Below are 115,343 nucleotides of genomic sequence, written 5' to 3'. Positions count from 1 at the left end.
GCTCGAATCGGCCGCTGGAAGGCGGTATAGACACATGGTCATCATTGAGCGCCTGGAACCAGCACCGAATCTGTTGGAGTGTTGTCCGCATCATGGGGCGGACGGTAGCTCTGTTGTGGGGGCATAAGGAGGGGAAATAGGGACGGGGTGTGTTGGGATTGTGGGTTGAGGCGTGCGTTGATTGCGGATCTCCAACGCGAAATAGAGACGGTGATGTCACCAGGGTGGGCTGTACTTACGTTACACAGAAGGCTTGGATGAACTTTTTGTAATGAATCCGAATCGCGTTGAGCCAAGGGTGGGGAGCTGATAAATCTACCCCTGTCTGCGGCGGTAGATGACCATTGTAGTGAACCGATCCCACTATCAGCCGGCGGCGAATCGAGAGTGAACGGAATCCTTATAACGTGATGCAGAGGACTTTCTCATGTGGAAGAACGCAATGAAAGGAGGCGCGCTGGCCGCTCTGGCTTGGCTTATTTCCGGAACAGTAATGGCTAATGACATGACGTCAAAGACATTCGAGTTGGGGCTGAGAGCGGAAGCGGCCCAATTTTCAAAGGTCTACAATATTAGCGAAGACGATGCACTGCAGCGTCTGAAATGGCAAGCTGCGGCGGCAGATGTGGTCTCGCAATTGCGAGATCAATACCAAAACCGTCTAGCCGGCTTGTACATTGAACATACCCCAATGGATCGGGTTGTTGTTCGATTAAAAGGAAATGAGCTGATCGCCTCGAGAACCTTCAATGTATCCAACGAACAGGTGGCTGTGGAGTTTGTTAGTGGTGCGACACATACGCAGGCAGAACTCCAGCAGGCGATTGGCACGAACCTGGATACCCTCAAAGCGAATTTTTCAGGTCTCCAAGGGACTCATACCGATCCGAGAACGGGAGAAGTGGTTCTGACTATTTTGGGGAGGGACGAAGAATCACGCCAGGTGAGGTCGCAAGTAGCGTCTGCTACTCGGCAACTCGGCGTGCCTGTTCGGGTTCGGGTCATCCCTGTTCCTCTGGAGAGGCAAGCGGTTCGGGGAAGTGGCAGCCTGGATATGGGGTGTACTACTGCGTTCGTGGTCAAACGAACCACGGGAACGACAACGGGCGTCACCACGGCTGCCCACTGTGGGCCCGGAAGTGCCAACTATACCGGGGTTGACGGCGCCTCCGCGACTCTCACTTATCAGGCCCGGTCATTTACGGCCAGTAATGATGAACAGTGGTATACCTCGGCCGCTACGGAAGAGCCCAAGTTTTATGCAAACTCCACGACAACGCCGCGAACTTTGACAGGGCGACGCACCCAAGCCAGCACAGCGGTGGGGAATAACTTCTGCCACTATGGATCGACGACAGGTTATAGCTGTGGTGACGTGGATGCGACTGACTTTCAGCCGACCTCCTACACCTGCGGTCCAGCCTCGAATCCGGTGCCTTGTGATGCCACTTGGATCTCGATGGTACCGCCGAGCTCTGGAACCGGCTTGGCCTGTGCGGGAGGTGACAGCGGAGGCCCCTGGTTTGTGAGCACGGTGGCAACGGGCATTCACTCCGCCGGCGCCTCAACGGGGACCGGGATTGGGGATTGTCTTCTGGCGGTGTATCAAAGCACTGATCGACTATCATCCCTGGGGCTCCAGTTACTGTATGGTCCCTGAAATGGGTGTTACTCTCGGAGTTCTCAGCGCTTTTTTACGCTGGGAGCCCCGAGAGCCGTCGATTTTAGATGCGGTGAAGGTTGAATGAAAACGTCTTCTTCATTATTAAAAATAGGCGCTGTCATCGCTACGGTTGCGATCCTGATCGCCGTGGGTAGAACAATGTCTAATGAGATTGCCCCTGTTCACGATGCCGTCGAACTCAGAAAAGTCATCGATCTTCATGAAGAGGCACTGCGACAGCTCTTTCCGGCATTGCAGGGTATGGCGACCGACGCAGAGCAGGGCGGGGTGGTTCTTACTGTTCGATCGGAAAGCGGAATCATGAATGAGGCAGCAATGAAAGAAGAAGCGGAAGCGCTTTTGGGGGTTCCGGTGAAAGTGCGACTCCTTCCTGTCGAACTGCGCCGGCAGTCCCCAGTTCAGTAGACCTTACACTCGTCAGATCAGCCCCTCTTCCTCACGCGTTCCGGTCCGTTGTCTCGGGGGCATCGCTCATCTGGATTCGTGTTAAACCACCTGAATGAAGGTCGTTAAGGTGTGGTCGGTGTTATCGGGCATACCATTTTCACGTTGATTAAGGAACACGGTAGGGGGCAGAAAGCCACGATTGCTATATTGGTAATTGCTTAAATACGCAGTGCCCAGATCAACATATTGAAACATGAGCCGTATAAGATCGGGGTTTTCAGGACTGCCGGGTGCAAGGATGAAAACACCAATCCGACTTTTAAAAACGCTTTTGGGCCTGACCGTGTTGCTATGTGGTTTGGTTAATGCGGCGACCTATTCCTATGACGCCTTGGGGCGCGTCACCGCCATCCAATATGAGAACGGAACCCAGGTGACTTATCAGTATGACGCGATGGGTAATCGCACTGAGGTCGCCGTCGTGCAGGGTGACGATGAACCTGAAGAGCAAGTCTTCGAAGCCACGATTACCGTCCCCGGCAAAGTGGGCCGGCCTGCCATCAATTTACGGGCCTTGGCCAATCAAAACGGCTACGACGGCACCCAGAAGGCCCGAATTACATTCACGGTACCGGCGTCCGCCACGGTGATGGGTACGGGAGGAGCAGCAAGTGCCAAGGCGGGCGGTGTTGCTATCGATACTGGTACTTGGCCGAAGAGTTTGGGTAATGAACTGACGCTGAGGGTGTTGGGCAAGGTCTATGGCGGTGGAGGTGCCGGTGGCAATGCGGTGATGAGAGATGCTAACCCCCTTAGTGGAGGAAAAGGGGGAGCGGCAATCAATCTGCGGGCGGATATCAAGCTGATCATCGAGAGCGGTGGCCAGGTGAAGGCTGGCGGTGGTGGTGGCGGTTCGGGGGCGAGTTCCAAGGGGGGCGACCGACCTTTTTCAGACGCCTGGAACAACTCGCACTTTGGTGGTGCTGGTGGTGGGGGCTTCCCCAATGGGGCCGGTGGCGGCGTGGAGAATGTCAATTTCGCTACCTCAGGCGGCGCCGGCACGGTGTCTGGTGGTGGAGGGCTGGGTAGTAGCGCCCTAAAAACAGGGAGGCAGCCCACCCCTTATGGCCGTGGTGGTAATGGTGGTGGAGCAGGTCAAGCTGGCGCCCGGGGGCAAACCTCTTGGGATGGCCGAACCGGTGGAGCAGGCGGCGCACCTGGTGCGGCGCTGGTCTCCAACGGCAACAACTACACCCTCACCAACCGGGGGGTACTGGTTGGGGCGCGTCGCTAGGACGCTAAGGACAGTACTGCAAAGGGATTCGATATGAAATGCTCTCAAAAAAATCCGTTACGTGGCCTGCTCGGCGTTCTGGCGGTGTTTATTGGTCTGGGTTCGATGCCGGGCTACTCATTGGCCGATATTCCCGGTTTCCCGCCTTCCATTTACACGCTGAACGATAAAGGCGTGGACTTGCGGACCGGCGCCTTTGTTTACCAGAGCGAGGATGCCGGCATCGGCGGGGACGATGGCCGCCTGAACCTGAAGCGCCAGTTCAATAGTGAGTTCATGGATTACAAGGGGCCGTTTGGCTACGGCACCTCCCATAACTTCGATATCAAGATCTCCATCGGAGAATACGAAGGCAAAGACGTCGCGGTGGTGACCCAGGGGTTTGTCAGCGACATTCTGGACAAACAGTCGGACCACTACTACGTGTCGCAAAAGGATCCGGGGGTCACGCTCAGGACGATTGGGGGAACCGGGTCCAATGAAGAACGAGTGGCGATCTATACGCTTAAGGACGGCACGGAATACCGCTTTGAAAAGGTGAAAGAGCTCCATGTCATGGCGTGGGGATTGATTGCCTGCGGTGAAACGGATTGTGGCTATCTTGCCAGTATCACCAAGCCCAATGGGGAAACCCTCCACTTTGAGTATGACCATTTTACCCGGGCCGATACCGATAACCCCTACGGTTTTGGCTTTCGACGCCTGAAAAGAGTTACCAGCACACGTGGCTTTGAACTGTTTTTCCAGTACACATGTGACCCCTCTGATCCCGGGATCTGTGTTCCAGGAGGCTCCCGTGCCGTTCTAATTACCCGTGCTCATGTCTATAACTGGGGGCAGGGCAGCAATTGCTACATGACCGCCCAGTGTTCCCCTCAGGGGCGTCCTTTGTGGGATGGGGAAGTAAAGTATACCTATAGCCTGGATGCACCCACCCTTGTGCACTACACGGTGGATAATGTCCGCCGGAGCTATACGTACGATGGACGGAATCGCATAACCGCGGTCAAAGCGGCCGGTCAGAATGCCCCTTCGTTATGGAGCATTGCGTATTCCGGTGACAAAGTCGCCCGCGTTTCCGACGGCGAATCCCGAGCCTGGTCCTATGCCTTTTCAGGCGGCACCTCGACGGAGACGGACCCCTCTGGCGCGACGGTGTCCATGGTGTTCGAGGACAAGAAGCGCCCGGTGTCCCAAACGGATCAGCGGGGCAATACCACCGAGTACAGCTACGATGAGCATGATCGCCTGACCGGTATCGTTTCTCCCGAGGGGAATCAAAAGCGCTTTACCTATGATGCCCGCAGTAACGTCACCAAGGTGGAAACGCTGCCCAGACCGGGCGCCGGAGGGGACACGCTGACCGAGACGGCGGCCTATCCCGCCAGTTGCACGGACGCCAACCGGAAGATCTGCAATAAACCCACCTGGACCGAGAACGCTAAAGGTGCCAGGACCAACTACACCTACGCCAACGCCCATGGTGGCGTGGTGACAATCACCGCCCCCGCGGATGCCTCCGGCACTCGCCCCCGGGTGACCCATCAATACGCTGCCCGGTCCGCCACCGGCTATGACAGTGGCACCAAATCGGTTTCCCCCCTACCGCCGATCTATCGCGTGATCAAGAAGACGGAAACCGTCGGTAGCGGTCAGTCCCGGGTCACGACCTATGAATACGACGGTGGCGCCGGGTTCTGGAAAAATCTGAACCTGACCGCGGTGACCGTCAGTGGCGGTGGCGTCAGCAGTAAACGCCAATTCACCTACGACTACCACGGCAACCGCCTCACCGAGGACGGTCCGTTGGCCGGTAGCGGCGACACTTCCTACTACCAATACGATGCGGAAGGGCGGGTTCTCTTGGAGGTGGGGCCGGCCAACGCCTCGGGTAGCCGGAGTGCGCAACAGTATCAGTACAACGCGGACGGCTGGTTATTGGAACACCGTTTGGAGATGGCCTCGGCTGACGGTAACGGATTCAGTGCCCTGATGGCCGCCACGTTCTCCTATAACGGTGCCGGTGATCTGATCTCCGAAGAGGGGTTTAACGGCAACACCGACTACAGCCATGACAATGCCGGGCGGCTGCAGTGCAAGGCCCTGCGCACCACCTCTGCCGGCGGCAACGCCTGTGTGGCTTCCGTATCTTCCGTGGTCAGTGACCAGGTCTCCCGATATCAGTACGACGCAGCGGGGAACCTGGTCGCCGAGCGCCGTGGCGTTTCCGTGTCCGGAGTGGAACAGGAATATGTGCGCTACACCTACAATAAAAACAACGAAACCACCTCAATCCGTGACGCGGCGGGTAACCGGTCCGTCTATAAGCGGGATGGTTTCGGACGGCTGGCCCGGATCACCTTCCCCGGTCCGAATCAGCCCGGGCAAACCAATGCCTCGGACTATATCGCCTACACCTATGACGCCTTGGGGCAAGTGGTTACCGAGCGGCGCCGGGACGGCTCCACTGTTACCTATCAGTACGATGCCCTTGGGCGGCGTATCGCCAAGTCCTATTCCTCGGATTCGGGCTTCAATGTTCGCTATGCGTATAACCACCTGGGCGATGTGACCGAGGCCTATTTCGCCAACGACACCAGCCGCAAGATCACCTATACCTATGACGGACTGGGGCGGCTGACCGCCACTTCGGACTGGATCGGCAGTGTCAATTACGCCTATGACCCGGCGGGCAACCGCACCCGCATGGCCATCAGTGGCGCCGATGCCTTTGATTTCCTGTATGACGCGGCTTCGAACCTGACTTCGGTACGCTCAGCCAGCTCGGAACTGGTGGGCATTGATCACGACGGGCTAAATCGCCGCCGCGAGATCACCCGGAAGAACGGCATCTACACCGGCTTTGAATACAACACTGCCGGTAACCTGTCGTTTCTGGAGCAGGGCGGCTTCGCCGAAGCCGATAACAACGTTGCTCAATCCTTCAGCTACTACCGTCTTGGGCAACTACAGAAGGAAACCCTGTCCAACCCCGCCTATGAATGGCCGGGGCCAGGGGCGTCCGGTACCGAAACCTTCCAGTACAACGGCCTGAACCAGCAGGTGTCTCAGGGCGTGGAATACGACGCCCGCGGTAACGTCAAGAAAGCGGCCGGTGCCACTTATCTCTATACCCCGGACAATCAACTGGCGTCGATCAATGCGGGAACCACGTCCAAGATTGAACTGGTCTACGGACCTTTGGGGCAACTGCGGGAAATCAACAGTGACGATCAGAGCCGCCGCTTTCTCTACGACGGCCCGGATCTGATCGCGGAATGGGACGGGCAGGGGGCCTTGCTGAACACCTATGCCCACGGTGAAGGCTATGATAATCCACTGGTGACCTGTCTGGGGGGCGTTTGTGACTTCCCCGAATGGTTTCACGCCGACCGCCTGGGCAGCGTGGTGGGGATATCCGACGACTGCGGTTATGCCGACCTGTACCCGTATGGCCCTTACGGTGAATCCAGCGTCTTCACGGAAGAGAATGGCCCCCGATTTGGCTATACCGGTCAGATCGTGCTCAGAGAGGCGGGGCTGTATCACTACAAGAGCCGGGTTTACTCACCGACGCTGGGGCGGTTCCTGCAGCCGGATACGATTGGATATGAGGGTGGGCTCAATCTTTACTCGTATGTTGGCTCAGATCCTATTAATAAGACGGATCCTACCGGTGAAATCCCATTAGAGACGGTGTGGGACATTGCTAATATCGGTTTAGGAATCACATCGTTTACGGACAATCTGTTTAATGGAAATTACCTTGGTGCTCTATTGGATGGTGGTGGCATCATTGTAGATACTGCCGCTGCTGCTCTTCCTTACGTTCCAGGCGGGGCAGCAACGCTAATACAAGGGGGAAGGAAAGGGGCTGCTAACTTTGATATAGTTGGAGGTGGCGCAGATGAGGTTGCAGAGGGTGCTTTCAGTTGGATTAATAAAGAAAGATATACAACCAATCCAAAATTAAGAAAGGACTGGGAGCAGCAAATGGGGCAGCCTTGGCCAAAGGATGCGAGAACTGGTCGAAACCAGGATGTTTCTCACGAAATTCCGCTAGCAGATGGTGGCCCGGATCATGTTACTAATGTTAAGCCGCGCCCACGTAGTGAGCACATGCAGCGCCATCGAGACGCCGGCGATTTTTCAAGGTGGTCCAAACGACGGAAAAGATAATGAATAACTCACCAGACTTGTCAAAAGTAGAGAAATGGTCTGATTACCTATTGATGCAGCGTAATGATACTGATGAGAATAAATCGATGTATCGTGAGGCAAGGGAGTATCTGGAGTTTTATGATTGGTGCTTGGGGATTACGGAGTCCTATGTTGGGATGCTCTATTCAGGAATCGTCGCCGTTTTTCTATTTCAAATCATCCCAGGCAGAGAAGACGTGGATGAATGGATATGGGTGATTGTTGGTGACTTACCTGCGACTTACTTAACTGTGGAGGAATGCCCAAATCCGGCTACGGCTCTGGATGGTTACATTGGTGCAATGCTTGAATGGGTAGAGGCAGCACAAAAAGGAAATTCAGTCGCGGAACTTGTGCCTGTCAACGTTCCTGCAACCAAGAAGAATGGGGATATGCTGAAATCTCGATTGGATTTTATAGATGAAAGAATTTTGTCCGAGTACCAAGAAGATCTAAAGGTATAGATCATCCTGGCTATTCGAGGGATTGGGCCGGTTCTGGTTATAGTATTAGAGCGTGGTTTAGATGATCCTGAACGGTGGGATGCATTGCCACGGATATGGCAGTCTCTATGTGGTTTGTGTATGTACTGCTACAAAGAAGGATGTTACGACTGAATGACCTGATTCTTTTAGGAAGCTTGCCCTCCGCAAGTTTGGGGCCACGTCTTGCTTTTTGCTCTTTGTGAGGTGGGGACGAGGGGCAAAAGGTAAGACTTGACCCGAATGGCACTTTTGAGATTCAGCCAGTCAAGTTCGGCGGTTCTCCTGTGGACGTGAATAATAAGATGATCATAGATAGAGGGCTGCATCGGAAGCAGGTTACTCCCTGGTGGAGTAAGCTTCAGAAAGACGTTGGAGGTTGATCTGGAATATGACCATATACAGTGCACTTTGGAGCGAGTTCACAAAAGAAAAAGGCGCTTCTCAAGATAAGATAACTAGACTGGAAAATAGGATTGGGATTGATTTTCCCGAGGATTATTTAGAGTTTCTAAGGGTGTCGAACGGAGGAGGAGTGATGCTGGGCGCGCCGGAGCCAACCTTGCTAAGTAAGGTGGCCGGTGTAGGTGCTATTAGCTTTGGAACAGCAACTGTTGCGAAATATTCCACTGATTTCGGGCTGAATTATAGAAACTTTGTTAGCGCGTTGAAGGATCAAGAAAGTGGTGTGCCTTCGAGTGCTTTTGAGCTAGGAGCGGAGATCCTCTTTCCCGGAAATCAGGACGCCCAACTGGCGGCGGTGAGTGGTAACCTTATGTTTGACTTGGCCAGCGGGCGAGTTCCGGTTGGACGTATTCCTGATGTTGTAACTGCTGGTAGCGCCATGGCAAGGACAAAATTTGCCAATATTACGGAGATGGCCGATTATACTGTGGCTAAAAACGCAATAGGAGAGCTGCCGGTCAACATAGGATCTTACAGTACTTCTCTTGCTTCTGCCTCATTGCAGGCTTTACAGGGAGGGGCTGTTGTGCAAACGATATTTAATAATGCCGACACAGTATACGATAGCCTCCTCTCTAGTGGAGCTGGTGGGGGGTTCGTTCTGTATCCCGGGAAGCCAAACACAAATTTAATGCAGTCGGCTTATGATAAATGATTGCAGATGGGTTGTGTGGTTAATGCTGTTTTGTTTTGGGTCTATTATTTTTTTGGGGGCGGTAGAAAATGAGATTGGTTGGTGCTTTTGTTTTGACTCTGAATCTTCTGATGGTTTTTGGCCTGGCTGCCTTATCTGGTTTTTGGTGGGTATGGATGGAGGGGGGACGAGACTTTGAAATTTTTAGGCCGGCGCTTTTTCTGTTTGTTCTCGGGGCATATGTATATGAGGCAGGATATAAGAAGAAATCAAGGAAGGAGATTGGGAGGTTCTATTTTGTCGTGGTCTTTCTTGTGCCGGCACTTGGTGCATTATTGGGTTTTCTTTATGGGGTTTTCAGTGAGTGATAAAAATGCTTTTATTTAGGATATTTTTTTGTAAATAGAATTTTGTTCCTCTTTAGGAAATGATGGTGGGAGGTTGAGAGGCGCCAGAAAATTTTTTAGAATCCGCCGTAAATACTTTGTAAGGGAATCTCTGAAAAACGCTCTAACTTTGGCATAATTGTGGTTCCGATCACGAGCCCAGTAAATAGACGATGAGCCAACTGACGTTTGCCGAAGCCGAGTACGAACAGAAGAAGCGCAAGACTCGGCGAGAGGTCTTTCTGGAGAAGTTGGACAAGTTGTTACCGTGGAGCTCGCTGGAAACAGCGATAGCCAAGTATTATGCCTCAAATCGCACGGGACGTCCGGCGTATCCGTTGTCGGCGATGCTGCGGATTCACATCATGCAGGTGATCTACAACCTGAGTGATCCGGCAATGGAGGATGCCCTTTATGAGATTGAGTCGATGCGCCGCTTTGCGGGTATTTGCCTTGCCCAGGTGCCGGATGAGACGACCATTTTGAATTTCCGGCATCTTCTTGAGCGTCATGGCCTCGGTAAGAAGCTGTTCAAGAAGATTAACCGGAAGCTGGATCAGCATGGCCTGATTGTTCGTGAAGGGAGCATCATCGACGCCACCATTGTCGAGGCGCCAAGCTCGACAAAGAACAAGGCCAAGCAGCGCGATCCGGAGATGCACCAGACGAAGAAGGGGAACCAATGGCACTTTGGCATGAAGTGTCACATTGGTGTTGATGACACGGTAGGTTTGATCCATAGGCTGGCCACCAGTGCCGCCAACGAGCATGACTTGAATATGGCGGACAGATTACTTCACGGTGAGTAAAAGCGGATCTGGGCGGATGCGGGTTACTGCGGAATCCAGAAACGGGAAGAACATAAAGATCGCCATGCCCAGTGGTTCATTGCGGAGCGCCCTGGCAGACGCAGCATCATGTCGGACATCGGGCTGGAGAGCGAGAGGCTCAAAGCCAGCGTGCGGGCCAAGGTTGAGCACCCGTTCCGAATCTTCAAAGGCCTGTTCGGTTACGGCAAGGTTCGGTATCGAGGGCTGGCGAAAAACGAAAACCGCTTTTATGTGATGGCGGGTATTGCGAACCTTCTTCGGGTGAAGAAGATGTTGCTGTCATAGGGCAAGTGTGCCCGATTGTCGCCAAATAGCGGCAATCGGGCGGGAAAATGAGCCATCAAGACCGACTTACGGATGAAATGTCCGTGTACTTGGCCCTGATCTGATCTCGCAGGCAATGAAACGGCGTTATTCAGAGGTTCCTAAGCATTCAGGAAAAGGAGCTCAGAAGGTTTTGTTTATTGTATGTGCCAATCGGAAGGCCTGTATATAAAGACCTTTCCTAAGGTCAGATTCTCGAATTTTTGGGACTGGCAGAAGTCCTCAAAGGCTGAGTTGGAGGTGAGATATTTTAAAATCTATAGGCCTTCCGGTGAGATATATGTTCGTGAGAATGGCGCTGACATGGCCGCTGAGTATGTCGCTAGTCTCCAATCGGAAAGAAGGAGGGGGAGGCGGAAAGTGGTAGTATGGCGAGCAACTATCGTTGTTTTGGGCATAGTTTTAGGTGTTTTTATATCGATGTTAACAAGGGTGTTGGGGCTTAAGGCATAGAGGGCGTGATACGCTGGATGTATGAAAAATGATTGGATGGAAATATTGGGTAACTCATTTGATGCGACAGGTTTTTTGGTCCTTGGGGGAGGGCTACTCTTTTTAGGTCTGATGCTTTTTTTGTTGCCGCAGGCTGGAGAGCTTCAGTTTAATTTTCGACTTCAGGAGCATATTCTCAGGGGTCAAAAGGCGTATCGCGCTGCTGATAACGTTAGGAATAAAAGAGAGAGGATGGAAAAGAGACTTCCATTATACGGGAAGAGTATGATGGTTATAGGATCTGTCTTATTCTTGATCGGTCTTTCTTGGAGCCTTTATTGATGCTCTTAAGCGGTAGATTGGTAAGCGTCCGGTAATCCCACCTTGTCAGGCGGAGGTCGGCGCCCAGTTTTGCGGCAGGAGTTCGTCGATGGCGTTGTTCTTGTGCGTCGGCAGCCGAGCCAGCACATCCTTCAGATACGCATAAGGATCGTGGCCGTTCAGCTTCGCCGACTGGATCAGGCTCATGACGGCGGCCGCACGTTGACCACTGCGCAGAGAGCCCGCGAACAGCCAGTTATTGCGCCCCAGCGCCCAGGGGCGGATCTGGTTTTCCACCCGGTTGTTGTCGATCGGCACCGCGCCATCGTCCAGGTAGCGCGTCAGCGCCGCCCAGCGTTTCAGGCTGTAGTCCAGGGCTTTGGCCGTACCCGAGCCGTCCGGGACTTTTTGCCGTCGGGAGATCATCCATTGGTGCAGGGCGTCGGCGATGGGCCGGGCTTTTTCGTTGCGCAAGCGCTGGCGGTCTTTATCCGGCAGATCCTTCGCCTCTCGCTCGATCCCGTACAGCGCACCGATGGACTCCAGCGCTTGGGCGGCCAGCTCACTCTTGTTGGCCACGTGCAGGTCGTGGAACTTGCGACGGGCGTGCGCCAGGCAACCGATCTCGGTAATGCCCTCGCCGAAGCCCGCCTTATAGCCAGCGTAGTCGTCACACACCAGCTTGCCATGCCAGTCCCCCAGGAAGGCGCGGGCGTGTGCGCCCGCCCGGCTGGGCGCGAAGTCGTAGACCGTGGCCTTCAGTTCAGAGAACGAGGTGCTGCAGTAAGCCCACACATAGGCCCGGTGGGTTTTCTTCTTGCCCGGTGCCAGCATCGCTACCGGCGTTTCATCCGCGTGCAGCACCGGCTGGGCTAGCAACTGGGCTCTGAGCGCATCCACCAGTGGCTGCAACCACACACCGCAGGTGCCCACCCACTCGGCCAGGGTGGAACGGGGGATCGCCAGACCGGCCCGGCCGAAGATGCGCTCCTGGCGGTACAGGGGCAGATGATCGGCGTACTTGGCCACCAGCACCTGGGCCAGCAGCCCAGACGTCGGGATGCCTTTGTCGATGACTTGCCTCGGCACCGGCGCCTGGATCAAGGTCTCGCATTGCTCGCAGGCCCACTTGCCCCGGATATGGCGCTCCACCGTGAACTCGCCCGGCACGTAGTCCAGCTTCTCGCTGATGTCCTCGCCGACGCGCTTGAGCGCACACCCACAGCGGCATTGCGTATCCTCGGGTTCATGGTGGATCAGGGTGCGGGGCAGTTGGGGCGGTAGCGGGGCGCGCTTGGGCTGTTGCTTGGCAGCGGCGGGGGGCGCCTGCGTTGGAAGTAACTCGGCCAGCTCCGCCTCCATGGCGGCCAGGTCGGCGTCGATCAGTTCGTCAAGCAACTGGCCCTGCACGCCCTTGAACTGCTCGCTGCGCCGGGCGAACTTGTGGCGCTTGAGCAGCGCCAGTTCGTGGGCCTGTTTCTCGATCACCGCGTCGCGGTGACGGATCGCTTTTTCTTGTTGGCTGAGGGTCCGGTCATTTTGGGCGAGGACCCGATCCTTGCTCTCCAAGTGATCGAACAACTCGGTGGCCAGGGCACGGAGTTGGTCGGGAGAGAGGGCGTTGAGGTCAGGGCGCGAGGTCATGCGGACAGTATGCCAAGCCAGCGCCCGGTGGGCGATTGGAGGTTGGGCGTATAGCCAACGGGAACGAGGTGTGGTTACAGCACCGAGATCACGGCCTCGTCGCCCAGTCGCTGCCAGGGCAGGCCCTGCACCAGGGCGGCCAGTTGTTCTTCATTCAGGCGCAACTGATCGCCGCGCCAAGCGTCACCCCAGTGGAACTTGCCCCGATGGAGCCGGCGGGCGCACAGCCAGATACCGAAGCCGTCGTGGATCAGCACTTTCATGCGGTTGCCCCGGCGGTTGGCGAACAGGTAAGCCTGATGTGGCTTCGCCGCACCGAACACCTGGATCACCCGGGCCAGGGCCTTGTCCGGTCCGGCGCGCATGTCCAGTGGCGCGGTGGCCAGCCAGATCTCGTCGATGCGGATCATCGCAGCAGCTCGCGTAACAGGGCCAGGCACTGATGGGCTTGCTCGGCGGGCCATTCCACGATGACCGGTCCGCCGGAGCGGGGCACTTCAATGCGGATGCGGTTACCCGACTCCTTGGCGCAAGACCGGTCAGGAGGGCTCGACGCCACCGGTACCGCCAAGGGCATAAACGCGGGTGACGTTATTGTCTGGCCGGCTTGCTCGGCTTCACGGATCCAGCGGCGGACCAGGTTGGCGTTGAGTTGGTTGTCCAGGGCGATCCGGGAGACGGACACGCCCGGTTCCTGACAGGCGGCCACGATGTGCGCCTTGAACTCACGGGAGAAGTGACGGCGACGTCGTGGTTGAGGTTGGGGCTGAGATACGCTTAACGGGTCCATCGATAGTGTCCACTAAGAAATAAGTGGACACTATCGTGAAGGCCGCAACCGTCGACTCAAGATGGGGTCGCCGGACGCTTACGTAGATTGTAGTAATGGCGCGAGTGATGATTAAACCTGTTTTTCTGGTCTTGCAGGTGATTGTTGTCTACTTTTCGGCTATTCGATCGGGTGCTTGGTGGGTCTGGGTCGGCCCGGATCGAGTCCTAGATATTTCCAGTGCATTCTTTTTCCTTTTGATTTTGGGAGCGTTCTTTTATGACGCGGGCTATAAGCGCTATTCAAAGGGGGAGATGGGAAGGCATACCTTTTTATGGGTTTATGCCATTCCCGGCGTTTTGGCGCTGATTGGGTTCGTGTTTGGACTGATCTTTGTCGAGCGGTTCTACTAGAGGGACTTGCCCACGCTCGTAGGTAGCCGTATAGCGGATGAGGCGGGCTGAGAGCAGGATGCTAATGGAGGCAGAAGGGGTTACACCTGCCTGAAAGCCGCGTTGCCGCAATGAGTAGCTCGCGTTCACCGAAACGTCATATTTCTTGTCCACCCTTCACCTGCGTGCACCTGATATTCAACTTACCCCTGCCTACCTAGTGGGTAAAAAGATAATGAGACTGAGCATCGCGGTGGCCATGGTGCTGATAGGGGTGGCCAGCTCGGCCTCTTTTCAAGCCCGCGCTGAGCCTCTCGCACCGCAGCCCTCCTACTTTTTTGATATTCCCGCCATGGATTTGGGGCAGGCCATCAAACGATACAGTGAGGATACCGGCCTTACGGTGTTGGTGGACGCGGCACTGGTCCGCAATCGGCGTTCCTTTCCTGTGATCGGTGACTACACACCGAAAGAGGCGTTACAGCGGCTGTTGGGGCCGCATGAGTTGGAGGTGCGGTACCAGGCTGAGAAAGCCCTGACGCTGGTGCCGTATCGGCGGTCCGAGGGTATGCCCGGGCGAACCGGTTCCGGTGCGGGCTTGTCCCAGCCGGGTTTGGGGGGACATCGCGTGGCCGCGGCCATTCAGGAGCGCCTTCATCGGCGACTGTGTTCGAATCGGCTCACCCGTCCAGGGCATTATCGTGCCGCCATGCGTTTATGGACCGATCAAAGGGGGGACGTGAGCAAAGTGGAACTTTTGGACAGCAGCGGTGATGGAGAGCGCGATCACGCTTTACGGTCAGTGATTCGAGGTATACATGTCGAACCGGGATTGGCGGCAAAGCTACCCCAGCCGTTAACGGTGCTGGTGGTGCCCTCGACCGGGACGCCTTGTCCGAACGAAGCAGAGCCAAGCGCTGCCATAGGGAGGGAATAGGAGGTGCGTGACGAATTTCTGGCCTGCTATGCCGAACTGCGGCGACGCTTGAGGTTCAGCCTGGGCAACGAAGACTTGGCCGACGACGTCCTGCATGAGACCTGGTTGCGCGTTGACCGATTGGGTAAGGGGGAGGAAATACATAACCCGGGGGCTTACTTTTATCGGGTGGCGATGAATGTCGCCCATGATCATCGTAATAAGTCCGCCCGCCTGTTGTACTCCGATGAAATCGAGGCGCTGCTGGATGAGGGGGAGGGCACGGATAATCCCGCGGATCGGGCGCAGGAGTGGTATGAACTGGAGGCCTTGAAAGCCGCCATAGAGGCGCTGCCGCCTCGTCGACGGGACATTCTGGTGGCATCACGGATGGAGGCCATACCCCATAAGGAGATCGCCCGGCAGTTCGGGATTTCCGTTCGCATGGTGGAAAAGGAACTTAAGGCGGCATTGGCGTTCTGTGGCGAAAGGGTGGACCGACGGGTGATCCGCCGGTTCGGTCCCGGTGCCGGTAAGGCGTCATAGCATTGAGGCGCCTTGAGAATGCGGATGATGAGCAAACCTGGAAGGCGGTGACGGAAACCTCATGAACGAGCAGGAACATCCGGAGCAGGATGTGTTGGTTTTAAGAAAGGAAGCGCAAGCGTGGCTGGTGCGCCTCAAGTCGGGGGACGCCACAACCGAGGACGCGGAGGCGTTCCGGGCCTGGTGTGCCCGCAGTCCCCGTCATCAGGAAGCGCTCGCCCAGGCCCGTCAGCTATGGACTTTGCTGGAACCGGCGCTGGCGGAGGTGGAGCACGGTGATGGCAGCGTCCAGGGCCGCTCCAACGCCCCGCCGGCGAAGCCTGCTCGAGGTCAAAGTATGGGGCGCCGGGCCTTTATCGGACTGGCTGCCACAGCGGTTGGGTACATTGCTGTTTCCTCCGTGTGGGACGGATTGAATGGACAGGGTGATTTTCACACCGAGGTTGGTGAACAAAAACGCCTGGCCTTGAACGACGGCGTCCAGCTGGAAATGAACACTCGGACCCGTGTGAATCAGCGTCTTTCTTCCGACGGGGCCTTGGCGTTGGAAGTGCTTGGCGGAGAAGTGGGGGTGCAGGTGGCGCAGACCGGCGCTCCGTTAACCGTCTTTGTGGGGAAGGGAACCATCACCTCCAAGGCGGCGCGCTTCAATGTTCGCCATTGGGATGGCGAGACCTGCGTAACGTGTATCGAAGGGCGTCTTTCGGTTGAGACCGTTCACGGCCTGCGACAACTGTCCGCGAAGCAACAACTCCTCTATGACGATCAGGGCGTGGCGTCCGTCATCACGGCCGACATTGAAAAAGTCACGGGTTGGCAAAATCGCATGCTGATCTTCGATGACGAGTCGCTGGCTCAGATGATCACCGAAATCAATCGGTATCGCGAAGGCAGGATCATTCTTCTCAATGAGCAGTTGGCTCAGCGCCGTGTGCAGGCTCGTATCGGATTGGATCAACTGGACTCCGTCATCGCGCTGATTCGCGATTCCTACGGCGCTCACTCCACCTTCCTGCCTGGCGGTGTCGTGATACTGAGTTGATGCCGCCGGCACTGCTTTGTTTCCCAAGGCGGTGAATTTTTCATGACAGGGATTCGGTCCTCGAGCAATCGCCCGGTCATCCATTCAGCATGCCATGCTTGTCCGAATGCGCGTCCCTCGTGGGGCTCATTGGCACAAGGTGGTTCCCTGGAACTGAATGGATGACGTTACCATGCCGTCGAATACCGCGCCCCGCGCTCGCGCCCTCAAGTCCGCCGTTGTAACCAAAGACCGTAATAAAAAAACGGCGGCGGTGATGACCCGCAAGCCGTTGGTCCAGGCCATCGCTCTGATTCTGGCGGTGGGCGCCGGGCAGTCTGAGGCGGGTCAACGTCCGTTCAGTGCGGAATGGTTCGATAGCATGAGAGCGGGCCGTGCCGAGCGTGCCCAGCGTCCTTCCGGCCATCCACATCGGCCACCGCCCTTGGCACAGCAGAAGCGTAACCGGGAAGCGCAGCGATCTTTCGAGCGCATGACACGGACGGCGGCGTCCATCGCGGCACAGCAGGCCGCGGCCCGTGCCGCGGCCAAGGCCTCCGCCAACGTGCCCAACGGTCTGGTGGACGGCGGTCTGAAAGTGGACACCAATGCCTTGACCGCCGGCTGGCATAACGCCGAGGCCCCGCGGCAAAGCCGGGACGGAGACCGTACTGAGGTCACCATCAAGCAGACGGACAAGAAAGCGATCCTGAACTGGGAGACGTTCAACGTTGGCAGCAAGACCACGGTGAACTTCGATCAGAGCGCCGGCACTGACGCCAAGACCGGGGGCAACGACTGGTCGGCCCTGAATCGTGTCAACGACCCCAACGGTCGACCCAGTGAGATTGCCGGTCGCATCAAGGCCGAGGGCGGGGTGTATCTGATCAATCGCAACGGCATCGTGTTTAACGGCAGCAGCCAGGTCAACGTGCGCAACCTGGTGGCCGCCAGTCTGAAACTGAGCGATGAGCAGTTCAAGGCGGGGATCAACGTCCGGCTGGGCACGGAACGGGACGATCTGGGCTGGGTCAACGGCGGCTCGCATCACGGCCTGCCGACCTTCGGGGAGAACCCGACCGAGATGTCGAACCGGGAGTCCATTGACACGGCGGGCCAGCCGGATGGACAAGTGGCGGCCTTTGAGCCGGGTGAGGCGCCGGGTGATGTGGAGGTGCAGGCCGGCGCACTGATCGAGGGTAAGGATGGCCACGTGATGCTGTTCGCCCCGAAAGTCCGCAACCACGGAGAGATCCGCACTCCTGGCGGGCAGACGCTGATGGCGGCGGGGGAAAACGTATGGCTGGAGGCCGACGAGACGAACCCCACGGTGAGAGGCTTCGACGCGGTGGTGTCCGCGGTGCGGCCCTGGACCTTCAATTACGGGCCGGCCATCGGCGACAGAACCTACAGCACCTTTGAGCGGGAGATTGTCTCAAAGGTGTTACCGATGATGGAGCAGCGTGCCGCCGAGGTGGGCTACAGCGTCACCAACACCGGCCTGGTGCAGGCCGATTATGGTGACATCACCCTGGTTTCGCGGGAGATCAACCAGAACGGCATCCTGCAGGCCAGCACGGCGCTGAACAACCGCGACGGCTCGATCCGGTTGCGTGCCTGGGGCCAGGGGATGTATGGGCATGGCTCTTCCTTTGAAGGAAACGGCGATTTTGATCATCTGGTGGCTTGGTCCGGTGGTACCGTCACGTTGGGCGAGAACAGCGTCACCCAGGTGGTCAATGACTGGGAGGATGCCACCGAGATCGAGATCAGCGCACTCCCGGATCGCTACCGGCCGGGCCGCATCGAACTCTACGGCAAAGAGATCGACATTCGTCCCCGCGCCAGCGTGACGGCGGCGGCGGGCAATATTGATCTGCAAGCGGCGACCAACCCCTATCACTTCATCAATGGCAACCGGCGTAACGAAAGCGCGGGCGACGGCAGTCGCATCCTGATCGGCGAAGACGCTTATATCAGCACGGCGGGATTGCTGGAGATGCCGGTGGACATGGCGCGCAACTTCGTTGAGGTGGATTTGCGCATCAACGAACTGAAGGATTCCTTTCTGCAGCACGCTACCTGGCTCTACGGCAAGAAAGTCATTGTGGATCGGCGTGTGTCGGGGCAGTTCACGGACGGCCCGATGGCGGGCGTGGAATGGCTTACGGACAGCTCCGGCAACGCCATCAAGGGCGCCTGGGTTGGCACACCACTGGCGGATGTGACCGGCTGGGTGGGCACGAGCCTGATCGACCTGGCCGAACTGGCGTCGGCGGGCGGGAACATCACCGTTCAGGCCGGCGGCGCGGTGATCACACGGCCCGGCTCGATCCTGGATGTCTCCGGTGGTTCGGTGCGCTATAGCGACGGCTGGAATACCACGACACAACTGCTCGGAGCCGATGGGCGCATCCACAACATCTCCTCGGCGCCCACGGACATGACCTACGTCGGTCTGGCGGGGGTTTATGAGCGCTCGCACGATCGTTGGGGCGTGACGGACACTTATACCAACCCGTTGATCTCACGCCCGCGGTATGAATCCAGTTATGTGGAAGGGCGGGATGCCGGTTCGATCACGGTCCGGGCCGGTGAGGCGATGATTCTGGAAGGCAAGCTCCATGGCGGGGTGGAGCCCGGGGACCGGGCTCAGGAACTGTCCGATCTTGCCCAGGCCGGCAGCTTGACGCTGGGTGGTGCGGGCAACGATGACCGTCCGTGGACGCCGGGGCGGGTGATCATCAGCCACACGCCGGTGCTGTTGCGTAAGGACTTCAGTATCGATTCGCAAATTGACGGCGTTTTCCTGGCCGGACAGGAGGAGGAAGACGAGTCGCCGCTTTCGGGCTCCACCACCTGGTTGTCCGACAGGGCGTTGTCGGATTCGGGGTTGGGCGAGATCACCTTGAATGTGACCGACGGCTTCACGCTGGAAGCCGGTGCCTCCGTGGATCTGATGCCAGGCACCGAGTTCAGCGCGCGGATCAATTCAAGCAACCCCGAAGCCGTCGAAATGGACATCCTGGGTAGTATCCGGACGCCGGGAGGCCGTATTGCTTTGGGCTCCTTGGGCACGGTGAATCTTGGCGGATCCAGTGTGCTGGATGTTGGCGGCCAATGGGTCAACGACTATGCCGACCGCTCTTTGACACTGGGCCGCGCCATTCACGGCGGCAGCGTTGTGCTGGGACGGTTGGGCGCTGTCGAGCAGGGGGCGATGGTGAACCTGACCGGCGGGGGCTGGCTGGGCTGGGACGGTCGAGACAGGGAAGCGGTGCTGGAAGCCGGCGATGCCGGCTCGCTGACGCTGTCCGGCTTCGATACGGCCAAGCTCGATGCGTTGGACTTGCGCGCCTGGTCGGGCGCGGATGCCGCCCAACTGCGGATCAATCTGACAGGGGATGTGCAGATTGGTGGTACGCGACCGGATGCGGCTCGGGAGGACGCGCCGGTCTGGCTGCCGGGCACGCTACTGGGCGAATACGGCTTTGGCGCGGTGACGATCTATACGGACCCGGGTGACATCGAGGTGCCGGAGGGCGCACAGGTCAGTGTACTGCCGTTGGGCTGGAATCTGACCCTGGCGGGGGAAACATTGGCGGAGCTGGACAGCGGCGCGTCGCTGTCGGAGGTGCTGGCCGCGCATCGGGTGGAGGACCGGTTCCGGTGGGGCCGGGCTGAGGGCGGGCTGAGTCTGGACACAGCGGACGGAGATATCCGCCTGGGCGTGGGTTCCAGCATCGAAACCGAGCCCGGCGGGACGGTGACCTTGACGGCCGGAAGAGATAACACGGGGGCATCAGCGGACAACGGGAACATGGTCATCGAGGGCCGCGTGCTGGCGCCGGCGGGAGATTTCAGTGCCCAGGCGGCCGGCGATCTGACACTGGCCCGGGGCGCGCAATTGCTGCTGCCCGGCGCGGCGCAAATTTTTCGCGATCCCACAACACAGCTTCGTCAGGGCGAGGTGCTGGTCGGCGGCACGGTCACGCTGCGGGCAGCGGGCAGACTGAACGCCCAGGACGGCGCGCTGATCGACGTGTCGGGTGCGCGCGGTACGGTGGAATACCGGACCGGGAGCCCCTTTGCTTCGGGGGCGCTAGCCTTGCGGTCTACCGAACTGGAGTTGGGCAGCGATGGGGGCGGCATTGAGTTTGAATTCGGTGCAGAAGGCGGCGTGTTGGATTCGGTCCTGTTGGCGAAAGCTGGCAGCGATGACGCGGCCGGCGGGCGCCTGAGTATCGAAGACAGAAGTGTCGGAGGCGCCTCGGAAGAGATGCTTTTGTCCGAGAGGTTGGGCTCTGCTCTATGGTATGAATCTTCTCCCGGCACCTTTACGCGGATACGCACCAGCAGCGGCAATCTGAATGTGTTCGGAGATTATGGCGATGAAGAGATTACGCTGGATTTCGTGATGCTCGATGCGCTGAATACGTTGCCGGAGAGTTCATCGACCACCAAGGGCCTGGTGGTGGTCGAAGGCTCTGCGCAAGCCGCCGCGGATGATTTGACCGGCACCACGGAAGTGACGGCTTGGGAGTACGACCCTGCCATCGACCGCAGAGTGATTGACCTGCTGAACCAGTATTTCCACTTCGGTTCTTCAAGGGAAGCGGGCGAAAAAATCCAGATCAATCCCATCAATAGGGTATCCAAGGCCGGTACGGTGGTGGCGGCTTCTTCGATACACGAAGGTGGTTTTGCCGATGTGGCGTTGGCCTCGCAACAGACGGGTATCCGGTTGGGCAGCGGGGTGGATTTGAATGTGGATGGACGTTTGGCACTTGCCGCGCCGGTAATCAGAAGCGATGGGCAAGGCGGACTGGCACGTTTGCAGGCTAACCATGTGGTCTTGAACGCCACCCAGAACCATGCCATCGACACCAACCTCGCGGGTACTTTGCACCTGTCAGCACGCCAGGTCATGGATATCATGGGCGGTCAGAGTGCGGCGACGATCCGTGGCTTCGAACGCACCGTACTGGAGACGGGGGATTTGCGCCTGTTGGCCAGTACTCCCGATGACGACGGCTATCTGAGTGCCACGCTGGACGTGGACGGTGCGCTGGAGATCGCTGCCGCGCAGGTCTATCCGGGCACGGCGGTGCGGGGGCGGATCCAGTCGGGCGAAGCCATCACCGTGCGCGGTAACGGCCAGGCCGGTGCGCCGCTGTCGGCGGGGGGCAGTCTGACGCTGTCGGCCCCGGTGATCGAGCAGCAGGGTGTGCTCCGCGCGCCCTTTGGCGACATCGTGCTGGACGCCAGTGATCGGCTGGTGCTGGGCGCGGGCAGTCTGACCTCGGTTTCCGGCGCGGGTCTCATCGTGCCCTACGGCAATCTGGGCAACAATGAATACTGGCTGGACCCGGCCAACCCGCAAGGACGGGACCGCGACAACCCAAGGGGCGAGCATACCGAGGAGAACCGCTACCTGTCGGCGCCACCCGAGAAGCGGGTGACGCTGCAGGCGCCGGATGTGGTGATGGGCGATGGCGCGGTGGTGGACGTCGCCGGCGGTGGTGACCTGTACGCCTGGGAGCACGTGCCGGGGCCGGGTGGTTCGCACGACGTGCTGACACTGCCGGGCATGTACGCGGTGCGGCCGGGTTACCAGGGGCTGTCGCCCGAGGCGGGCGAGGGTGCGGGCCGGCAGGTGTGGCTGGCCGGCGGCGATGGCCTGGAGGCCGGCTGGTACACCCTGTTGCCGGCGCACCATGCGCTGTTGCCGGGCGCCTTTGCGGTGCAGGCGACGGGAGCGATCTGGCGGGACAGCGCGGCGACGGGCCCGTCGGCGACGCTGCGCGACGGCAGCCTGTTGATGCAAGGGCGTGAGCGGGACGACATCAGTGGGGCTCAGGATCCGGTGTCTTCGGCCTGGCGGGTAATGTCCGGCGATCTGGTGCGTCGCTATAGCGAATACAATGAAGCCTTCGGCAACGACTTCTTCTCCTCGGAGGCGTTCAAGCTGAGCCAGTACCGCCTGACCGGTCAGGACGTAGTGACGCCGCGTCTGGCCCGCGACGGCGGTTCTGTTGTGTTCAAGGCGGGACAGACGCTGACGCTGGACGGCCAACTGCGCTCGCAGGCCGATCGTGATGGCCGTGGCGGCCTGGTGGACATCGCCGCCGAAAAGGTGGCCATCGTGGGGGCGGGCCGCGACGGCAGCGATTTGCAGGCCGAAGGATTCCTGATCGTGGATGCCGGAACGCTGTCGCGCTTTGGCGCCGGCAGCCTGTTGGTGGGCGGCACACGCTCCGGCGATGCGTTGGGTCTGAAGGTGGATGTGACGGCCAGCGATATCGTACTGCGCAATGACGTGGATTCGGCGCTGAGCGGCCCCGAGATCATCCTGGCGGCCTCGGAGCAGGTGACGGCCGAGGCCGGCAGCGTGCTGCGCTCCGCCGGCCAGGCCAGCGGGGAAGAGGCGGACCTGGTGATGGCGCCCCAGGTAGCAGAAGTCCGGAACGACAACAACACGCCCACCAATCCCGATGATGACTACCTGGAAACGCCGTCCAGCGACTGGGGCGCCCTGGTGCGGGTGAGTAGTGGTCGGGCGGTGCGGGTGTTGCGCGAGAACGTGGATACCACGTCCGGTGGGCGGGTGCGCATCAGTGATGGCGTGGTGCTGGATGGCGGTGCGGCGCTGCTGATTGACGCCACCAACACGACGGAGATGGCGGCAGGGGCGCGGCTTTCGGGTACGGCGTTGTCAGTGTCGTCAGGCCGGATCGGTATCGGCGGGGGCAGTGGTCTGGTACTGGACGAGGCGGCACTGGCACAACTGTCCCAAACCCGGACGTTGACGTTGCACAGTTATAGCAGTCTGGACTTCCACCGCTCGCTGGATCTGAGTGGGCTGGATCAAGTAGTGCTCGATGCCGCGGGGTTGCAAGGTCATGGCGCCGATACCGTGAAGGTGCAGGCGACGAAGCTGACCTTGCAGAACACAGGCGCGCCCTCGGTCGAGGCCGGCACGGGCCATGGCCGTCTGGAACTGCTGGCGGACGAGCTGGTGTTGGGCGTGGGAGACAAGACGGTCAGCGGGTTTGCTCATGTGATGCTGTCGGGGGACGAGGGCATCATGGCCGACGGCAGCGGCAACCTGGATGCGGGGAGCGCGGCGTTGTCGCTGCGTGCGCCGGTACTGCAAGGACTTTCCGGTTCGAACCAGGCAGTGGTGACGCAAGGGCAATTGACGCTTGAGCAGAGCGGTGACGGTCTGGATGCGGCGGCGCTGGCGGAACGAGGGCGCGACAGCCTGGGCGCGAGGTTGCGTCTCTCGGGCCAGGGCACCACGGTGGCGCTACCGGTGTTGGCGCTGGGTGGCAGCATCGCGGTGGCGTCCGGCGCGGGCGATCTGACGCTGACGGAATCGGGCAGCCTGCGGGCCGGCGGTCTGGTTCGATCCTTCTTCGATGTGGATGAATACGCGGATGGCGGTCAGATCAGTCTGTCGAGCCAAGGGGGCTTGATCGATCTGGCCGCGGGCAGCCTGCTGGATGTGGCCGCGCAGGAAGCGGGCGGCGACGCCGGCAGTCTGACCATCGACGCCAGCGAAGGGGGCCGGGTGAACTTCGCCGGTACGCTGCAGGCGCAGTCCGGTGCCGGCGGTCGCGGCGGCCATTTCGTGCTGGCCATCGACGAACTGGCTGATTTTGGCGCGTTGGCGCAGACGCTCAATGCGACGGGCTTTGACCAGTCACGGCAGTTCCATATCCGCCAGGGGGATGTCACGGTGGCGGGCGTGACCCGTGTGGCGGCGTTTGAGTTGATCACCGACCAGGGCGTGATCACGATCGACGGCACCGCCGACATTGATACCGGCGCACAGTACGGTGGCCGCATTCGGATGGTCGGCGGCCAGGGGTTGACGATGCAATCCGGTGCGGTACTGCGGGCACGCGCCACGGATACGGAGGACGGCCTGGGCAGCGGGCGCATCACGTTGGAGGCGGCGGGCGGCAATCTGCATCTGGCCGGCGGTACCTTGGACGTGAGCGGCGGCGAAGGGGGCAAGGTCCGGCTGCGGGCACAGCGCACGGCGGACAATGACGGACTGCAGGTGACGGCACTGAACGCCACGGTGCAGGGCGCGCGTTCGGCGGTGCTGGAAGGGATGCGGGGTTACACAAGCGTGGATGGCACGGTGGAATCGGTCAAGGACCAGGCGATCGGCGAGGCCAATGCCTTTGCGGGTAACGGCGGTATTCTATCCGGCCTGGGCGACAACGCGGCGGCCTACACTCTGGTGGCGGGCATCGGGATCACCAGCGACAGCGATCTGACGCTGGGCAGCGACTGGAACCTGTCCGACAGCTTTGGCGCGGACCATCGCGAAGGCACCCTGACGCTGCGCGCCGGCGGCAATCTGAACATCGATGGCAACCTGAGCGACGGCTTTGATGTGGCCGGCCGCCACAATGAGGAGGGCGAGGCGGCGCGCTTGCAGCAGGCCGCTTCGTGGGATCTGCGTCTGGTTTCGGGAGCGGACCTGGACTCAGTGGATGCGTTGGCCACGCAGACGTCGAATGCGCTCGCCGCCGATAGCGGCACGACCCGCGTGGGCACGGCGGACAGCACCGTCGGCGCCAATGATGGCGCCGGCAAGCTGGTGCGCACCGGCACCGGCGACCTGACGCTGCGGGCCGGGCGTGACCTGGTGCTGGCGCACAAGGAATCGGTGCTGTACACGGCGGGTCGTGCCGACGCCGACCCGACGCTGGGTGGCGGCTTTGATACCGGCAGCGTGGACGCACAGTACGGCATTGGGGGCGGGCACGTGGACATTGCCGCTCGGGGCAGCGTTCGGGCCCCCACCGAACAGGGTTCCCGCTCGGAGCAGATCATCACCGAGTGGCTGCTCCGTCAGGGGCGTCTGGGCGGGAGCAGCACCGATCCCAGCGAGTTTTACGACGGCTTCCAGATCGGACAGGAGCCGTATCAGCAGTTGCCCGACGGCTCATGGGGCAATCCGCCCATTATGTCGGAAAAGGGACAGCAACCGAGTTGGTGGGTCAGCCATGCCGACTTTGAGCAGGGGCTGGGCGCGCTGGGCGGTGGCAATGTGAGCCTGTCGGCTGGCGGTGATCTGGTTAACCTGGTGGTGGCACAGCCGAGCAACATGCGGGTCAGCGGCGGGCGTTCGGCCACGGATGCGGTGCCGGTGACCCATATCCGTAACGGCGGGCGGTTCCAGGTAGACGCGGGCGGCGCGATCCGCGCGGGGCAATACTACGTGGGCCGGGGTGCCGGTGAGATCCGGGCGGGTGAAACCGCCACCGGCTACCATCTCGAAGGTACGGTGGGGAGCACCTCCTACGCATATGACATTGCACCGGTCCTGGCATTGTCGGATGCGTCCCTCAACGTGCAAAGCGCGGGCGACTTGGTGCTGCAGACCGCCATCGATCCGCTGCTGATCCGCCGCAGTCTGATCGATGCCGAGGACGCGGCTCTGGCGCAAAATTATCGCGGCTCGGCCGACATGATCAGCCAGACCGCACGCACCGCGCTGTCGCTGGTATCGGTGGGGGGGGACGTGCGGCTGGAGAACCAGGCGGACCACATCACCTTGCAGACCGCGCAGGTGCCGGGTATGACGAACGGCATCAACAGTACGCCCTTTATTGGGCTGTTTCCGGCGCATACGCGGGTGGCGGCATTCGATGGCGACATCGCGTTGCTGGGGCTGATGCCGATGATGACCGGCGATACCACCGACCTGTCGCTGTTGGCGGCGCGGGATCTGAAGTTCCTGAGTGGCGATGGCCCAGGGCAAAGGGGTGTCGGCAGTGTGGTGATGGCCATGTCCACGCTGGGCGCCCCCAGCGCCTCGAGCATCCTGGTGCCGGGCAAGAGACTCCTGCAAGGTCCGATCGAGGATGGCCTGGGCTGGTCAAACGTCTTTTTAACCAACCGCGGGTATGGTGGGTTCGAGGACAACCCCGAAGTGCTGCCTCTGCAACAGCATGACTTCGAACCCAGCCGTCTGTATGCGGTGGACGGGTCGATCACCGGGCTGGACCTGGTCGCTTCGGAAGCGGTGCAGGTGCGGGCCGGCACCGACATCCGGAGCTTTACCCTGAACGCACGTAACCTGCGCGCTACTGATGTCACCCTGCTGGAGGCGGGCAACGACATCCTGGCGATGACTGCAAGGCGGATACGCCGAAACAACATTATGCCCGGGGAGTACGCCAACCGGGTGATCATCCAGGGGCCGGGCGAACTGGTATTGGCCGCCGGGCGCGACATCCAGGCCGGCAGTTTGCAGTTGTTCTCGGACGGCAATCGGCTGTGGAATTATGCCACTGCCACGCCGGCCGGCAGTACCGGCGTGGGCGGTAGTCTTTACGCCCCGATGCAAGCGCTGCCCGAGGACGGGGCCAACATCACGCTGATGGCGGGCATGAACGGGACGGCTCGCTACGATCTGTTCGAGCAGGCGTATCTGGATCCGGCCAACGTGGCCGCCATGCCGGACTACCTGAAAACCACTCTGGCGGATGGCACGGTGGTGCCGCTGTATCTGACTGATGGGGTGGAGCCGCGCGGTGATCTGGACAAGCTTACGCGGCGTGGGCTGGTATCGTTCGTGCAACGGATGCTCGGCGCCGAGCGGGTGGCCGACCTGACGGGGGCCGGGGACGGTACGCTGACGCCGACGCAGGCCTGGGAGCAGTACCAGGCGCTGCCAGAACTGGTGCGGCAGCAGTTTCTGCGTCAGGTGTTTATCTACGAACTACGCGAAGGCGGACGCGACCAGAACCAGGTCGATGCGCAGGACAAGCCGGTCAATGGCGGCTACCGGCGTGGCTACGCGGCCATCGACACTCTGTTCCGAGCCCCTGATGAGGCGACGCTGCCGGCGCGCTACGCGTTGGACCTGCCGGATGACTGGCAAAGCGGCTGGAGGGGGCAGGGCAACATCGCGGCCAACCGCATGGCGGTGCGCACTCACCAAGGTGGGGACATCAATGCGTTCACCCCCGGCGGTGGGCTGCAGGTGGCGGCGTTGGGGGCGACGGTGCCTGACGGCTACGGTCTGGCGACGCTGGCCTCACCAGGGCAGATCAACCTGTTCACCGATCAGGATATCGTGGTCAACCGCTCACGCATTCTCTCTTTCGTGTCACGGGCCGACCCGTTGGGCAGTGACCAGGTGCTGTGGGCGACGCTGGGCGACATCGATGCGGGCCGTGGCGCCAAGACGGTACGAGTGGGGCAGCCACCGGACATCACGGCGGATGAGGACGGCAATGTGACGGTGCAGGAGAAACTGGACCTGAGCGGCAGCGGTATCGGAACGGTGGGCGAGGGTGATGTGGACCTGATCGCGCCCAAAGGCACGGTTAACGCCGGGGACGCGGGGATTCGCGTGGCCGGTAACTTCAACGTGGCCGCCTACCAGGTGGTCAATGTGGACAACATCGACGTGGGGGGTGAGTCCAGTGGGTTGCCTCCCGTGATCGCGGTTAACGTCGGCGCCCTGACCTCCGCCAGTCAGGCGGCGAGCAGCGCGCAAAAGGCGGCGGAGGAGGTCACCCGCCGCACGCCCCGCCGGCAACCCTCCATCATCAGTGTGGAAATCCTTGGCTATGGCGATGAGCGCCTGGGTGGTCAGGGCGGTGATCGTCCGCGGTCGGAGCCGTTAAGTTACAACCCGGATGGCGCGGTACGGATACTCGGGGCAGGAGAATTGAGTCAGGAGGCCCGCAGCCGGTTGACGTCTCGGGAACGGCGCAATTTATGAGAGGTGCCGGGTTACCGATGAGGTAATGACTTGGTTATGGGTATGACACGGAAAAAAATGGCCCCATCAGGGGCCACCGTATAAAACGAGAGAAATCGTAGCAATTTGGATGACGCCTATCCCATCAGAAGCCTGTGAAGGTTTTATGAAATGCTTCGGTTGTCCACGTTTCATTTCGTCTAAAAAGCAGGAAAGGGTATTGTCGGAGCTGGTCAGTTGTAACGGGCCGCGGCGCTACGGTTTGTTGGAAAGAACCTTTGTGATGAGAGAACCGAATCCAAAGCTGGAATGCGCCGGGTTGATGCACTATTGGGAAGTGGAAGCGGATCTGTCCTTGCCGGTGGACCTGTGGCGCGAGTGGTCCAACTCCCGGCGGTTGATGTCTGGTCATTTACGGGCGAACCGATTCGGTTGTTGCCGGGGGCGGGGGATTGGCTTCCCCGAATTTCCCGAACCTCCGTTACTGACGGTGTCAAGGCAGGAAGATGTCCCGGTGCCCATGACCCGTTTAGGGCCCCACCTGCTGGTGACGCGCGCGGCCCGGGATGTTCTGACGGGTGTCGACCCCGGTGCGTTTCAGTTCGTGGAAACCCTGACCCACTATCCGGGCCGCGATCCGCAAGGCGGAATCTACTGGATTGGTGATGTGACCAGATGTTGTCGGGCGTGTATTGATATGAGTCAGTCGGTGGCGACGCTGATTGAGCAGGTTGATTTTCCGGCGTCCCCGTGGCCGGACGGCAAGTGGCGGACGTTGACGATGCCCGAGTCGGTTTCGTTCATTCCGGAGAAAGTTCACGGGTATCACGCCTTTCGCAGTGATTGGATGCCCAGCCGTATTTTTGTGTCGGATACCATGAAGGCCGCTCTTGAGCAGGCCGGATGCTGGGGTGTGGTATATCGGGATCAGTACACCTTGAACGGGCCGTACCATGCCTGCCGTCATCGGTCGTGATGGCGCTGCGCGGTGTCGCCGGAGGAGCGCGTTGGCCCTGTCGGCTTTGTTGTGGGGCCTGGTCGTTGGGCCGGCATGGGCGGGGCTCCCGACTCAGGGCACGGGCGTCTTTATCAACGAAGGGGGCGATGTCGTCACCGCCCGCCATGTGATCACCGATTGTGAACGGCTCTTCGTCGTCAAGGACGGCCGTGTGGTCCGAGGCCGCGTGGTGGCGGAGAGTGCGGATTACGACCTGGCCGTGGTGAGCACGCCGTTGACGCCCTATCTCAGCGCCATACTGGCTACCTCTCCCCATCCAGGCAGCCAACCGGTTTTCACGGAAAGTTATGACGTTTTGCAATCCATGGAAAACCGTTCGGTGCAGGTGTTCAACGCCATACTGGTGCCCGGCCGGGACAGGTTGACGATGATGTCGTCGGTTCGACCGGGCGCCAGTGGCGCGGCGGTGCTGGGGGAAGGCGGATTGTTGCTGGGCCTGGTTCAGGAACGGACGGCGAAAGGGGCTTTGGGGCCGATACTTCTATCGCGGTCGCGACAGCCTGTGGGGCAGGGCGCGACGGTGCGGGTCAGGGCTGCGCCGGCAGCGGACATCAAGGCGTTCCTGACCGAACATCATATTGCGTTCATGGAGAGTACCCGGCCGCAACTGGGCCCGGCTCAGGCCCGGGCGCCGCGGGCGGCGACACTGTCGGTGGGCTTGATCTGTGATGCAAGGGATTAGTCGGGGATTTGGAGAGCAATGATGAGCATAAGGTCGGAGAAAAGGCGCGGTAACCCGCGGTGGAAAGAGAGATTACGGCGCGGCTGGGGGAGGCTCTTGAGGTCCCTGTTCCTGGGACTCGGAGGGTTGGTGCTGAGTCAGACTGGAACGGCCCAACAGAACGTGCCATCGCATTGGGCCAGCTATGCGCGGCTGGTTAGTAATCAGTTTCAGGCCTGGCTCAGCGACGACAGTCAGCCTGACGGCGAGCGCCTGCTGAACTGGGTGGGGGCGGGCTTCGCGCCGCCGTCGATCGTGGTTCGGGTGTGGATCGCCGCGGATGGGCGGATCCAGAAGATCGAGTCCGAGTCCCTGGGCGATCCGGTAATGGACGACACACTGCAGCAGGTGCTGAGCGCTCGACCTCTGGCCGAACCGCCGCCCCGGGATATGCGACAGCCTTTGATATTGCGGCTGGGATTGGAGGCGTTGGACGAGCCGGCGGGAGAGCAGGATTAGGCCTCAAAGCCGCTCTGCTCGTTGGTCGGACATGCCGTCTTGAAAAGACGCTTGCCGAACGAACCGAGCGCCATCATTGCCTTGTTTGTCCAGGCAAGACACAAAACATTCATATTGGATTGCTAGGGTTCACGGCGTGTCCCGGAAGGGCAAAGCTGTGAGTCGTCGTGCCATCTTTGACCGGCAATGGCCGTGTCCGTCCTGTGTCCTGGTCATCCTGGTGATCGTGTTTTGGGGGGCCGAGGGATGGGCCGGGCAACCTGATACCGAACCGTCATTTTCCCCGCGTTTCCATTTGACGATTCCGGCGCAACCTTTGGGACAGGCCCTGGAGGCGTTTAGTGAGAGCACCGGATTGGCCGTCCTGTTCGATAGTGCCTACGCGGCCTTTTCCGCGCCGGAACTGTCCGGCGAGTACTCCGCGAAGGCGGCTCTGAATCGGCTTCTCATGGGCTCCGGGCTGGAGGCGCACTGGTACCAGAGCAGTCAGGCGTATGCCATTGCCCCGCGCGTCAATCACGACCATGGCCACAAAGAAACGAAAAGACCGTCCAAGCCCCCTCGCTGGAGTGCGCGCTACCGAGCCTATGCCGGTTATATACAGGACCGCGTATGGCAATCGTTGTGTGAGCAGGCGCGGACACGGCCGGGTGATTACCGTTTGGCGATGCAACTGTGGATTGGTGACGGGGGGAATGTGGATCGCATCGTGTTATTGACGTCCTCGGGGGATCGACATCGGGATGCGGCTATCGTGGAGCGGCTTGAGCGGCTGTCCTTGGCGGCGGTTTCGGGAAGACTGCCTCAACCAGTGACCATGGTGCTGATGCCGGATCCCATGACCGAATGTGCCGGTTGACCCATCATCAGTTGGAACCGCCTGAGCATGTCTGAAACCAACAGAAAGCGACTGCGCGAATTACTCACCACCCGGTATGCCGAATTGCGCCGGCGTATCGAGTATCGGCTTGGCTCCTCCGAAGGGGCGGAAGATGCTCTGCAGGAAACCTGGCTGCGGGTGGATTCCATGGATATGAATGCGATCAAGCCAATACGGCATCCGGCGTCGTACCTGGTGCAAATGGCGGTGAACATTTCCATTGATCAGCATCGCCGGGAACGTCGCTATGCCGCCGAGCCGGATAGCGATGAACTGGCGGCCAGGGAGGATGAGCTGAGTGACCCGGTGCGGCGGGTAGCGGGGGAACGCGAGGTGGAGACCCTGGAGACGGCGCTCATGGGATTGAGTCCGCGCCGCCGGGCCATCGTGTTGGCGGTGCGTCTGGAGGGGACGCCGCACCGTGAGTTGGCGGAACGGTTCGGTATTTCCGAGCGCATGGTGGCCAAGGAACTGCGTGCCGCCCTCGATCAGTGTGCCGCGCAACTGAAACAGGGAAGGGACGCGGTGAAGGTTGACCGGAAGGGGAAACGTCATGGCTGAGCGGGACGAAATGACGGTCGGCGAACCGCCGGCGGCGGATATCGATGCGCTGGAACAGGCGGCCCGGGACTGGTTGATCCTTCTCAATTCCGGCAAGGCCTCGGCGAGGGACATCGAGGCATGTCGGCGCTGGCGAGCCCGCAGTGCCGCCCACGCCCGGGCCTATGATGACGCTCGCTATCTCTGGTCCGCACTGCACGTCGCCGCTGAAAAGGTGGCGGCGAAGACTCCGCGGCATGATATGGCGTCGGGTGGTCTCCCCCGGGCAGGACGGATGACGCGGCGAGCGTTGTTGGGCGGAGGAATGGCCGCGGCCGCCGCCGCCGGCATGATGTTCTACCCGCCGCTGGGTTTGTGGTCCTCCCTGGGCGCGCTGTCGGCGGACTTTCACACCGTCAAGGGCGAACAGAAGCGAATCGCGCTGGGCGATGGCATCGAGATGCGGCTCAACACCCGGACCTCGCTGAATCGTCTGACCTCCGTGGCGCGAGGTGATGGCGTCAAGGTGCTGGAAGGGGAGGTGAGTTTCCTTAATCGTTCCGCCGGGCCGTTGACGGTGATCGCGGGCAGCGGAGAGCTGCGCGCCAGCGAAGCACGATTCACGGTACGCCATACTGGGCAGGACGTGTGCGTGACCTGCGTGGAGGGACGCTTGGCGTTACACCATGCCCAGGGGGATTATGCGCTGCACGGGGCACAACAGGCTCGCTATAACCGGATGTCCGTGGTGCTCACGGAAGAGGTGGATCTCGAGACGGAACTGGCGTGGCAAAACGGCTGGTTGGTTTTTCACGACAGACCGTTGTCGGAAGTGATCGATGAGGTGAACCGTTATCGGGACGGGCATATCTGGATTCAGAATGAGTCGTTGTCACAACGGCGGTTTCAGGGACGGTTTCCGATAGGGCAATTGGCGGACATTCCGGAAATGATTCGTGACAGCTATGGGGCACGCCTCACCCGGTTGCCAGGAGGCGTGGCGATTCTGGGGTAATGGCGTTGTTCTCCCCCGGAGATGAAATTTTTGTTGCGCCGTACAGTTTCGATGTCTGGCGCTCGTCCAGTGGATAGACCGGCCCATCGGTGCGCTCGAGGCGTCCCGAGGGTACGCATTGGCGGGACAGGACATAACGATATGCGCACAACCAAACGTCATTCCCTGGCGGGCAAGCGGAGCCGACAACCGCACCTCTCTCAAGAAAAAGGCACCCGATTAGTCCGGGCTCGATTAACCCCATTGGCTCAAGCGATTGCCTTGAGTGCGCTCATGGTGGGGCAGGCCGACGCCGGTTCACGCCCGTTCAGTGCCGAATGGTTCAGTGCCATGCGTTCCGGCACCGCGCAACCGCGCCCGGGTAACGGCGTGGGGACACCGCCGCCGCTGTCACAGCAGCAGCGCGCCCGCGAACAACTGCAACACTCGATCAACAACCTCGGCCGCACCGCCGCTGCCGTGGCCGCCCAGAGAGCGGCTCAGGAAGCGGCTCGCAGGGCCGCCCAACAGGCCGCGTCGAACATTCCCAACGGCCTCGGTGAAGGTGGCCTCAAGGTCGATGTGAACCCGGACACCGCCGATTGGCGGGGCGCCAAGGACCCGACCCAGACCACCAAGGACGGCCACACCACCGTCAGCATCGAACAAACCGCCGACAAGGCCATCCTCAACTGGGAGACCTTCAACGTCGGCCGCGACACCACCGTGGACTTCGATCAGCAGGCCAACTGGGCGGCGCTGAACCGGGTCAACGACCCGAACGCTCGCCCCAGCCAGATCCAGGGCCGGATCCAGGGCGACGGCACGGTGATGATCGTCAACCGCAACGGTGTGGTGTTCAGCGGCTCAAGTCAGGTCAACGTACGCAACCTGGTGGCCGCCGCCGCCGACATCAGCGACGAACAATTCACCGAACGCGGCCTGTACATCGACACCAACGGCTCCCAGCCCACCTTCACCGACGCCGCCGGCAACGTGACGGTGGACGCCGGCGCCCGCATCACCACCCACGAACCGGAATCGGTGACCCAGGGCGGCGGCTATGTGCTGCTGATGGGCCGGGAGGTGAACAACGCCGGGGAAATCACTACCCGCCGGGGCCAGACCACCCTGGCCGCCGGTGAGGATTTCTACATCCGCAAGGGCGCGGGCACCGAAGCCAACCAGGCCTCCACCACCCGTGGCAACGAAGTGGCCAGCACCTGGGAAGCCGGCAGCGACGCCGGCACCGTCACCAATGAAGGCCTGATCGTGGCGCGGGAAGGGGACATCACCCTCACCGGTCATGACGTGCGCCAACAGGGCGTGGCCATGGCCACCACCACGGTGAACACCCGGGGTACCGTTCATCTGCTCAACTCGGCCAGCGACGCCGAAGGCAAGGTGACCCTGGGCAACGGCGCAGTGACCACGGTGGTGATTGAGGACGATGGCGAGACCGCCCTGGACAATCAGCGCGACACCCTGATCAGGCAGTCCGCCGAGATGGACGCCTTGCGCGATGACATGATCACCGGCGCCTTTGACAACATCGGCCTGATGTCCGACCGCCGCGACCAGTCCCGGGTGGAAATCGTCTCCGGCGGCGACGTGGTGTTCGAGCAGGATTCCCTGACCCTGGCCACCGGCGGCCAGATCGCCGTGGACGCCGGCCGCCGCACCCACCTGAACGCGGGATCGGAGCTGGATGTGTCTGGTTCCGTGGGCGTGAAAGTGGCGATGGAATCCAACAACGTCCTGATCAACGTGCAGGGCAATGATCAACGGGACTCGCCGGACAACCGCGATAACGGCGGGCTTAATAACGGTGATGTCTGGGTCGACCGCCGCAACCTGATCTTCGTGCCCGCCGGTACCGGCGGCTATACGGAGGACCGCTGGTACACCGCCGGCGGCCTGCTGGAAGTGAGCGGCTACCTGGATACCCAGGGCCACGGTATCGGGGAATGGTCGGCGGCGGGCGGCACCGTGCTGCTCGGCGGCAGTGAAGTGGTTACCCAGACCGGCTCGTCGGTGAACCTGTCCGGCGGTACCCTTGATGTGCAGACCGGCTACGTCGCCAAAACCTGGCTTAAAGGCGCCGACGGCAAACTTTACGACGCCTCCAACGCCCCGGCGAGCATGCTCTACACCGGCCTGTACCAAGGCTATGAACGGGTCAGCGAGCGCTGGGGCCAGACCGACGCCTGGCGCAGCCCGCTGATCGCGCCGCCACGTCAGTTGGAAAACGGCTACACCGTGGGCCGTGACGCCGGCACCCTGATCATCAACGCCCCCACCGCCGTGCTGGAGGGCGACATCGTTGCCGAAGTGTTCCAGGGCGAGCGCCAGAACCAGGCCCAGGACGCCGGGCGGGACAGCTACCAGCAAGCGCAGAACCGGGTGGCCCGCCGCGGCCGCCTGGCGGTGGGGCAATATGGCCAGTACGGCCTGGAAAACGCCTACGACAGCGACATTCGCATCGGCGATTTCGACGACATCAGCGAACAGCTCACCCTGGAATCCGACCTCAGCGAACGGCTCAACACCGTTTGGCTGGACGCCGGTCGTTTGAATGAGCAACGCCTCGGTGGCCTGGATCTGGTGTCCGGCGGCAGCATCTCGGTGGAGAATGATTTGACGCTGGCCGAGGGTGGCCGGTTGCGTCTGGTGTCCGGACAGGTGGCGGTGGATGCCGCCGTCACCGCCCGGGGCGGGGACATCACGTTGACCAACATGCTGACGCCGGAAGGCGTCAACTCAGCGACCCGAATCGCTTTCACGGATGAGGATGGAAACAGCGAATTACGTCTGACCGAAAACGGCCAGCTGGACGCCCGTGGTCTGTGGAACAACGCGCTGATTGAGGAAAGTCAGAACTGGAAGCAGGCCTATGTGGATGGCGGCGATGTCACCATCGAAGGCACCCAGGATGTGACGCTGGCGGAAGGCAGCCTGGTTGATGTGTCTTCCGGGGCCGCCTTGAAGGCGGATGGAGAACTTCTGGGAGGGCGTGGCGGTGATATCACGCTTGGGGCGAATGTACCCCTCACCACGAGTTCCGGTTCAGCCAGCCCCGGTGGCGGCACACTGGCCCTGGATGGAGAACTGCGCAGCTATGGGGTTGCTGGCGGTGGCGAGCTGATATTGGAGACCGGCCAGGCCGTGGTGATTGGCGACGGGGGCCTGGAGACCAATGGTGTACTACAGGCCGGCGAAACCGCGCCCGTGGACCTGACGCTGATAGAGGACCTGGTGGTCCGGGAAGGGCAGCCACTGCCTCTGGATTATAGTTACGAGAGGACATCGGCGGCGCCGGGAGAGCCGGTCGGAGATGGTGAGCTTGGGGTGTCCATGTCGGATCCTCTCGTCACCGGGGCGGATTGGGTCGTTCCCGACGCGGAACACGGTACTTTCTATGTTACCTACCAATCTCCTACGGGAGGGTATCAGGTGGCATACTCTGGGGCTATCGTGCCGGCGGGCTCTTCGATTATCGCCAAAACCCCATCAAATCTTGGGGCGTGGGCTGCGGATTACGTGGTACCGGCGGACGTGTTCCCCAATGGTGTACCGCTGGTGCCCAGTGCATCGGTGGTTGACGCCGGATCGCCTGCGCCGTTTGACATCACTATTGAGGCTGGTTCCGTCCTGGCGCGTGGTACGAGCTTGCCCTCAAATGTCCGGGTAAAGGAAGTGCTGGTGCTGAACGAAGCCGATTTCCAGCGTGGCTTCTCCAGCTACGATATCAACGGGCATCAAGGGGTGTTGGTTAGCGAAGAGACCGAGATTGACGTCACCATGCTGGTGTTGCGTCTGGCCGAGGGCGCTTTCCAGACCTCCGCCTATGACGAGGCGTTGGAAACCTGGCAGCCGGAGCTGTTCCTGGAACGCCCTCTGGACGGAGAGCTGGAACAACGCGGCGGCGCCAGCCTTGCCCTGCGCTCCGATCTCAATGGCCTGGGCGGGGCCATCACGGTGGCAGAGGGCGCTCGCCTGGAGGTGGACCCGGGCCAGTCGCTGTTGCTTTCCGGCCGTAATCGGCTGACTGTGGACGGAATACTGCGGGCACAAAGCGGTATCATCCAGGTGGTCTCTTCCTTCCTGACCATTGGACCTGCGAGCGGACCAGAAGATCGGATCGAGATCGGTGAGAACGCGGTGTTGGATGCCTCTGGCTTGGCTTATACGGCTACGGATGCCCGGGATCGCAACTATGGAGTCGTGCTGGATGGCGGCGAGGTGGTACTGGGGGCGGGGGCGCCCGAGGACTTCGGCGATGCCAATCTGTACGATACCAACAATCTCTTCGTGGTGGTGCGTGAAGGCGCATTGATCGATGTGTCCGGCGCCAGTGCCGGCCTGGATCTGGGACAGGGCGCCCCTACCATGGTGGCCAGCGACGGCGGCTCCCTGGCCATGCGCTCCAATTCCGGGATCTATTTCGATGGTGAACTGCGGGCCGAAGCCGGTGGCGCGAACGCATCGGGGGGCGGTCTGGAGGTGCTGCTGGAAGGTACGCTGACCACCGCCTCTCAAGCCACCGAAGAGGCTTCGGTGCTGCGCAATATCACCCTCACCCAGGCGGATACCGGCTCTGGTTACGACGATGAAAATCTGGCCTATGGCCAGGCCCGCTTCTCCGTTGACGCTTTGCAGGATTCGGGCATCGACCATCTAAGCCTGTGGGCCCGGGACGCTATTTTGTTCGATGGCGACGTGGACTTGGCACTGGGCGGCAGCCTGTCGCTCACCGCCGTCACCCTGGCCACCCCCGATCATACCGCCAGGCAAGTGCGGTTGGCCGCCGCCCATGTGCATCTGGCGGGGCAGGTGAGTCTCCCTCGCTCTGGAAGCGGTGATGATCCCGGTGTCAATCCTTATCTCCGATTCGACAACAACGCGCCGCTCGCGGAGGGCGACAGCCAACTGAGCGTGGAGGCGGCGCTGATTGATCTCGGTGAAGGGGTACTGACCTTCGGCGCCCGGGGCAGCCATGACACCCCCAATGGCGCCGCCCCGGTGGAATTGCCGGGCTTCGCCGATATCACCCTGACCAGCACCGGGGATATCCGCCTCACCGGTGCCGATCTAATGGCGACGGAAGCGCTGACCTTCATCAGCCAACGCCTGTACCCCACCACCCATAGTGGTAACCGCATCCGGGTGGGGCTTGGTGATGCCGGCATCAACGGTGGCCCGCTGGAGGATGCGGTACTGCGTTTCCGCTACTACGACGAGGCGCGGGCGAGGGAGCAGGGGTCGCCGCTTTCCGTCTATGGCTACCTGTCCATGGAGGCCCCCATCATCGATCAGGGGGGCGCGCTGTACGCTCCGCTGGGAGGCATCGCATTCTCGCACCCTCACGCGAACCAGGGCGGCTTTACAAATTACCCCACGGACCTTTATGGAGGCATAACGCCCCAATTCATTAGTAATCTGGAAATGAACGTGCTGTTACGTCAAGGCAGCCTGACTTCGGTGAGCGCGGCTGGTCTGGTGCTGCCCTACGGCTATCTGGAAGGGGAGAGTTATTATTACAATGGCACCGAAGTTCGCTATGACCAAGTGGGGCTCAGGGGAACCGAACAGAATCAGCGCACCGCCACGGGCATCCATTTCGCCACCGCTACTTTCGAAGCCGAGGACGGCGCGGTGATCGATGTCAGCGCCGGCGGCGAGCTGCGCGGCGTGGGGTTCACCACGGGGCGCGGCGGTTCCGTGGATATCCTCAATACCGCCCTGGCCAATGCCGCCCCCTGGCATGCCGGTGACGCCGATGCCCAGGTCTACGCCATCGTACCCGGCTTGAGCGACAGCCAGGCGCCTCTCGACCCGGCGTTGGCAAGCCATTCCAAAGTCGGGCAACGGATCACCATCGGTGACGGCGTGCCCGGCCTGCCGGCGGGCACCTATACCCTGTTGCCGGCGGAATACGCCCTGATGCCTGGCGGTTACCGGGTGGAGTTGGGCGGCGACACGGCCCGGTATGATACGGGCATCGTGGCCAGCCCGGCAGCGGGTCTGTATCGCGCTCCGGTGAACACGGTCAACGGCCTGAGCGGGGTCTCGGATTCGGCGCCTCTGTGGGCCACGGTCATGTCCGGCGACACCGTGCGCCGCTATGGGGACTACAACGAAACCACCTTGAGCGAATGGGTGACGAACACGCTGGCGCAATTCGGCGACACCCGGCTAATGACTCCCTTGTTGCCGGAAGATGTGCGGCCGCTCAGCTTTGATTTTCGTTATGCCGCCAGCGGCGATGACCGGGTGTTCTCCTTCAACGGGGAATTGCGCAACACCCAGGTGGAAGATGGTCGTGGCGGTATGGTGGCGCTGTATGGCAAGGATCTGGAAGTGGTGGCCGCCACAAGCGAGCGTGACGAGGAGGACAGCGGTTACATCACCTTTCTGGACGAGGATCTGAACCATCTCGGCGCCACTGTGCTGGGGGTTGGTGTTAATAGGGATGCAAGCGGGCTAAGCGCCTCCGGCAAGACGGTGATTCGTTCCGGCGCCACCTTGCGGGCCGGTTCCTTGCTGATTGGCGGGTCGGGACAGGGTGCCGTGGTGGTGGAGTCCGGCGCGGTGCTCGACAGCCGTGGTCAGGGCCAGGCCGGCTGGAGCGCCGACAACGGTTTTCTTATTTCCCCGGTCGCCGATGTCGCTCTGTTGACGGTGAGCAACGACCGGATGCAGTTCGGCGCCGCCAGCGGCAGCGGCACCATCCGTATCGAGGACGGCGCCGGCTTGTACGGCGAGGGCACCTTGGCCCTATCCGCCCCGGGTGGCCTGGAGATCGGCGATATCAGCCTGGCCGCCAGCGATCTGCTGCTGTCCATGGAGGACGTCAATATCGGCGAGGCCGCCGCCCTGGCGGCGGCTGAGGCCCAGGGGGTGCTCTCCGGTGGATGGCAATTGAACCAGAGCACGCTGGATGGCCTTTTGGCGCTGGGTGAGCTAGACAGTCTCAGCCTGCAGGCTTCCGATTCCATCAATTTCATTGGTTCGGTCTCCCTGGACACCTACGATGACAGTGGTGAGTCCCAGGCCAATCTGCGCTTTATCGGACCGGCCATTTACGGCCTTGGCGATGCCGATGACACGGTGACCATTCGCACCGATCAGTTTATCTGGAGTGGGCTGGGTTACTCATCGGGCCGGGAAGGGACACCGGATTGGGAAATGGGCTCAGTGGCCCCCGGCGACGTGATCGCCGGGGGGGCGGGTACAGGCAATGGTGCTTTCCGGGTGGACGCCAACGAGGTGCTGTTCGGCTTCAACGGTTTGGCCGGTGATCAAACCGCCAACGCCACCCTGGAACGCCTGATGCTGGGCTTTGGCGACGTCACCTTCCAGGCCAATGAGCGCATCACCAGTGAACTGTACGGTGAGTTATCCGTTTATCAGCAGCAAAACGGCGATGTATTTAGCGGCGGCAACCTGACCCTGAGCGCCCCGGTGCTCACCGGCCAGGCCGGCTCCGAAATGGCCTACCGTACCGGCGGTAATCTGCTGGTGAGCCGACCCGACAATGCCGCCGCTGTGGACTCGGTGGATCTGGATTTGGGCGCGCAACTGACCTTGGAAGGCAACAGTGTCCGTGTCGAGGGCAGCATTATCGCCCCCAGCGGCAAGGTGGCCATCGAGTCCACTGACGATCTGCTGCTGGCCGATGGCAGCCTGATCAACGTGGCCGGCCGGGCGGTGGACTTCTTCGATGTCACCCGATACAGCTTCGGCGGCGCGGTCAGCCTGGAAAGCGCTGAAGGCAATATTCAGCAGGCCGCCGGCTCCCGTATTGATGTGTCCGCACCATACAGCGATGCCGGCAAGCTGGAAGCCACCGCCGCCAACGGGACCGTGGACCTGGCTGGTGAGCTGGTCGCCCGTAACCCCGAGGAGGATCCGGAAGGGGAGGGCGAAGGCGGCACCATCCGCATCAAGGCCAATACCCTGCCCGGTTTCGTCGCCCTCAACCAACGCCTCACCGACGGCGGCTTCGACTACCTGCGCGGCTTCGAGACCAACGAGGGTGATCTGACCCTGGGCGAGGAAGTCCGCGCACAACATATCGAGGCCACGGCCAACGGCGGCGACCTGATCGTCGACGGCAATCTGCGCGCCGGTGGCGACTACGCCGGCAGTATCTACCTGGCCGCCGCCAATGATCTACGGGTGGAGGACGGCGCGACCCTGGACGCCAGTGGCGAGCAACTCAAACTGGATAGCTATGGCGATCCCATCGAGGGCAGCAACCGGGCCATTATCAACCTGACCAGCCGGGATGGCCGTCTGGTGCTGGGTGATAACGTGACGTTGGATGTGAGCGCGGGCGGTGAAGCCCGTGGCACCATCGATCTGAATGCCCGCCGCCTGGGCGATCCCTCTGAAACATCGGCAACGGGTAATGACGTAGCGGTGGATGCCGGTGACAACCTGACGGTGAACGGTGCCAAGCGGGTGTCGGTGAACGGATTCTGGACCTACGATGACGCCCCGGATGATCCTGAGAACAAAAACACCCAGGTTGTCGACCAGGATTGGTTGGATAAAACGAAAGAGAGGGTGCCTGAAGGTGAGGAAGAAAATCCGCATTGGGATGGTCTTGATGGTGTCCATGAGCATAGCAAGGACTTCATCAACGCGGCCCTGGCCAACGACGAGTTGCAACAGCGCTTGGCAAGCCTGAAAGACGCCGCTGGTGAGGCGTTCTCCCTGCGTCCCGGTGTGGAGATCGTCTCCGCCACCGAGGACGGCAATCTGCGTATCGATGGTGATCTGGACTTCTCCGGCTATCGCTATGGGCCGGATGTGGATGAGGCCGTGCACGGCAGCGGTACCGCTGGTGTGTTCGTGATGCGCGCCGGGGGCAATCTGGAGGTGAATGGCAGTGTCACCGATGGCTTCAAGCTGCCACCTAATACCCCCGACAGCAGTTATACATTGGATTTTGAGTTGGATCCGGGGTTGTTGAATGGTGCTGGGCAGTTGACGCAAGACTTTGAGCTTGAGGAAAACCTAACGCTGAGATCGGGATGGAGTCTGGGCAGTGTTCATAGTTCAGGGAGTCCATATCTGTTGCCTTTCGATCTGACGGAAACGTTGATCCAGGTCTCTCCAGGCGTTTCGATACCGTTCGACGGTGAATTATCGAGTCCTGTATCTCTGCCTTTTGGCGCGACACTTCCCGCGGATATCATATTGCCTGTACAGATCAATGATCTTGCACGACCAGGGACAACTTATGGACCCGGGCTTGTTCCGGCCGGCACCACCGTCGGGTTCGTATCACTTCCAGCCGGCACAACGATATTCCAAGGCAGTGCGTTTAACGTAGCAATGAGTTTTAGGCCCTCACTCATACCAGCAGGAACAGATCTTCGAGGCATTAACGTAATAGATGCAAAGGAATATGGGGAAGATCTCCAGTTGGAGACGGGTTTCGTACTGCCGAAGGGCTTCGGCATTTCCAGCTTTAAAGGTGAGGAGTTCGAACAGCCGATCTGGCCCATGGCATCCGCCATGAATGAGGGCTCGGAAAGCTGGGATCTGCGGCTTGTCTCCGGTGCCGATCTGGCCTCCGCCAGCAGTCGCTCAACCCAGGTTTTGACAGCCGGAGGGGATCTGATCCTCGACAATGACTATAAGGTCGTTACCTATAAAGGGCTGGATGCGGATGTAGTTCGGGAGGGGCTGAGTGTGATCCGCACCGGCACGGGCGATCTGGAACTGATCGCCAGTCGCGACTACCTCCAGAATTCCCGGTTCAGCATTTACACGGGGGGTACGGCGGTGGAAGGGGCGCCGGCGCTTGGGGCTGAGCGTACCGAGGACGGTACCGTCCTCAACACCGATTATGCCTTGTATGAGGATGCCGCGGCGGCGGCCACCGCGCTGATCAATACCGGCGGCGGTAATGTTCTGCTGCAAGTGGGCCGTGATATCCAGGGGTATGAATCCAATGGTGAGACCGATCACTGGCTATGGGCTGCCTCGAACACTGAAACCGGAAACCAGCAAGTATGGGGCATCAACCCCGGTAACTATGGCTTGGCCGGTTCTGGCAGCAATCGATATCTGGACCTGATGGGCTTCGACGGCATCGGCACCCTGGGGGGCGGCAACCTGACGGTGACCGCTGGCGGTGATGTCGGTGCCCACACCCGTACCTCCGACGGTCAAGTCCTGGGCGGTGTCTTCCTGATGGTCGGCGGCGCCGGCTGGGTGGATGGCGAGGGGCAACGCCATACCTACGGCGGTGGCGACCTTAAGCTGGATGTGACCGGCACCCTAGATCCGGTCTTCCTCGCCTCTTCCCTGGATCAGGGCGGCATAGCCAACCTACGTGGTGACGTCCAGGTGCGGGCCCAGGCCCTGGGGGATCTATGGCAAACCTATAAGGTGGCCGAGACCAACACTGATCCACGTCCGGATGATGAACTGCTGCTGGTGAACAAACGGACCTTTGGTGGCCTGAGGCTGGTGCTGGGCGATGCCCAGGCTACCCTCCATACGCAAGGAGATGCTCTGGTCAATGTGCAGGATCCCTCTACCAATGGGGTGGTGCTGCGGACCGATCACACCGAAGCGCTTGTGTTCAGTACGGGCGGTGATATTGGCGTCGGTGGCGGCTCGGGGTCCGGTAGCCTGCCTGCCCGTTTCAGCGCGGTGGCCGCCGGCGGTTCTGTATACGGCAACGGCAATTCGCCCAACCAGGTCAACTTGACCACGGACGTGTCGTCCAACGGCTGGCTGGAAATTCTGGCCCGGGAGTCCATCTACACGCTGGGCTTGTCTACGGTCTATGATGCGTCGCTATCCGGCTTGGAGGTGGCCCCGGCCCGCTTTTACGCGCTGGAAGGCGATATTTATCAGCTGTATTACGGCTATTATGGTGTGGTTGGTACCTCTGGCTCTCTGCAAAATCGGGCCGGTCGCCCCGCGCATGTGCGCGCTGGTCGGGATATCGTTGAGTACGGCGGTGGGGGCGCAGGGCTGGCAAACTCCGCTCTGGGACATTACAGCCCGACGGATGTCTCCATCATCGAGGCTGGCCGTGATCTGATTCATATCAATACTCAGGTAGTAGGCCCGGGCACCCTGGAACTCACCGCCGGTCGCAACGTCTACCAAGCCGACCGGGGCTGGGTGCGTAGCGTGGGTCCCTTTAGCGACGGAACGCGTGATGCTAACAACGGTGGCGCTGATATCGTGGTGAACGCGGGCATGGGCGAGTCCGGCCCGGATTACCAGGCGCTCATCGACACTTATCTGGACCCTGCCAATCTGGCCGATCCGGATCAACCGCTTGGTGATCAACCAGATAAGGTGGCCAAAACCTACGAGGAAGAGCTGGAAACCTGGCTGTTGTCCCGATACGGCGAAGCGGTGCTCAATGACACCGATGCTTTGAGCTACTTCCAGTCCCTGGCGCCAGAGCAGCAGCGCATCTTCCTGAGGGAGGTGTACTACGCCGAGTTACGCGAAGGCGGTCGGGAATTCAATGAGGCGGATGGTCCCCGCTACGGCAGTTATCTGCGTGGCCGCCGCATGATCGAGACGCTGTTGCCGGAGATGGACAGCGAGGCCGGCACCTCGGGCTATGACGGCGACTTCACCATGTTCACTACTCAGGAAACGGACGCTATTAACGGAAACGTTATCGAGCGCTCTGGTCTCCTGCGCACCGAGGGTGGTGGGACCATCCAAATGTTGGTACCGGGCGGCGACTTGATCATTGGCTCGGAAGCGGTGCGTCCCCTGGAAGGAGACAACGGCATCCTAACCCAGGGCAGTGGGGATATTCAGCTGTTCAGCCAGGGCGATATCGCGCTGGGCCTCTCCCGCATCATGACCACCTACGGCGGCGACATCTTCGCCTGGTCCAACGCCGGCGACATCAACGCCGGCCGCGGTGCCAAGACCACGTTGGTTTACACACCGCCGCGCCGTACTTATGACGATCTGGGTAATGTGACGTTGTCACCATCCGTGCCCAGCACCGGCGCGGGGATCGCCACCCTGGCACCGATTCCGGAAGTGCCGCCAGGAGACATTGATCTGATTGCACCGCTGGGCGTGATTGACGCTGGCGAGGCAGGCATCCGTGTCTCCGGTAACGTCAATATCGCCGCGCTGCAGGTGGTGAACGCGGAGAACATCCAGGTGCAAGGGGATTCCACCGGCTTGCCGGCGGTGGCGGCGGTGAACGTGGGCGCCCTGACCAGCGCCAGCAACGCCGCCTCCAGCGCGGTGCAGGCGGCGGAGCAGGTGGGGCGGCGCCAGCGGCAACGGCAGCCCTCGATTATTAATGTGGAAATCCTTGGCTATGGCGATGAAGGTTTGGCGCCGGCAACAGGAGCCGCAAGGGCGCCTGCTTCGCGGCAGGACTACGACGACGCCAGCCCTCTGCAGGTGATTGGTGTTGGTAAGTTGAGTACGGCGCAAAAGCGGCGGCTGACGAAAGACGAGCAGGCACGGTTGGACGACGATCAGCAATCCCTTTGATGGGAACATGGCGTCCGCCTGGCTGGTCTTGTTTATAATAGGGAGTAAATCCTGTACGGAGTGAAGGGGCCGTAATGCCGTGCGAACGGTCTACGGTCGCCCAGGTCAGGCCTATCATTTCGTTATGACGTCTTTATTGTTAATTTTTTATGAATCGGGTTCGGTGTCACCAAACTGAAATCGTCTATATCTTGTCAATCGACGCAATATCTCCTATCAAAAGAGCGATTGGCAATCAGGCTGGTCACTGCCCGACCGGGCAGTGGCCTTTTTTCCTGATAAAGGTAGTGGAAGCGATTGGGATCTATCTGTACATATCCGCCCTTGTTCGCTCGAATTCAACAAATAAGTATTGGGCTAAGTGTAGGTTTTTGGGCCTATATAAATAAATGCCCTGTAAATCATGCCTAACACACCGCTGCATCAAGAGTTCCCAAAAAGAAAAGGTCGTATATCTTTGGCATTTGCTACCACTATAGGGCGGGCGCGACCTGAGCAGGCGGCCTCATTGTCTACAATTTCCGCATTTAATGACTGCAGGACGTAGTGACACATGGATTGCCGAGGTCGTATGAGCAGGACCCCGTTGGTCATCCCGTACTCGGCTTCCACCATCGTTTTCTCTTCAGTTGAAAGCTTCGGGTTGGCAATCAGTTTAATCGTTGCTCGGGTATTCCAGTAGAGGTCTTTATCTCCGCTGACGTAGGCGACTCCTCGTACTGTATCCAGAGCAATTATACGGTTCAGGTTGAAGTCCCGGTAAGACTGAGTTCTTTTATCGAAGGCGCGGGCATGCCAGCGCAGGCCGGAAAAGGCGATCGCATGTGGGTGAATCCGACGTTCAATTCCCGCCGGGTGATTCCAGGAGCGGTAGGTAATGTCGATTGGGACCCGATTCAGGATCGCCGCCACAACATCCTGAATGACGGGCTCGCGAACGGGAATGGGGCTTGCGGTGGCAAAGTCGAAAATGCCGTCGTGACGCTTGTGCCGTGCGCACAAAGCCACATATTCGTCCAGGCTGCCGTCACTGAAGTGGCAACGAAACGAGCAGCTGGCGCGGTACTGCCGTCGGGAGGCGTCATATTCGATTCCCCCGAAGCGGGCCCGGTAGTCGCGGAAGTCCCTGCCCGCATTGGTGCGATCCAGGCTGAAGAGTTCTCCCAAGGTAGTGGCATTGCACCCGCCTTCCCAGCGAATCAGGAGTTCCAGGGCTTGATGGCGGGTCTCGCGCCGGTAGTCGTGATGGCTCATGGCAGACGCTCTACCGGTACCAGCTCCAGAGTCCTGCCGGCCCCATTTCGCCCGTTGATGCTGGTGTGTCCAGAGACCGCCACCTCCGTGGCTCGGCCAGGCATGTAGCTGTCGACCAGGATGATGCGGGCTAGGCCCCTGTCCATGGCGGTCTCCTTGAATGCTGTAAAACACATCAGGTGATTAGAGGTCAGCATATAGAAAACACCACCCTGTTCAAGGGGTGGCCAAAAGGACAGTGTCGGGTTTCCGCGCAAGAGTCCTAACTTATACGGGAGTGACGACTTATTTGGGTTCGCGATTTTTCGTGGGATTTCATAAGATGCTGATATTGTTGAATATTATGTTTTCATTGTGTGTGTTATAGTGTCGTATAATTGTATGTTGCTGCTGTATTGGCAGGAGTGGAACATGGCGCTTAACTCATTGAAGTCGAAGGTAAAGTACAGGATAAGCCGGAATGCTGGCGTGGTCTTTGTGCCCGCTGACTTTAGTGATCTGTCTGATCGGGACCAGGTTGGTCGAGCCCTGCGTGAGCTGGTGCGGGAGGAGGTGTTGATCAAGTTCGGGCGAGGCCTTTATGCCAAAGCCAGGCGTTCCTCGCTCAGTAACAAGCTTGTTCCGGTAAAGCCGTTGCCAGAGCTGGCTCGTGAGGCCCTGACCCAGAAGCTGGGTGTTGAAGTGGTCTCGTCTAAAGAGCAGACGAGCTATAACAGCAGGCGCTCTACGCAGGTGCCCACCGGGCGGCTGATTGCTGTGAAGGGGCGTGTTTCAAGGAAGATGGCCTACGATGGCAAGTCAATCAAGTATCAGTATGTCTCCTGATCCCGACGTTATTGAGGAAATTGCGGCGGAGATGGGTATCGGTTCTGCCTTTGTCGAGAAAGACTGGTATTCAGTTCAAGCCTTGAAGGCTATTGCTGAGTATGAGAGTGATGGATTTCAGGGGATTTTTTCTGGGGGTACCAGTCTTTCCAAGGGGTATGGGCTAATACAGCGCTTTTCCGAAGACTTGGATTTCCGTTGTTTGGCGTTGCAGTCGGGAAGTGCGGGGCAAATGAGGAAGCTTCGCAGTGCGTACCGTGAAGGTATTCTGGGCGCGGTTGAGAGTGTTGATGTTTTGATGCTGGATAGAGACCAAGTTGCTGTTGCCAGTAATTACGTGAAATTCGAGCTTGGCTATCCGCAAAATCATGATACCAGTGCCGCGCTACGAGCAGGCTTGCAGATTGAATTCAGTTTTACCCAGCCTCGGCTGGAAGCGGAGGTCAGGCAGGTTCAGTCTTTCGTTTCGTACTACACAGAGACTGAACCTGAAGTCGAAATCTTGTGCCTGCCGCCGATTGAGACAGCAGCCGACAAGTTAAGTGCGTTGACATGGCGTGTGCTGAAGCGTGATCGATCAGCTCACGGTGATGATCCCGCGATGATTCGCCATCTTCACGATATTGCTGCGCTGATCTCTGTGATTAGGGAAGATCAGGAGCTGTTTGTGGATGTCGCAGAATCCTCATTCGAAGGCGATCGGCAGACAGGAAAGCGCGATACTCAGGCCCCGTTTACAGAGTCGATTCAGGAGGCCATTGAGTGCCTGGATAACGATAAGGAGTATCGCGAAGAGTACACACAGTTTGTGGATGCGATGTCGTACGCTGACGATGATGAAAGTATGGATTTTGATTCGGCTGTAGAGGTCCTGAGGGAAGTCGCCGCCCTGTTCGAGTAGGTAGAGCCCCAGCTGCCCGCTCAGCATGGAGCGGACCAACGCTTACAATAGCGCTTCTATGTGCTCTCCTAGTAGCTTCCATGCCTCCGCTTTCTCTTTGGCGTAGTCATGGCGCAGGTAATGCCGCCGGACTTTCGAGCCGCCCAGGAGATGATTCTGGCAGCGATCTATGATGTCGAGCGGTACGCCGATCGCTTGCATCATTGTCGCACCCGTGCGGCGCATGTCGTGTGGGCTCCATGCGCCATTTCGACCATTTGCCAGGACCAAGCTGTCATCATTATGTCGGCCGGCCAGAGGTTTGCTGCGATTCTTGAAGCGGCACTGCCGGTCACCGATCAGTTTGCTGACAGTCTTCGTGTTGACGTGGCTGTCTCCAACTCTGTTTGGGAATAGGAAGGGGGTGTGCCCGGTTTCCTGGTGTAGCCGTTTGAACTGTGACAATGCAAAAGGCGATAGAAAGACATGGTGGTCTTGCCGCTTTCCGCGATGCCCCTTGGTGTTCTGCGCGGGGATGAACCAGTGACCGGTGGCAAAGTCGACATGCTTCCATTCCGCTTGAAGCAGCTCGCCGATGCGGCATAGGGTCGCCAGGCAGATCCAGATGGCGCATTGCACGCGCGGGTTTACCGGGCGGATGCCGCTGTATTTCTGGCCCGCCGGCAGGGCAGCGTAATCCGCTTCCAGTTTCTCGAAGACGTCTCGCAGCTCTCGAATCTCTTCGGCGGAGAGTACCCGCTCCCGTTCTTCCTGATAGTCGCTATCCAGTAGGGGCTTGACATCCACCAGATCGGCAGGGTTCCCGTCAGCCATCAAGGTGCGCCAGGGTTTCCGTTTCTCTGCCCAGCGCAGCATTTGACCCAAGTCGTTGTTCAGAATAACGACGGAGCGGTTCAGGCCGCGAGCCTTTACCGTTCTGAGCACAGAGAGGAGGTCCTTATCGGTCAAGGCACGCAGCGGCGTCTTGCCAATCAAGGGGAGCACGTCTTTGCCAAAACTTCTGCGGAGTTCGGCATTGTTATCTTGCCGCGATACGCCATCGTCGAGCCAAGCTTCAAATAGCTCGTTCACCGTCCTGTTTTCCGACGCTTGGCGCTCGGCTTCGGCGATGGTTGAGGCAATGGCGGCTTGGGCTTCAATCCTGGCTGCCTTCTGGGCAGCGGTGGGGTCGATACCTTTGGTAACTGAGGCTTTGGCTTCGTCACGGTTGGCCCGAATCTGGGCCAGTGTTTTCTTGGGCCAACTGCCGAGGCGGTAATCACGCTTGACCCCATCCAGTTTGAACTCATAGCGAAACAGTACCGTGACGCCTCGCACGCCGGCGCGGACCTTGGCGACCAGGCCGTTATCCTCGCGCAGTGTCTTGCCGTCATCCATTGCGGTGAGGGCTTCCAGTTGCTTAACCGTCAGTTTGGCCATGTTCTACTCCCTGCATAATCTGCGGTTTGATAATTTTGCCCCACTTTTGCCCCACCGGATCGTCTGGCTGTCGGCGGATGTCAGCGGACTTGTGTAGACACAAGAACAGGCTGAAAGCCGCGTATTTTCTATCATAGAGGCCTCTCTGAAAGTTCGCCAGGGTCCGTGCTCATCCATATAGAAATTGCATGGGGTGCAAGGGGTCGGAGGTTCGAATCCTCCCGTCCCGACCAAACGAGAGAGAAAGAGCCCTGGTGATTTTCACCGGGGCTTTTTTATGGTTCATCGCGGTTTAGAGGGAAACGGCCTTACCCTCCATCAGGGACAGCAGAGCCGTGTTACACCTTTGCGGGAACGTCGTGAAGCAGGTTCCGCAAAGGCGTAACACGGCTCTGCTTCGAGGTGCCAGACGGCCGTTTCTGGAAAGGTCCGTCGTCGTTGGAGTCCGGAACGCGGCGGTTCACTCGAAACGGGTCTGCACGGAGGCCTTCCGGGACCCTGTTTGACAGGGACGTCAAACCGGGAGCTTACAGGGATGTATTTACAGCGATCCCGGAAGGCCTCCGTGCAGACCCGTGCCCCGATGGAGACACTCATTCCCGTCATTCCGCGATGAACCTTTTTTATGCCCTCCATCAGGGATAGCGGAGAGACTCATTCCCGTTATTCCATGACGAGTGCCCACCCCATCGCCCATGGCACTTTTGCCTCGGTTTGACCTCTATATTTCCTGACAAGGACACGCCATGCTTGGCGTGGGATACATTCGTTTCCGACAAGGATCTCCATGGCAGCTTGGTCGCGGCGTCGAATCGGGGTGGTGGCAACACTGGTGGTTCTGGTGTTGTTGCTGCTGTTACCGTTCGTGGTCGCCTGGAGTCTGGGCTGGCGCTGGCAGGGGATCGGCTGGCGCCAAGGGCTGGTAGTCACCGGATTGTGGCAGCGGCAGGGCGAATGTCGCCCCTTGTCTCTGCGGGGATTGCGTCTTTCCTCGCTGCGTCCCATCACCGTCACTGCCGACAGCGTGTCGATTCGCCATTGTGATTCCGATACCGCTTCCGAGCCGCTTTCCGAATTACCCGACCTGCCGGCGTTGGATGTCAGGGTGTGGGCATTTCAGTGGCAGGATTATCCGCCGTTATCCCTTGAGCTGACGCAGAAAAACGGTCACTGGCAGGGGCGGGCCGGATTCCGCAATGGCGAGGTGTTCGGTGATTACCGGCAGGACAGCGGGGCATGGCAGGTGCATGGGCAAATCCCGGTGTCGGATCTGGACAGCCGCGCCATCGGCGCGGTGGAATTCAGCGGCTCGGGGCAATGGCTTCCTGGAAAGCTGGTCCGGGCCGAATTGGCGCTGACCGGCAGCGAACTGGGTATGGCCGATGAGGATTACCGGGCCAATCTGAGTGGTACGGTCACCGTGGAGCAACCCCGCTGGCAGGCGTCACTGACGCTTTCCGATCCGTTGGCGCTGCCGGCGGGATGGCGGTTATTGCCGGGGGAAGGGCTGACCGCCAGTGGGACTTTTGATGGCGTGATTGAGCAGGCCAGGGGGCGGTTGGAGGCTCGGGGGCCACAGGGGCAAGCGCTGCTGACCCTGGCCAGCGACGATCAGAGGCTGGGAGCGGGGCAGGGGCGTTTGACGCTGTCCGAAGGGTTGGATGGCGCGGTCGCTTTTCAGTGGCGGAGAGAGCAGTTGCTGGTGGCGCCGTTTGAGCTGACTCTGCCGGAACAGATGCGGCTGAGTCTGCGGGAGTCGGTGACGGTGCCGTTGGCCGCCGACGGAGAAGTGACGCTGCCACTGTCCGTGCGTTATCAGGAGGCCACCCTGACCACCAGTAACAGCCAGTTGCTGTGGAGCCCGGACGGCGTGCATTGGCAAGGGGCGTTGTCCCTGGCCGGGCAATGGCAAGGGTATCGTCTGGGCGGCGGCTGGCGCGGCCGGGCGGGCGCGGACGGCGTCAGTGGGGAGCCGCTCAAGGTACATCTCGAAAACGCGGATCTGAGCGTGGAGGCCACGGCGCCGGTGGCGGAACTGAAGCCGCCATACTGGCCGGTGCGGGCCTCTCTCAAGGGTCGTTATCAGCGTCTGCCGTTCCAGGCCCGAATGAGTGGGCGGAGGGACGATCATGGCGTTTGGGCCGGCCGTCTGGATGCCGATGTGGACGCGGCTGATTACCTGGACCAGGGCGGCGCGGCGCACCTTGATGGTCGCTGGCAGTGGCACGATGGCGTGTTCACTCTGGCCAGGGGCGCGGCGATTTCCGTGGCGCAGGCGGTGCAGGGAAAGACCCTATTGAAGCCGTTGTCGCTGACCGCTCGGACGCCGTTGCGTTATCAGGATGGCGGTATCCACGGGCAACTGGCTCTGCGGGGAGAAGGGCTGCTGGCGGAGCGTTGGGAACTGCCGGTGCTCACCGGCACGGTGAATCTGAACGGACAGCGTGCCCGCGCGGAACTGGCGGTGAAGGATTGGGAGGCGTCGCTGGCGGTCAGTGCCCGTCCCTTTGGCACCGGTTATGCCGGTGATCTGTCGTTGTCTTCGGCGTTGCGTCCTGAACTGAGCCGGGGGCTTGGCTTTACCCTGCAGTCCGGGCAGTTGGTCGCGGACGGCGACTGGTTGTGGGACCAGGTGGTCTCTTTCGGGGTTAAAGCCAATGTCTCCGGGGCGGACCTGGACTGGGGCAGTGTGCTGGCGTGCGGACTGAACGCACGATTGGCGCTGGACTGGCAGGATGGTGAGGCCGACCTGAGAACACGGGAGCCGATTTCCCTGGCGTCGGTGGATGTGGGTACGCCGATCACCAATATTCGTTTGAGCGGTCACTCGGACCTGGAGGTCTGGCGTTTCAGCGATATCCGTGCCGAGGTGCTCGGCGGTGAGGTGCTGGCGCCGAAGTTGCAGTGGCCGTCGGATCAGTGGCAGACAGTGGTGGTGACCGGTATTGACCTGAACCAGGTGGCGGCGTTGCAGAATGAGCCGGTGGTATCGCTGTCCGGTACGGTGGGCGGCTATCTGCCGCTGCGTTTGTCGCGCAACAGCGTGGCGGTGCGGGGTGGACGGTTATCCAACGAAGGCCCTTTGTCCCTGGAAGTTCCAATGACCTCGGCGGTCCAGGCCATGGCGCAATCCAACCAGGCGGTGGGCCTGGCACTGGATTCATTGAATCCACTGTTGATCAGTCGCTTTTTTGCACAGCTGGATATGGAGGACAGCGGCTGGCTGGACGCGGCGGTCACCATTGAGGGCATCAACCCGCAACAAAATCGCCTGCCCGTGGTCTTTAATTACACGCACAAGGAAAATGTCAGGGACCTGTTGCGCAGCTTGCGCATCGGTGATCAGATCACCGATGAGATCATGAAACGGACGCCGATGGAGAGCACACAATGAAAATCAATCGGGGAGGGCGAGGCCTGTTGCTGACGGCTCTGCTGTTGCCGCTGATGGCCTGTACGCCCCGGGTGGCACTGGAAGCGCCCAAGGAACCGATCACCATCAACCTGAATGTGAAAATTGATCATGAAATCCGGTTGAAGGTGGAAAAAGACATCGATGCGTTGTTCGAACAGAACGACGATCTGTTCTAACACTTGCCAACAAGAGATTGCCGTTTAAGGAGGCAAGGCATGATGAAGATAATCAAAATCGCGCTGATGGTAGCGACGCTGACGATGGCGGGGACCGCCTTTGCATTGGAGCTGGACCAGGCAAAAACCCAGGGGTTGGTGGGTGAACAACCCAATGGCTATCTGGGGGTGGTGAAGGCAACGCCGGAAGCCGTGCAACTGGTATCGGATGTCAATGAAAAACGACGCCAAGCCTACGAACGTATCGCCCGTCAGAATGGCATTACGTTGGAGCAGGTGGCCAATCTGGCCGGTCAGAAGGCTATCGAGAAAACCTCTGGGGGGGAATACGTTAAAACTCCGGACGGGCAGTGGATTAAAAAATAATTCATAGGTCGTTATAATTAGTTTTTTGTTTTTTCTAGTAATAAATGACCTTCTCCCTGGAAGGTCATTTGAAACTGAACGCTTAGGGAATGTTAGATGAGGTAAAAAAAGTTCCACTTTTCCACAATATTTACGTTTGTCTATCCTCATCAGACGATGGCGGCTCTACATTGATTCCATTGTGGATCGATTTGTACCGATAGGAGCTTGCCATGAAAGAAAGATTGCTCGCAGCGGCGTTCATCTCCCCGATGATGGTTGCCGCCCCTGCCTTTGCCGAAAACGTACCGGATACTTATGGGTACATCGGCGCTAACGCCAGCCATTATTTCTTTTACGACAACGAAGCCTTCGGTGAAGATATCGATGGCGGCGAAGACAACTGGTTTTACGGCGGCCAGCTTGGCTGGCGTTTCAACCCCAACTGGTCCATCCAGGCCTGGTACGAAGAATCTGATGGTGACGTGGAAAGCGATTACAATTCCGGTGCCCGCTGGGATGTACAAAGCTATTTCGCCAGCCTGCGTTACCACATGAACGGCACCAGCTTCCTGGGTTTTGAACCCTATGCCGGTTTCAACATGGGTGACCTGGTACTGGAAAGCCTTAACGACAACGTCACCGGCGATAAAGGCGACAAGCAACATGCCTTCATGACCGGTGTGGAAGTCGGTATTCAGCGCGCCTTCGCTGATCGCATCCTGCTGGATCTCGGGACCCGCCAAGCCTACGCGGCGGATCGGGATTTCTGGACCGGCCAGGTCTACGCCGCGGTCAACGTCTTGTTCGGTGTGAGCACCGCTCACGCGGCGCCGGAACCGGAGCCGGCACCGGTGATTGGCGACCAGGATGGCGACGGCGTGCCGGATGATCGTGATGCCTGCCCGGATACCCCGGCCGGTGCCGTGGTGGATGAGCGCGGTTGTCAGAAGTACGACACGGTCAGCGATCAAAGCATGAACGTGATCTACTTCGGCTTCGATAAAGCGGACATCAGCGCCCAGTTCAATGATGAAGTGCGTCAGGCCGCGGACAACCTGAACAAAGGCGAAAGCGGTGCCATCCGCGTGGAAGGCCATGCCGACAGCACCGGCCCGGCGGAATACAACCAGGGCCTGTCCGAACGTCGTGCCCAGGCGGTGAAGGATCGCCTGATCCAGGACTACAAAGTGGATGGCGGCAAGATCACCACCAAAGGCTTTGGTGAAACCCGTCCGGCGGAATCCAATGACACCCGCGAAGGCCGGGCGAAGAATCGTCGCGCGGAAATCTTCGTCGACACCGAGCAGGCTGAACCGCAGTTCAAGGAATAACGGTTCGTGGTAACTGAATAGGGGCAGCTTGAGCTGTCCCCGAGAAACGACAAAGCCCTGGCTGATTGGCCGGGGCTTTGTCGTTATTGCCGGGAGGCGTGAGTCCGGTTTGATATGGATCAAGAACGAAGGTAAAGCGGCTCGCTTTCCTGATCGCCCATGCTACGGTGTAGACGTCGTCCCCGAGGAGGTCTGACACATGTTCAACGGCCTGACACCGGACCAGTGGATCACCGCGTTTGTGATCTTTCTCTGTATCGTCGCCACCATCACCTTCGTTGTCTTTCTGTTCAGCGGCAAGAGTCGTCGTCATCGGTGATGACCTGCCGTTCGGTGCGGTTCAGTCGTTGCCATAACCCCGATGCGCGCCAGGTGCGGCGGGCGACCGCCTGGTTCAGCACCGTGCCCGGGCCGCACTCGAGCAGGGTGAAGGTCTCCCGCGCCCGGGTCACCGCGGTATAGATCAGCTCCCGGGTTAGCAGCGGATGCGGCCGGTCTGGAAGGATCAGCAGGGTGTGTCGGAACTCCGAGCCCTGGGATTTGTGCACGGTCATCGCGTAGACCGTTTCCACGCCGCCCAGCCGGCTCGGCAATACCCACTTGATGCGGCCATCCGGTAACGGAAATGCCACTCTCAGGCCATCCGGGTGGGCCAGGGTCAGGCCAACGTCGCCGTTCATCAGACCAAGCTGATAATCGTTGTGAGTAAGCATCACCGGACGGCCCGGATACCATTCGTGCTCGTCCGCCAGGCCCTGCCGGTGCAGTTGCCGGGTCAGTTGCTGATTCAGCTCGGTGACGCCGAAAGGGCCGCCGCGCAAGCCGCTCAACAACTGCCGCTCGGTTAACCGGAGCAGCAGCCGGGCGGCCCAGCTATCCAGTTCGTCCCTGTCCGGTGTGTTGGCCGCTTCGAGCAGCAGCGCTTTCAACCCCGGATGCGAGGCCGTGCCGTCGATCAGGAAACGGTGCAGATAGTGGGGATCGCGGCGCAGGTCCAGGCGCTGTAGTTGATCCGTATGTTGTCGGAAGACGCTGGTGACACTCCGGTTATCACCTTGATTCACCGCCCGGGCCAGTGCGCCGATGCCGGGGCTGTCGCGGAAGCGCCAGTTGCGTCGCAGCATGGCGGTCTGTTGCGCCAAGGGGCCGCCGTCGCCGCGCCAGGCGGTCAGGTCGGCGCCGCAGTTTTGTTGAATGAAGTCCACCGTGGTCTCGTCGTAGCCGCCCCGATCGGCGTCGCGGCAAAGGTCACCGAGGACCGCGCCGGCTTCCACGCTGGCCAGTTGGTCCTTGTCGCCCAGCAGCACCAGCCGGGTATTGGCATCCAGGGCGTCGAGCAGACTGGCCATCATTTCCATGTCGATCATGCTGGCTTCGTCCACCACCACCAGATCCGCGTGCAGCGGGTTATGCCGGTGATGACGGAAGCGGCGGCTGTCAGGGCGGGTGCCGAGCAGGCGGTGCAGAGTGCTGACCTCGGTGGGAATGGCCGAGCGCACGGTTTGCGGCAACGGCAGCCGCGCCACCTGATCGCCGATGGACTGCGTCAGCCGGGTGGCGGCCTTGCCGGTGGGGGCGGCCAGACGTATACGCAGGGTGCGTCCCTGTTCCAGTGCCAGGCTTTGCAGCAGACCCAGCAGGCGCACCACGGTGGTGGTCTTGCCGGTGCCGGGGCCGCCGGTGATCACCGTCAAGCGGGCACGGGTGGCCAGGGCGCAGGCCACCTGCTGCCAGTCCACCTCGTCATCGCCGTCGACGAACAGCTTTGCCAGAGTGTCGCCCGGAGGGGCGGAAGTCTCGTGCCGCAGTCGCGCCAGCAGTAAGTCGGCGACCTTGACCTCCTGGGTCCAGTTGCGCTGCAGGTAGAGACGGGAACCGTCCAGCACCAGGGGCTGACCGGAGCCCTCGCCAACCAGCTCACTGGCTCGCAGCGGTGCGTGCCACTGTTGCGGGTCCGGCGGCAATAACGGCACCAGACTCTCCGGTATGCCCGCCGGCCATAGCCGTTGGGCCAACTCCGGTTCCTCCAGGTCCAGACACAGATGCCCCGCCGCCAGTTGCGCGCTGGTGAGCGCGGCGATCACCAGGACCACCGGATCGGTGTCCGGTGCCTGCTGGTGCAGAAACCGCGCCACCGCCACGTCCAGATCCCGTAACTGCCCCTGATCGCGCACTTGCTCCAGGGCACTTTGCCAGTCGACGGCGGCGAACAGATCGCCTTGTCCATCACTTCGCATGGGCGTCTCCCAGGAACAGCCGGTCCAGAGCCTCCACCAGCGCGGTCGGCGCGGCGCTGAAAACGGTGCCGGCGGAGGGCGCGCCGAGGCCGCGAAGAAAGACGTAAACGGCGCCTCCCAGATGGGTATCCGGATGATAGTCGTCACCGAGGCGGCTGCGCAGTAAGCGGTGCAGTGCCAGCAGGTACAGCGCGTACTGTACTTCGTAACGATGCTCCAGAAACGCTTTGATCAGCGCTTCATCGCCGTAGGCGTCATCGTCCGGACCGAGCCAGTTGGATTTATAGTCCAGCACGTAATAGCGGCCCCGGTGCTCGAACACCAGATCCATGAAGCCCTTGAGCATGCCATTCAGAGTATCGGCTTCCAGGCGCGGTCGTGGCTGCCCCGGATAGAGATACTCACGGATCAGCGCATCCAGCCGTGTCACCGACACCTGTTCGGCGGGCAGCAGAAATTCCATTTCCGCCACGGGCCGATCCAGGTCCGCCAAACATATCCGCTCCTGCTGTAGCGGCAGGGGCGTCGTCAAAGTCTGGCGCCACCACTGCTTCACGGTGGTGTGGTGATCCTGCCAGTGGCGGGCTTCCTGTTGCTGGCCGACCCTTTTGTCCATCTCTTCCGGGGCGTCCAGACAGGCCCGGAACCCCTGGTTGGCGGCATGCTCCAGCAAATCATGCAGCAAGGTGCCGGGCAGGGCGCCGCGAGGAAACGCGTGCACCCCCGCGGCGGCGGTTTCCATCATCGGTTTCTGCACGGGTTCCGGCTCGGCTTCCGCCAGTTGATCGGCGCGGGCGTCGGCGGGAGCGAGCGGTTCCTCCACCTGCCGCAGGGCGCTGTAGCTGGCGATCCACCAGGGTGTGCGCGGACGTCTGGGAAAGGTTATCTGTTGGCGCAGGCGGGACGCCGTGTTGACCGGCTGATAGACCTCGTCATTGCTTGGCGGCGCGGGCGTTACCGTGATGGCGTCGTCGCTCAAGGGCCCCAGCGCGGACAGCAATTGATCATTGGCCACGCCCTGGGGGCCGAACAACAGCCGGCCGATGGCGCTGCGTGGCAGTTGATTTTGTTGGGCGCGGCCCTTGGCATAGGGCGCCAGGCCCAGGGTGCAGCTGTGGCAGGCCCGGGTCAGTGCCACGTAGAGCAGGCGCATGTCTTCGGCCAGACGCTCGTGATCGGCGAGACGTTCGATGTCGTCGTCCGGTTCCAGCGAGACGACGAGATGGGCGTCGTCCGGTCCCTTACGGTGATAACGCAGGGGCGGCTTGCTCTTTTCCGCCGCGCGGAAACTGCAAATGAAGGGCAGATAGACCACCGGGTATTCCAGGCCCTTGGATTTGTGAATGGTGATCACCTTGACCCGGTCATCGTCGCTTTCCAGACGCAGAATATTGTCGTTGTTGCTGCCGCGCTGGTCGTTGACAGCGTCTTCCAGATAACGGATCAGAGCCTGCTCGCCGTCCAGTTGCGTGGCGGCCTGTTGCAGCAGCTCGGCAAGGTGCAACAGGTTGGTGAAGGCGCGCTCCCCGTCGAGACTGCGCTGCAGTCGTGCCGGCACCGAGAAGTCCATGAGCAGGCCCCGGAACATCGGCAGCACACCCTGTTGCCGCCATTGTGCGCGATAGCCGTGGAAGCGATTGACCGTGGCTTCCCAGCGCACCTCGTCCCGATTGATCCGGTCCAGTTCCTGGTAGGGCAGGGACAGCGTGCCGGAGGCCAGGGCACTGCGCACGCGCACGTCGGATTCCGGGCTGGCGCAGGCGCGCAGGATCAGCAAAAGATCCTGCGCTTCCGGTTGCGCGAACACGGAGTCCTGGTCGGACAGGTAAACGCTGCGCACGCCCCGGGCGAGCAGAGCGTCGCGGATCGCCTTGGCCTCGGTACGATCGCGCACCAGCACGGCCACATCACGGGGGCGCAAAAGCGTGAAGTGCTGGTCCTCGCGGAAGCCGGTGACACCCTGTTCGGCGCCGCTGAGCAGGTGGGCGATCTCGGTGGCGCAACGGGCTGCCTGGTGTTGTCGATAAACGCCGGAGGAAATGGCTTTGTCGCTGTCTTCCACCCAGAGCGTGACGCCGGATTTGGTTTCGCCGTCCACCAGCAGCGTATCCTTGCGCCCTTGGGCCTCCACCGCTTTGAAAGGAATGGCGTTGTCCATCATGAAGACATCGCCGTGGCTGTCCTGGCTGTATTCGAACAAGCGGTTCACCGCCGCCACCATCGGCGTCGCCGAACGGAAATTCCGGCCCAGGGTATAGTGATGCCCCTCGGTGGCACGCCGGGCTTGCAGATAGGTGAACACGTCGGCGCCGCGGAAGGCGTAGATCGCCTGTTTGGGGTCGCCGATCATGAACCAGCCGGTGTCGTCCCGGTGCTCATACAGCGCTGAAAAAATCCCGTACTGGGTGGGATCGGTGTCCTGGAATTCGTCGATCAGCGCCACCGGGAACTGATCACGGATCACTTGCGCCAGCCGGGGCCCGTTGTCGCCGTGCAGGGCGCCGTGGAGACGGCTCAGCATATCGTCAAACCCCATGGTGGCGGTTTGCCGGCGCATTCGGTCCACTCGTTTACCGATCCAGGCGGCGGCGTGGGCAAGCAGGTCGGTGCGCGGCAGCGCCGTTTGTTCCCGCTGCTCCAAGACCTGGTCCAACTGATCACAGAAGGCGAAGCCGGGGCGATGTTCCTCGCCTTTCTTGGTCAGCTTCATACCCGCTGTGGAGAAGCGTGAGAGGGTGTCGTAGTCCTTGTCGTTCAGTACCTCGCCGGCGGCGTAGCGTTCCAGCGTCAGCAGCATGCCCGGCAGGCTGCTGGCGCGGTAACTGTTGCCGTTGAGCCATTTGTTGTCACGCGCGCTGTGCACCCATTCGAGCAGGGCCGGCAACTCGGCGGTGAGGGTGTCGCGAGCGTTTTGCTCCAGTGCCGCTTGCGGGCCGCTATCATCGAGCCAGCGTTGCACGCTTTCCGGCAGCGTGTCCGGGTCGGTGCCACCGAGCCCCAGCAGTGGCCGGCATTGCGCCAGCAGGGCTTCCGGGTGGCCCAGCTTGTTGGCTTGCAGTGCATTGGCGGCGCTTACCGGGAACCGTGTTATGACGTTACGCCAGTAGTCGCAAGCGGCGAGCTGCTGTTCGTCACTGGCGTCTTCCTGCAGTTCCAGGCTGAACAGACTGCCGGAATCGAACGCATGTTGTTTGAGCATGCGGTTGCAGAAACCATGAATGGTGTAGATGGCGGCTTCATCCATCCACTGGGCGGCGGCGTTCAGCCGTTGCGCGCAATGGCGGCGTTGCTCGTCGTCGGCGTAGTCGTCCAGCAAACCTTGGAGAATGAGATCCGGCTTGTGGGCCTGGGGATCGGCGAACACCCGCGCCGCTTCCGCCAACCGGTCGCGGATCCGCTCCCGCAATTCCTCGGTGGCGGCTTCGGTGAAGGTCACCACCAGAATTTCCGGCGGCAGCAGGGGCTGGCGGAACGCGGCCCGGCCGCCGTGCCCCAGCACCAGCCGCAGGTACAGGGCCGCCAGGGTAAAGGTCTTGCCGGTACCGGCACTGGCTTCGATCAGGCGCGTGCCGTGCAATGGGAAAGTCAGTGGCAGAGGGCGTGGCTGGCTCATGCGACCCGCCCTCCCTGTTCGGTCCATTGCGCCTGTTGATAGAGCGGTGCATAGAGCTGTTCGGTCCAGTGACAGAAGGCCGGCTTGTCGTCATGCCGCATCGCCAGCATGGCATCGAAACCGGACCAGGCGCGGGCGATGGCCGGCTCCCGAAATTGCTCTCCGTCGCTGTTGAAACCGGGCTCGAAGACCTTGCGGGCTTCGGCCTCGCCTTTGTCTTTTTCCTCTCCGGCCAGCCAGGCGAAGGCGGTGGCACAGGCGATGGGGAGCGGCTCGCACAGAGCTTGTTGCCAGGCCCGGCCGATGGCGTCGAGCCGTTCCCGCGCGGTGGCCGGGTCCATTGGCGCGAGGCTGTACAGGCCGTCCTGTCCCTGAATTTGCGTGGTCAGGGCGTGGCCGCTGGCGCAGGCGGCAAGGTGTATGACCCAGTCGGTGGTCAGCTTCTCCAGAGAGCCTTGCAGACGGCTGGTTTTCAGTACCAGCCGTCGCGGCCGGGAGGCCTCGCCGCGCAGGTCCACCAGCCAGTCTTCCAGCGGCAGGCCGCCGGCATCGAGTTGGATTTCCTGTTGTGGTTGCAGCGCGCCACTTTGTGCCAGCAGCAGGAAGTACTGCTGCAAAGGGCGGCGCAACGGCATCAACAAGGTGGCGCGGCTGCCCTCGGTGAAGGGCGCCAACGGCAACGCGCCGCTGCCGGCCAGGCGTTCCAGAGTAGTGTGCATGGCCTCGCTGGCCTGGTCCGGCCCGGCGCGCAGTGCCTCGCCCAGCAACTGGTCCTGCAACTGCCAGCGCTCCAGCCCCTGCACACTGAACGGTTCGGTGTCGTCGAGGTTATGGCTGTCCTGCCGGAGCTGGGCTTTCAATCTTTGCTCGAAGAAATGCGCCACTGGCTGCTTGAGAAAACGCCCGAGAGCGGCGCAACTGACCGGCTCATTATTTTCCAGCGGCGGCAGCGGCAAGGGATTGTCTTCCTCTGTCGTCTCGTCGTGGACGTGCAGGGGCCGCCATTCATCGGCGTAGGTGGTCAGATCGTCGTCGGCATCGAAGTAACGGCGGCTGAAAGGTTGCAGCGGATGCTGCACGGTCAGATGGTCGGCCACATCACGACCATTGTCGGCGCTCTTATCGACACTCTTATCGACGATCTGCCAACGCTGATTGAGATAGTCGCGCAACTGCGCCACCAGCACCGAAGGCGGCCGTTCGCTGTTGTCGCGGACATTGCGACCGGTCCAGCTTATGTACAGGCCGTCGCGGGCGCTGAGCAGAGCCTCCAGAAACAGATAGCGATCATCGTCGCGGCGCGAGCGGTCGCCGGGACGGTAGCGGCCCCATTGCCGCATCAGATCAAAGTCCATCGGTTGTTGCTGGCGGGGGTAGTCACCGTCCTTCATGCCCAGCAGGCAGACATGCCGGAAGGGGATGGCGCGCATCGGCATCAGCGTGCAGAAATTGATGCGCCCGGCCATGAAACGCTGTGACAGGCTCTCGGCGTTAAGCGCATCCAGCAGCGGCCGGCGCGCCACCGTCAGCGGCAAGGTGCCGGCGAAGTCCGCTTCCTCACAGGCCGCCAGCCAGTCACTGAGGGCGTCGCGCAGGCCGGCATCCAGGGCCTGATCCTCGGCACCGTCCGGTGCGAACAGATCGTCCAACAGGGCAGTGAAACGGGCCTGCCATTGTTGAACGTCGGCCGGTTCGCGCACCGCCCGCCAATGCCGTTGCAAGGTGTCCAGCAGGCGCGCCAGCCGCCCGGCCAGTTCCGCGCCCAGGCCTGCCACTTCGTCAAGCGGCTCGATGCCGCGCCAGGCAGGGGCGTCGCCGAGCAGATAGCCGGCCAGCATCCGTTTCAAACCAAACGCCCAGCTGTTTTGTTCAAAGCCGGGAACGTCCAGGCTGTGTCGCTGCTCCGCGTCCAGCCCCCAGCGAATGCGGGCCTGTTCGATCCATTGCGTCAGTTGCGGCAAAGCGCTTTCTTCAATGCCGAATCGGCGGCGCACCGCCGGCACGTCGAGCAGGTCGAGAATATCGGAGGCGGTGAAGCGCCATTGCGGCAGGTGCAGTACCGTTTCCACCGCCTGGGCCAGGGGCGAGGCGGCGCCGGCGCTGCGGTCGCTGAGCGTGTAGGGCAGGTAGCGGGGATCGCCGGGATCCAGCCGGCCAAACACGGCATCGATGTGCGGCGCGTAGGCCTCGATGTCCGGCACCATGACGATGACGTCGCGCGGCTTGAGGTCCGGGTTATCGGCAAACCGTTCCAGCAGCGCGTCCTGAAGAATCTCCACTTCCCGTTGGGCGCTGTGGGCGATGCGAAATTGCAGCGAGTCATCCACCCGCAGAGCAGGGCGCCGGTCGCGTTCGGGCAGCGGTTCCAGTTCGAGAATGTCATGCTGCAACTGTTGCAGCAGCGTCTCCGGCTCGCGGTCTTCGAACAGATCGATTTGATTGTGGAAGGCAGCGCGGTAGCTGTCCGGATCGTCGTGGTCGTAGAGCAAACCGATAAAGTCCCGGCCCTGTTTGCCCCAGGCGGCGAGCAGCGGGTTGACGCGGTTTTCCGGCAGGGCGGTCAGGTGCCGTTTGCGCTGCTCCAACTGCCGGCGCAGCAGATGCCGGTCCTCGACGATATCCGCCCAGTAATGGCGGCAGGGGTTCTGTATCAGCATCAGGATTTGACAATGGCCGCTGAGGGCCGCCAGTGCCTCCAACCCTTGTTGCGGCAGGGCGCTGATACCGAAAATCACCAGCCGGCGCGGCAACCCCGGGGGAGACTCGCCGTTGCGCAGGGCGGAAACAAAGGCGTTGTGGATGGCGCTGCGGCTGAGGGCGGTTTGCGTCTCGTCCATGTCCGCCAGTACGGCTCGCCACAGATGTGCCTGCCAGCGTTGGCTTTCCGGAAAGTCATCGAACAGCGCCCGCTCATCGGAACGCCGCAATCGATCCTCCCCTTGTTCCCAGTCCGCCAGCCAGTCCGCCCGGTAGACCTGATAAGCGTCGTACAGGTCGGCCAATCGTTCCGCTAACTGGTGGCGTTTGCGGCCGTCGGTGTCGTCGGCGAGAAAGTGACGCAGCGGGCCGAAGCGATCATCGTCCAGCAGCATCGGCAACAGCCGGTAGAGCCGCCACAGCAGTCTCGACTTGTCGAACGGTGAGGTGCGCGGCACCCGGTCTTCGCCGAGCACGGTGCGGTAGGCGTTCCAAAGAAAGCGGGCGGGCATTTGAAAGCGGGTACCGGCGGCGATGCCGAGGGCGTCGGGCGCGGCCAGCTTGAGCTTGAGCCATTGCGCCATGCCGTTGGATTGCACCAGCACCGTTTCCGTTTCCAGCGGCGCCAGCGGATAGCGTCCCAGCCACTCGATAAGCAGGTCGGTAAGCGTTTCCAGACGGTTGCCGTGCAGCACCATCAGGCCGTTTTGCATGCCAGGATCCCAGGACTGATTCGACGATCCGGCCAGTGTACGTCAGGTGGCGGGCCTTGGCATCACGACATGAAAGTGGGGTAGAGCGACAGCAACAGCAAGGCCGCCATGGCGAGATTGAAGCGGCCCAGTCTTCGCCCATGTTGCAGCCAGCCCTGTAAGGCCACACCAACGAGATTCCACAGCGAAATCAGCGGCAGTCCGAGAAAGAAGAAACACAATGCCACCAATGTCAGGCTGGCGGAGAAATGCAGCGGATCGGTATAGGTGGCCACGGCGGTGACCATCATCATCCAGGCTTTGGGGTTGACCCACTGGAACAGGGCGGCCTGCCAGAACGTCAGGGGGGCGCCGCGGTGATCGCCACGCAATGGCGTATGTCGGTGCCGTACCAACTGCCAGGCCAGATAGAGCAGAAACAGCAGGCCGAGAACGCGCAGCGTCAGCGACAGTTGCGGAAAACGGACCAGCAGTTGCCCCAGTCCCAGTGCCACGCACAACAGCAGAATCTGACAGCCCACCAGAATGCCCATGATATGCGGCAGCGAGCGGCGGAATCCGGCGTTGGCGCCGGAGGCCATCAGCATCAGATTGTTGGGGCCGGGGGTGCCCGTCATCACCGTCACGAATCCGGCCAGCGGCAGCAGTGTTTCCCAATATCCCATGTGACCTTCTTAAACAGGTTCTAAGAAAGGTCAGATTAAGCTTGCACGGGGTAGGGATACAGATATAAAAACGTCAATTTGAACCGGTACAGTTTTGGTCTAGACCATCTCTGCTTGTGGTGCGCGCCGCCTGATTACGCCGTCTGAAATGGAGAACGTTGGCATGACCCTTTATCACCAACTGGCCGACCAGTTGCAGGCGCTGATTGAAAAGCGGGTCTACGACGTCGGGCAGCGCCTCCCCGGGGTGCGCAGATTGAGTCACCAGCACAATGTCAGCGTGGCCACGGCGGTGAGCGCCTGCCGTGAACTGGAACAGCGTGGTGTGCTGGAGGCGCGTCCCCGGTCCGGCTATTACGTGTCGCGGCCGCCGGCCCGTTTCGATGCGCCGCGAATGCGTCGCGCCAGTACCCGGCCTCGGGCGGTGAGCGGTCAGGACCGGGTGCTGGAACTGATTCAGGCGGTCAACGATCCGTCGCTGGTGAATTTCGGGGCGGCGGTGCCGGATCCGGATTTCATGCCGGTGGCGGCGATCGAGCGGGCCTTCCATTCGGTACTGCGGGAGCAGCGGCGCCGTTGTGTCGGGTATGAATTTCCTCCGGGCGCCCTGGAACTGCGTCAGGCCATTGCCCGTCGTCTGGTGGCGCTGCAATGTCCGGTGTCGCCGGACCAGGTGCTGATCACCAACAGCTGCCAGGAGGCGGTAACCATTGCGCTCAAGCTGTTGACCAAACCCGGTGATACCGTGGTGGTGGAATCGCCCACCTATTACGGACTGTTGCAGGTGCTGGAATCGCTGGGACTGAAAGCACTCGAGATTCCTTCCGACCCGCAGCAGGGGATTTCTCTGGAGGCGTTGGCATTGGCACTGCAACGCTGGCCGGTGAAAGCCTGTGTGCTGGTCACCAACTTCGCCAATCCGTTGGGGTCGTGTCTTTCCGATCAGGACAAGCAAGCGTTGCTGTCATTGCTGAGCCAACATCGCGTGCCTCTGGTGGAAGATGATATCTACGGTGACTTGCCGCTGTTAGGGCCGCGCCCGCGGCCGGTGAAAAGCTGGGACCGGGACGGGCTGGTTTACTATTGCGCGTCGTCATCGAAGACACTGTCCGCGGGACTGCGGGTGGGCTGGCTGGTGCCCGGTAGTCAGCAGCGGCGCGCCGAGTATCTGCAGTTCATCAATACGGTATCGGTGGCGACGGCCTCGCAACTGGCGATGGCGCGCTATCTGGAGCGGGGCCATTACGACCGCTTCCTGCGGCAGTTGCGCGGCGAACACGCCAAGGCGGTGGCGCGAATGACGTCGCGGGTGGAGCAGTTATTTCCGGAAGGAACCCGGATCAGCCGTCCGGCGGGTGGTTTTGTATTGTGGGTAGAACTGCCGGGGCAGACCGATACCACGGAGCTGGCGGAACGGGCCTTGCAGGAGGGGGTGAGCTTCGCGCCGGGGTCGTTGTTTTCCACCGGCAATAAGTTCTCGTCCTGTCTGCGCTTAAACTGCGCGGTTCGCTGGGATAACCGGGTGGAGAAGGGACTGGCGCGGCTGGCGGCGTTGTTGTGACAGGCGAATCCCGCTAAACCCCGAGTCTGCCGTCGGCCGCGCAGACATGAAATCAGAGGTCGCTACAAGGCCGCTGTAGGAGCCAGCCCTGCTGGCGAATCCAGGCGGAGGGCCGCCCCGACGGGCTCCTACAGCGGCTTCGTACGCGGGTCTGTGAGAAGTCGCTCAGCCCCCCATCGCCGCCAGCTCATCCTCGAAGAAGAATTTGTCTTCGCCGAAGGCCGGTTCCAGGTGGTTCAGCCAGGTGGCCTCATCGTTGTATTTGGCGAAGAACGGCCGTTGCACCCAGTCCGGGTTGCGGCCCTGGATGAAACGTAGCACAAACACTTTTTCGCCGTGGATTTCCGTTATCCCCTGGATCTCCACTTTGCCTGGATGGCTGGACATGCTCGGTCCACGGGCGGTGCGGGCCAGGCCGGACACCTGTTTCATGGCGTCCCGGTAAATGTGCCAGGCTTTGGCCAGCGGTACTTCAAAGTAATGACGAGCACCGGTGTCACGTTCCACGAACATGTAGTAGGGCACCACGCCCAGTTCCACCTGGCTCTGCCACAGGCGCGCCCAGTCATCGGCGTTGTCATTGATGTGTGCCAGCAGCGGGCCTTGGGCCCGGATCTGGGCACCGGTGGCACGAACCCGGCGGATCGCTTCCCGGGCGATGGACGGCTCCAGTTCCTTCCAGTGGTTATAGTGTGCCATCAACGCCAGGTGCTTGCCGGCCGCCGTCACCTCACGGAACAGGTCCAGCAGGTCGGCGGCGTCGTTATCGGAGACGAACCGGTATGGCCAGAACGTCAGCGCCTTGGAGCCGATACGGATGGTGCGCAGTTGCTCCAGTTCCAGCAGCGGTTCGATGTGGGCGCGCAGGTTCTTGGTCTTCATCACCAGCGGATCGCCGCCAGTGATCAGCACATCGGTGATCTCCGGATGCGCCTGGATGTACTTCTTCAGTTGCCCGGCTTCCTTGGCCGCGATCTTCAGATCGTTGTCGCCGATGAACTGGGCCCAGCGGAAGCAGAAGGTGCAGTAGCTGTGGCACACCTGACCCTGGCTGGGGAAGAACAGCACGGTTTCATCGTACTTGTGCTGCAGGCCGTTGATGCGTTCGCCGTCCACTTGCGGAATATTGTGTTCCATTTGTCCGGCGGGGTGCGGATTGAGCGCCTCGCGGACTTCAGCGATGGCCTGGTTCAAAGTGTCCTTATCGCCACTGCGCATGGCGTCCGCCACCCGCTCGAAGTGTTCCGGCGCGAGCATGCCCTTCTGCGGGAAAGTGAGCTGATAGATCGGGTCGTCGGGTACTTTGTCCCAATCAATCAGTTCCTCGATGACATACTCATTCACCCGGAAGGGCAGGACGCTGGCGACCACGTCCATGGCGAAACGGGCTTCCTCGTCCAGCCGCTGGAGCGGTTCGATCTTGTCCAGCTGGCGGGCGGTATACACCTTGAAGCGACGAGGTTCGCCGAAGTCGGTGTCGTGATGCTCGCGCAGCGGTATCACGGTGTTGGTTTCTTGCATGCTTGTGTTCCTCATGCCGTGCCGACGCCGCAAACGCGTCGGTACACTGGTCAAGGGACCAGCAGGTTTCTGCTTTCAGAGTGACCGGCGCGGCCGATCCTGGAATTTGCCGATGATCGCAGGTACGGATGACCGGGCGATGATGGCACTTCAAATGGGTGGAAGATTCCGACCCGGTGCGCCTGTTGGACGCGGAGGGTGAAAAACGAACGGCGATTGTAAGTTATTGAAAATAAAAGAGCAAAATCACGACTGCAAGCCCCGGGCCGGCCAATATGCTATGTTTCCCCGGGATTGCGGCCCCGGCACCGGGTAATTATGAGCGAGGCGATGACGTGAGCGACTTTTTACATACGGCTTTGCTGTGGCTGGAGCAGGCCTCCGCTTGGCTGGAGGCGTTCTGGCTGGCGATCGTCGCGCCGGTGGGCGTGGGGCTGGCGGTGTGGGTGACCGTGCATGTGGCCCAGCACAAGCGGGATGCCCGGGCCGCCGCGGCCTGGACCGGCCTGGTCTGGCTGGTGCCGTTTCTGGGCGCTCTGCTGTATCTGTTGCTCGGGGTCAATCGTATCCAGCGCCGTGCCCGGCAGCTTACCGGCGGCGGTATCGATACGCTGGAAAGCACGGAATCGGTTGCCGAGGACACGGTGCAGGCGCCGCAATTGCGTGTATTGTCGCGGCTGGTGGGGCGCTTGACACGATTGCCGCTGACCGCCGGCAATCGCGTCACCATGCATGAGGCCCGCGAGGCCCTGCATTTGATGGCACAGGCGGTGGATGAAGCACAGCACAGCGTCTTCATGGCCACCTATATCTTCGGCAACGATGCGGCCGGCAAGCCCTTGGTGGAGGCACTGACACGGGCCGCCGCCCGTGGCGTGCAGGTGAGAGTCTTGCTGGATGGCGTCGGCGCTTTGTACTCCTTGCCCTCGGTGACCCGCCGTTTACGCAAGGGCGGAGTACGGGTGGAGCGGTTCCTGCACTCGGTGGCGCCGTGGCGCATGCCTTACATGAACCTGCGCAATCACCGTAAATTGATGATCGTCGATCATACCCTGGGCTTTACCGGCGGCATGAACGTGCGTGCCGGCTATGTGCGGGAACCGGCCCGGACCCACGACCTGCATGCCCGTCTGGAAGGGCCGGTGGTGGCGCATCTGCTGCGTACCTTCGCGGCGGATTGGATGTTCACCTGTGGCGAGAATCTGACGGCGGAATACCAGGGACAGCAGGCGCCGGGAACGGTGCGCGCCCGTGGCATCAGCGCCGGGCCGGACGCCGATTTCGACAAGCGTCGCCTGACTCTGTTCGCCGCCATCGGCTCGGCGGAACGGGAGATCCGTATCGTCACGCCTTATTTCGTACCCGATCAGACCTTGATGGCGGCCCTGCAACTGGCACTGCTCAAAGGCGTCAAGGTGGAGATGGTGGTGCCGCGCAAGAACAATCTGCGCCTGGTGCAGTGGGCCAGTATTCACGCGCTGAAATGGCTGGTGCACGGTGGCGCGCATCTGTATCTTTCCGCTCCGCCATTCGATCACAGCAAGGTGATGACCGTCGATGGCCATTGGGTACAGCTTGGCTCGGGGAATTGGGATGCACGCAGTTTGCGGCTGAACTTCGAGTTCGATCTGGAATGCTACGATGGCCCCCTGGCGGAACAGGTGAACACTCTGATCGACGGCCGGATCGCCGGCGCCAGGCGCATGGACGATGCCGACTTTCAGGCCATGGCAGGCTGGCGCAATGTGCGCAATGCCCTGGCCCATATGCTGGAACCCTATCTCTGAGAGCACTGAGAGGAGCCCCCATGCGTCTGCCCCGGGATGCGGAATTGCCCGCCCATCTGGTTACCCTGATTCGTCTGCAATTCCTGCATGGGCTGGTGGTGGTGGCGGTTGCCACCGGGATCTGGCTGCCGGCACCGGCGGTGGCGCACGGCTGGTTACCGCTGGTGCCCTTGCTGGTGGCGATTTTCCTGCTGCTGCCCCCGGGATTGTATCTGGGAGCGGAGGTTCAAAGAGGAGAAGCGACGCTGACGCCGGCGGTCTTGCTGTTGTGGTTGCTGGCCAGCGCCACGCCGTTCGTGCCGGCGCTGATCGCCGCGCTACTGATGATCGTCGCGGTGATGTTGCTGTTTCTGATGGAGAAGGTGACCGCCATCCGCGAACACTGGCCGGAAGCCTGGTTACGGGGACGGCGGCAGCACATGCAGTTCCAGATGGTGTCTCTGGCCAGCGTGGTGTTCTGGCTGTTCAGCCGTGACAATCAACTGCTGCTTAACCTGGGGTTGGGGGGCTGATCCCGGGCCGGTTACTTTTTCACCGGAGAGCCCGGTCCCAGCAGGGCCCAGAGAATCAGGCCAAGCACCGGGACGATAACCACCAGCGCGATCCACAACGCCTTTTGTGGTACCTCGGCGCCGGATTGCAGGATTTTCACGATGGCAAAAATATCCAGGATCAGAATGATGATGCTGAGTGCTTTCATGGGTGAATCCTTTCCTTGATCGGTTTTATTGACCCTAGAATCGCCCACCGTGTGAGGTAAAGGCAACAAAGGTAAAACGTCCCCTGGTAGCAGGAGGTGGTCATGGCTAGGGCAGGATCAGGACCCCCAGCCGGGCGGCGAGAAACAGGCCGATACCGAATACGGTGTGATTGATCAGGCTGCGAAGACGCGCCTGGTTCGGGTTCGGTGTTTTCGACGCCGCCACACCGGCGCCCATGCCTGGCTGCAGAATCAACAGAGGCGCCGCCACGGACAACACACCGAACAGCAGCGCCGGCCATAAGGACGGCTCCCTGGCCCAGGATAAGCCCGCCAGTGCCAGCAGCAGACCGGCGAAACCGATGCCTATGAGATAGTGGGTGAACCACCCCAGCCCGGTCTCGCCAGTGATGGCCGGGGCCTTGGCGATGCTGTCATGGATCCATCGACCGCGGGGCAGATGCCCCACCCAACGTCCCACCAGCGCCCAGTTTGGCGCCGGAATACCCAGTACACGCCGGGCGGCGAGAGCATAGCCATCCGTTATCGCCGTGGCCCCGATGCCGATCAGCAGAGTGCGGACGACGAATTCGAAAATCTCGGTCATGGCAGTGATTCCTGCGTGGTGAAAATAATATTCAATTGATTTATTGAATATTTGATGAGACGGCACGGGATGTCAATGGCTGACTTCCCGGATTCGCTGCCCGGGCAAGCGCCTTCACAGAGAGTCTTGCTCCCAGCGACTGGCGCTGTCGTTTCAGGTCGGTACAATGCCTTCTTCCTTCTGCCCCGGTAGCTCAGTTGGATAGAGCAAGCGCCTCCTAAGCGCTAGGTCGGACGTTCAAATCGTCTCCGGGGCGCCATTTCCCCCTCTTTCTTGTCGAATTCGCCTTTGCCGTGGCTTTTGACGTAACGTTTTCCTTATCCGTGCGTCCATTACAATAGAACAACGGAGAGGAGCTGATCATGAGAGACAGTCGCGCGTTACTGGTACGCAGCGGCACCGATTTTCCCCCGCTACGTCGGCGGCCAACCACCATTTTGCAGGTGAATCTGGGCTATCGGTGCAATCTGAGCTGCGTGCATTGCCACGTGAACGCGGGCCCCACGCGCACGGAGATGATGTCCGCGGAGACCGCGGACCTGGTGATCGAGGTGCTGCGACGGGGGCAGATCGAGACCCTGGATCTGACCGGCGGCGCACCGGAAATGAGCCCTCACTTCCGTCGATTGGTCCGGGAAGCACGGGCGCTGGGTGTCACCGTGATCGACCGCTGCAATCTGACCATCCTGCTGGAACCGGGCTATGAGGATCTGCCGGCTTTCCTGGCGGACCAAGGCGTGCAGGTGGTGGCGTCCTTGCCCTGCTATCTGGAAGAGAACGTCAACAAGCAACGGGGCAAGGGCGTCTATGCAGCCAGCATCGAGGCGATTCGTCGACTCAATCGGGTGGGCTATGGCGGCGAGTCCCTGATTCTGGACCTGGTGTACAACCCGGTGGGCGCGCACCTGCCGCCGCCGCAGGCCGGTTTGCAGGAGGACTACAAGCGTGAGCTGGCGGCCCGTTTCGATATCCACTTCAACCGCCTGCTGACCATCACCAACATGCCGATCAGCCGGTTCGGCGCGGTGCTGCTGGCCCACCACCAGTTCGATGATTACATGCAACTGCTGCGCAACAACCACAATCCGGCCAACCTGGACGACGTGATGTGCCGGAATACCCTGAGCGTGGATTATCAGGGCTACCTGTACGACTGCGATTTCAACCAGATGCTGGGGCTGGCTCAGGGAGGCGCGGGGCGTCATCCGCATCTGCGGGAAATGTTACAGGGCGACAAGGACGGAGAGCCGGTATACGTGGCGGACCATTGTTTTGGTTGCACCGCCGGTGCCGGCAGCAGTTGCGGTGGAGCGCTGGCGTGACGCGGCGTTTGAGCGTGGTGATTCCGGTGCTCAATGAAGCCCCCCGTTTACGGCGGCTGCTGCCGAAGCTGCGCCGCCATCTGTGGGATCAGGATGAGATCATCGTGGTGGACGGCGCCAGCACTGACGATACCGTGTCGGTGGCGGAGGAAGGCGCGGACAAGGTTCTGCACTGCGACCGTGGCCGGGCCCGTCAGATGAACTTCGGCGCTGAACGGGCCTGCGGTGATCTGCTCTGGTTCCTGCACGCTGACAGCGGTCTGCGTCGGGAGCAACCGGCGGCATTGCGCTATCTGCCAGAGGGGCCGCTGTGGGGGCGATTCGATGTCCGCCTTAAAGGCCACCACCCGCTCTTTCCGATCATCGGCGGGGCGATGAATCTGCGCTCGCGCTGGACCGGCATCGCCACCGGCGATCAGGGTATCTTCGTGGATCGCCTTATGTTTCTCGATGTGGGCGGCTTTCCATTACAGCCGTTAATGGAGGACGTGGCGTTGAGTGCCTGCCTGCGTCGTCATGGCAAGCCATTGTGTTTGCGTCCCAGGATGGTGGTGGACAGTCGTCGCTGGCAACAACACGGCGTGCTGCGAACGGTGTTGCTGATGTGGCGATTGCGCTGGCGCTATTGGCGCGGCGCCGACCCGGCTGAACTGCACCGAATCTATTATCGTGACCATTTTCGCGACCAGGGTGACGGTGAAGCCGCTCCGGAGCGGGAGGGCGGGCGTGACCCGGGATAAGCAGGCGGACACGTTACTGTTGGTCTTCGCCAAGGCGCCGGAGCCGGGGCGGGTGAAAACTCGGCTGGCGGCTTCCTTGGGAGAAGCCGCCGCGCTGGCGGCTCATCAGGCGCTGCTGGAACGTACCCTGTGTTTGGCGGTGGTGTTTCCCGGCCCGGCGGTGTTGATGCTGGATCGAGCCGAGGCCGCGACCGAGCGCCGGGCGCGGGATCTCGGGCTGGATATCGACTATCAGCAGGGTGCGGATCTGGGCGAGCGCATGGAGCGCGCCATGGCCTGGGGATTGGCGCGGGCGGAGCGAGTGTTGCTGGTGGGCAGTGACTGTCCGGCGATGAGCCGGGAATACCTGCGGGAAGCCGCGGACACCTTGCGGCAAGCGCCGGTGGTACTTGGTCCCAGCGAGGATGGCGGGTTCGTCTTGCTGGGCGGCAGTGATGCCACGCTCTGGCGTCAGCGGCTGTTCCGCCACGTGGCGATGAGCACCGACCACACCCTGGCCGATACTGTGGCGGCGCTGTCCGTCCATTGCCAGCCACGATTATTGCCGACGCTCTGGGACGTGGATTACCCGAAGGATCTGGACCGGGCCCGGCGTCTGGGCCTGTTGTCCTGATCCTGTCCACGGCCGCATCACTTTCAGGGTCACGGCGCCCCTTTGCCCGGTGCGGTAGCCGCTTGTTTTCTCATCCATTCCGCTGAAGTCTGTGCGATATTATGGCGCTATTATTGGCGTTACGATCGCGTTGACGCGGGGCTCAGCTGGAGTGATTGATGAGCAGGCAGGAAGCAGTGGACCTGGCGGTTATCCAGGAACTGAAAGAAGTGATGGGGGCGGATTTTCCCCGCCTGGTGGTGTCGTTCGTCAAGGATGGCGAGCAGCGTTTGCGCGCGATTCAGGGTGGTCTGGTCGCCGCCGATGTGGAAGTGGTACGCCAGCAGGCACATAGCTTCAAGGGCAGTAGTGGCAACCTTGGTGCGGTACGGGTGTCGGCGTTGTGTCTGGAGATGGAAAGCGCGGCCCGGGACGGTGATCTGGCGGTGGCGGCATCCTTGTTCGACCCCTTGAGGGAGGCCTTTGAATCGGCGCGTATGCGGCTGGAGTCGCTCTGACGCGGCAGGAGGGGAATCGCGCCATGACGGCAGACAAAAAAAACCCCTCTTCCAAAGGGGGGGGGGTGGAAGAGGGGGGGTTGTGAGCGCTATTTCTAGCGCCTTGGGGGGATACCTTTTCCGTTGGCTCGGCCTAATGCCCTAGCCAATCGAGATACTGTATATCCTACAGGGAGAGCCTTCCCCCTGCTGTAAAATGCGGTGAGAGAATGTAAAAACTTCCTAGCTTGTTTGGGTACACCGTATCCGGGGTGCAAATGGCAGGCTTGTGAAGTGAGGATCAACCGCGATCTTGTAAGCCATAGCTTACAACGGTGTAAGCATTTTTACCAATATTGTGTCCGCCATCTGCTCTTTCTTTCGATCTGAAAGTTCTTACTTTACTGATTTTAAAGGATTTTCTGTTTTTCTGAAGATAAGATCCATTTGCTTTTTAAAGATCTTTAACCCTCGAGCGTCAGGGCGCTTGCTATAGTACTTCTCGTGTTCAGGGACATGAGCACAGGGAACTGCTAAGGATGGCGGACAAGGATGTCCAGGTGAGCGCAAATCGGGTAAGGACGACTCGACGCAAAAAGGGCGGCAGGATGCCGCCCTTCTCATTTTTGTGGCCACCTTCCATGGCGATGCCAGCCCGCCACTCTCACTACCATTCCCGAATCAACTGCTCGCGCTTGTTGGCCACGCCATCCCAGTCCGCGGCGTCGTCGGGAGCGTCCTTCATCTCCGTGATATTCGGCCACTTCTCCGCCAGTTCGGCATTGATTTCCAGGAATTCCTGCTGATCGTCGGGCAACTCGTCTTCCGAGAAGATCGCGTTCACGGGGCACTCCGGCTCGCACAGCGCACAGTCGATGCACTCATCCGGGTGAATCACCAGAAAATTCGGACCTTCATAAAAGCAGTCCACCGGACATACTTCCACACAGTCCGTGTGTTTACACTTGATGCAGTTTTCACCTACTACGAACGTCATTAGCCTGTCCTCGCCAGGTGTGTTCTCTTCCACGACCGGTCCGCTCGCTATAAAAGTCTAGCAGAGCACCGGTTTGGGGGTCTCGGGGCCGCGCTAGTCTAGCTTCAAGGTCCCGGGCAGGCAAACCGGCTTACCCGGTTAGGCTAAGCTCTTCAGCCGATAAAGCAGATCCAGCGCCTGACGGGGCGTCAGTTGATCGGGATCAACTTCGGCGATGGCCTCCTTGAGCGGGTCCGGCGCCGCGAACAACTCGCTTTGCATCGGTGCCGCCGGCCGCGCGGGAGCGGCCGCCGGCGCGGGGGTGCCGATTTCCAGCTCCTGCAGTTTCTCCGTGGCCCGCTGGATCACCGGCGCCGGCACCCCGGCCAGTTGTGCCACCTGCAGACCGTAACTGCGACTGGCGGGCCCTTCCTGCACGCGATGCAGGAACACGATGCGATTGTCGTGCTCGCTGGCGGTGAGGTGGGCGTTGTAGACCGTGTCCAGAGTCTCCGGCAACTGCGTCAACTCGAAATAATGGGTGGCGAACAGGGTGAAGGCGCGCAGCCGCGTGGCCAGATGCTCCGCCGCCGCCCAGGCCAGGCTGAGCCCGTCGAAGGTGCTGGTACCGCGGCCGATCTCATCCATCAACACCAGACTTTCCGGTGTGGCGTTATTGAGGATGTTGGCGGTTTCCGACATCTCCACCATAAAAGTGGAGCGGCCGCCGGCCAGATCGTCGGAGGAGCCGATGCGGGTGAAGATCCGGTCCAATGGCCCGATGCGGGCGCTGGCGGCGGGCACCGCGCTGCCGATGTGAGCGAGCAGCGCGATCAACGCGGTCTGACGCATATAGGTGGATTTACCGCCCATGTTCGGACCGGTGATGACGACCATGCGGCGGCGATCATCCAGGTGCAGACTGTTGGGTACGAACGCCTCTTCCAGCACCTGTTCCACCACCGGATGGCGGCCGTCGACGATTTCCAGTAGTGGTGTCTCCAGCAATTGCGGCCGTACCCAGCCCAGCGCCTCGGCGCGTTCGGCCAGGGTCGCCAGCACGTCCAGTTCGGCCACCGCCGAGGCGCACACCTGCAACGGACCCAGATGTGCCGCCACCGTTTCGATCAACGCCTCGTAGAGCCGTTTTTCCAGCGTCAGTGCCTTGCTGGACGCGGACAGTGCTTTGTCCTCGAAGGTCTTCAACTCCGGCGTAATGAAGCGCTCGGCGTTTTTCAGGGTCTGCCGGCGTTGATAGTCCACCGGCGCCTGCTCCGCCTCGCGGCGGGACAGCTCAATATAGTAGCCGTGGACCTTGTTGTACTTGACCCGCAGAGTGGCAAAGCCGGTGCGCTCGCGCTCGCGCTTTTCAATATCCACCAGCACCGCGCCGGCGTTCTCACTGATGGCGCGCAGCTCATCCAGATCCTCGCTGTAACCGGGGGCGATGACGCCACCGTCGCGGATCAGCATGGGCGGATTCTCGATCACGGCCCGAGTCAGCAATTCGCACTGTTCCGGGAACGCGCCCAGGCGCTCATGGGCTTCGGCGAAGGCGTTGGATTCCGGCAAGGCCGCGTGCAAGGCCGGCAGCGCTTCCAGGCTGGCGCGCAGGCGGGTCAGATCACGGGGGCGGGCGGAGCGCAGCGCCACCCGGCCGAGGATCCGTTCCATATCGCCAATCCGGTCCAGCACCTGGCGCAGCGCCTCGAAACGCCAGCCGTCACGCAAGGCATCGATACGATCCTGACGGCCATTGAGCACGGCGCGATCACGCAATGGCTGATGCACCCAGCGCTTCAGCAGGCGCGCGCCCATGGCGGTGGTGGTGTTGTCCAGAACCCAGGCCAGGGAATGCTGTTCGCGGCCATCCAGCGTTTTGGTCAGTTCCAGATTGCGGCGGGTGGCGGCGTCCATCGCCACGCTGTCGTCGAACGACTCCACCGCCAGGCCAATGACGTGGGGCAGGGCGCTGCGCTGGGTATCGCGGGCGTACTGCAACAGCGCGCCGGCGGCGGCCACCGCGGCGCCCGGCGGCTGCCCGAACCCGGACAGGTCCTGCACCTGGAACTGCTTGCACAACTGGCGCCGCGCCGCTTCCTCATCGAATTCCCACACCGGCCGGACCCGGCTGCCGGGGCGTTCCGTCAATGCCGCCGGGAAACCATGCGCTTCGCTCAGCAGCAATTCCGCTGGCTGCCAGCGCTCCAACAACGCCTGCAACTGCTCCTGGCCTTCCACCTGGGTCACCACGAAACGGCCGGCGGCCACATCCAGCGCCGCCGCGCCCACACGGGGGCCGTCCTCGCACAAAGCGCAGAGCAGGTTGTCGCGGCGCTCTTCCATCAAGGCTTCGTCACTCACCGTCCCCGGCGTGACGATGCGTACCACCTTGCGTTCCACCGGACCCTTGCTGGTGGCCGGATCACCGATCTGCTCGCAGATCACCACCGACTCACCGAGCTTCACCAACCGTGCCAGATACCCTTCCGCCGCGTGATACGGAATCCCCGCCATCGGAATCGGCTTGCCCGCGCTTTGCCCGCGCTGGGTCAGTGTGATGTCCAGCAACCGGGCCGCCTTCTGCGCGTCGCCGAAGAACAGCTCATAGAAATCCCCCATGCGGTAGAACACCAACTGGTCCGGGTGCTCGGCCTTGATGCCCAGGTATTGCTGCATCATCGGGGTGTGGCCGGATAGATCTTCCTTTGCCATATCTGCGTTTGATCCTCGATTTCTGGCGTTTTGAGCCATGCCATGCCGTTCAAGACTCAGGTGAGCTTGCTTGAAGCAGGGGCGTTCGTGTCGGAGCGAAGCGAACGATGAAGCATAACAAACGGAACACCGGGTCTCTATTGGCGATGTGGCGACGAGGACGCGCTGACCGACAATCGATACTATCAGGTGGCGGCCGGATGAAGCATAGAGGGGAGGGAAGATGGCAAAATCGCCATCTTCCCTAGTGATGATCAACAACGAGGCGTTTCTACGCCTGCTCAAGCCCCAGATCGGCCAGTGCCGCGGCCGCGAATTCCCGTTGCTTGCTTGTCGGCTTCTGCTTCCAGTACAAAACCACCTGTCTGGCACCATTGTCCTGACAGGTCACTTTCTCCAAGGTATCGATGGAAGAGAGGGCGCGACCAACCTGATGCTCGGTGGCCATTTGCTTGAGTTTATAGCGGGCGATTTTCCCGACGGGAGTGAGTGGCATTTCCTCAAGGATAAAGGCGTGCTTTGGCCGGGCCGGTGGTTCGGCGATGCGTTCACCCGTATGCGCGATGAGCTCCTCGGGACTGACTTGCGCTCCTGGTGTCAGAGCGACATACAGAACCGGGAGTTCCCCCGCATAGGCATCGGGCATGGCGACCGCGGCAGCTTGCGCCACGGCCGGGTGCGCCATGGCTACTTCTTCGATCAGCAGCGGGTCGATATTGTGCCCGCTACGGATGATGATTTCCTTGCTGCGGCCGACCAACCGCAGATCGCCATCGTCGGTGACTTCGCCAAGATCCCCGGTGCTGATCCAGCCATCGGCCGGGCCGCCCTGAATACCGTCGTTGGTGCGATAGCCGAGAAAGACATTCGGACCGGACACGAACACTTCACCGGTGTCGCCGGGTTGGAAGCTGCCGTTCGGGCCGCCAATCGCCACCTTCATCATGGGGATGGGCCTGCCGCCGAGGATCGGGTGATAACTTCCATCAGCGCTTTGAGCGGTGGTGATGCCGGCGGTTTCAGTCTGGCCATAAAGCTGGCACACCGGTTTGCCGCTGACTTCTTCCACCTTCCGCTTCAATTCGGCGGGCAGTGGCGAGCCGCCGGTAACGAATCCTCGTAGTGTACTCAGTGTCGAGTCGGCACGTGGACTGGATGCCATCGCCGAGAGCATGGTCGGTACCCCGCCGACAAGGGTCGCCCGGGTCTCGTCCACCAAAGGCCAGAAGCGGCTGATGACTTCTGGATTGCGCAGGCCCAGGGCGGTGGGAAACATCAGGGTGACGCCGGCCGCGATGCCGGAAAGCAGCATGTCGACGGAACCGCCAACGTGAAACAGGGGCAGCCCGGTAAGAATGCGGTCGTTCTCCCGCCATCCGAGCGCCGAGGCGGCCATGATAGCGCCGGCCGCCAGATTGCGCTGCGTCAGCTCGGCAAGTTTGGGGGCGCCGGTGGTGCCGCCAGTATGAACCAGCGCTGCCGGTGCCTCGGGAAAATCCTCAACAGGCGAATCAGTATTGCCGTCTGCAAGCAGTTGTGCCCAGGAAAACGAAGCTGAAGTCGGCTCGCCCAGAGCCACCTCGACCAGGTTGATCTCGCTATCCAGTAACTCGATGGCGGCGCCGACCCGCTCGCGGACATCCAGGGCGGAGTGAGGCCCCATGACAATGACCTCCCTGGCCCGGGCCAGTTTGAACTGGGCGGCCATCGCTTCCGGAGACAGCAACAGATTCACCGGGAAGGCGACGCCCACGGTCAGGGCGGCAATCAGGCTGGATACCGCTTGAGGAACCAGCGGCAGCAGTATGGGGATTCCGTCATCCTGACTGACGCCTCGTGCTTTCAGTGCCCGGCAAAGGGTTTCCACTTCCTCGAGTAACTGACCATAAGTGAGTGTCACGGGGTGTGGGTCGTTGGCATCGCGCAGATAGATCAGCGCGGGATGATCCGGACGCCGGGCAGCGGTTCGGCGCAGCAAGGCCAGCGGGCTGGGAGCCTGTTCAAGCAGTTTGGCGGCCTCAATGTCGTCATGAGGAATAGCCTGGCTCATCGGTTCGTCTCCTGTTTCTTTGTTTTCAAATGAGGATGGATTGCCAACCAGCCCGAACTGAGACAAAAAGAGCCTTCGGTGATGGTGTTCAGGTTTCCAGTGATTTTTTGATCACTTCAACCCATAACGAAATCATTCGCCATCGGTATTCGGGCCGCTTTCTCAGGATGTCGGAAAAGGCCACGCCTCTGAGGAACTCCACGCTCAGATCCGCCAGAAACTGATAATTCTCGTGCTTCTTCCAGCATTCAAGGAGCTTCCCGACCACCCGGTCCAGGTCAAAGCGGGCGGCTTTTTCCGCCTGGTAGAGGGCGTCGCGTAATTCCTGATCGTTGCGTGAGATCGCCCACAGCTCCATTTCGGCCAGATACGAGGGGCGGGCCATGTTGTCGCTCAACGCGATCAGCGCTTTTTCCACATCCTCGGCCGGGTCCGAGCAACTCAGAAAGGATTCATTGATCTGCTGCTCGTTCATCCGGACCAGCCTCTCGATGGTGGAGGCGAGTAATTCCGCTCTGCTCGGGAAGTGATAAAGCAGAGCCCCGCGACTCACGTTCGCCCGTTTCTGAACCGCCACTGTTGTGGTTCTTGCCACGCCTTCATCGATCAGCAATGCCACCGCCGCGTCGGTAATCCGATCCTTCAAGGAAGGGGAAGGCCGTGCTTTGGACGTTGAGGTCTTCATTGAGTTTGCACTCCGAAATCCAGGGTGATACTTTGCAGTCAGTCATGACTGACTGTCAAGAAGTCGAAAACCCCCTTATTGGAGAGAATCATGCTGGAATTGACAACTGTCCGGATTTCCCAGGATGAGAGAAACCCGAGAATCGCTAGGCTGCTCCTCAATCGTCCGGAAAGACTCAATGCCATCATCGATGAAACCGGTGACGATATTCGGCGCGCGGTAAGGTGGGCGGAAGAGAACGACCAGGTCCACGTGATTGTCGTTGAAGGCGCCGGCAAAGGGTTTTGCGGCGGTTACGATCTGACCTACTACGCGGAATCACAAAGAGAGAATCCTTGTCAGCAGGAAGCCACTCCCTGGGATCCCATGGTCGACTACGCCCATATGAAGCGGAACACCGAGGATTTCATGAGTCTTTGGCGGTCCCGTAAACCCACCATCGCCAAGATTCATGGCGCCGCCGCCGCTGGCGGAAGTGATATTGCCTTGTGTTGTGACTTGATGATCATGGCCGATAACGCCCGTATCGGTTACATGCCCACCCGGGTTTGGGGATGCCCGACGACCGCCATGTGGACCTATCGGCTCGGGCCGATCCGGGCCAAGCAGATGATGTTCACCGGGGATCTGATTTCCGGCAAGCAGGCCGGCGAATGGGGCCTGGCCAACTATGTGGTGCCGGAAGAGGAACTGGACGCCAAGACCATGGAAGTGGCGGGGCGCATTGCCGGGGTACCAAGCAGTCATCTGAGCATGCACAAGCTGGTGGTGAATCAGGTCATGTTGACCATGGGCTTGGAGCAGACCCAGATGCTGGCCACGGTGTTCGATGGCATTACCCGCCACAATCCGGAAGGTCTCTGGTTCCGTCGTTATGCTCAGACGGAAGGATTCAAAGCGGCCATCGAATGGCGCGACAGCGGCCGCGACATTCCCGAAGGCGACGACGCGCGCCGCAAGATCGCCGAGCTGGAACAAAAGTTGAAGGAACTCAAGGGAGAGTGAGTCTCTCTGTCTGGCCTCTTCCCAGGTCGAACGAAGGGGACGGCCGCGGCCATAGCCTTCGTCTTGTCCGCCGGCAGCAGCTGTTGCTGCCGGTTGAAGGAAGGACTCAGACGCCTGCCCAAAGCGCGCCGAGAGCCAGGATGGCCGGCAGGGTCTGGATGAACAGGATCTTCCTGCTGGCGGTGGCCGCGCCGAAAACACCGGCCACGGCGATACAGATGAGAAAGAAGAGTTTGAAATCCAACCCGGCCGTTTGATGCAGCAATCCGACCACCAGGCCCGCCGCGAGAAAGCCGTTATAGAGCCCCTGATTGGCGGCCAGTGCGCGGGTCTGTCGTGCGAAATCCGGGGAGAGACCAAAGGCTCGCCTCGCTGCGGGGGTTTCCCAGAGCGCCATTTCCAGAACGGCGATATAGACGTGCAGAATAGCGATCAGCGCTATCAGAATATTGGCGATCATCGGTCTCTCCCTGGGATCAAGGTTTCAGCAGCACTTTGCCGGTTTTGCCCGGCGCCAGCGAGGCGGTGACCGCGTCGGATACTTGCGCCAGATCGAAGGTCGCTTCGGCGGGCAGCTGCAGTTCCCCGGCGGCGACCAGGCGCAGCAGCTCACCGATCAACCGCGCCTTGGTTTCGGCGGCCATATTGGCGCTGACCTTGGCGCCCCAGAAACCTTTCACCGTCGCCTGTTTGAAGATCACATCCCCCGAAGGCAGTTGCATGGCTTCCCCGGTCATGGTGCCGAAGGAAACCAGCACGCCGTTCTCGCCGAGCAGTGATAACAGGGCAGCACTGGCTTCCCCGCCGATTGAATCCACCGCCGCGCGGATCGGGGCATCACCAACGATTTCACGCACCTTATGCCGCCAGCCTTCATGGGCGGTGGAGACCACATTGCTGATGCCCAGCGCGGTCATTTCGTCGACGCCGGCGTCGCGGCGCACCAGGTTGATCACGTTCACTCCGCGTGCGGCGGCCAGCATGGCAACGGTCTTGCCCACCGCGCCATTGGCGGTGTTCTGAACCATCCAGTCGCCACTCTCCAGATCGAGAAATTCAAGCAGGGAGATGGCGCTGAAGGGCATGGCGATAAGCTGGGCGGCGGCCTCGTCGGCAATCACTTCCGGCACTGGAATGAGGCCGGCCGCGGGGGCAAGGAAGTACTCCGCCCAGGTGCCATGGACTGACGCCACGGCAATGCGTTGACCGGGGCTGATACCGCTGACGCCTTCGCCAAGCGCATCGACGATGCCCACGGCTTCGGAACCGCCAATGGCGGGCAGGTCGGGTTTGTAGCCGTAGCTGCCGCGCACGGTCCACAAATCATGGTTGTGGATCGGTGAGAGAAGGGTCTTGATCCGTACCTGGCCGGGGCCGGGCTGCGGAACGGGGCTGTCGCCGAGGGCAAGAACCTCGGCGGGCTCGCCGAACTGGGTGTGGATCGCGCTGCGCATGATGGTGTCCTTAAGAAGTGATGACAGGAAAAGTCGGCCCGGCCTCCGTGGCGCAGGCCAGCAATTGTTCAGTGGCGGCTAGCGCGCGCTCCATTGGCGCCCGGCTCCGATCCAGCTTGGCCAATAGCGCGGCACCAAGCCACATTTGATAGAGCACTTGAGCCAGGGCCATGGGGTCGGGACCGGCCGGTAAAGAGCCGTCGGCGCGCGCTTCGGTGATCATGACGGCGATCCGGTCGAGCAGGCGGGCAATGCCCTTGCTGAGAATCTGGCGCATCGTCTCGGAGAGGTCCGCGACTTCGGCGGAGAGCTTCACCGCGAGGCAGTCCTCGGCCCAGCCACCTCCGGCCGGGTCCTCTTCTCCCGGATCGTCGAGCCAGGCCCGCCAATAGCGCATCAGCCGTTCACGCCCGCTTATGGCGTCGCCCGCCAGCAAGGCATCAAGTCGGGCGCCATAAGCCTGGGCATAGTCCTGCAAGAGCGTGCAACCGAACGCTTCCTTGGAAGGAAAGTAATGATAAAACGAGCCCTTTGGCACGCCGGAGGCCTTGAGGATTTCCTGCAGTCCAACCCCGACGAAGCCTTTTCTCAGCACCAGGTCGTGGCCGTTATCGAGGATGTTCTGACGTGTCGCTTCCGCTTTGGATGTTCGAGTCATGAGGGCAATATAAGGAAAAATAGACCGGTCGTCTAGTTTCTATTTAAAGCGGCGTGAAGAGAGTAAGGTACAAGGAGGCGGGAGAATCCATAATGCCCGTTGCAACCGCCCCGCCGGATACTTAGGCTTTGCGGTCTGTTTCACCGGGAGATCCGAAAATGGCATTCAAGGTTTATGTGGACGGTCAGGAAGGCACCACCGGTCTGCGTCTGTTCGAGTACCTGGAAGGGCGCGCGGACATCGAGCTGCTGCGCATCGACAGCGCGCTGCGCAAGGACCCTGACGAGCGTGCCCGGCTGCTGAACGCCGCCGACGTGGCCTTTCTGTGCCTGCCGGACGCGGCCTCGCGGGAAGCGGCGGCCATGGTGGATAACCCGGACACCTGTCTGATCGACGCCAGCACCGCGTTCCGGGTGGCCGATGACTGGGTCTACGGCCTGCCGGAACTGGAAGCCGGGCAGCGCGAGCGCATCCGCGCCAGCAAGCGCATCGCCAACGTGGGTTGCCACGCCAGTGCGTTCATCCTGGCGGTGCGTCCCTTGGTGGATGCCGGATTGCTGCCGGCGGATTACCCGGTCAGTGCCACCTCCCTGACCGGCTACAGCGGTGGCGGCAAGAGCATGATCGCCGACTACCAAGCCGATACCGAGGGCCGCCTGCAGGCGCCGCGCGCCTACGCGCTCGGCCTGGAGCACAAGCACCTGCCGGAAATGCAGCGCTACACCGGCCTGACCCGGGCACCGATCTTCGTCCCCACCGTGGGCCCCTTCCTCAAAGGCCTGGCGGTGACCGTGCCGCTGCAAATGTCCCACCTGAAACCGGGCACCGACGTTGGCGCGCTCTACGAGGCCTTGCGTCAGCGGTACGCCGGTGAGCCGTTCATTCGCGTGCACGCGCCGGACGATCCCGCCGGCCTTGACGGTGGTTTCTTCGACGTTCAGGGCAGTAACGACACCAATCGGGTGGACCTGTTCCTGTTCGGCAACGGCGAGCGCCAGTGCGTGATCGCGCGGCTGGACAACCTGGGCAAGGGTGCGGCCGGCGCCGCCGTGCAGAACATGAACGTCCATCTCGGCATCGACGAAACCACGGGACTTACCGCGGGCTGACCGTCGGGGACGGGCCCGGGCGGGCTCAGCGCTTCATGATTCGCAGAATTACATCTTTACAACAATAAATGCCCGCCACTGGTCACGGATGAAACCGTGCTGTCAACCGCACTCAATATCCTGCTTGCCACCTCCAATCCGTCCAGTGGTGAAGCATGGCTATTTCGCGAAGAACCTTATTGCAAATGATGTTCGTCGGAGGCGGCGCGGCGGCGTTGGCCGCCTGTGGTGGGGGTTCTTCCGGTTCCGCTCCAGAGCAGGGGGGCGGAGGTGGCGACCCGGTCGATCCCGGCCCTGGCGAGCCTTCTCCACCGAGTCCGCCCCCGCAGCCGCCCGCCCGGGAATTGCCTTTGAAGGCGGGGCCATTGGCGAACATCGGCCCGCTGGTGGATTCCGGCGTGGATGGCATCCTGATTCCCGAGGCCTTTTCGTTAAGACTGGTCGCCACTGCGGGCCGGCAACCGGTGGCGGGGGGCTTGGGATACCTGTGGCATTGGCTCCCGGACGGCGGTGCGGTGTTCCCGGTGGAAGACGACGGCGGCTGGGTCTATGTCTCCAACAGTGAGTTCCTGCCCGGTGGCGTCGGCGCTTTGCGCTTCGCCGCCAATGGCGACCTGTTGGACGCCTATCCTATTTTGCAAAACACACGAGTGAATTGCGCCGGTGGTGCCACCCCCTGGGGGACCTGGTTGTCCTGCGAGGAAATCCAGGACGGCAAAGTGTACGAATGCGATCCTCGAGGGACGCCGCGTCTGGCCCAATCCCACCCGGCAATGGGGCTGTTCAAGCACGAGGCCGCAGCCGTGGACATGGCCACCTCGACGGTGATCATGACCGAGGACGAAGGGGATGGCCGGCTTTATCGGTTCGTGTCCGTCGGGAAAGTGAGCGCCGTTAATGGCCGGGAAGGCCTGGATCTGGACAACGGTACCTTGCAAGTCTTGGAGGTGGAGGGCTACCCCAACGGCGCCTATATCGAGGACCTGGACGTTGCCCGCCATATCCAGCGGGTGAGCTGGGTGGATGCGCTGTCTCCCGAAAAGCCCCAGAGCAAGGTGCGTGAGGATCATCAGAACAGCACCGGCGAAGGCGCACCGGGAACCCGTTTCAAGGGGGGCGAGGGCATCTGGATTCAATACTGGCCGGAAGGTGAACAGGAGCAGGTCAGCGGTTTCGAGCACCCTCTGCGGGCGGTGGTGTTCTTCGCCACCAAAGGGGATAACCGGGTGTGGGCGCTGGACCTGGATAATGAGCTGATCGAAGTGGTGTTCGATAATGAGCAACTGACCGTCTCGGGCGAAGCCAAATTCGACGACGTCGACAACCTGGTGGTCAGCCCCGCCGGAGACGTGGTGGTCGCGGAAGATGGCGACGAGATGCGCTTGATGGTCATGGTGCCCAATCAGCCCGCCAGGATTTTGCTGCGGATACCCGGCGGCGGCAGCGAACTGACCGGTCCGGCTTTTACCGCCGACGGCTCAAGGCTGTACTTCAGTTCCCAGCGTGCCAGCGCCGGCCTGACCGGGTTGCTGCCGGTGGGCAAGACCTACGAACTGACGGTGCCGGAAGCGTTTCGCATGGGGTGATCGGCGGAAATCGCTTACACGCAACACGCCGGCACGCCGCCCCGCTCAAAAGTCGTAACGGGCTTGCAACGCGATGGAGCGGCCCGGCTCCAACAACGGACTCACATCGAGGAATTCCTGGCCATAGCTGGCCCGGTCCACGTAGTCCTCGTCATTGAGGTTGTCCACCGACAGGCGCAGGGTCAACGGCGGTACCGGCCGGTATTCCGCGTAGATGTCCACCACGGTGTAGCCCTGCTGCTTGGCGCCGCTGCTCTCCACATCGTCGTTGTCGAGGGCGATTTCCGCGCTGGCGCCCAGTTCCAGGGGCCAGCGCGGCATCGCGAACACGCCGCTGACGGTGATCAACTCGCCCAGCGGCGCGGTGAAATAGTTGCCGTCGTAGGAGGTGGCTGGGTCGCCGTCTTTCTCCGAATCGATGTTGGCGTATTTCACTGACACTTCGCCCAGGCGCCCCATGTAGCCCACCGCCAGGTCGTAGCCATCGATGTCGAAATCCGCCACCGCGGCCGGATCGCCGCTGTAGGATGGCACCCGGGCGTTGGCGATGGCGGTGCGGAAGCGATTGGCCTCGGCGAAGAAGCCGCCACGATGCACGTGCAATCCGACGGTGCGGTTGTGGGCGCGCACCGGTTCCAGATTGGCGTAGTCCCAGGCGCCGTTGAGGATGTAGTTCTCGGCCAGGGCGGTGCCCGCCCAGACGTCGGTGTAGCCGGCGTTCAGTGACAGATGATCGTTGACGTGGAACTCGCCGAACACGTTGCTGCTGACGCCCTCGTCGTCGTGGTGGGAATCGTCGGTACCAGTGAAGGTCTGGTCGTCGTAGCGGGCGCCATAGGAGAGTTCCAGCCGTTCCCACAGATCCTGGCGAAACTGCACGAAGACCCCGGTATTGCGGGCGGCTTCCTCCAGGTCCGCGCTGCCGGCCTCACGAAATATCGCGCTGTCATCGTAATGGTCGAGGCCGAAGGTGATATTGGCGAAGCGGGTGTGCGCCACGTTCTTGAGGGTGGCGGACACGCTTTCGGTGATGCCTGTGTAGACCACCTGGGTATCCGGCGCGGACAGCGGCACTTCGCGGGTGTCCAGTTCGGTTTCGTTATGAGCCAGCGTTACCGCCGGGTTCCAGTAGCCCTGGCCGGTGTCGCGCTGGTAATTGAAGACGGTATTGCGGCGGGTCAGATCGTAGACCCGGGAATCGGGCACCGGCCGGCCGCCGTCCAGACCGGCGAAGTTGGCCCGGTAGGGGCGGGCGGCATCGTCGTTGACCACTTCGTGACTGAGCTCGAAGCGGCCCGCTCCGGCATCCTCGTAGGCCACCTTGACCAGGCCGCTGATTAGTCCGGGGGCGGTGAAACGGGCGGTGTCGCCGTTGCCGTCTTCGTAGTCATTGCCGTCGGTATGCTTGATGTAACCCAGCCCCTCGAAGCCGCCGGCCCGGCCAAAGGCGGCACCGGCAACGGACCGGGTATCGCCGTTGGAGGCATAGCGTCCGTCCAGGAAAGCGCCCGCATTGTCGTCCGGCGCCAGCAGATCGGCCGCGTCCACGGTCTCGTAGGCGAGACTGCCGCCCAGTGCGCCGGGGCCGGCGTCGGCCGCCGCTACACCGGCGGAGGCGCGCGCGGCTTTGAGCAGGGACGGGTCGATCAGATTGGTGGCGTTGTGGTGGAACACCTTGTTGTTCTGCCGGGCGCCATCCACGGTGACCACCATGGCGGTTTCCTCGACACCGCGCACGTAGACTTTCTGGTTCATGGCGATGGGGCCGCCCACCGCCACCGACGCCTCCTTCTTGAACAGATCCTTGATGTCCTGCGGACGCTGCGCCTCGATGGTCGCGCGGTCGTAGTCGAGGGTGCGCGGCCGCCCGCGCTGGTGAGTCGGCGCTGTGACCGTCACCGGGGCGAGCCGGGTGCTGGTGCTGGCGGCCTTGAGCGTATAGCTGCCGTCATCTTGACGTTCGGCCATCAGTCCGCTGCCGGCCAGGATGCGATCGAGCGCCTCCTCGCGGCTGAAGCGGCCGCGCAGGCCGTCGCTGTGCTTGTCCGCCGTCAGCCGGAGGTCGCCGGCAATAAAGGTGCCGGAGCGTTCGGCGAAGCGCGTCAGCACCGTGTTCAGCGGCCCGGGAGGGATGTCGTACTGCTGTTGCTCGCTGCCGGGCGGGGTGGTTTGGGCGGTGGCGCCGGTGAACGGTACGCCGCCCAGACCCAGGGCCACGCCAAGGGCCAGGGCGCGCAGCCGGCGGCGCGTCGGTGCTGAATGTGACACGGTATCTCCTGTTGTCGTCGGTGCCCGACAGTGCGGGCTTACCAATACATCGAACAGGTAGGCTGAAAGCGGAAAATTATTTTTCTTCTGCCCGGAAGCCGGGGCCAGGGCCGATCTCCGTCCACCAGGGCAGAGGGCGTTGGATACGGATCGGCAGGGCCGCCTCCAGCATGGTCAGTGCCCGTTCCGGTTGCGCCAGCGGATAACCGCCGAAGACCCGCAGACCGGCCACTTCCGGCGCCACGTTGATGAAGCCGTGTTGGTAGTGCCCCAGCTCCTTCACCAATTCGTCGAGGCGGATGTCGTCGGCCAGCAGGATGCCCCGATGCCAGGCCTCGCGCGCCGGGTCCGCCCGGGCCGGTGTCTCGATGTCCGTTGCGGAAAAGCGGGTCTGAAAACCGGCCGGTAGCCGCGCCTGCTGGTGGCCGCGGGTGGTGATTGCCACCTCGCCTGCGTAGACCGCCAGGAAAGTGCGCTCCTGTTCCAGACGGACGGTGAAGCGGGTACCCAACGGGCGGGCGACGCCTGCTGGTGTGGCCACTTCCAATGGCCGTGGGTCGGGGCCGGTTTCCAGCAGGATCTCGCCGCGCAGTAATTGAAAGTGGCGCTGGGGTCCGGTCAGGTCGGTGTTCAGCGCGGTGTCCGTGTTCAACCACACCCGGGTGCCGTCCGCCAGTTCCAGGGCGCGGATCTCGCCGACGCCGGTGCGGTGGCTGGCCCGCCAGGCGGCGATCCGCTCGCCGGCGCCGGTGACCTGCCAGCCGGACCAACCGAGGCCGCCGCTGGCAAGCAGCAGCGCCAATCCCTTGATCACGCCCCGACGCCGCAGCCGATCATGGCGTGCGCGCTCCAGAGTGGCTTCGGTGTGATGTGGATGGTCTCCAGTGGCGGCTTCGAAGCGCTGCTCCACCTGTTCCACCAGGCGCCAGCCCTGTTGATGGTCCGGGTGCCGGGCCAGCCATTGCCGCCAGCGCTCGGTGTCCGACTCCGAGGCCTGGCCGGAACGCAGTAGCGCGAACCAGTCGGCGGCGTCACTGAGGATCCGGGGATCGAGCGGCGCGGATCGTGTCACGAGTGGGGCTCCGGGGCGCCATCCAAACGTGCGTGCAAACGCAGACAGGCGAGCATCGCCCGCGACAGATGGTTGCGCACGGTGCGGTCGGTTATCCCCAGACGCTGGGCGATTTGCTTGCCGTTCAGGCCGTGCACCATGGACAGCACGAAAGTGCGCGCCACCATCGGCGGCAGCCGTTTCAACATGCCGTCCACCGCCACCAGCGCTTCCAGGGCGGCGGCGCTTTGCTCGGCGGATGGCGCCTCGGCCTGCGGATGGTGGGCCAGGGTTTCCAGCCAGGCCCGTTCGATTTCCCGGCGGCGCCACAGATCCACGCACAACCCCCGGGCCATGCGGCTCAAATAGGGGCGGGCGCTGCCATGATCCAGCGGCCGGGGCCGCGTCAGCAGACGTAGGAAAGCATCATGAGCCAGGTCGGCGGCATCGTCGGCATCACCCAAACGGCGCTGCAGCACCCGGTGCAACCAGCCGTGATATTCACTGTACAAGGCGTGGACCGTAAGGGGGTCCCGTGTGGCGCCGGACATTTGCCGCCCCCGACATTTTTATAAGGTTAGGGATGACGGCGAGTCTATGTGAGAATGGATATCATTACAATGGTGTTCGGGGGGAGGACAGAACCGGGAGGAAGCCTTCCTGATCCAGAAAACGCCGGCAGTCGCGGAGGGCGGGCAGCAACTGTTGGTCCGCATAGGGGCAGCCGGTGTTGCCGGGATCATTCTGACGCGCCTTGCCGGCCTGTTCGGCGCCATGGCCCTGGCCATCCTTCAGCGCCAGGAGCATGGGCTCATAGCCCGGGCGCCAGGCCGTCAGTTGCGGCAGGCTGTGTCGCAGCGCGGCGAGAATACCCAGGCCGGCGAAATCCAGATCGCCCCAGAAGAACGCGGGCAAGGTGTCACTGAGCCAGCGCGCCTGGAAATCAGCGCCGTCGCTGCCGGACAGAAAGGCGAAACGGGTGTGGGGGCTGGTGAGGCGTTGAGCGCTGGCGCGGAAACCGCCACTGTAGAGCAGGGCATGGCCGGCGGGCGCTTGTTCCACCAGACGCAGGAAGCTGTCCTGGTTTTCCACGATCAGTAATCGGTCGAAACCGGCTGGCGCCCAGGCAGTGAGCAGCAAAGGACGTGGCCGGAGGCGTTGGGCGCGCTCGCCGAACAGGCGGGCGAGCAGGTCCTGGCGGCCATCGAGAAACTTGGAGTCGCCGCGAAAGCAGCGGGCCGAAAGCTCGCGCAGCGTGAGGTCGCTGTCCAGCAAATTAGCGGCAAGGACGAATTGGCCGACCATGTCTTCCGGTGATTCACCGGCCAGTGCCGGTTGGGCATCGAGCAGAGCCGCGCCGTCATCCTGGAAATGTGCTTCATGGCCGCTCAGAGCGTTCTGCCAGGCTCGTCTCCGTGGATCCACGCGGGGACGATCGAGCCAATCGCGTAGTAGTGCCTCGCAGATGGGATCAAGACGCAGTTGGGCGTTCTCGTAGTGTTCCTGAAAAGGATCCAGCCGGGAGTCGTAATGGATGCTGAAGACCCGGTATTCCTGTGCCAGCCGTTCCACCAACTGCCAGCGATAGCGGGTGTCCTCGCTGAAGCGGAACAATTCCGGCACCGTGGTTTTTTTGACCCGGCGGGTGATGGCCTGGGTGCGCGGGTGCTCCAGCCGGTCCAGGAACCAGCTCAGTAACCGCCGCAACCAGGGCTCTTCCTCCAGCCAGGGCGGCGCGCTCATGACTTCCCTTCTATCATGAGAGTCCTTCCATCACCAGAGCCCTTCCATCACCAGAGCCCTTCTCATCACGAAATCCCTTCCATGAAGTCCAGCGCGCCTTGCTGGCGGATCACGCGCCGGTGTTGATCCCACAGCTCGGCGATGCGTTCCTGGTTGAGTTGCTGGCGGTCCACCAGCACGCGGGTATTGAGTTCGCCCACCGGCACCGGACTGGGCACCTTGCTGAACACGAACTGGTTGCTGACCAGGTCCAGGAAGGGGCCGGCTTTGCTGGTGGGCATGATGAAGATCAGTTGCAGGCCCAGGGTTTCGGTGAGGTAACGAATCACCTGGCGTGAGCGGGTTTCGTCCATGTGCATGAACGCCTCGTCGACGATTACCATGCGCAGGTGGCTGTCGCCTTCGTTGAAGCGGAAAGCGCTGGTGATGGCGGCGGCGCGGATAATGTAGGCGGGCGTTTCCAACTGGCCGCCGGAGCCGGTGCCATACTGGCTGAGACGGATCGGCGCCTTGCCTTCCGGGTGTTTGAGGATGTCGTAGCGGCGATAGCGCCGGTAGTCGCTGATCCGCTCCAGTTCGCGCAGCGCCTGCTGTTCGTCGCCGTCCAACAGCAATGCGAGCAGCCGGTCGCGCACCTCCGTGGCCTTGTCGGAGAGAGTACTCTCGAACAGGCTGGCGCCATCGCCCAGGTTGGGAATCTCGGTGACGTCGCGGAAGAAGTCCCAGTATTCCTTGTATTCCCTCACCCATTCCCAGTCGAAGGAGAACCGCTCCCGGTCGGCGCCGAAGTAATGGTGCTCCAGTTCCTTGTTCAGATTCTTGAGAGTACGTTCGCCGTCCTTGATGGCTTGCTGGATCTGGTTGCACAGATCACTGACGAAGGTGGTGTTGAAGGTGTCGCGCAGACCGCCCAGTTGCTCCAGTTTGCTCAGCAGGACATTGTTGCGCAGCCGGTTGTGCAGGTTGTCCAGCTGTTGATGCAGGTGATGCACATGGCCGAAGAACGGGGCGCTGTGCAGCTCCTCGGCGGTTTCGATAAGGATCTGATCCGCCGGTTGGGCCTGCTGATTGTAGTCGCCGACAAGCCGTTCCAGGGTGAGGACGGCGAGGTTCAGAGCTTTGCTCTGTGTCTGCTCTTCAACGCTGAAATCAATATCGTCCTGGGCGGCCTGTAAGCGCCGGTCCATGGCTTCGATACGGGGCAGCACATCCAAATCCGGCCAGTAGCGGGTGCAGGCGTGCAAGTGCGCCTCGGCGTCTTCCTGATCCTGCTGCAGTTGCTCACTCTGATCGGCGAGGGCGCTGATGGCACGCTCGCAGGCGTGTTGTTGCTCGCCGAGCTTGCCGTTCTCTTCCTTCAATTCGCCCTGCCGTTGGCTCAGCTGCTTGTGCCGCTGACGGGCGTCCTGCTGTTGCCGTTCCAGCTCTTCATGGTCACTGAGGTCGAGATTGGCCAGGGCCTGCTCGGTGTCGGACAGCTGGCGCTGGCATTGCAGCAGGTGAGTGACGGTGGCCACCCAGTCCAGCGGCTTGAACTCGAGCACCTGCTGTTGCAGTTGCCGCACCGCCTGATAGTCATCGCTGGCGTGGCGGTAGCTTTCCTGTACGTCCATCAGGGCGTTGCGCTGCGCATACAGGTTGCGCTCGCGGGCGGTCTCGCCGAACACCAACTGGCTGTCGTCCAGATCGCAGCGGAACAGTGCGTAGTTGCCGGAGCCGAGACCGTCGCTGGTGATACCACGCCGGGTGCGGCGCAGGGTTTCGGCGTCGTCCACCCGCACCACATTGCCGTAGGACGCCTTCAGATAATGCTCCGCGGTGCGATGGGAAAAACGCAGCACGTGGAAGATGGACTCCGCCGGCAGCGCGGCTTTCTCCGCGTCCCGCCGCGCCTGCTCGCCCTGGATTACCCGGGCCTTGTTGCGCTGGCGGCCGGCCAGCCGGCGTACCACGCGGATCGCCTCGGCTTCGTAATCCGGCTCCACCAGAATGCCGAAGCGGGCGCCGCCCAGGTAACCCTCGATGGCCATTTGCCATTCCGGATCCTGTACTTCCACGTGATCGCAAAGCACGCGCGGGTCGGCCTGGGGGCACTGCTCGCGGATCGCCTGCAGCGCTTCTTCCACATCACGGGGATAGTTCACCCGTTTCGATTCCAGCGTGCTGATACGGTGCTGAATCTGCCTTTGCTGTTCGTCCAGTTTTTCCAGCGCCTGCGCTCTTTGCGTCACCAGACGATCCAGCCGCTGCGCCAGCGACAAAGCGTCCTGATTGGTGCCGCTTTCCGCCGGCCCGTGCAACTGCTCCGCCAGATAGTTGTGCAGCTGCTGCTCGGCGCGAGCCTGTTCCAGGCCACTTTCCAGCGGCGACAAATCGATCCAGTCCCGCGCCAGCATCTGATTCAGGTCCGGTATCGGACGTTGCTCCAGGGCCAGCAGTTCCTTGCTGGTGGCACGCCAGCCCTTGCTGGCGAACAACGGCAGTTCCAGCTCGATGCTGTGACGGTTGAGCAGATCACGCAGATTGCGTAATGCGGTGAAGTTACGGCTGCGCTGCTGATCCTGCTCCAGCAGGGGGCGGGCGCCTTGCTGCAACTGTTGGGTCAGGCTTTCCAGCTGTGCCTGCAGTTGCTGTTTATCACGCAGCGCGGGGATGCCCTGTATGCGTGCTTCCAGCCCCACCAGTTCGTCGTGGGCCTGCTCCAGGCGCTGTTCCACCTGTTCCGCTTCTTCGCGCAACGCCTGTTGTTGCTGGCGGAGTTGGGACTGTTCCTCTTTTTTCTCCAGATACTGGCGCTGGTTGCGGCGGTAACGTTGCGCGGCGGCGCCGTAGGCGAGGGCGGTGCGCTCCAGCCAGGTCTCTTGATACTGCCCGGCCAGGCCGCGGGCCTGCTCCAGATAGTCCACGCTGGCGCGCAGTTGCCGGGCCTCCTGCTCCATGCCATGGATGGTGCGCAGCATGTCGCGGATGCGGCGTAGCGTGTCGCCCATGTCCTGGGCTTCCAGCACTTCGCCGGCGACGAACTGATCAATGGAGTCCACCGGTTTGTACGCCATGAAACGGGCGAAGGTGCGGGCGGCGTTCTTGGCTTCCTGCTGGGACACCGCGTCGCGGCGGCCGCGCAGGGCGCCGTACAGTCGGGCCAGATAAGCGCCTTTCTTCTCGTAGGTTTCCACGTTCTTTTTACCGAACGTGCGGCGCAGCGCATTGGGCAGCTCGGTGATTTCCACCACCTGGCGTTCGGCGCCTTCGCCGTGGACGAAGTGCGACAGGCTCAGCATCTCGCCGGGCACGATCATCAGCAGCAGTTCATTTTGCCGCGCCTGGGCGGTGACGCCGGCGCGGTCCAGATGCGCGCGCACGCCAATCACCGCCGTGAACGGCTCGGCGGTCTCGCCCTTGGTGGGATGAAACACGCCGGCCAGGTAACCGTCGCTGTCATAGGGGCGGGCGAAGGCGCCGTCGTCGCAGCCGAGAATATAGGAGGCCAGAGTACGCACCTGCTTGCCGCCCCGGCCGCGCTGGGTGGTTTCGTCCTGGCCCGGGTTGTAGTTGAACAGATTGTCGTGGGCGGCGGTCATCAACGTCTGCAGGGCATCGGCGGCGGTGGTCTTGCCGGAGCCGTTACCGCCGGAGAACAGATTGATGGGGCCGTATTCCAGCTCCTCGGCGGGCAGGTTGCCCCAATTGACGGTGATGGAACGTTTCAAAAACATGGGCGGCTCGGATCAACAAAGGCGAACGTGAAATAACCGATCATGATGGCAGCTCTTCCGATGAAGGGGCTTCGGCGTCCGGCCCGTCGCCGGTGAGCTGGCTGAGTACCGCGTCGGTGACCAGGCTGGTGATGTCCGGACGGATGGTCAGCCAGGTCTCGGCGTCTTCCAGACCGTCGTCGCTGGCGGTGCGGATCAGCCGTAACTGACGCAGCCGGCGGAACAGGGCGCGCCGTTCGGTGAGCGCCTCCGGCAGCGGCCGGCCAAGCAGATTCTTGCTGGCCAGATTGAACGCTTCCAGCGGCAGCATCACCTGGCCGTGTTCGTCGATCTGGCCTTCGCGCAACGCTTTGTCGTACTCCGCGCGCAACACCAGAATGGCGGCCACTTCCTGTTGGCTGAGGCGCTCGCGCAGGCCCTGGTTGAAGCCGTCCTCGCTGTCGGCCAGGCCGGGCACCTCGGCGCCGGGTGGAAACAGCCGCAGTGAATGAAAACGCCGTTCGTGCAGCAGGCGAATGCGTAGCACGCTCAAATAATCCTCCACCAGATCGGCCACTTGCAGGTAGCGATCGTAGAGCTCCGTTTCCTTTTTGCTTTCGTCGCGGCACAGCACGCCCCGGTCCAGCAGCCGGATCATCAGTTCGGAGAACTGATCCGGGCCGACGCCGCGGGCCTCCAGAGCCTCGGCCAAAGCGTCACGTATCGTCATCGTGTTCCAGTTCCAGCAAGAAACCATCACGGCGGGCGAAATAAGGTTCGCCGATGATGGGGTCGGTGGGTTCGATGCGCAGCCGGAAACCGCTGGCCCGATGGTCGGCGCTGCCCAGCTCGATCACATGGCTGAGCGCCAGCAGATCGGTGGCGTTGTTCACCGGCAGGTCGCGGTTGTCGATGCGGCGGCTGGCGCCCAGGGCCTGGCGCAAATAGTCACGCAGACCTTCGCCGTGGATGCTGAACGCCTTCTCCAGCAACTGTTGAATCGCCAGATCGCGCAGGGTGGCCGGGTCCGGCGCGTCCAAGTGCGCCATGCGGCTTTGCACCTGCCGTTTCTCCCGCTGCTCGCGCAGCCGGTTCTGGGCCGGATCCACCAGCCCCAGACGCAAATGGGCCATGGCTTGCCCGGCGGCTTCCAGACGCTTGGCGGCGGTGGTGTCATCCAGCTCGGACAGCTCCCGGCACAGGCCGACAATGTCGCTGTGCTGCTGGCTGTGCAGATAGCTGAGCTGGCGGATGATAATGTCCGCCCGCCGGGTAAAGCCCTGCAGGGTCCGGCGCAGGGCCGGCAGCATGATCTCGGCGGCGCTGCGCATGCGGGTTTCGATGCTGTCCAGCAACTGCCACAGCACCGAGCCTTCCGGGTTGATCACCAGATCCGGCGCCAGCCGCCGCAGCTCCAGTTCCGCGTTACGCTTCCATGCCTTGGGCTTGCGGCGGATGCGCTCGATGGTGTTCTGGATGCGGTCGCGGTGTTTCTCCACGCTGTCGGCGGACATGCGGATCGCCACGTCCGGCTGGAAGCGCTTCTCCATGAACTCGAAGAACTGGTCGCTGGCCTGCTGCACCAGTTGCTGGGCCTCCACTTCCTTGACCAGTTCCCGCTTGCGCTCTTCCAGCTCGGCGATGATGTCGGTGAAATCAGCGATGATGCGCTCGGAATGCTCGTGGGCGTCGAGCAGATCATAAACCTCGCCGCGATCCAGAAACGCGGCCAGCGCATTGAGCGTATTGCGGGTATTGCGATGGCGGGTGCGGATGCCGCGGCCGTCCACCTCCGCCAGAGTCTGCGTAAACAGGCGCCCGGTGCGGCTGAACGGATAGGTGGACTGAAACGACGCCTCGTCCTTGTCCCGCTTCAGCCAGCCGTGCTCCACCAGCGTATTGAGAATCCAGGCGGCCTGCTCCCGATTGTTGCGGAAGCGGCCGCCGTCTTCATCGCCGCCCTCCAGCAAGGGCGCCCGCTCCAGTGCCTCACTGAACACATCCAGCACCTGCTCGCGCTTGAGCGACTCGCCGTAATCGGCCTGGGCGCTGTACAGACGCTCGTGCAACAGCCGCAGACACTCGGCCACCTGCTCGCGGTACTTGCCGGTCAGCGGCTTGAAGAATTGATGGCGGTCTTCCGTGAAAAACATGGCGTCAGCTAAAGGGTTGCAATAAAGCGTTGGAATAAGGGCCGATGATACCGGCAATCGGCGGCGGTTGCCTGCCCCCGGGCAGGCATTGTGAAACCGGGCCGGTGTCTGGTTCGCCGAGGCGTTCAGAGCTATGTTGGCACCCGAGGATTCCTCGGTAGTTCGCCGTGAAGGGAACGGTAGCGGGCATTGATCAAAAATAAGCGCAAGACTCGGAATTGAGTGGGGAGGCTGGCCGCGGCCTGATAGGCATGGTCTCCCGCTACACATAGTCCTCAGCAATCCGGCAATGGCTTCAACCCGAAGCCGCTGTGGGAGCCCAGCTTGCTGGCGAATGAAATTACTCTCCACCTCCACCTCAGCCACCTCCACCATCCCCCCACAACCAAGCCGCCACCGCCTCCCGATTCCCCAACGCAATCTGCTGCGCCTCCGGCGCTCGGTTATCCGCCACGTCCAAATGCAGCAGCTGCACCACGTAATTCACCAGCGCGGCACGGCAGGGAATCAGCAAACGGCCGTCCTCCATGGCGTAATCCCGGGCGATCATTGCCTGCTGGCGGGCGTCCAGACGCGGGTCCGGCACCACTTCCAGGGTCAGCCGGGTCTGCCAGTCCTCGTCCTCGTCGGCGCCCTGCCACCCCTCGGTAACCGGCTCCGGATCATCCTCGATCCGGCTCAACACGAAATCCCGGTACGCAGAGTTCTTCTCGCACCAGGCGCGCACATGCCAGCGCAGGCCGCTGTGCACCACTGTATGCGGCTGAATCACCCGCTCCTCCGGCACCGGATTACGCAGGGACGCATAACGAATCTCCACCCGCAGCCCCTCCCGACAGGCCTGCAGAATAGGGCGCAACACCGCCGGGCGCAGATCCCGCCGGGGCGGCAACAACACCTCCGTATTCAGCTCCCGCACGTCCAACGCCTCGAAGGCGCAGCTCAAATCCTCCCGGGCGTGCATCATCTGCAAATACTCGTCCGCCACCCCGCGCGTAAACCGGGGCTCGAAGTCAGGGGAGGGCTTGTAACCCTTCAAGGAACGGTCATAGACCAGATTCTCCGGCGCGTGCTCGGATAAATACTGATTGATGTCCTTGCTGGCCTGCTGCCGCCCGATCCCGAACGCCCGCTGCAGATGATTGGTGGTCAACCGCCCCTCCCAAAGAGCGATCACCTCGATCAACCGATACCGCAGTAACAAATCCCAACGCAGAGGCCACTTCCCGGCGTTCTGCCCAGTAGTGCGCGCCATCTTCCCGCCTCCCCAAAGTGCGCCAAAAAGCGATATAACCCAAAAGACGACATGTTCATGTAGTCAGTATTGGCATGACGATAATAAAGTCATAGGTTGATTGTCCAGAGAGCGACGTCGCTTTGATATCAGGGGGGGGGGGCTTGCTGTGGGAGCACGAGGAAGTAATAAGAAAGTGGGAGCCGCCGGACTGGCTCAGACCAACGTATGTGATAAAGTTCACACTCGTACAACGAAAAGCCCCGCGCCAGAAAGGCGCCGCCAGGCCGCGATTGGGGACGGCATGGCAAGAAGGGACCGCAACATGGAAAGCCGACACCACAACCTGAAAACCCGACAGCGCCGGGAGCGTCACGGCTACCCGGACAACCTGTCCCTGCGTGTCCACCGGGCCTTGAGCTGGCTTGACCGCGCCGAGCAGGAAGCCGACCCGGACAGCCGCTTCATTTTCCTGTGGATCGCCTTCAACGCTGCTTACGCCACCGAAATTGACGACCGGCACGGGCTCAACGAGCAAACCACCTTCAACGGCTTCCTGCAGAAACTCTGGGACCTGGACCGCCAAAGGCGCCTGGACGAACTGGTATGGAGCGCCTACTCCGGCGCCATCCGCGTCCTCCTGGACAACCCCTACGTCTTCCGCTGCTTCTGGGAACACCAAAAGGGCAACCTGACAGAAGACCACTGGAAGCAGAGCTTCGAACGCGCCAAGAAAGCCGCCAACACCGCCCTGGCCAAACAGAACACCCCCACCGTCCTCGCCATAGTCTTCAGCCGTATCTACACCCTGCGCAACCAGATCATCCACGGCGGCGCTACCTGGGGTGGCAGCGTCAACCGCCAACAGATCCGCGACTGTGTCGCCATCCTCAATGACCTGGTGCCGACGGTGATCGAGATCATGATGGATAATCCGGGGGCGTTGTGGGGGGAGGCGAGTTATCCGGTGGTCTGAGCGATGCAAAACAAGTGCTACTATTCCCCTTTGGGGATGGATCTGAACAGGAACCCTTATGGCCAGTTCCCTTAATCAAACACCGGAACAGCGGGCTCGGGATCGGATTGATCGCAAGCTGATCGCCGCGGGCTGGGTGGTTCAGGACAAGACGGCGATCAACCTCAATGCGGGGCCGGGGGTTGCCGTACGCGAATATCAGACCGATGTCGGTCCGGCGGACTATGTGTTGTTCGTAGAGCGCCAGGCCGTGGGGGTGATCGAAGCCAAGCCCGAAGATTGGGGCCACAAGATCACCACGGTGGAGGATCAGGCAGACGGATACGCGAACGCGAAACTCAAATGGATCAAGAATGAGGAACCTCTGCCGTTCGTCTACCAGAGCACGGGCACCATCACCCGGTTCACCAATGGGCGTGACCCGGCCCCACGTTCGCGGGAAATCTTCCACTTCCCCCGCCCGCAAGAACTGGCCCGCTGGCGCGAGCGCCTGAATGACAACCAGGGCACCTTGCGTGAACGCCTGAGAAAGCTGCCGCCACTCAATACCGCCGGCCTGCGCGACTGCCAGATCACCGCCATTACCAATCTGGAGAACTCCTTCAAACAGGGCAGGCCCCGTGCCCTGGTGCAAATGGCCACGGGGTCCGGCAAAACCTATACCGCCATCACCGCCGCCTATCGTCTGCTCAAGTACGCCAAGGCCAAGCGCATTCTGTTTCTGGTGGACACCAAGAACCTCGGCGAACAGGCCGAACAGGAGTTCATGGCTTACCTGCCCAATGACGACAACCGTAAATTCACGGAGCTGTATACCGTACAGCGGTTGAAGTCCTCTTACGTCGCCAGCGACAGCCAGGTCTGTATCAGCACCATCCAGCGTATGTACTCCCTGCTCAAGGGTGAAGAGCTGGACGAAGCCACCGAAGAGGACAACCCGGCGGAAAAGAAGAGCCTGAAGAAAGAACCTTTGCCGGTGGTCTACAACGACAGGATTCCGCCGGAATTCTTTGACTTCATCATCATCGACGAATGCCACCGTTCCATCTACAACCTGTGGCGGCAGGTGATCGAATACTTCGATGCCTACCTGATCGGCCTCACCGCCACCCCGGACAAGCGCACCTACGGCTTCTTCAGAAAAAACGTGGTCAGTGAATACGACCATGAGAAAGCCGTGGCGGATGGCGTCAATGTCGGCAACGAGGTCTATTTGATCGAAACAAAGAAAACCAAAAGCGGCGGTGTCATCGAGGCCAGACAGCAGGTAGAGAAGCGTGAACGTCTGACGCGCCAGCATCGCTGGGAAACCCAGGACGAAGACGAAGCCTACAGCGCCAAACAATTGGACCGCGATATCGTCAACCCGGACCAGATTCGCACCGTGATCCGCACCTTCAGGGACAAGCTGCCGGATATTTTTCCTGGGCGGGAAGAAGTGCCCAAAACCTTGATCTTCGCCAAAACCGACAGCCACGCCGACGACATTATCCAGACCGTGCGTGAAGAGTTTGGCGAGAGCAACGCCTTCTGCAAGAAGATCACTCACAATGCGGACGACCCCAAATCGGTGCTTAACCAGTTCCGCAACGACTACTACCCGCGTATTGCCGTCACCGTGGACATGATCGCCACCGGCACCGACGTGCGTCCGCTGGAATGCCTGCTATTCATGCGCGACGTGAAGAGTAAGAACTACTTTGAGCAGATGAAGGGGCGCGGTACTCGTACTTTGGATGCCGATGGCCTGAAGAAAGTCACCCCCTCCGCCAACAGCGCCAAGACCCATTACGTTATCGTCGACGCCATCGGCGTTACCCAATCCCTGAAAACCGCCAGCCAACCCTTGATTACCAAACCCGGCGTCTCCCTGAAGGAACTGGCCATGGGCGTGATGATGGGCGCCGCCCGCGATGAAGACAGCGTAAGCTCACTGGCAGGCCGCCTCGCCCGGCTCGACAAGCAATTGAACGACAAAGACCGAGCCCGCATCGCCGAAAAAGCCGACGGGACGCCGCTTACCCTGATCGTGGGCGAACTCCTCAACGCCATCAACCCGGATGTGGTGGAACGGAAAGCCTGCGAAATTGCTCAGGTGCCCGCAAGCAGCAACCCTGGTGATGACGCCCGGGACAAGGCCCGCGACCAACTGGTAGGGCAGGCCGCCAAAGTCTTCAACGGCGAACTGATCGAACTGATCGACACCATCCGCCGCGAAAAGGAACAGACAATCGTCCACGAAGACCTGGACGAAGTGCTGAAAGCGGAATGGGCCGGTGAAACCCGGGCCAACGCTGAAGCCCTGGTACAGGACTTTGCCGACTACCTCAACCAGCACCGCGATCAGATCGAAGCCCTGGCCATCTACTTCCAGACCCCGGCCCGCCGCAGCGAAGTCACCTACGACATGATCAAAACCTTGCTGGATGCATTGCAACAGGACAGGCCCAAACTGGCCCCCCTGCGCGTCTGGCAGGCCTACGCCCACCTAGACAACTATCGCGGCGACAACCCCATCAGCGACCTCACCGCACTGGTCGCCCTGATCCGCCGCGTCACCGGCATCGACCCGACCATCACCCCCTTCGCCGCCACCGTAAAGGAAAACTTCAAGCGCTGGATCTTCCAACGCCACAGCGGCGCCGGCGAAAAATTCAACGAGGAACAAATGACTTGGCTCACCCTGATCCGCGACCACATCGCCAGCTCCTTCCACCTGGAGCGCGACGACCTGGAAATGGCGCCCTTCGACGGCAAGGGTGGGCTGGGCCGGATGTATCAGTTGTTTGGGGATCAGGTGGATGGGGTGATTGAGGATATGAATCGGGAGTTGGTGGCGTGAACGCACCGGTAGTAACTACTATGCCGCTCAGTAGCATGGCCGAGCGCAAAGAAAAGGCAGATCCTCAAGGTTATCCCGATATGCCATATGTCGGGCTTGATGATGTTGAACCCCATACGATGAGGCTTATCGGGTGGAAAAGTGCGGCTGAACTTAAAAGTTCAGCAAAGAAATTCTATAAGTGGGACGTCTTGTATTCGAGACTTCGACCTTATCTGAACAAGGTATGGGTGGCAGATAGAGATGGATTGTGCTCATCAGAGTTCATTGTTCTCCCTAAACAGGAAGATATAGATCCTAAATTTCTGGCTTACCGCATCAATGCCCGGGATTTTGTTACGTTTGCCAATTCATTGAATTCCGGGGATAGGCCGAGGGTGAACTTTAAGCAAATATCATCGTTCGGCATTCCTGCTTTTGATGTAGATGAGCAGCGATTGGTCGTGGATAAAATCGAAACCCTATTCTCAGAACTCGACAAAGGCATCGAGTCCCTGAAAACCGCCCGGCAACAACTCAAAGCCTACCGCCAGGCCGTCCTCAAACACGCCTTCGAAGGCAAACTCACCGAACAATGGCGCCAGCAAAACCCCGACAAACTGGAATCCCCTGAACAACTTCTCACCCGCATTCAGCAGGAGCGTGAACAGCGCTACCAGCAGCAGCTTGAAGACTGGAAACAGGCTGTTAAAGCGTGGGAAGAGAACGGCAAGGAAGGGAAGAAGCCGAGTAAACCAAAGCGACTACCCCCAGCTACGCTAGAGGAAAATGCAAGTTCAAATCTCCCAGATTGCTGGGGATGGACTAAGTTAGGTGCTATTATTTCTTATGGTCCATCAAACGGGTGGTCTCCAAAAGCCGTTAATTACGAGACGCCAATAAAGGCCATTACTTTGACTGCAACCACTTCCGGAAAATTTGATGGTGCCCACTTCAAATACCTGGATACCCATGTCCCGAAGAAATCAGAGCTTTGGATAAAGAAAGGCGATATTCTCGTGCAACGAGGAAACACCATTGAATATGTTGGGGTTCCCGCATTATACAAAGGCGCTGATAATAGGTTTGTTTACCCTGATCTGATAATGAAAATACAGTCTGTGCCATCGATTAACAGGCAGTATCTGGTTTATGCGATGAGCGAGCATCGAGCCCGCTCCTGGCTAAGGGATAACGCTGTTGGTGCAGCAGGAAGCATGCCAAAAATAAGTCAATCAACCTTGACTAACTTGATTGTTCCAATTTGTTCAAAGAATGAGCAAAAGGAGATAGAAGCCCTGCTAGATTCGAGAATATCAGCAGCTGATGCACTAGACGCTGAAATAAGTTTTCAGATTGAGAAGGCCGAAATCCTCCGCCAATCCATCCTGGAAAAAGCCTTCTCTGGCCAGCTTATCAGCCAAGTCCGTGACAAGGCGGGCGCGGGCCGGGTGCCCTCCGTGGAGATGGTAGAGTAGGAACATGAGCCATGCGCCTGCTACTTGATACGAATATTATTATTCCTTTACAGGACTCTTATGTCGTTTTGAAAGGAAGCCTTCAGAACTTCATTCGTTTATCAGGAAAGGGCGGCCATCAGCTTATTTATCATCCGGCTTCACGGGCAGATATAGAAAGAGACCGTGATGTTAATCGACGGAATAGAACTCTGTCACGGCTAGAGCAGTATGAAAGGCTTGAAGGTGTCCCTGACTGCCCTTGGAATACGGATGAGACTGAGCCCAATGATGCTTGCGATAATGAAATCTTGTACGCGCTACAGTGCAATGCCGCGCATGCACTGATCACAGAAGATAAGGGCATTCACGCCAAGGCCCGAGAACACGGGCTCAGTGATCGCGTTTATAACATTCAGACGGCGGAGGACTGGCTTCGTCGTTTGCATGAGCCCATGGAGGTTCATCTCCCAAATATTGAAGATGTACAGCTTCATACTCTTTCGCCAGAATTGAACGGGGAATTCTTCAATAGCCTTAGAGACGACTATCCGGGTTTCAATGATTGGTTTGGAAACAAAGCCCAAGAAGGAAGGCATGCATGGATATGCCGGGACGATCAAGGAAGCCTTGGTGCTCTCTGTATATATGCCGAGCAAGTCGATCAGAAGATAACTGATTCAGGTGATGTGCTATCAGGAAGGGCGCTGAAAATTTGTACTTTTAAGGTCGGAGAATCTGTGAGGGGTAGGAAAATTGGAGAGCTATTTCTGAAAGCCGCTTTTCGTTATGCAACCGAAAATCAGTGCCAACATATATTTATTCACGGCAACGAGAAAAAACAACACTATCTGGCATTGTTGCTGGAAGATTTCGGCTTTACAGGGCACTCGGGAAATTATGGGGGTGATACGGTCTGGATAAAGAAACACCCTGTATCTGTTCCGAATGATAACGTTGATGCAAAAGCATTTGTCCGTCTTTATTATCCGCACTACCGTCAGGATGAAAAGGTTTCCAAATATCTTGTTCCGATTCTTCCCGATTACCACGATGTTCTATTTCCAGACTACTTTAGCCAGAGAAGTGCACAACTTCGGCTCTTTGAAAGCCCTCAAAGGCATGTTGGAAATGCGATAAAGTTGGCCTATTTGTGTGGTTCTCAAACGAAAAGTATTGTTCCTGGTGACATACTTCTCTTTTATCGATCCCGAGACGAGAAGGCGGTCACCACCATTGGAGTGGTTGATGATTTCTCAGTATCGGCCGATCCGGCCGAGATTTCGGCGCAAGTCAGCAGGCGTACAGTTTATTCATTCGAGCAAATTAAGGAAATGGCGGAAAATGAAGTAAAAGTCATCCTTTTTAGGATGATCAAGCACCTTCAATCGCCAGTTCCATTTAAGGAGTTAAAAGAACGTGGAATATTATCAGGGTCAGCCCAGTCCATCGTTAAGATTGATGAATCAAAATATCGAAGTTTTCTCGATGCAGCACGAGTCTAGAGCCGTGCTGATTTCTGTTCACCCCAAGTATGTTTCGAAAATACTGAGCGGAAAAAAAAGAGTGGAGTTTCGCAGGGTGTGGGCTGCCCAGAGAGTAACGCACCTAGTTATTTATTCCACATCGCCGGAAATGAAAGTTAAAGCCACCGTCGGGGTAGAAGACGTGTTCACGGGTAGCAAGGCGGCCTTATGGGAAGTCGCCAAGGAGTATGGGGGAGGATTGACCAGGAATGAGCTGCGAACTTATTTCGATGGTGTATCAAAGGGGCACGCTATTATCCTGAGCAAAATAAATCGGCTCAAGGCGTCTCTCTCATTGGCTGAAGCGATTCCAGGCATGCGTGCGCCGCAATCTTATGTTTATCTGACAAATGAACAGTTTGAATCCATCCAATCGATGACTCTATGAAAGGGGCGACACATGGTTATCTTCCTCGCCGGGACACACGGAGTAGGCAAGACCTTTCTGGGAAAGCCCGCCGCGGAGTCTACGGGATGCAGATATGCGACGGCGAGTTCCCTTATTCGTGACGAGCTTGGAGGCATGCAAAACTGGGAAGATAACAAGCGCACAAAGAATGTAAATGGTAATCAAGAAGCTCTGGTGGCCGCTGTTTTTAGAATCGTTGAAAATGATGATGTCACATTAGTTTTGGATGGCCATTTCGTTTTGAGGAACGAGTCAGGGGGGGTGGTTTCTCTGCCTTCAGATATTTATAGGCGCCTTGGTTTGTCCTCTGTCATTTTGATTGAATCTCCTGCGCCTGTTGTGGCGTCCAGATTGAAGGAAAGAGGTACACCACAATCGATAGAGGATATTTCTGAGCTAGCAGAAGCAGAGTTGCGCAGGGCAGAATGTGTTTGCAAGGAAATAGGCATCCCGTTGACAAAGCTAGTCTCTCCTTCAAAGGAACAGTTATTATCGGCGCTGCAAGAAGCCGGTGGACCACGGAATTGGTAAACATGACCCCCAAACTCCCCATCAACCTCGACTCCCTACTCCGCCACCGCACCATAGAAAGCGAACGGGTGGAATACAAGGCGGGCTGGAACCCGGAAGCGGTGTTGCACAGCATCTGCGTCTTCGCCAATGATTTTCACAATCTGGGCGGCGGCTATGTGGTGGTGGGGGTGGAAGAGCAGAATGGCCAACCTCTGTTGCCGCCAGTGGGTTTGCAGCCAGAACAGATCGACCGCATCCAGAAGGAGTTGCTGAACCTGGGCAATGCGGCCATGCAACCAACATATCATCCGTTGACCGCCACTTATGAAGTCCAGGGCAAGCTGATTCTGGTGCTGTGGGTGCCGGGCGGGGAAACCCGGCCTTACAAGGCCAGAACCCGCCTGGGCGACAAGAAAGCGGATTGGGCGTATTACCTGCGTAAGCACACCAGTACGGTGCGCGCCAAAGGGGCGGATGAGCGGGAGTTGTTGTCGCTGGCTGCGACGGTGCCGTTTGATGACCGTTACCGGCAAGGGGCCAGCCTTACGGATTTATCGGCTCACCTTATGCGTGAGTTCCTGCAGGAGATCGGCAGTGAGCTGGCGGCTGAGGCCGCAGTTCTGGATGCCGAGGCGCTGGGGCGGCGGATGAATGTGGTCGGCGGTCCGGCGGAGATGGCGTTCCCCAAGAATGTTGGACTGCTGTTTTTTAACGAGCATCCGGAGCAGTTCTTCCCGGCCACCCAGATTGACGTGGTGTATTTCCCCGATGGGCCGGGCGGGGACCGTTTCGAGGAAAAGGAGTTTCGTGGCCCGTTGGGGCGCATTACCCGTGATGCGGTGGATTACATCGCCCGCAATTACCTGAAAGAAACCGTTGTCAAACACCCGGACCGGCCCCAGGTCGAGCGTTTCTGGAACTATCCTCTGGCGGCCATTGAAGAGGCGGTGGTGAATGCGGTATACCACCGCTCCTATGAAATCCGCGAACCGATAGAGGTGCGTATCACCCCTGAGGAATTGGTGGTGTTAAGCTTTCCCGGCCCGGATAGATCGATTCGCATGGAGGACTTGCGGGCAGGCCGCGCCGTCAGTCGCCGCTACCGTAACCGCCGTATTGGCGAGTTTCTGAAGGAGCTGGACCTCACCGAGGGCCGCTCCACCGGTATTCCCAAGATTCTGCGGGTGATGCAGGCGAACGGGTCGCCTGTGCCTGTCTTTGAAACGGACGAGGAGCGCAGTTCGTTTCTGATTCGCTTGCCGGTGCATGAAGGGTTTGCCGGAGACGGCACACAGCAAGTAACCGAACAAGTAACCGAACAAGTAACCGAACAAGTAAGGCGCCTGCTGATCGCTCTGGAGGCCGCCCCCCTGGGTACCAAAGACCTGTTGGGCATCCTGAAGCTGAGCCACCGACCAACCTTTATACAAAATTATCTGCAACCTGCGCTGGAGGTGGGACTGGTGGAAATGACCCAGCCCGATTCCCCACGCAGCCCCACTCAGAAATACCGATTAACCGACAAGGGCAGGCAGTGGCTTGCCCGCGAGCAGTAAGGACCCTGAATGAGCCCCGCGAGTGCCCCGATCATTTCCAAAGTCTGGAGTTTCTGCACCACCTTGCGCGACGACGGCGTCGGGTACGGCGACTATTTGGAGCAGCTCACCTATCTGATCTTCCTGAAGATGGCGGATGAGTACGCCAAGCCGCCCTATAACCGAGAGGTGGGTATTCCGAAGAAGTATTCATGGACAACCCTGAAGAACAAAAAGGGCGCTGAGCTGGAAGTGCATTATGTCGAGCTTCTGATGGCGTTGGGCAAGAAGAAAGGGTTGCTGGGGCAGGTATTCACCAAGGCGCAGAACAAGATACAGGACCCGGCCAAGCTGGCGCGGCTGATCGAGATGATTGACAGCGTGCAGTGGGTGGTGATGGGAGCCGATATCAAAGGTGATATCTACGAAGGCCTGTTGGAACGCAATGCGGAGGATACTAAGTCCGGCGCCGGGCAGTACTTCACGCCCCGCGCCTTGATCCGCACTATGGTGGAGTGTGTGCGTCCAGAGCCGGGCAAGACCATTGCCGATCCGGCCTGTGGTACCGGCGGCTTCTTTCTGGCGGCTTATGATTTCCTGGTGCGGAACCACAAGCTGGACAAGAAGCAGAAAGCCTTTCTCAAGCACGACACCTTTGCCGGTAACGAGATTGTCGCCAATACCCGTCGTCTATGCCTGATGAACATGTTCCTGCACAACATCGGCGAAATCGATGGCGAAGGCGCGGTGTCGCCGAACGACGCCCTGGTGGCCGCTCCATCCAGTGCGGTGGACTATGTGCTGGCCAACCCGCCTTTCGGCAAGAAGAGCTCCATGAGCTTTACTAATGAGGAGGGTGAGCAGGAAACCGACGACCTTACCTATAACCGTCAGGATTTCTGGGCCACCACTTCCAACAAGCAGCTTAACTTCGTGCAGCATATTCGCTCCATGCTGAAAACCACCGGCAGGGCCGCGGTGGTGGTACCGGACAATGTACTGTTCGAGGGCGGCGCTGGCGAAACCATTCGCCGTAAGTTGCTGGAAACCACGGACCTGCACACGATTCTGCGCTTGCCGACGGGCATCTTCTACGCCCAGGGGGTGAAAGCAAACGTATTGTTCTTCGATAACCGTGAAGCCAGCCCCAAGCCCTGGACCAAGGAGGTCTGGTACTACGATTACCGGACTAACATCCACCACACGTTGAAGAAGAAACCATTACGCTTCGAGGACCTGGCCGAGTTTATCGAGTGCTACAACCCAAAAAATCCCCGAAAACGGAAAGCCACCTGGGATGCCGAGAGCAACCCTGAAGGGCGCTGGCGATCATTTACCTATGAAGAGCTCATTGCGCGTGATAAGACCAGTCTGGACGTGTTCTGGCTGAAGGATAAAAGCCTTACCGACCTGGATAACCTGCCCGAACCGGATGAGCTGGCGGAGGAAATTATCGAAAATCTCGAGGCCGGTCTGGCGAGTTTTCGTGCGGTGTTGAGTGAGCTCAAGTGATGGTGTTGTGAATTTTGGGGAAGATTTATGAGTGATATCAAGCTCTTCACTATCACCAACGGGAACGCCGCCGAGTTGCCGGGCAAAGCCGCGTCTCTGGAAAAGGACCTCCAGCAGCATGTGGAAGCCAACATGGAGACCTTGCTGGGTGTGCGTTTTCTGGCCACGGAATACGATACTGGCAAGACTCATAAGGGACGCATCGACTCCCTGGGGCTGGATGAAAGCGGCTGTCCGGTGATTGTGGAGTACAAGCGCCACAGCAACGAGAATGTGATCAATCAGGGGCTGTTCTATCTGGACTGGCTGCTGGATCACCAGGCGGAGTTCCGATGGCTTGTAATGGAGAGGTTGGGGAAAGAGGCTTCCGAGACCATTGAGTGGGGTGGTACACGGTTGATTTGTATCGCGTCTGATTTCAATAAGTACGATGAGCATGCGGTTCAGCAGATTAACCGTAATATCGAGTTGATGCGGTATCGCTACTTTGGCGACGGCTTGCTACTGCTGGAACTGGTCAACGCTCAAACCGCCAGTCGGGCCCTCAGCGGCCTTCCTTCCAGTACGGATCGGACCAGCTCGGGAAAGGATAAAACACAATCAGAGCGGTTGGCGGAAGCTCCCGCTGATCTGAAGGCACTGTTTGACACCGTGTGTGATTATGCTGAACAGCTCGGGGATGAGGTTCAGCGAAAGGAGTTGAAACTGTATACGGTGTTCAAACGAATCCGGAACTTTATGTCCGTGGTGATCATGCCGGGCAAGGCGGATCCGAAATTGCTGATTTATCTGAAGCTGCCGGGTGATCTGGCTGAGGAGGATTTCAGCCGCGATGTCACCCAGATTGGCCATTGGGGGACAGGGAACCTTGAGTTGACGGTGCGTAGTCCCGAGGATTGGTTGAAAGCGAAAGCTCTGGTGGAGCAGAGCTATCAGGAGAGTTGAGTCCTCGAACTGAGCCTGTCCGGACAAGAGGTTTTCAGTGGAGAGCAGGATGCGGGACTTGCCATAAGTTTGTCATTTTGATGCTGGATATTCGCCTTTGGGGACACCGGAGCGAATACCATCGATCACGCATCCTATCAGCATTTCATTGAACGATTTTCGGGCGATCTTGTACGGATCTCTCGTCAAACCCGAGGTGAGCATACTGCTGAAGACATCCAGGGCGAGATCTGGATAACTGCCTATGATTTGCAGGAGAAAAAGGGTATTGAGGTCAACTTCAATGACCCGGAACATCAGCAGTTGATTCTTTCTTTTACTCGTCAACGTTTGGTCGTATATACAGAAAAGCGCCTGCGTTATGCCTCCAGTCTCGATCATGGTGCCTATGAGGATGATACCTTTGGGCCTCTGGATCGAATGGCCGGTGAGGCGGAGACTGATCCGGTTGATCAACTGCATCGGAAGGAGCAGGAGGCGAGGGATAAAGAAGCTCTGGCCGCTCAAGGAATGTCCGTGGCGGCGGCCTGGTTGCTGGTATGGGATCGTTGCGGTAGGCGTATGGTGCATGTGGCTCGCTTTCTCAGAATATCCCGATCACACGCTTATCGTTGTTATGACAAGGTGCAAAATCTGGCCAGAGCGCAAACTGTCCTTGGGCTGGGCATGGAAGGAGAATCCTATCGCCAGGTCGCTCCTTGGCGGCCTTTCCGTCTTTATCGAGAGCCTGAGCAGCTGTGGTTTGATTTCGATCCGGAGCTGGAGCTTGATTGAGTCCGGTACTACAGTACGGCGATAGTCCGGTGGCTGCGGCTACCTGTCCTTGATTTTCAATGCCTATCCGAATAACCCGAAACCACCAAGGTGCCCCTCGTGATCCACCTCCACTGCACCAAAAAACTCATCGCCAAGCTGCCGTTGGACCAGAACGGTCTGCTGAAGGATCCACAACGTGAGCATCCTGCCCTGCACGAGGTCAGTGAAGCCAATCTGCTGGATAATTGGCATGCGAATCTGGTTGTGTTGCAGGGGCGTCAGTGTTTGATGTTCGTGCATGACGCTACTCGTTTCCCTTTGTTTATTCCGGCGGTGAAGAAGGCGGATTTGGCTGGGTTGGATGGGCTGTTCGCGGATGCTTTGATCAGTGTGCTGGGCAAGGTGGGGGCGGCGGAGGGGCAGTTGGATCGGGCGGTGCATTTGCTGGGGCCTTTGGTGTGTGACAGCGAATCGGATCGGTCTGTGCAGGGTTCTTCCACTGAGTATGGGAAGATGATTCGGTTTGGGGTGTTGGACGGTGGCGGTTCGGTGATGGATCTGGCGCCTTACAGCACGTCTGTTTGGTTGGCGGATACGCCTATGGGGATCAAGGGGCGGGGGTATATTCGGCCGATCAAGGAGATGTTGGGGTTGTTGGGGGAAAGATGAATTTGCCTGGCGGCATCGTTGTAGTTGGCAACGATGCCGCAGTGGTTAGAGAGAGAACGGAAGATTCGCTTGCAAGGCAAGCTCCTACAGCGGCTTCGAATCGGAAGTCGTGCGGTGCGTAGGTAAACTGTGGTGCCTCAGAACCGCCAATCCACCTTCCCCCAGAACATCCGTCCCGGTTCGTTGATGCGTGTGTCCGCGGGGAAGCCGAAGCCGGCGTTGCCGGCCAGGTTGAGGTGTTCGGCGTAGGCTTTGTCGAACAGGTTGTCGACGCCGGCGCTGACGGTGAATTGGTGGTTGACGCGGTAGGCGGTGTTGAGGGAGAAGACGCCGAAGCCGTTGCTGTCGCCGAGGTCGCGGCCGACCACGTTACCTTTGTTGTTGGTGGTGCGGTGCTGGGCGGCGACCAGCCGCCAGAGGGCGCCGGCGCTCCAGTTGCCTTGTTCGTAGGTGGTGGTGAAGCGGGCTTCCAGCGGCGGCATTTGCGGCAGCGGTTCGCTGTCGTCGCGGTTGCGGCCCCAGGCGTAGGCGAGGGTGGCGTCGCCGCTGAGGTTGTCGGTGAAGCGGTAGCGGGCGCCGATTTCGGCACCGGCGATGTGGGCGTCGATGTTATCGGCGTCGGTGCTGTAGCCCATCATGCCGCTTTGGTAGGTGAACAGGATGTAGTCGTTGATCTGGCCGACGTAGGCGGAGGTCCAGGCTTCCAGGTTGCCGTTGCGGTATTGGCTGCCGATGTCGAGTTGGGTGGTTTTTTCCGGTTCGATGGCGTCGAAGGCGTTAAGCGATCCGGCCGGGCCGCTACCGGGGGAGAACAGTTCCCAGTAGTCGGGGAAGCGCTGCACGTGGCCGATGCCCACGTAGTAGTTGGTGTTCTGGCTGAGGTCCGCTTCATAGCGCAGGAAGCCGCTGGGCAGGGTGTCGCCGCGGGTGTCGCCGGCGGTGGCGCTGTCGGCGGCGTCGCGGAAGTCGCGTACTTCGTTGCGGTCCAGGCGGGCGCCGGCGACGATGCGGCCGTTGTCGCTGACGGCACGGGTGACTTCGGTGAAGGCGCCGTACTGATGGAAGTCCGCGTCTTTGTCCCAGGCTTCGCCTCGGTAGGCGTCCACGCCCATGGCGCTGCGTTGCCGGTGTTCGCTGGATTGGGCGTCGACGCCGGCGAGCGCTTCCCAGTTCTGGCCGCGCCACGTGACCTTGAAGCGGCCGCCGAGGGTGCGGCGGTCCACGTTGGCGGCCATGGGATTGGCCATCATGCCGGTGCCGGACGGGGTGCGCAGGCTGTAGTTGTCCATCAGGTGGTCGGCGTAGTTGTAATAGACGCGGCCGTCGATCTGGTCGAGCACGGCACCCAGGTTCCGGAATTCAAAGCGCATCCCCAGGCTTTCCCTTTTGAACTGGCTGCCGTCCATGCCACGGCCGGCGTAGCGGGCTTCGCCGTCGCCTTTGCCGGCGCTCAGTTCGATGACGCTGTCGGCGTTGGGCGTCCAGCCGAGCACCACGTCGCTGTTCCATTTCTTCCAACGTGAGGGCACGCGGTCGCCGTTGCCGTCCTTGTAGTCGTCGGCGCGGGCGTTGTTGCCGGAGAGCCGCAGGTAGCCCAGCGGGTTGCCGAGGGTGGCGTCGATGCGCTGGTCGTTGCGGCCGTGGGAGCCCAGCAGCCATTGGGCGTCCACCAGGGCGTCCGCTTCGCTGAAGTATTGCGGGTCACGCTCGAACAGCACCGTGCCGGCGGAGGCGCCAGGGCCCCACTGCACGCTTTGCGGGCCTTTGATCACGGTGAGTTTGTCGTAGTTTTCCGGCGCGATGTAGGAGCTGGGGGCGTCCATGCGGTTGGGGCAGGCGCCGATCATTTCGCCGCCGTCCACCAGCAGGTTCAGGCGTGAGCCGAACTGGCCGCGCAGTACCGGGTCGCCATTGCTGCCGCCGGAGCGGATGGCGGAGAAACCGGGGATGGTTTTCAGGTAATCGGTGGCGTCGCTGGCCGGCACGGGTTGGCGCGGCTGTTTCGGGTTGGCCTCGATCACCGGTCCTGCGCTGGGGGCCACGCCGGTGACCACCACCGGGGCCAGCAGGGGCGGGGTTTGCTCGTCGTCGGCCAGCGCCGGAGCGGAGAAAGGAAGCAGCCCGCCGAGCAGGGCCGGGCCCCAAAGGCTCCGTCGTTGAATCAGGCGTAATGCAGAGACAGAAGAAGAGAAAGAAGAGAGAAAAGGTGTATTCATGATCCCATCCAAGAAGTCAGTACCCGGGCGCTCCGTCGGCCACCAAACACGGTGACAAAGTCGGCGCAGAGCCTAGCATCGAGGGGGATGGGACTCACTGCGGTGTTTTGCCGCGCTGTTGAACTGGCGCTGTTTTTGCATCGTTTCTTGTCGCGGTCTATTCGCCAGCAAGCTGGCTTCCCACAGCGGCTAAAGAATGAGGGTTTTCAGTTTTCCGCTGTCTGCTGTCAATTATCAGGTCTACAGCGGCGTTGTGCCCCTGTGGGAAGCTAGCTTGCTAGCGAATGGCGAAGGACTCAGGTATCAGGAGGGCAGGGTATGAGGAAAACCCCCGTGGTCGGCGTGCGCCGGCAGCGCGCTTTGCCGTTCCGGCCGTTCTGGCAACGCACCGCTTTTGCTCACCAGTTGTTCTGATTCGCTCCGAAATCGCGCTTTTGTTGTTTCCTTTTCCGCGTTTTCGGAGTGACCAATGACAACCTTATTGATCGACCGTATCGACTACCTGGCAACCTTCGATGATCAGCGCCACGAGTGGCGCGATGCCGCCATGCTGATCCGTGACAACCGGATTCTGTGGGCCGGGCCGTGTGTGGAGAAACCGGACTTGGCGATGGGCGAGACCCTGGACCTGAGCGGCCATGTGGTGATGCCAGGGATGGTGAACACGCATCATCACATGTACCAGAATTTCACCCGGGTGATGGCCCAGGACGACTCGCTGTTCCCCTGGCTCAATACGCTTTACCCGATCTGGGCGCGACTGGACGACGAGGCGATCTACCTCAGCAGCAAGGTGGCCATGGCGGAACTGTTGCTCTCAGGCTGCACCACCGCCGCCGACCATCTTTATATGTTGCCCAATGGCGCCCGCCTGGACAGTCAGATCCAGGCCGCCGGGGAGATGGGCATCCGCTTCCACGCCGCCCGGGGCGCCATGTCTCGGGGGCAGAGCCAGGGTGGTTTGCCGCCGGACAATTGTGTGGAGAAGGAAGACCATATTTTGTGTGACGCGGAACGTCTGATCCGCCGTTACCACGATGCCGGCCGCCATTCGATGCTGCGCCTGGTACTGGCGCCGTGCTCGCCGTTCTCGGTGACGCCGGAACTGATGCGAGA

General features: G+C 60.6%; 75 protein-coding genes, 1 tRNA gene and 1 pseudogene (1 of these 77 cut by a window edge). 48 read left to right on the top strand and 29 right to left on the bottom strand.

The window, feature by feature from the left end; all coding sequences use genetic code 11:
• Positions 1–427: 427 nt before the first annotated feature.
• The 8 genes and pseudogenes from B5T_RS23265 (at position 428) to B5T_RS15685 (ending at position 10,647) form a co-directional block, all read left to right on the top strand.
• Complete coding sequence (locus B5T_RS23265; RefSeq protein ID WP_014995511.1) at positions 428–1,660, top strand: chymotrypsin family serine protease; 1,233 nt, start codon at positions 428–430, stop codon at positions 1,658–1,660.
• Positions 1,661–1,744: 84 nt separating this feature from the next.
• Positions 1,745–2,089: a hypothetical protein gene (locus B5T_RS15715; protein ID WP_041717072.1), complete on the top strand. Its 345-nt coding sequence runs from the start codon at positions 1,745–1,747 to the stop codon at positions 2,087–2,089.
• 280 nt (positions 2,090–2,369) lie between these two features.
• Positions 2,370–3,365: an RHS repeat domain-containing protein gene (locus tag B5T_RS23755; RefSeq protein ID WP_014995509.1), complete on the top strand. Its 996-nt coding sequence runs from the start codon at positions 2,370–2,372 to the stop codon at positions 3,363–3,365.
• Between the two features lie 33 nt (positions 3,366–3,398).
• Entirely contained in the window at positions 3,399–7,544 is a 4,146-nt protein-coding gene (locus B5T_RS15705; protein ID WP_014995508.1) for an RHS repeat-associated core domain-containing protein, read from the top strand.
• On the top strand, positions 7,544–8,029 hold the full coding sequence (locus tag B5T_RS15700; protein WP_148279282.1) for a hypothetical protein: 486 nt from the start codon (positions 7,544–7,546) through the stop codon (positions 8,027–8,029). Before B5T_RS15705 ends, B5T_RS15700 begins: the two co-directional genes overlap by 1 nt.
• Positions 8,030–8,438: 409 nt before the next feature.
• A complete protein-coding gene (locus tag B5T_RS15695) occupies positions 8,439–9,167 on the top strand; it encodes an SMI1/KNR4 family protein (RefSeq protein WP_148279281.1) in 729 nt (242 codons plus the stop codon).
• Positions 9,168–9,235: 68 nt separating this feature from the next.
• The gene (locus tag B5T_RS15690; protein ID WP_014995505.1) at positions 9,236–9,514 is read left to right on the top strand and encodes a hypothetical protein; all 279 of its coding nucleotides are present in this window, start codon (positions 9,236–9,238) and stop codon (positions 9,512–9,514) included.
• 191 nt (positions 9,515–9,705) lie between these two features.
• Positions 9,706–10,647 (top strand): annotated as a pseudogene (locus B5T_RS15685) (IS5 family transposase).
• Between the two features lie 858 nt (positions 10,648–11,505).
• Here the strand turns inward: B5T_RS15685 and tnpC are convergent.
• The 3 genes from tnpC to tnpA all read right to left on the bottom strand — a co-directional run bounded on the left by tnpC (position 11,506) and on the right by tnpA (position 13,873).
• On the bottom strand, positions 11,506–13,083 hold the full coding sequence (gene tnpC / locus B5T_RS15670; protein ID WP_014992699.1) for an IS66 family transposase: 1,578 nt from the start codon (positions 13,081–13,083) through the stop codon (positions 11,506–11,508).
• A gap of 74 nt (positions 13,084–13,157) precedes the next feature.
• The gene (tnpB, locus tag B5T_RS15665; protein WP_014992698.1) at positions 13,158–13,493 is read right to left on the bottom strand and encodes an IS66 family insertion sequence element accessory protein TnpB; all 336 of its coding nucleotides are present in this window, start codon (positions 13,491–13,493) and stop codon (positions 13,158–13,160) included.
• Positions 13,490–13,873 carry an IS66-like element accessory protein TnpA gene (gene tnpA / locus B5T_RS15660; RefSeq protein WP_041716686.1) on the bottom strand — a complete coding sequence of 128 codons (384 nt, stop codon included), beginning with the start codon at positions 13,871–13,873 and terminating at the stop codon, positions 13,490–13,492. Before tnpA ends, tnpB begins: the two co-directional genes overlap by 4 nt.
• Before the next feature lie 95 nt (positions 13,874–13,968).
• Here tnpA and B5T_RS15655 point away from each other — a divergent pair, with 95 nt between their 5' ends.
• From B5T_RS15655 to B5T_RS15600, 11 genes are all read left to right on the top strand, one after another.
• Entirely contained in the window at positions 13,969–14,265 is a 297-nt protein-coding gene (locus B5T_RS15655; protein WP_148279280.1) for a hypothetical protein, read from the top strand.
• A 919-nt stretch (positions 14,266–15,184) separates the two neighbouring features.
• Complete coding sequence (locus B5T_RS15645; protein WP_014995501.1) at positions 15,185–15,706, top strand: RNA polymerase sigma factor; 522 nt, start codon at positions 15,185–15,187, stop codon at positions 15,704–15,706.
• Between the two features lie 61 nt (positions 15,707–15,767).
• Positions 15,768–16,748, top strand: coding sequence for a FecR family protein (locus tag B5T_RS15640; RefSeq protein ID WP_014995500.1), 981 nt, complete (start codon positions 15,768–15,770; stop codon positions 16,746–16,748).
• Positions 16,749–16,905: 157 nt separating this feature from the next.
• Positions 16,906–28,485, top strand: a complete 11,580-nt coding sequence (locus B5T_RS15635; RefSeq protein WP_041717067.1) for a filamentous hemagglutinin family protein — start codon at positions 16,906–16,908, stop codon at positions 28,483–28,485.
• A gap of 199 nt (positions 28,486–28,684) precedes the next feature.
• Positions 28,685–29,440: an imm11 family protein gene (locus tag B5T_RS15630; RefSeq protein WP_014995497.1), complete on the top strand. Its 756-nt coding sequence runs from the start codon at positions 28,685–28,687 to the stop codon at positions 29,438–29,440.
• 31 nt (positions 29,441–29,471) lie between these two features.
• A complete protein-coding gene (locus B5T_RS15625) occupies positions 29,472–30,164 on the top strand; it encodes a S1 family peptidase (protein WP_014995496.1) in 693 nt (230 codons plus the stop codon).
• Between the two features lie 129 nt (positions 30,165–30,293).
• Positions 30,294–30,662: an energy transducer TonB gene (locus tag B5T_RS15620; RefSeq protein ID WP_014995495.1), complete on the top strand. Its 369-nt coding sequence runs from the start codon at positions 30,294–30,296 to the stop codon at positions 30,660–30,662.
• A 157-nt stretch (positions 30,663–30,819) separates the two neighbouring features.
• Positions 30,820–31,521 (top strand): STN domain-containing protein, encoded by a 702-nt coding sequence (locus B5T_RS15615; protein WP_014995494.1) that lies wholly within the window; start codon positions 30,820–30,822, stop codon positions 31,519–31,521.
• A 27-nt stretch (positions 31,522–31,548) separates the two neighbouring features.
• Entirely contained in the window at positions 31,549–32,103 is a 555-nt protein-coding gene (locus B5T_RS15610) for an RNA polymerase sigma factor (protein WP_014995493.1), read from the top strand.
• Positions 32,096–33,097 (top strand): FecR family protein, encoded by a 1,002-nt coding sequence (locus B5T_RS15605; RefSeq protein ID WP_014995492.1) that lies wholly within the window; start codon positions 32,096–32,098, stop codon positions 33,095–33,097. Before B5T_RS15610 ends, B5T_RS15605 begins: the two co-directional genes overlap by 8 nt.
• 261 nt (positions 33,098–33,358) lie before the next feature.
• Positions 33,359–45,589 carry a filamentous hemagglutinin family protein gene (locus tag B5T_RS15600; RefSeq protein ID WP_237740373.1) on the top strand — a complete coding sequence of 4,077 codons (12,231 nt, stop codon included), beginning with the start codon at positions 33,359–33,361 and terminating at the stop codon, positions 45,587–45,589.
• Between the two features lie 423 nt (positions 45,590–46,012).
• Here B5T_RS15600 and B5T_RS15595 read toward each other — a convergent pair whose 3' ends face one another.
• Together B5T_RS15595 and B5T_RS23260 are read right to left on the bottom strand one after the other, a co-directional pair.
• Positions 46,013–46,843, bottom strand: a complete 831-nt coding sequence (locus tag B5T_RS15595; protein WP_014995490.1) for a WYL domain-containing transcriptional regulator — start codon at positions 46,841–46,843, stop codon at positions 46,013–46,015.
• Positions 46,840–46,989 (bottom strand): ATP-binding protein, encoded by a 150-nt coding sequence (locus tag B5T_RS23260; RefSeq protein ID WP_148279278.1) that lies wholly within the window; start codon positions 46,987–46,989, stop codon positions 46,840–46,842. The genes B5T_RS15595 and B5T_RS23260 overlap by 4 nt, the downstream gene beginning before the upstream one ends.
• Positions 46,990–47,254: 265 nt before the next feature.
• Here B5T_RS23260 and B5T_RS15590 point away from each other — a divergent pair, with 265 nt between their 5' ends.
• Positions 47,255–47,668, top strand: coding sequence for a DUF6088 family protein (locus B5T_RS15590; RefSeq protein WP_041717066.1), 414 nt, complete (start codon positions 47,255–47,257; stop codon positions 47,666–47,668).
• Positions 47,634–48,569: a nucleotidyl transferase AbiEii/AbiGii toxin family protein gene (locus B5T_RS15585; RefSeq protein ID WP_014995488.1), complete on the top strand. Its 936-nt coding sequence runs from the start codon at positions 47,634–47,636 to the stop codon at positions 48,567–48,569. Before B5T_RS15590 ends, B5T_RS15585 begins: the two co-directional genes overlap by 35 nt.
• Before the next feature lie 42 nt (positions 48,570–48,611).
• On the opposite strand, the gene B5T_RS15580 is transcribed toward B5T_RS15585, so the two are convergent.
• Complete coding sequence (locus B5T_RS15580) at positions 48,612–49,988, bottom strand: tyrosine-type recombinase/integrase (RefSeq protein WP_014995487.1); 1,377 nt, start codon at positions 49,986–49,988, stop codon at positions 48,612–48,614.
• 787 nt (positions 49,989–50,775) lie between these two features.
• On the opposite strand from B5T_RS15580, the gene B5T_RS15575 reads away from it, so the two are divergent.
• From B5T_RS15575 to B5T_RS15560, 4 genes are all read left to right on the top strand, one after another.
• Entirely contained in the window at positions 50,776–53,382 is a 2,607-nt protein-coding gene (locus tag B5T_RS15575) for an intermembrane phospholipid transport protein YdbH family protein (protein WP_014995486.1), read from the top strand.
• Positions 53,379–53,579: a YnbE family lipoprotein gene (locus B5T_RS15570; protein WP_014995485.1), complete on the top strand. Its 201-nt coding sequence runs from the start codon at positions 53,379–53,381 to the stop codon at positions 53,577–53,579. Before B5T_RS15575 ends, B5T_RS15570 begins: the two co-directional genes overlap by 4 nt.
• A gap of 39 nt (positions 53,580–53,618) precedes the next feature.
• Positions 53,619–53,945, top strand: a complete 327-nt coding sequence (locus B5T_RS15565) for a YdbL family protein (RefSeq protein ID WP_014995484.1) — start codon at positions 53,619–53,621, stop codon at positions 53,943–53,945.
• A gap of 212 nt (positions 53,946–54,157) precedes the next feature.
• Positions 54,158–55,258: an OmpA family protein gene (locus B5T_RS15560; RefSeq protein ID WP_014995483.1), complete on the top strand. Its 1,101-nt coding sequence runs from the start codon at positions 54,158–54,160 to the stop codon at positions 55,256–55,258.
• Between the two features lie 290 nt (positions 55,259–55,548).
• On the opposite strand, the gene recD is transcribed toward B5T_RS15560, so the two are convergent.
• From recD to B5T_RS15540, 4 genes are all read right to left on the bottom strand, one after another.
• On the bottom strand, positions 55,549–57,495 hold the full coding sequence (gene recD / locus B5T_RS15555) for an exodeoxyribonuclease V subunit alpha (RefSeq protein WP_014995481.1): 1,947 nt from the start codon (positions 57,493–57,495) through the stop codon (positions 55,549–55,551).
• Positions 57,485–61,108 (bottom strand): exodeoxyribonuclease V subunit beta, encoded by a 3,624-nt coding sequence (recB, locus tag B5T_RS15550; RefSeq protein ID WP_014995480.1) that lies wholly within the window; start codon positions 61,106–61,108, stop codon positions 57,485–57,487. The genes recD and recB overlap by 11 nt, the downstream gene beginning before the upstream one ends.
• Entirely contained in the window at positions 61,105–64,518 is a 3,414-nt protein-coding gene (gene recC / locus B5T_RS15545; protein WP_014995479.1) for an exodeoxyribonuclease V subunit gamma, read from the bottom strand. The genes recB and recC overlap by 4 nt, the downstream gene beginning before the upstream one ends.
• 62 nt (positions 64,519–64,580) lie before the next feature.
• Positions 64,581–65,183 carry a LysE family translocator gene (locus tag B5T_RS15540; RefSeq protein ID WP_014995478.1) on the bottom strand — a complete coding sequence of 201 codons (603 nt, stop codon included), beginning with the start codon at positions 65,181–65,183 and terminating at the stop codon, positions 64,581–64,583.
• Between the two features lie 163 nt (positions 65,184–65,346).
• On the opposite strand from B5T_RS15540, the gene B5T_RS15535 reads away from it, so the two are divergent.
• A complete protein-coding gene (locus B5T_RS15535) occupies positions 65,347–66,744 on the top strand; it encodes an aminotransferase-like domain-containing protein (RefSeq protein WP_014995477.1) in 1,398 nt (465 codons plus the stop codon).
• 165 nt (positions 66,745–66,909) lie between these two features.
• Here B5T_RS15535 and B5T_RS15530 read toward each other — a convergent pair whose 3' ends face one another.
• Complete coding sequence (locus B5T_RS15530; RefSeq protein WP_014995476.1) at positions 66,910–68,265, bottom strand: KamA family radical SAM protein; 1,356 nt, start codon at positions 68,263–68,265, stop codon at positions 66,910–66,912.
• A 335-nt stretch (positions 68,266–68,600) separates the two neighbouring features.
• Here B5T_RS15530 and B5T_RS15525 point away from each other — a divergent pair, with 335 nt between their 5' ends.
• Positions 68,601–70,052: a phospholipase D-like domain-containing protein gene (locus tag B5T_RS15525; protein ID WP_014995475.1), complete on the top strand. Its 1,452-nt coding sequence runs from the start codon at positions 68,601–68,603 to the stop codon at positions 70,050–70,052.
• Between the two features lie 20 nt (positions 70,053–70,072).
• On the top strand, positions 70,073–70,564 hold the full coding sequence (locus B5T_RS15520) for a hypothetical protein (protein WP_014995474.1): 492 nt from the start codon (positions 70,073–70,075) through the stop codon (positions 70,562–70,564).
• Positions 70,565–70,575: 11 nt separating this feature from the next.
• Here the strand turns inward: B5T_RS15520 and B5T_RS22805 are convergent, their stop codons facing one another.
• Both B5T_RS22805 and B5T_RS15515 read right to left on the bottom strand, forming a co-directional pair.
• Complete coding sequence (locus tag B5T_RS22805; protein WP_014995473.1) at positions 70,576–70,752, bottom strand: PLDc N-terminal domain-containing protein; 177 nt, start codon at positions 70,750–70,752, stop codon at positions 70,576–70,578.
• 106 nt (positions 70,753–70,858) lie between these two features.
• Complete coding sequence (locus B5T_RS15515) at positions 70,859–71,359, bottom strand: DUF2938 domain-containing protein (protein WP_014995472.1); 501 nt, start codon at positions 71,357–71,359, stop codon at positions 70,859–70,861.
• Between the two features lie 182 nt (positions 71,360–71,541).
• Between B5T_RS15515 and B5T_RS15510 the strand changes: the two genes are divergently transcribed.
• From B5T_RS15510 to B5T_RS15490, 5 genes are all read left to right on the top strand, one after another.
• Positions 71,542–71,618 (top strand) — tRNA-Arg (locus B5T_RS15510).
• 103 nt (positions 71,619–71,721) lie between these two features.
• On the top strand, positions 71,722–72,681 hold the full coding sequence (gene arsS / locus B5T_RS15505) for an arsenosugar biosynthesis radical SAM (seleno)protein ArsS (protein ID WP_014995471.1): 960 nt from the start codon (positions 71,722–71,724) through the stop codon (positions 72,679–72,681).
• Entirely contained in the window at positions 72,678–73,421 is a 744-nt protein-coding gene (locus tag B5T_RS15500; RefSeq protein WP_014995470.1) for a TIGR04283 family arsenosugar biosynthesis glycosyltransferase, read from the top strand. Before arsS ends, B5T_RS15500 begins: the two co-directional genes overlap by 4 nt.
• The gene (locus tag B5T_RS15495; RefSeq protein WP_014995469.1) at positions 73,408–74,034 is read left to right on the top strand and encodes a TIGR04282 family arsenosugar biosynthesis glycosyltransferase; all 627 of its coding nucleotides are present in this window, start codon (positions 73,408–73,410) and stop codon (positions 74,032–74,034) included. The genes B5T_RS15500 and B5T_RS15495 overlap by 14 nt, the downstream gene beginning before the upstream one ends.
• Positions 74,035–74,192: 158 nt before the next feature.
• Positions 74,193–74,531, top strand: a complete 339-nt coding sequence (locus tag B5T_RS15490; protein WP_014995468.1) for an Hpt domain-containing protein — start codon at positions 74,193–74,195, stop codon at positions 74,529–74,531.
• Positions 74,532–75,177: 646 nt separating this feature from the next.
• Here the strand turns inward: B5T_RS15490 and fdxA are convergent.
• The 4 genes from fdxA to B5T_RS15470 form a co-directional block, all read right to left on the bottom strand.
• Positions 75,178–75,507, bottom strand: a complete 330-nt coding sequence (gene fdxA, locus B5T_RS15485) for a ferredoxin FdxA (RefSeq protein ID WP_022995279.1) — start codon at positions 75,505–75,507, stop codon at positions 75,178–75,180.
• 138 nt (positions 75,508–75,645) lie between these two features.
• Positions 75,646–78,201, bottom strand: coding sequence for a DNA mismatch repair protein MutS (gene mutS / locus B5T_RS15480; RefSeq protein ID WP_014995466.1), 2,556 nt, complete (start codon positions 78,199–78,201; stop codon positions 75,646–75,648).
• Positions 78,202–78,472: 271 nt separating this feature from the next.
• Entirely contained in the window at positions 78,473–80,251 is a 1,779-nt protein-coding gene (locus tag B5T_RS15475; RefSeq protein ID WP_014995465.1) for an AMP-binding protein, read from the bottom strand.
• A gap of 88 nt (positions 80,252–80,339) precedes the next feature.
• On the bottom strand, positions 80,340–80,936 hold the full coding sequence (locus B5T_RS15470; RefSeq protein WP_014995464.1) for a TetR/AcrR family transcriptional regulator: 597 nt from the start codon (positions 80,934–80,936) through the stop codon (positions 80,340–80,342).
• Positions 80,937–81,026: 90 nt separating this feature from the next.
• Here B5T_RS15470 and B5T_RS15465 point away from each other — a divergent pair, with 90 nt between their 5' ends.
• The gene (locus tag B5T_RS15465) at positions 81,027–81,941 is read left to right on the top strand and encodes a crotonase/enoyl-CoA hydratase family protein (RefSeq protein ID WP_014995463.1); all 915 of its coding nucleotides are present in this window, start codon (positions 81,027–81,029) and stop codon (positions 81,939–81,941) included.
• Positions 81,942–82,047: 106 nt separating this feature from the next.
• On the opposite strand, the gene B5T_RS15460 is transcribed toward B5T_RS15465, so the two are convergent.
• The 3 genes from B5T_RS15460 to B5T_RS15450 are packed head-to-tail and all read right to left on the bottom strand — an operon-like array spanning position 82,048 to position 84,053.
• A complete protein-coding gene (locus B5T_RS15460) occupies positions 82,048–82,401 on the bottom strand; it encodes a DUF1304 domain-containing protein (RefSeq protein WP_014995462.1) in 354 nt (117 codons plus the stop codon).
• 16 nt (positions 82,402–82,417) lie between these two features.
• Positions 82,418–83,395, bottom strand: a complete 978-nt coding sequence (locus tag B5T_RS15455) for a zinc-binding dehydrogenase (protein WP_014995461.1) — start codon at positions 83,393–83,395, stop codon at positions 82,418–82,420.
• Positions 83,396–83,405: 10 nt separating this feature from the next.
• Positions 83,406–84,053 carry a TetR/AcrR family transcriptional regulator gene (locus B5T_RS15450; RefSeq protein WP_014995460.1) on the bottom strand — a complete coding sequence of 216 codons (648 nt, stop codon included), beginning with the start codon at positions 84,051–84,053 and terminating at the stop codon, positions 83,406–83,408.
• A 158-nt stretch (positions 84,054–84,211) separates the two neighbouring features.
• Here B5T_RS15450 and argC point away from each other — a divergent pair, with 158 nt between their 5' ends.
• Together argC and B5T_RS15440 are read left to right on the top strand one after the other, a co-directional pair.
• Positions 84,212–85,162 carry an N-acetyl-gamma-glutamyl-phosphate reductase gene (gene argC / locus B5T_RS15445; RefSeq protein WP_014995459.1) on the top strand — a complete coding sequence of 317 codons (951 nt, stop codon included), beginning with the start codon at positions 84,212–84,214 and terminating at the stop codon, positions 85,160–85,162.
• 185 nt (positions 85,163–85,347) lie between these two features.
• Positions 85,348–86,748 (top strand): alkaline phosphatase PhoX, encoded by a 1,401-nt coding sequence (locus B5T_RS15440; RefSeq protein ID WP_229683002.1) that lies wholly within the window; start codon positions 85,348–85,350, stop codon positions 86,746–86,748.
• 45 nt (positions 86,749–86,793) lie between these two features.
• On the opposite strand, the gene B5T_RS15435 is transcribed toward B5T_RS15440, so the two are convergent.
• The 8 genes from B5T_RS15435 to B5T_RS15400 form a co-directional block, all read right to left on the bottom strand.
• Entirely contained in the window at positions 86,794–89,016 is a 2,223-nt protein-coding gene (locus B5T_RS15435) for a TonB-dependent receptor (protein ID WP_014995457.1), read from the bottom strand.
• Positions 89,017–89,092: 76 nt separating this feature from the next.
• The gene (locus B5T_RS15430) at positions 89,093–90,088 is read right to left on the bottom strand and encodes a FecR domain-containing protein (RefSeq protein ID WP_014995456.1); all 996 of its coding nucleotides are present in this window, start codon (positions 90,086–90,088) and stop codon (positions 89,093–89,095) included.
• The gene (locus tag B5T_RS15425; protein WP_041717065.1) at positions 90,085–90,618 is read right to left on the bottom strand and encodes a sigma-70 family RNA polymerase sigma factor; all 534 of its coding nucleotides are present in this window, start codon (positions 90,616–90,618) and stop codon (positions 90,085–90,087) included. The genes B5T_RS15430 and B5T_RS15425 overlap by 4 nt, the downstream gene beginning before the upstream one ends.
• A 64-nt stretch (positions 90,619–90,682) precedes the next feature.
• The gene (locus B5T_RS15420) at positions 90,683–91,810 is read right to left on the bottom strand and encodes a Wadjet anti-phage system protein JetD domain-containing protein (RefSeq protein ID WP_014995454.1); all 1,128 of its coding nucleotides are present in this window, start codon (positions 91,808–91,810) and stop codon (positions 90,683–90,685) included.
• 65 nt (positions 91,811–91,875) lie between these two features.
• Positions 91,876–95,526, bottom strand: coding sequence for an ATP-binding protein (locus B5T_RS15415; RefSeq protein WP_014995453.1), 3,651 nt, complete (start codon positions 95,524–95,526; stop codon positions 91,876–91,878).
• 40 nt (positions 95,527–95,566) lie between these two features.
• Positions 95,567–96,235, bottom strand: coding sequence for a DUF4194 domain-containing protein (locus tag B5T_RS15410; protein WP_014995452.1), 669 nt, complete (start codon positions 96,233–96,235; stop codon positions 95,567–95,569).
• Positions 96,222–97,658: a Wadjet anti-phage system protein JetA family protein gene (locus B5T_RS15405; RefSeq protein WP_014995451.1), complete on the bottom strand. Its 1,437-nt coding sequence runs from the start codon at positions 97,656–97,658 to the stop codon at positions 96,222–96,224. Before B5T_RS15405 ends, B5T_RS15410 begins: the two co-directional genes overlap by 14 nt.
• Before the next feature lie 358 nt (positions 97,659–98,016).
• Positions 98,017–98,913 carry a helix-turn-helix transcriptional regulator gene (locus tag B5T_RS15400; protein WP_014995450.1) on the bottom strand — a complete coding sequence of 299 codons (897 nt, stop codon included), beginning with the start codon at positions 98,911–98,913 and terminating at the stop codon, positions 98,017–98,019.
• A 304-nt stretch (positions 98,914–99,217) separates the two neighbouring features.
• Between B5T_RS15400 and B5T_RS15395 the strand changes: the two genes are divergently transcribed.
• The 11 genes from B5T_RS15395 to B5T_RS15340 all read left to right on the top strand — a co-directional run bounded on the left by B5T_RS15395 (position 99,218) and on the right by B5T_RS15340 (position 112,011).
• Positions 99,218–99,868 carry a HEPN domain-containing protein gene (locus B5T_RS15395; RefSeq protein WP_014995449.1) on the top strand — a complete coding sequence of 217 codons (651 nt, stop codon included), beginning with the start codon at positions 99,218–99,220 and terminating at the stop codon, positions 99,866–99,868.
• Positions 99,869–99,926: 58 nt separating this feature from the next.
• Positions 99,927–102,710 carry a type I restriction endonuclease subunit R gene (locus B5T_RS15390; protein WP_014995448.1) on the top strand — a complete coding sequence of 928 codons (2,784 nt, stop codon included), beginning with the start codon at positions 99,927–99,929 and terminating at the stop codon, positions 102,708–102,710.
• A complete protein-coding gene (locus B5T_RS15385; protein ID WP_014995447.1) occupies positions 102,707–104,167 on the top strand; it encodes a restriction endonuclease subunit S in 1,461 nt (486 codons plus the stop codon). Before B5T_RS15390 ends, B5T_RS15385 begins: the two co-directional genes overlap by 4 nt.
• A gap of 11 nt (positions 104,168–104,178) precedes the next feature.
• Positions 104,179–105,651 (top strand): GNAT family N-acetyltransferase, encoded by a 1,473-nt coding sequence (locus tag B5T_RS22800; RefSeq protein ID WP_014995446.1) that lies wholly within the window; start codon positions 104,179–104,181, stop codon positions 105,649–105,651.
• Entirely contained in the window at positions 105,608–106,060 is a 453-nt protein-coding gene (locus B5T_RS23255) for an ASCH domain-containing protein (protein ID WP_202803012.1), read from the top strand. Before B5T_RS22800 ends, B5T_RS23255 begins: the two co-directional genes overlap by 44 nt.
• 12 nt (positions 106,061–106,072) lie before the next feature.
• Positions 106,073–106,612 carry an ATP-binding protein gene (locus tag B5T_RS22790; protein WP_014995444.1) on the top strand — a complete coding sequence of 180 codons (540 nt, stop codon included), beginning with the start codon at positions 106,073–106,075 and terminating at the stop codon, positions 106,610–106,612.
• Positions 106,613–106,614: 2 nt separating this feature from the next.
• Entirely contained in the window at positions 106,615–108,150 is a 1,536-nt protein-coding gene (locus B5T_RS15365; protein WP_014995443.1) for a Fic family protein, read from the top strand.
• Between the two features lie 9 nt (positions 108,151–108,159).
• Positions 108,160–109,641, top strand: a complete 1,482-nt coding sequence (locus B5T_RS15360) for a class I SAM-dependent DNA methyltransferase (RefSeq protein ID WP_014995442.1) — start codon at positions 108,160–108,162, stop codon at positions 109,639–109,641.
• A gap of 27 nt (positions 109,642–109,668) precedes the next feature.
• Positions 109,669–110,586, top strand: coding sequence for a DUF5655 domain-containing protein (locus tag B5T_RS15355; protein ID WP_014995441.1), 918 nt, complete (start codon positions 109,669–109,671; stop codon positions 110,584–110,586).
• 249 nt (positions 110,587–110,835) lie between these two features.
• Positions 110,836–111,360, top strand: coding sequence for a hypothetical protein (locus B5T_RS23250; protein ID WP_014995440.1), 525 nt, complete (start codon positions 110,836–110,838; stop codon positions 111,358–111,360).
• Between the two features lie 99 nt (positions 111,361–111,459).
• Positions 111,460–112,011: a DUF6933 domain-containing protein gene (locus B5T_RS15340; protein ID WP_014995439.1), complete on the top strand. Its 552-nt coding sequence runs from the start codon at positions 111,460–111,462 to the stop codon at positions 112,009–112,011.
• A gap of 137 nt (positions 112,012–112,148) precedes the next feature.
• Here B5T_RS15340 and B5T_RS15335 read toward each other — a convergent pair whose 3' ends face one another.
• Positions 112,149–114,227 carry a TonB-dependent copper receptor gene (locus B5T_RS15335; protein WP_014995438.1) on the bottom strand — a complete coding sequence of 693 codons (2,079 nt, stop codon included), beginning with the start codon at positions 114,225–114,227 and terminating at the stop codon, positions 112,149–112,151.
• 469 nt (positions 114,228–114,696) lie between these two features.
• On the opposite strand from B5T_RS15335, the gene B5T_RS15330 reads away from it, so the two are divergent.
• Positions 114,697–115,343, top strand: partial view of an 8-oxoguanine deaminase gene (locus B5T_RS15330; RefSeq protein WP_014995437.1) — the start only. Its footprint extends 751 nt past the window's final position; 647 of the gene's 1,398 nt are visible here — the first part of the coding sequence; its start codon is at positions 114,697–114,699; its stop codon lies off the right edge, out of view.

This window comes from Alloalcanivorax dieselolei B5, from assembly GCF_000300005.1.
Classification (GTDB): Bacteria; Pseudomonadota; Gammaproteobacteria; order Pseudomonadales; family Alcanivoracaceae; genus Alloalcanivorax; species Alloalcanivorax dieselolei.
This window is presented reverse-complemented; position numbering and strand designations above follow the sequence as displayed.

What these genes read in the sequence shown, in the direction of transcription:
- B5T_RS15470 (WP_014995464.1), bottom strand. Translation starts at nt 80,936, where the DNA reads ATGAAGACCTCAACGTCCAAAGCACGGCCTTCCCCTTCCTTGAAGGAT.
- recB (WP_014995480.1), bottom strand. Translation starts at nt 61,108, where the DNA reads ATGAGCCAGCCACGCCCTCTGCCACTGACTTTCCCATTGCACGGCACG.
- B5T_RS15335 (WP_014995438.1), bottom strand. Translation starts at nt 114,227, where the DNA reads ATGAATACACCTTTTCTCTCTTCTTTCTCTTCTTCTGTCTCTGCATTA.
- B5T_RS15490 (WP_014995468.1), top strand. Translation starts at nt 74,193, where the DNA reads ATGAGCAGGCAGGAAGCAGTGGACCTGGCGGTTATCCAGGAACTGAAA.
- B5T_RS15565 (WP_014995484.1), top strand. Translation starts at nt 53,619, where the DNA reads ATGATGAAGATAATCAAAATCGCGCTGATGGTAGCGACGCTGACGATG.
- argC (WP_014995459.1), top strand. Translation starts at nt 84,212, where the DNA reads ATGGCATTCAAGGTTTATGTGGACGGTCAGGAAGGCACCACCGGTCTG.
- B5T_RS15460 (WP_014995462.1), bottom strand. Translation starts at nt 82,401, where the DNA reads ATGATCGCCAATATTCTGATAGCGCTGATCGCTATTCTGCACGTCTAT.
- B5T_RS15475 (WP_014995465.1), bottom strand. Translation starts at nt 80,251, where the DNA reads ATGAGCCAGGCTATTCCTCATGACGACATTGAGGCCGCCAAACTGCTT.
- B5T_RS15655 (WP_148279280.1), top strand. Translation starts at nt 13,969, where the DNA reads ATGGCGCGAGTGATGATTAAACCTGTTTTTCTGGTCTTGCAGGTGATT.
- B5T_RS22790 (WP_014995444.1), top strand. Translation starts at nt 106,073, where the DNA reads ATGGTTATCTTCCTCGCCGGGACACACGGAGTAGGCAAGACCTTTCTG.
- B5T_RS15420 (WP_014995454.1), bottom strand. Translation starts at nt 91,810, where the DNA reads ATGAGCGCGCCGCCCTGGCTGGAGGAAGAGCCCTGGTTGCGGCGGTTA.
- B5T_RS15395 (WP_014995449.1), top strand. Translation starts at nt 99,218, where the DNA reads ATGGAAAGCCGACACCACAACCTGAAAACCCGACAGCGCCGGGAGCGT.
- B5T_RS15715 (WP_041717072.1), top strand. Translation starts at nt 1,745, where the DNA reads ATGAAAACGTCTTCTTCATTATTAAAAATAGGCGCTGTCATCGCTACG.
- tnpB (WP_014992698.1), bottom strand. Translation starts at nt 13,493, where the DNA reads ATGATCCGCATCGACGAGATCTGGCTGGCCACCGCGCCACTGGACATG.
- B5T_RS15355 (WP_014995441.1), top strand. Translation starts at nt 109,669, where the DNA reads ATGAGTGATATCAAGCTCTTCACTATCACCAACGGGAACGCCGCCGAG.
- B5T_RS23265 (WP_014995511.1), top strand. Translation starts at nt 428, where the DNA reads ATGTGGAAGAACGCAATGAAAGGAGGCGCGCTGGCCGCTCTGGCTTGG.
- B5T_RS15700 (WP_148279282.1), top strand. Translation starts at nt 7,544, where the DNA reads ATGAATAACTCACCAGACTTGTCAAAAGTAGAGAAATGGTCTGATTAC.
- B5T_RS15540 (WP_014995478.1), bottom strand. Translation starts at nt 65,183, where the DNA reads ATGGGATATTGGGAAACACTGCTGCCGCTGGCCGGATTCGTGACGGTG.
- B5T_RS15610 (WP_014995493.1), top strand. Translation starts at nt 31,549, where the DNA reads ATGTCTGAAACCAACAGAAAGCGACTGCGCGAATTACTCACCACCCGG.
- arsS (WP_014995471.1), top strand. Translation starts at nt 71,722, where the DNA reads ATGAGAGACAGTCGCGCGTTACTGGTACGCAGCGGCACCGATTTTCCC.
- B5T_RS15415 (WP_014995453.1), bottom strand. Translation starts at nt 95,526, where the DNA reads ATGTTTTTGAAACGTTCCATCACCGTCAATTGGGGCAACCTGCCCGCC.
- B5T_RS15425 (WP_041717065.1), bottom strand. Translation starts at nt 90,618, where the DNA reads ATGTCCGGCGCCACACGGGACCCCCTTACGGTCCACGCCTTGTACAGT.
- B5T_RS22800 (WP_014995446.1), top strand. Translation starts at nt 104,179, where the DNA reads ATGCGCCTGCTACTTGATACGAATATTATTATTCCTTTACAGGACTCT.
- B5T_RS15465 (WP_014995463.1), top strand. Translation starts at nt 81,027, where the DNA reads ATGCTGGAATTGACAACTGTCCGGATTTCCCAGGATGAGAGAAACCCG.
- B5T_RS15640 (WP_014995500.1), top strand. Translation starts at nt 15,768, where the DNA reads ATGAACGAGCAGGAACATCCGGAGCAGGATGTGTTGGTTTTAAGAAAG.
- B5T_RS15695 (WP_148279281.1), top strand. Translation starts at nt 8,439, where the DNA reads ATGACCATATACAGTGCACTTTGGAGCGAGTTCACAAAAGAAAAAGGC.
- B5T_RS15365 (WP_014995443.1), top strand. Translation starts at nt 106,615, where the DNA reads ATGACCCCCAAACTCCCCATCAACCTCGACTCCCTACTCCGCCACCGC.
- B5T_RS15575 (WP_014995486.1), top strand. Translation starts at nt 50,776, where the DNA reads ATGGCAGCTTGGTCGCGGCGTCGAATCGGGGTGGTGGCAACACTGGTG.
- B5T_RS15410 (WP_014995452.1), bottom strand. Translation starts at nt 96,235, where the DNA reads ATGACGATACGTGACGCTTTGGCCGAGGCTCTGGAGGCCCGCGGCGTC.
- B5T_RS15535 (WP_014995477.1), top strand. Translation starts at nt 65,347, where the DNA reads ATGACCCTTTATCACCAACTGGCCGACCAGTTGCAGGCGCTGATTGAA.
- B5T_RS15580 (WP_014995487.1), bottom strand. Translation starts at nt 49,988, where the DNA reads ATGGCCAAACTGACGGTTAAGCAACTGGAAGCCCTCACCGCAATGGAT.
- B5T_RS15400 (WP_014995450.1), bottom strand. Translation starts at nt 98,913, where the DNA reads ATGGCGCGCACTACTGGGCAGAACGCCGGGAAGTGGCCTCTGCGTTGG.
- B5T_RS15585 (WP_014995488.1), top strand. Translation starts at nt 47,634, where the DNA reads ATGGCAAGTCAATCAAGTATCAGTATGTCTCCTGATCCCGACGTTATT.
- B5T_RS15635 (WP_041717067.1), top strand. Translation starts at nt 16,906, where the DNA reads ATGGATGACGTTACCATGCCGTCGAATACCGCGCCCCGCGCTCGCGCC.
- recD (WP_014995481.1), bottom strand. Translation starts at nt 57,495, where the DNA reads ATGCGAAGTGATGGACAAGGCGATCTGTTCGCCGCCGTCGACTGGCAA.
- B5T_RS15595 (WP_014995490.1), bottom strand. Translation starts at nt 46,843, where the DNA reads ATGAGCCATCACGACTACCGGCGCGAGACCCGCCATCAAGCCCTGGAA.
- B5T_RS15405 (WP_014995451.1), bottom strand. Translation starts at nt 97,658, where the DNA reads ATGTTTTTCACGGAAGACCGCCATCAATTCTTCAAGCCGCTGACCGGC.
- B5T_RS15570 (WP_014995485.1), top strand. Translation starts at nt 53,379, where the DNA reads ATGAAAATCAATCGGGGAGGGCGAGGCCTGTTGCTGACGGCTCTGCTG.
- B5T_RS15360 (WP_014995442.1), top strand. Translation starts at nt 108,160, where the DNA reads ATGAGCCCCGCGAGTGCCCCGATCATTTCCAAAGTCTGGAGTTTCTGC.
- B5T_RS15705 (WP_014995508.1), top strand. Translation starts at nt 3,399, where the DNA reads ATGAAATGCTCTCAAAAAAATCCGTTACGTGGCCTGCTCGGCGTTCTG.
- B5T_RS15515 (WP_014995472.1), bottom strand. Translation starts at nt 71,359, where the DNA reads ATGACCGAGATTTTCGAATTCGTCGTCCGCACTCTGCTGATCGGCATC.
- B5T_RS15440 (WP_229683002.1), top strand. Translation starts at nt 85,348, where the DNA reads ATGATGTTCGTCGGAGGCGGCGCGGCGGCGTTGGCCGCCTGTGGTGGG.
- B5T_RS22805 (WP_014995473.1), bottom strand. Translation starts at nt 70,752, where the DNA reads ATGAAAGCACTCAGCATCATCATTCTGATCCTGGATATTTTTGCCATC.
- B5T_RS15450 (WP_014995460.1), bottom strand. Translation starts at nt 84,053, where the DNA reads ATGACTCGAACATCCAAAGCGGAAGCGACACGTCAGAACATCCTCGAT.
- B5T_RS15590 (WP_041717066.1), top strand. Translation starts at nt 47,255, where the DNA reads ATGGCGCTTAACTCATTGAAGTCGAAGGTAAAGTACAGGATAAGCCGG.
- B5T_RS15605 (WP_014995492.1), top strand. Translation starts at nt 32,096, where the DNA reads ATGGCTGAGCGGGACGAAATGACGGTCGGCGAACCGCCGGCGGCGGAT.
- recC (WP_014995479.1), bottom strand. Translation starts at nt 64,518, where the DNA reads ATGCAAAACGGCCTGATGGTGCTGCACGGCAACCGTCTGGAAACGCTT.
- tnpC (WP_014992699.1), bottom strand. Translation starts at nt 13,083, where the DNA reads ATGACCTCGCGCCCTGACCTCAACGCCCTCTCTCCCGACCAACTCCGT.
- B5T_RS15530 (WP_014995476.1), bottom strand. Translation starts at nt 68,265, where the DNA reads ATGCAAGAAACCAACACCGTGATACCGCTGCGCGAGCATCACGACACC.
- B5T_RS23255 (WP_202803012.1), top strand. Translation starts at nt 105,608, where the DNA reads ATGAATCAAAATATCGAAGTTTTCTCGATGCAGCACGAGTCTAGAGCC.
- tnpA (WP_041716686.1), bottom strand. Translation starts at nt 13,873, where the DNA reads ATGGACCCGTTAAGCGTATCTCAGCCCCAACCTCAACCACGACGTCGC.
- mutS (WP_014995466.1), bottom strand. Translation starts at nt 78,201, where the DNA reads ATGGCAAAGGAAGATCTATCCGGCCACACCCCGATGATGCAGCAATAC.
- B5T_RS23755 (WP_014995509.1), top strand. Translation starts at nt 2,370, where the DNA reads ATGAAAACACCAATCCGACTTTTAAAAACGCTTTTGGGCCTGACCGTG.
- B5T_RS15690 (WP_014995505.1), top strand. Translation starts at nt 9,236, where the DNA reads ATGAGATTGGTTGGTGCTTTTGTTTTGACTCTGAATCTTCTGATGGTT.
- B5T_RS15520 (WP_014995474.1), top strand. Translation starts at nt 70,073, where the DNA reads ATGCGTCTGCCCCGGGATGCGGAATTGCCCGCCCATCTGGTTACCCTG.
- B5T_RS23260 (WP_148279278.1), bottom strand. Translation starts at nt 46,989, where the DNA reads ATGGACAGGGGCCTAGCCCGCATCATCCTGGTCGACAGCTACATGCCT.
- B5T_RS15455 (WP_014995461.1), bottom strand. Translation starts at nt 83,395, where the DNA reads ATGCGCAGCGCGATCCACACCCAGTTCGGCGAGCCCGCCGAGGTTCTT.
- B5T_RS15560 (WP_014995483.1), top strand. Translation starts at nt 54,158, where the DNA reads ATGAAAGAAAGATTGCTCGCAGCGGCGTTCATCTCCCCGATGATGGTT.
- fdxA (WP_022995279.1), bottom strand. Translation starts at nt 75,507, where the DNA reads ATGACGTTCGTAGTAGGTGAAAACTGCATCAAGTGTAAACACACGGAC.
- B5T_RS15390 (WP_014995448.1), top strand. Translation starts at nt 99,927, where the DNA reads ATGGCCAGTTCCCTTAATCAAACACCGGAACAGCGGGCTCGGGATCGG.